General features: G+C 43.8%; 93 protein-coding genes, 1 tRNA gene, 6 pseudogenes and 1 riboswitch. Of the genes and pseudogenes, 88 read left to right on the forward strand and 12 right to left on the reverse strand.

All coding sequences use genetic code 11. The features are described 5' to 3' along the window. The first annotated feature begins 184 nt into the window (after positions 1–184). From WMO28_RS10515 to uvrB, 7 genes and pseudogenes are all read left to right on the forward strand, one after another. Positions 185–637, forward strand: coding sequence for a hypothetical protein (locus WMO28_RS10515; protein ID WP_494337491.1), 453 nt, complete (start codon positions 185–187; stop codon positions 635–637). Between the two features lie 170 nt (positions 638–807). Then, on the forward strand, positions 808–1,140 hold the full coding sequence (locus WMO28_RS10520; protein ID WP_349056955.1) for a helix-turn-helix domain-containing protein: 333 nt from the start codon (positions 808–810) through the stop codon (positions 1,138–1,140). A 136-nt stretch (positions 1,141–1,276) separates the two neighbouring features. Then, positions 1,277–1,352: riboswitch (cyclic di-GMP riboswitch) on the forward strand. Positions 1,353–1,441: 89 nt separating this feature from the next. Further along, the gene (locus tag WMO28_RS10525) at positions 1,442–4,240 is read left to right on the forward strand and encodes a response regulator (protein ID WP_349056956.1); all 2,799 of its coding nucleotides are present in this window, start codon (positions 1,442–1,444) and stop codon (positions 4,238–4,240) included. 211 nt (positions 4,241–4,451) lie between these two features. Then, positions 4,452–7,280, forward strand: coding sequence for a hybrid sensor histidine kinase/response regulator (locus tag WMO28_RS10530; RefSeq protein ID WP_349056957.1), 2,829 nt, complete (start codon positions 4,452–4,454; stop codon positions 7,278–7,280). A gap of 192 nt (positions 7,281–7,472) precedes the next feature. Then, positions 7,473–7,649, forward strand: a pseudogene (locus WMO28_RS10535) (DUF188 domain-containing protein); the annotation flags it as partial. Positions 7,650–7,789: 140 nt separating this feature from the next. Beyond that, a complete protein-coding gene (locus WMO28_RS10540; protein WP_349056958.1) occupies positions 7,790–8,125 on the forward strand; it encodes a tyrosine-type recombinase/integrase in 336 nt (111 codons plus the stop codon). Between the two features lie 385 nt (positions 8,126–8,510). Next, positions 8,511–10,499: an excinuclease ABC subunit UvrB gene (gene uvrB / locus WMO28_RS10545; RefSeq protein WP_349056960.1), complete on the forward strand. Its 1,989-nt coding sequence runs from the start codon at positions 8,511–8,513 to the stop codon at positions 10,497–10,499. An 86-nt stretch (positions 10,500–10,585) separates the two neighbouring features. Here uvrB and WMO28_RS10550 read toward each other — a convergent pair whose 3' ends face one another. Both WMO28_RS10550 and WMO28_RS17100 read right to left on the reverse strand, forming a co-directional pair. Next, the gene (locus WMO28_RS10550; RefSeq protein ID WP_349056962.1) at positions 10,586–11,551 is read right to left on the reverse strand and encodes an Ig-like domain-containing protein; all 966 of its coding nucleotides are present in this window, start codon (positions 11,549–11,551) and stop codon (positions 10,586–10,588) included. A 118-nt stretch (positions 11,552–11,669) separates the two neighbouring features. After that, positions 11,670–11,867, reverse strand: a pseudogene (locus tag WMO28_RS17100) (helix-turn-helix domain-containing protein); the annotation flags it as partial. Between the two features lie 506 nt (positions 11,868–12,373). On the opposite strand from WMO28_RS17100, the gene WMO28_RS10555 reads away from it, so the two are divergent. From WMO28_RS10555 to WMO28_RS10590, 8 genes and pseudogenes are all read left to right on the forward strand, one after another. Then, the gene (locus WMO28_RS10555; protein ID WP_349056963.1) at positions 12,374–12,769 is read left to right on the forward strand and encodes a hypothetical protein; all 396 of its coding nucleotides are present in this window, start codon (positions 12,374–12,376) and stop codon (positions 12,767–12,769) included. Continuing rightward, positions 12,759–14,000 (forward strand): annotated as a pseudogene (gene tnpC, locus WMO28_RS10560) (IS66 family transposase); the annotation flags it as partial. The gene WMO28_RS10555 and the pseudogene tnpC, both read left to right, overlap by 11 nt. Positions 14,001–14,255: 255 nt before the next feature. Continuing rightward, the gene (locus WMO28_RS10565; RefSeq protein ID WP_349056964.1) at positions 14,256–15,236 is read left to right on the forward strand and encodes a LacI family DNA-binding transcriptional regulator; all 981 of its coding nucleotides are present in this window, start codon (positions 14,256–14,258) and stop codon (positions 15,234–15,236) included. A gap of 349 nt (positions 15,237–15,585) precedes the next feature. Beyond that, positions 15,586–16,815 (forward strand): ABC transporter substrate-binding protein, encoded by a 1,230-nt coding sequence (locus WMO28_RS10570; protein WP_349056965.1) that lies wholly within the window; start codon positions 15,586–15,588, stop codon positions 16,813–16,815. Between the two features lie 182 nt (positions 16,816–16,997). After that, positions 16,998–17,876 (forward strand): carbohydrate ABC transporter permease, encoded by an 879-nt coding sequence (locus tag WMO28_RS10575; RefSeq protein WP_173700947.1) that lies wholly within the window; start codon positions 16,998–17,000, stop codon positions 17,874–17,876. 50 nt (positions 17,877–17,926) lie between these two features. After that, entirely contained in the window at positions 17,927–18,757 is an 831-nt protein-coding gene (locus WMO28_RS10580; protein ID WP_118136107.1) for a carbohydrate ABC transporter permease, read from the forward strand. A gap of 33 nt (positions 18,758–18,790) precedes the next feature. After that, positions 18,791–20,257, forward strand: a complete 1,467-nt coding sequence (locus WMO28_RS10585) for a glycoside hydrolase family 32 protein (protein ID WP_349057017.1) — start codon at positions 18,791–18,793, stop codon at positions 20,255–20,257. A gap of 65 nt (positions 20,258–20,322) precedes the next feature. Beyond that, positions 20,323–21,660 (forward strand): NosD domain-containing protein, encoded by a 1,338-nt coding sequence (locus tag WMO28_RS10590; RefSeq protein ID WP_349056966.1) that lies wholly within the window; start codon positions 20,323–20,325, stop codon positions 21,658–21,660. Positions 21,661–21,893: 233 nt separating this feature from the next. Here the strand turns inward: WMO28_RS10590 and WMO28_RS10595 are convergent. After that, positions 21,894–23,216 (reverse strand): annotated as a pseudogene (locus WMO28_RS10595) (IS1380 family transposase). A gap of 176 nt (positions 23,217–23,392) precedes the next feature. On the opposite strand from WMO28_RS10595, the gene WMO28_RS10600 reads away from it, so the two are divergent. From WMO28_RS10600 to thiI, 11 genes are all read left to right on the forward strand, one after another. Further along, positions 23,393–24,049, forward strand: coding sequence for a carbohydrate ABC transporter permease (locus WMO28_RS10600; protein WP_349056967.1), 657 nt, complete (start codon positions 23,393–23,395; stop codon positions 24,047–24,049). Positions 24,050–24,086: 37 nt separating this feature from the next. Next, positions 24,087–25,196, forward strand: coding sequence for a DUF2961 domain-containing protein (locus tag WMO28_RS10605; protein ID WP_178642711.1), 1,110 nt, complete (start codon positions 24,087–24,089; stop codon positions 25,194–25,196). 15 nt (positions 25,197–25,211) lie between these two features. After that, the gene (locus WMO28_RS10610) at positions 25,212–26,465 is read left to right on the forward strand and encodes an ABC transporter substrate-binding protein (RefSeq protein ID WP_349056969.1); all 1,254 of its coding nucleotides are present in this window, start codon (positions 25,212–25,214) and stop codon (positions 26,463–26,465) included. 177 nt (positions 26,466–26,642) lie between these two features. Then, on the forward strand, positions 26,643–27,686 hold the full coding sequence (gene hrcA, locus WMO28_RS10615) for a heat-inducible transcriptional repressor HrcA (protein WP_178642709.1): 1,044 nt from the start codon (positions 26,643–26,645) through the stop codon (positions 27,684–27,686). A gap of 18 nt (positions 27,687–27,704) precedes the next feature. Beyond that, positions 27,705–28,334, forward strand: coding sequence for a nucleotide exchange factor GrpE (grpE, locus tag WMO28_RS10620; RefSeq protein WP_178642707.1), 630 nt, complete (start codon positions 27,705–27,707; stop codon positions 28,332–28,334). Positions 28,335–28,386: 52 nt separating this feature from the next. Then, complete coding sequence (gene dnaK / locus WMO28_RS10625) at positions 28,387–30,279, forward strand: molecular chaperone DnaK (protein ID WP_349056970.1); 1,893 nt, start codon at positions 28,387–28,389, stop codon at positions 30,277–30,279. A gap of 22 nt (positions 30,280–30,301) precedes the next feature. Next, entirely contained in the window at positions 30,302–31,495 is a 1,194-nt protein-coding gene (dnaJ, locus tag WMO28_RS10630) for a molecular chaperone DnaJ (protein ID WP_178645003.1), read from the forward strand. Positions 31,496–31,653: 158 nt separating this feature from the next. Next, positions 31,654–32,607 (forward strand): 50S ribosomal protein L11 methyltransferase, encoded by a 954-nt coding sequence (gene prmA / locus WMO28_RS10635; protein ID WP_178645002.1) that lies wholly within the window; start codon positions 31,654–31,656, stop codon positions 32,605–32,607. Positions 32,608–32,611: 4 nt separating this feature from the next. Next, the gene (locus WMO28_RS10640; RefSeq protein ID WP_349056971.1) at positions 32,612–33,355 is read left to right on the forward strand and encodes a 16S rRNA (uracil(1498)-N(3))-methyltransferase; all 744 of its coding nucleotides are present in this window, start codon (positions 32,612–32,614) and stop codon (positions 33,353–33,355) included. A gap of 3 nt (positions 33,356–33,358) precedes the next feature. Continuing rightward, positions 33,359–34,513 (forward strand): cysteine desulfurase family protein, encoded by a 1,155-nt coding sequence (locus tag WMO28_RS10645; RefSeq protein ID WP_349056972.1) that lies wholly within the window; start codon positions 33,359–33,361, stop codon positions 34,511–34,513. A gap of 20 nt (positions 34,514–34,533) precedes the next feature. Next, positions 34,534–35,715: a tRNA uracil 4-sulfurtransferase ThiI gene (thiI, locus tag WMO28_RS10650; RefSeq protein ID WP_349056973.1), complete on the forward strand. Its 1,182-nt coding sequence runs from the start codon at positions 34,534–34,536 to the stop codon at positions 35,713–35,715. 186 nt (positions 35,716–35,901) lie between these two features. Here the strand turns inward: thiI and WMO28_RS10655 are convergent, their stop codons facing one another. After that, positions 35,902–36,138, reverse strand: a complete 237-nt coding sequence (locus WMO28_RS10655; protein WP_119240448.1) for an HPr family phosphocarrier protein — start codon at positions 36,136–36,138, stop codon at positions 35,902–35,904. 131 nt (positions 36,139–36,269) lie between these two features. On the opposite strand from WMO28_RS10655, the gene mtaB reads away from it, so the two are divergent. From mtaB to WMO28_RS10700, 9 genes are all read left to right on the forward strand, one after another. Beyond that, the gene (gene mtaB, locus WMO28_RS10660; protein WP_349056974.1) at positions 36,270–37,598 is read left to right on the forward strand and encodes a tRNA (N(6)-L-threonylcarbamoyladenosine(37)-C(2))-methylthiotransferase MtaB; all 1,329 of its coding nucleotides are present in this window, start codon (positions 36,270–36,272) and stop codon (positions 37,596–37,598) included. 125 nt (positions 37,599–37,723) lie between these two features. Next, positions 37,724–37,996, forward strand: coding sequence for an IreB family regulatory phosphoprotein (locus WMO28_RS10665; protein ID WP_015527087.1), 273 nt, complete (start codon positions 37,724–37,726; stop codon positions 37,994–37,996). A gap of 2 nt (positions 37,997–37,998) precedes the next feature. Beyond that, a complete protein-coding gene (ruvX, locus tag WMO28_RS10670; RefSeq protein WP_349056975.1) occupies positions 37,999–38,454 on the forward strand; it encodes a Holliday junction resolvase RuvX in 456 nt (151 codons plus the stop codon). A 42-nt stretch (positions 38,455–38,496) separates the two neighbouring features. Further along, positions 38,497–38,766 carry a DUF1292 domain-containing protein gene (locus tag WMO28_RS10675; RefSeq protein ID WP_178644990.1) on the forward strand — a complete coding sequence of 90 codons (270 nt, stop codon included), beginning with the start codon at positions 38,497–38,499 and terminating at the stop codon, positions 38,764–38,766. Further along, positions 38,748–40,688 carry a ribonuclease J gene (locus tag WMO28_RS10680; RefSeq protein WP_435376331.1) on the forward strand — a complete coding sequence of 647 codons (1,941 nt, stop codon included), beginning with the start codon at positions 38,748–38,750 and terminating at the stop codon, positions 40,686–40,688. The genes WMO28_RS10675 and WMO28_RS10680 overlap by 19 nt, the downstream gene beginning before the upstream one ends. Positions 40,689–40,691: 3 nt before the next feature. After that, on the forward strand, positions 40,692–41,030 hold the full coding sequence (locus tag WMO28_RS10685; RefSeq protein WP_178644988.1) for a YlbF family regulator: 339 nt from the start codon (positions 40,692–40,694) through the stop codon (positions 41,028–41,030). Positions 41,031–41,044: 14 nt separating this feature from the next. After that, positions 41,045–41,449, forward strand: a complete 405-nt coding sequence (locus WMO28_RS10690) for an endolytic transglycosylase MltG (RefSeq protein WP_178644986.1) — start codon at positions 41,045–41,047, stop codon at positions 41,447–41,449. Next, positions 41,446–42,138 carry a class I SAM-dependent methyltransferase gene (locus WMO28_RS10695; RefSeq protein WP_178644984.1) on the forward strand — a complete coding sequence of 231 codons (693 nt, stop codon included), beginning with the start codon at positions 41,446–41,448 and terminating at the stop codon, positions 42,136–42,138. The genes WMO28_RS10690 and WMO28_RS10695 overlap by 4 nt, the downstream gene beginning before the upstream one ends. Continuing rightward, positions 42,098–43,321 carry a U32 family peptidase C-terminal domain-containing protein gene (locus tag WMO28_RS10700; RefSeq protein ID WP_178644982.1) on the forward strand — a complete coding sequence of 408 codons (1,224 nt, stop codon included), beginning with the start codon at positions 42,098–42,100 and terminating at the stop codon, positions 43,319–43,321. Before WMO28_RS10695 ends, WMO28_RS10700 begins: the two co-directional genes overlap by 41 nt. Positions 43,322–43,359: 38 nt before the next feature. Here the strand turns inward: WMO28_RS10700 and sigK are convergent, their stop codons facing one another. Continuing rightward, complete coding sequence (gene sigK, locus WMO28_RS10705) at positions 43,360–43,989, reverse strand: RNA polymerase sporulation sigma factor SigK (RefSeq protein WP_178644980.1); 630 nt, start codon at positions 43,987–43,989, stop codon at positions 43,360–43,362. 179 nt (positions 43,990–44,168) lie between these two features. On the opposite strand from sigK, the gene WMO28_RS10710 reads away from it, so the two are divergent. Genes WMO28_RS10710 through WMO28_RS10720 form a run of 3 tightly spaced genes read left to right on the forward strand, consistent with a single transcriptional unit; the run spans position 44,169 to position 49,758 of the window. Then, entirely contained in the window at positions 44,169–47,708 is a 3,540-nt protein-coding gene (locus tag WMO28_RS10710; protein ID WP_349056978.1) for a DUF5717 family protein, read from the forward strand. Continuing rightward, positions 47,705–48,979, forward strand: coding sequence for a DUF5716 family protein (locus WMO28_RS10715; RefSeq protein WP_178644978.1), 1,275 nt, complete (start codon positions 47,705–47,707; stop codon positions 48,977–48,979). Before WMO28_RS10710 ends, WMO28_RS10715 begins: the two co-directional genes overlap by 4 nt. After that, positions 48,976–49,758 (forward strand): hypothetical protein, encoded by a 783-nt coding sequence (locus WMO28_RS10720; protein ID WP_349056980.1) that lies wholly within the window; start codon positions 48,976–48,978, stop codon positions 49,756–49,758. Before WMO28_RS10715 ends, WMO28_RS10720 begins: the two co-directional genes overlap by 4 nt. On the opposite strand, the gene WMO28_RS10725 is transcribed toward WMO28_RS10720, so the two are convergent. After that, the gene (locus WMO28_RS10725; protein WP_178644976.1) at positions 49,759–51,198 is read right to left on the reverse strand and encodes a helix-turn-helix transcriptional regulator; all 1,440 of its coding nucleotides are present in this window, start codon (positions 51,196–51,198) and stop codon (positions 49,759–49,761) included. It lies immediately after the preceding gene. A 201-nt stretch (positions 51,199–51,399) separates the two neighbouring features. On the opposite strand from WMO28_RS10725, the gene WMO28_RS10730 reads away from it, so the two are divergent. The 10 genes from WMO28_RS10730 to thrS all read left to right on the forward strand — a co-directional run bounded on the left by WMO28_RS10730 (position 51,400) and on the right by thrS (position 62,159). Then, the gene (locus WMO28_RS10730) at positions 51,400–52,122 is read left to right on the forward strand and encodes a LytTR family transcriptional regulator DNA-binding domain-containing protein (protein WP_178644974.1); all 723 of its coding nucleotides are present in this window, start codon (positions 51,400–51,402) and stop codon (positions 52,120–52,122) included. Between the two features lie 92 nt (positions 52,123–52,214). Continuing rightward, positions 52,215–53,105 carry an amino acid ABC transporter substrate-binding protein gene (locus WMO28_RS10735; protein WP_349056981.1) on the forward strand — a complete coding sequence of 297 codons (891 nt, stop codon included), beginning with the start codon at positions 52,215–52,217 and terminating at the stop codon, positions 53,103–53,105. A 254-nt stretch (positions 53,106–53,359) separates the two neighbouring features. Beyond that, a complete protein-coding gene (locus WMO28_RS10740) occupies positions 53,360–54,010 on the forward strand; it encodes an ABC transporter permease subunit (RefSeq protein ID WP_178644970.1) in 651 nt (216 codons plus the stop codon). Between the two features lie 20 nt (positions 54,011–54,030). Continuing rightward, complete coding sequence (locus WMO28_RS10745) at positions 54,031–54,723, forward strand: ATP-binding cassette domain-containing protein (protein ID WP_178644968.1); 693 nt, start codon at positions 54,031–54,033, stop codon at positions 54,721–54,723. 122 nt (positions 54,724–54,845) lie between these two features. Continuing rightward, on the forward strand, positions 54,846–56,279 hold the full coding sequence (purB, locus tag WMO28_RS10750; protein WP_178810084.1) for an adenylosuccinate lyase: 1,434 nt from the start codon (positions 54,846–54,848) through the stop codon (positions 56,277–56,279). Positions 56,280–56,385: 106 nt separating this feature from the next. Beyond that, a complete protein-coding gene (locus WMO28_RS10755; protein ID WP_349056982.1) occupies positions 56,386–57,660 on the forward strand; it encodes an adenylosuccinate synthase in 1,275 nt (424 codons plus the stop codon). A gap of 75 nt (positions 57,661–57,735) precedes the next feature. Then, the gene (locus WMO28_RS10760; protein WP_349056983.1) at positions 57,736–58,557 is read left to right on the forward strand and encodes an HAD family hydrolase; all 822 of its coding nucleotides are present in this window, start codon (positions 57,736–57,738) and stop codon (positions 58,555–58,557) included. A 222-nt stretch (positions 58,558–58,779) separates the two neighbouring features. Continuing rightward, positions 58,780–59,289 carry an SEC-C metal-binding domain-containing protein gene (locus WMO28_RS10765; protein ID WP_178644960.1) on the forward strand — a complete coding sequence of 170 codons (510 nt, stop codon included), beginning with the start codon at positions 58,780–58,782 and terminating at the stop codon, positions 59,287–59,289. Beyond that, positions 59,289–59,771, forward strand: a complete 483-nt coding sequence (locus WMO28_RS10770; protein ID WP_349056984.1) for a YdcF family protein — start codon at positions 59,289–59,291, stop codon at positions 59,769–59,771. The genes WMO28_RS10765 and WMO28_RS10770 overlap by 1 nt, the downstream gene beginning before the upstream one ends. A gap of 426 nt (positions 59,772–60,197) precedes the next feature. Continuing rightward, a complete protein-coding gene (thrS, locus tag WMO28_RS10775) occupies positions 60,198–62,159 on the forward strand; it encodes a threonine--tRNA ligase (protein ID WP_349056985.1) in 1,962 nt (653 codons plus the stop codon). 94 nt (positions 62,160–62,253) lie between these two features. Here the strand turns inward: thrS and WMO28_RS10780 are convergent, their stop codons facing one another. Further along, the gene (locus WMO28_RS10780; RefSeq protein ID WP_178644955.1) at positions 62,254–63,120 is read right to left on the reverse strand and encodes a shikimate dehydrogenase; all 867 of its coding nucleotides are present in this window, start codon (positions 63,118–63,120) and stop codon (positions 62,254–62,256) included. A 315-nt stretch (positions 63,121–63,435) separates the two neighbouring features. Here WMO28_RS10780 and WMO28_RS10785 point away from each other — a divergent pair, with 315 nt between their 5' ends. From WMO28_RS10785 to WMO28_RS10890, 22 genes are all read left to right on the forward strand, one after another. Continuing rightward, the gene (locus WMO28_RS10785; RefSeq protein WP_178644953.1) at positions 63,436–64,287 is read left to right on the forward strand and encodes a sigma-E processing peptidase SpoIIGA; all 852 of its coding nucleotides are present in this window, start codon (positions 63,436–63,438) and stop codon (positions 64,285–64,287) included. 15 nt (positions 64,288–64,302) lie between these two features. Then, positions 64,303–65,028 (forward strand): RNA polymerase sporulation sigma factor SigE, encoded by a 726-nt coding sequence (sigE, locus tag WMO28_RS10790; protein WP_178644951.1) that lies wholly within the window; start codon positions 64,303–64,305, stop codon positions 65,026–65,028. Positions 65,029–65,349: 321 nt separating this feature from the next. Beyond that, on the forward strand, positions 65,350–65,727 hold the full coding sequence (gloA2, locus tag WMO28_RS10795) for an SMU1112c/YaeR family gloxylase I-like metalloprotein (RefSeq protein WP_178644949.1): 378 nt from the start codon (positions 65,350–65,352) through the stop codon (positions 65,725–65,727). A gap of 121 nt (positions 65,728–65,848) precedes the next feature. Further along, positions 65,849–66,484, forward strand: coding sequence for a Gfo/Idh/MocA family protein (locus tag WMO28_RS10800; protein WP_349057018.1), 636 nt, complete (start codon positions 65,849–65,851; stop codon positions 66,482–66,484). Positions 66,485–66,587: 103 nt separating this feature from the next. Then, the gene (locus WMO28_RS10805) at positions 66,588–67,586 is read left to right on the forward strand and encodes an AraC family transcriptional regulator (RefSeq protein WP_349056986.1); all 999 of its coding nucleotides are present in this window, start codon (positions 66,588–66,590) and stop codon (positions 67,584–67,586) included. Between the two features lie 103 nt (positions 67,587–67,689). Further along, the gene (locus WMO28_RS10810) at positions 67,690–70,338 is read left to right on the forward strand and encodes a family 78 glycoside hydrolase catalytic domain (protein ID WP_349056987.1); all 2,649 of its coding nucleotides are present in this window, start codon (positions 67,690–67,692) and stop codon (positions 70,336–70,338) included. A 160-nt stretch (positions 70,339–70,498) separates the two neighbouring features. Then, on the forward strand, positions 70,499–71,284 hold the full coding sequence (locus WMO28_RS10815; protein ID WP_349056988.1) for an HD domain-containing protein: 786 nt from the start codon (positions 70,499–70,501) through the stop codon (positions 71,282–71,284). A gap of 600 nt (positions 71,285–71,884) precedes the next feature. After that, positions 71,885–73,324 (forward strand): proline--tRNA ligase, encoded by a 1,440-nt coding sequence (proS, locus tag WMO28_RS10820; RefSeq protein WP_349056989.1) that lies wholly within the window; start codon positions 71,885–71,887, stop codon positions 73,322–73,324. A 115-nt stretch (positions 73,325–73,439) separates the two neighbouring features. After that, positions 73,440–74,777, forward strand: a complete 1,338-nt coding sequence (locus WMO28_RS10825) for a CCA tRNA nucleotidyltransferase (protein WP_349056991.1) — start codon at positions 73,440–73,442, stop codon at positions 74,775–74,777. Between the two features lie 61 nt (positions 74,778–74,838). Further along, positions 74,839–75,816: a CotS family spore coat protein gene (locus WMO28_RS10830; RefSeq protein ID WP_349056992.1), complete on the forward strand. Its 978-nt coding sequence runs from the start codon at positions 74,839–74,841 to the stop codon at positions 75,814–75,816. A 106-nt stretch (positions 75,817–75,922) separates the two neighbouring features. Next, complete coding sequence (locus tag WMO28_RS10835; protein ID WP_178644545.1) at positions 75,923–77,656, forward strand: phospho-sugar mutase; 1,734 nt, start codon at positions 75,923–75,925, stop codon at positions 77,654–77,656. A gap of 1 nt (position 77,657) precedes the next feature. Further along, positions 77,658–78,056, forward strand: a complete 399-nt coding sequence (locus WMO28_RS10840) for a MazG nucleotide pyrophosphohydrolase domain-containing protein (RefSeq protein ID WP_178644547.1) — start codon at positions 77,658–77,660, stop codon at positions 78,054–78,056. Positions 78,057–78,095: 39 nt separating this feature from the next. Beyond that, positions 78,096–78,428, forward strand: a complete 333-nt coding sequence (locus WMO28_RS10845; protein ID WP_349057019.1) for an HU family DNA-binding protein — start codon at positions 78,096–78,098, stop codon at positions 78,426–78,428. Positions 78,429–78,504: 76 nt separating this feature from the next. Further along, complete coding sequence (locus WMO28_RS10850; protein WP_118062154.1) at positions 78,505–78,744, forward strand: RNA-binding S4 domain-containing protein; 240 nt, start codon at positions 78,505–78,507, stop codon at positions 78,742–78,744. Positions 78,745–78,851: 107 nt separating this feature from the next. Continuing rightward, a complete protein-coding gene (yabP, locus tag WMO28_RS10855) occupies positions 78,852–79,133 on the forward strand; it encodes a sporulation protein YabP (RefSeq protein WP_178644551.1) in 282 nt (93 codons plus the stop codon). Between the two features lie 110 nt (positions 79,134–79,243). Next, entirely contained in the window at positions 79,244–79,558 is a 315-nt protein-coding gene (locus WMO28_RS10860) for an FtsB family cell division protein (protein WP_349056993.1), read from the forward strand. A 120-nt stretch (positions 79,559–79,678) separates the two neighbouring features. Further along, positions 79,679–81,172 carry a SpoIIE family protein phosphatase gene (locus WMO28_RS10865; protein ID WP_349056994.1) on the forward strand — a complete coding sequence of 498 codons (1,494 nt, stop codon included), beginning with the start codon at positions 79,679–79,681 and terminating at the stop codon, positions 81,170–81,172. A gap of 21 nt (positions 81,173–81,193) precedes the next feature. Continuing rightward, positions 81,194–82,627 carry a tRNA lysidine(34) synthetase TilS gene (gene tilS, locus WMO28_RS10870; RefSeq protein ID WP_349056995.1) on the forward strand — a complete coding sequence of 478 codons (1,434 nt, stop codon included), beginning with the start codon at positions 81,194–81,196 and terminating at the stop codon, positions 82,625–82,627. Beyond that, positions 82,624–83,151: a hypoxanthine phosphoribosyltransferase gene (gene hpt, locus WMO28_RS10875; RefSeq protein WP_349056997.1), complete on the forward strand. Its 528-nt coding sequence runs from the start codon at positions 82,624–82,626 to the stop codon at positions 83,149–83,151. The genes tilS and hpt overlap by 4 nt, the downstream gene beginning before the upstream one ends. Before the next feature lie 16 nt (positions 83,152–83,167). Then, positions 83,168–85,015 (forward strand): ATP-dependent zinc metalloprotease FtsH, encoded by a 1,848-nt coding sequence (ftsH, locus tag WMO28_RS10880; protein ID WP_349056998.1) that lies wholly within the window; start codon positions 83,168–83,170, stop codon positions 85,013–85,015. Positions 85,016–85,291: 276 nt separating this feature from the next. Beyond that, positions 85,292–87,409 (forward strand): glycoside hydrolase family 13 protein, encoded by a 2,118-nt coding sequence (locus tag WMO28_RS10885; protein ID WP_349056999.1) that lies wholly within the window; start codon positions 85,292–85,294, stop codon positions 87,407–87,409. A gap of 61 nt (positions 87,410–87,470) precedes the next feature. Then, positions 87,471–87,830: an Hpt domain-containing protein gene (locus WMO28_RS10890; RefSeq protein ID WP_178644561.1), complete on the forward strand. Its 360-nt coding sequence runs from the start codon at positions 87,471–87,473 to the stop codon at positions 87,828–87,830. 109 nt (positions 87,831–87,939) lie between these two features. On the opposite strand, the gene WMO28_RS10895 is transcribed toward WMO28_RS10890, so the two are convergent. Together WMO28_RS10895 and WMO28_RS10900 are read right to left on the reverse strand one after the other, a co-directional pair. Next, positions 87,940–88,251: a metalloregulator ArsR/SmtB family transcription factor gene (locus tag WMO28_RS10895; RefSeq protein WP_178644563.1), complete on the reverse strand. Its 312-nt coding sequence runs from the start codon at positions 88,249–88,251 to the stop codon at positions 87,940–87,942. A gap of 72 nt (positions 88,252–88,323) precedes the next feature. Beyond that, entirely contained in the window at positions 88,324–90,672 is a 2,349-nt protein-coding gene (locus tag WMO28_RS10900) for a heavy metal translocating P-type ATPase (protein ID WP_435376358.1), read from the reverse strand. Between the two features lie 789 nt (positions 90,673–91,461). Between WMO28_RS10900 and WMO28_RS10905 the strand changes: the two genes are divergently transcribed. From WMO28_RS10905 to WMO28_RS10925, 5 genes and pseudogenes are all read left to right on the forward strand, one after another. Then, the gene (locus WMO28_RS10905) at positions 91,462–92,217 is read left to right on the forward strand and encodes a LamB/YcsF family protein (protein ID WP_119240828.1); all 756 of its coding nucleotides are present in this window, start codon (positions 91,462–91,464) and stop codon (positions 92,215–92,217) included. A gap of 148 nt (positions 92,218–92,365) precedes the next feature. Beyond that, on the forward strand, positions 92,366–93,700 hold the full coding sequence (locus WMO28_RS10910; RefSeq protein WP_349057001.1) for a dicarboxylate/amino acid:cation symporter: 1,335 nt from the start codon (positions 92,366–92,368) through the stop codon (positions 93,698–93,700). 236 nt (positions 93,701–93,936) lie between these two features. After that, on the forward strand, positions 93,937–95,118 hold the full coding sequence (locus tag WMO28_RS10915) for a pyridoxal phosphate-dependent aminotransferase (RefSeq protein WP_349057003.1): 1,182 nt from the start codon (positions 93,937–93,939) through the stop codon (positions 95,116–95,118). A gap of 370 nt (positions 95,119–95,488) precedes the next feature. Then, a pseudogene (locus tag WMO28_RS10920) lies at positions 95,489–96,622 on the forward strand (helicase-related protein); the annotation flags it as partial. A 55-nt stretch (positions 96,623–96,677) separates the two neighbouring features. Further along, positions 96,678–97,382, forward strand: a complete 705-nt coding sequence (locus WMO28_RS10925) for a transcriptional regulator (protein ID WP_349057004.1) — start codon at positions 96,678–96,680, stop codon at positions 97,380–97,382. 72 nt (positions 97,383–97,454) lie between these two features. On the opposite strand, the gene WMO28_RS10930 is transcribed toward WMO28_RS10925, so the two are convergent. Then, the gene (locus tag WMO28_RS10930; RefSeq protein ID WP_226842992.1) at positions 97,455–98,318 is read right to left on the reverse strand and encodes an AraC family transcriptional regulator; all 864 of its coding nucleotides are present in this window, start codon (positions 98,316–98,318) and stop codon (positions 97,455–97,457) included. A 200-nt stretch (positions 98,319–98,518) separates the two neighbouring features. On the opposite strand from WMO28_RS10930, the gene WMO28_RS10935 reads away from it, so the two are divergent. From WMO28_RS10935 to WMO28_RS17105, 7 genes and pseudogenes are all read left to right on the forward strand, one after another. Beyond that, positions 98,519–101,557 (forward strand): glycoside hydrolase family 2 TIM barrel-domain containing protein, encoded by a 3,039-nt coding sequence (locus tag WMO28_RS10935; RefSeq protein WP_349057005.1) that lies wholly within the window; start codon positions 98,519–98,521, stop codon positions 101,555–101,557. 167 nt (positions 101,558–101,724) lie between these two features. Next, positions 101,725–103,122 carry an MFS transporter gene (locus tag WMO28_RS10940; protein ID WP_349057006.1) on the forward strand — a complete coding sequence of 466 codons (1,398 nt, stop codon included), beginning with the start codon at positions 101,725–101,727 and terminating at the stop codon, positions 103,120–103,122. A gap of 59 nt (positions 103,123–103,181) precedes the next feature. Beyond that, positions 103,182–103,421, forward strand: a pseudogene (locus WMO28_RS10945) (galactokinase); the annotation flags it as partial. 31 nt (positions 103,422–103,452) lie between these two features. Beyond that, the gene (galE, locus tag WMO28_RS10950; protein WP_349057007.1) at positions 103,453–104,445 is read left to right on the forward strand and encodes a UDP-glucose 4-epimerase GalE; all 993 of its coding nucleotides are present in this window, start codon (positions 103,453–103,455) and stop codon (positions 104,443–104,445) included. Between the two features lie 23 nt (positions 104,446–104,468). After that, positions 104,469–105,959 (forward strand): UDP-glucose--hexose-1-phosphate uridylyltransferase, encoded by a 1,491-nt coding sequence (gene galT, locus WMO28_RS10955; protein WP_349057008.1) that lies wholly within the window; start codon positions 104,469–104,471, stop codon positions 105,957–105,959. Between the two features lie 264 nt (positions 105,960–106,223). Beyond that, entirely contained in the window at positions 106,224–107,024 is an 801-nt protein-coding gene (locus WMO28_RS10960) for a helix-turn-helix transcriptional regulator (RefSeq protein WP_040015192.1), read from the forward strand. Between the two features lie 265 nt (positions 107,025–107,289). Then, positions 107,290–107,409, forward strand: coding sequence for a hypothetical protein (locus WMO28_RS17105; RefSeq protein WP_353963840.1), 120 nt, complete (start codon positions 107,290–107,292; stop codon positions 107,407–107,409). 282 nt (positions 107,410–107,691) lie between these two features. On the opposite strand, the gene WMO28_RS10965 is transcribed toward WMO28_RS17105, so the two are convergent. Continuing rightward, entirely contained in the window at positions 107,692–108,615 is a 924-nt protein-coding gene (locus WMO28_RS10965) for a LysR family transcriptional regulator (RefSeq protein ID WP_195455344.1), read from the reverse strand. A 189-nt stretch (positions 108,616–108,804) separates the two neighbouring features. On the opposite strand from WMO28_RS10965, the gene WMO28_RS10970 reads away from it, so the two are divergent. From WMO28_RS10970 to WMO28_RS10985, 4 genes are all read left to right on the forward strand, one after another. Next, a complete protein-coding gene (locus WMO28_RS10970; RefSeq protein ID WP_349057009.1) occupies positions 108,805–109,488 on the forward strand; it encodes an RraA family protein in 684 nt (227 codons plus the stop codon). Between the two features lie 82 nt (positions 109,489–109,570). Next, positions 109,571–110,305 carry a 5-oxoprolinase subunit PxpB gene (gene pxpB, locus WMO28_RS10975; protein ID WP_349057010.1) on the forward strand — a complete coding sequence of 245 codons (735 nt, stop codon included), beginning with the start codon at positions 109,571–109,573 and terminating at the stop codon, positions 110,303–110,305. Positions 110,306–110,321: 16 nt separating this feature from the next. Then, positions 110,322–111,272 carry a 5-oxoprolinase/urea amidolyase family protein gene (locus WMO28_RS10980; RefSeq protein WP_178642009.1) on the forward strand — a complete coding sequence of 317 codons (951 nt, stop codon included), beginning with the start codon at positions 110,322–110,324 and terminating at the stop codon, positions 111,270–111,272. 64 nt (positions 111,273–111,336) lie between these two features. After that, positions 111,337–112,302 carry an NAD(P)-dependent oxidoreductase gene (locus WMO28_RS10985; RefSeq protein WP_178642011.1) on the forward strand — a complete coding sequence of 322 codons (966 nt, stop codon included), beginning with the start codon at positions 111,337–111,339 and terminating at the stop codon, positions 112,300–112,302. A 322-nt stretch (positions 112,303–112,624) separates the two neighbouring features. Here the strand turns inward: WMO28_RS10985 and WMO28_RS10990 are convergent. After that, a tRNA-Tyr gene (locus tag WMO28_RS10990) sits at positions 112,625–112,706 on the reverse strand. Between the two features lie 206 nt (positions 112,707–112,912). Here WMO28_RS10990 and fba point away from each other — a divergent pair. Continuing rightward, positions 112,913–113,776 (forward strand): class II fructose-1,6-bisphosphate aldolase, encoded by an 864-nt coding sequence (gene fba, locus WMO28_RS10995; protein ID WP_015527136.1) that lies wholly within the window; start codon positions 112,913–112,915, stop codon positions 113,774–113,776. 213 nt (positions 113,777–113,989) lie between these two features. After that, complete coding sequence (locus WMO28_RS11000) at positions 113,990–115,318, forward strand: ABC transporter substrate-binding protein (protein WP_147603320.1); 1,329 nt, start codon at positions 113,990–113,992, stop codon at positions 115,316–115,318. The last annotated feature ends 25 nt before the right edge of the window (positions 115,319–115,343 follow it).

Genomic DNA, 115,343 nt, shown 5'->3' on the forward strand with positions numbered 1-115,343 from the left:
GCCCCTCCTGATAAACTGCGGAGCAGTTATTCGGTTATGAGCAAGTAGCGAAAGCGGATTGCGAATATCCGATTGACTATAAGTCTGTTCGGTGCAAGGGATCGTTAATATAATGTGAGATAAAGAATGGTATGCAAAACGTGATCCGAAGACAGACGAACCTACGAAAATCGCAAAGATATATGTGACTGTATATTATGCGGAAAAAGGTGAACAGAAGCTGCTTCATTTCAAGAAGTCAATGGATATTGGAAATAGACATGGCGGTATTGTAAGTCAGTTGAAGTATGACAATGAAATGAAGCTTACAGATGAGTATTGGATCAATTACCAGAAAGGCAAAGGAAGTGAAGAGTTCCAAAAGTATATGGAAGATCTGACAGATATGCAGAATCATGTACTTCCGTATCTGCAGAGCTTTTGTAACCTGGAAGAAAAAGGTGTGAAGGAGAGAAGAGAACTGCAGATAGCAGAAAGAAATGAAGGAAGAGCAGATGAGCGGGGAACAAGCACCGAAGCGAATGCTGTGGTTAAGGATGCGGGAAAAGAAGATAGAAAACTGACACAGCAGAAGCAGGCGGTAGCTGGAAAAGATAAGACGGAGAGAGGGGCTGATCGGGGTGTAAGGACGGTGTAGAATAAGCATAACGAGTCGGAGGTCACAAGCGAAAATGACTTTTGCGGAAACGAAAGTATCTTTATATTTTTTTATCCGTATACTTCCTATAATGGGAATGAATACTTGCAAAATTGATTACTAATATTCTTTCATTATTACAGGTACAATAAGAACATGTAATAGCGGAAATGAGGTATAGTTACTTGCAGGTAGAGAAGTATATTGCGGATAAAATAACATCTTTATGTGAAAAGCGTGATATCAGTAAATACAGATTATCGCAACTATCTGGAATTTCTCAGTCGTCACTGGGAAGGATCATGGCGCAGGAAAACCTGCCGTCGCTGATCACACTTGAAAAAATATGTACAGCTTTGGGCGTGACATTATCGCAGTTTTTTCAGGAAGGTAATTCAGAGAATCTGACAGAAAAACAGAAAGAAGTTTTAAGGATATGGAACAATCTGAGTACAAATGAGCAGGAAACAGTAATGTCAATGCTGCGTGGACTTCGGAAGTAGGAGAACAGTTCGAGTATATGTATCGGCTGTTCTTTTTTTTATTTTTGAACGTTAAAACGGTAATGTTTTTCTTGTGTACGGTAGAGCACTGGAGTATAATGAAACCAGTTTTTTTGCATAAGTTTAAAAGCTATAATAAGGAAATCGGCAAACCAGATGAAAGTCTGGGACGCAAAGCTACAGGGCCTGTAAAATGGCAGCCAGTTGCATAAAATGAGGTGCACTGTCTGTCTGACAGTGCTTTTTTGTGGTGTTATTTCATAGGCGTAACTATAATAATTTTACTGGGAGAGAGAAAAGTATGAAAATGAATAAATCAGTATTGCAAAGGGGTATCATTATAATATTGTGCAGTTGCATCCTTTTTTCAATCTGTCCGGTTTATGCTTTTGCAGCAGAAAATCAGAAAGAGAGAGTTGTCAGGATTGGTGTGCCGGATGATACGTATGATAAGATAAATGGAAATGGAAAAAGAAGCGGATACGGCTATGAATATCTGCAGAAAATCGCAGGTTATACCGGGTGGAACTATGAATATGTAGATTGTACATGGGAAAATTGTTTCGACAAATTAAAAAATGATGAGCTGGATATGATAGAAGGAATCTCTTATACGGAGGAACGGGCAGAGAATATGCTTTTTTCCGCTATTCCAATGGGAGACGAAAGATATTATGTCTATGTAAAACCCGCTCATACAGACATCTCATCCTCTGACACTGCATCTTTCAATGGGAAAAAGATTGGGGTGCTTATGGGTTACCTGTCGGAAATGGTATTGAACGAGTGGGAAAAGAAATATAATCTGCACATACAGCATGTCAATGTTTCAAATAATGAAGATGCTTTGAAGAAAATTGCAGACGGAGAAATTGACGCTTTTGTATCGTTAGAGGATTCCCGTCTGGATGGGTACGGGATGGTGGCCTTAACGAATCTCGGAAGTTCAAAAATATATTTTGCAATCGGCCAGAGTCATTCTGATTTAAAGACAGAGCTGGATAATGCTATGAGAAGGATCACAGATGATAATCCTTATTATGCAGATGAACTGCATAAGCAGTTTCTGTCAGTGGACAGTGTATATTTTCTGACGGGAGAAGAACAGAAATGGCTGTCAGAGCATGGAACAATCAAAATCGGTTATTTGATAAACGATGGCGGGGTCAGTACTCTTGATACAGAAACCGGAAAAGTGAGCGGCCTGATCATGGATTACACCCAGCTTGCACAAAACTGCCTGGAAGTACAGACTTTGAAATTTGACCTGAAGGGCTATGATTCACAAGAGAATATGCAAAAAGCGTTGCATGATGGAGAAATTGATATGATTTTTCATGTGATGCAAAATACGAATGCTGCCGAAGACCTGGGCTATGATTTAACAGATACTGTCTGGAAGTACAATATGGCGGCTGCAACGGTTAAAAAGAGTTTTGATGAAAATGCTGAAAATACGGTTGCGATACCAAGAGAAGACAGTGATTTGAAGTCTTATGTTTCCTACAATTATCCACAGTGGCATGTGAAGGAATATGCTACATGGAAGGATGCAAAGAAGGCTGTTTATAATGGAAAAGCAGACTGCATGATTATGGACTCAGGCAAGTTGGAACAATATTCTGATGATAATAAACTGCATAGTGTTTTTCTGGAAAAGTACGGTATGGTGTCATTTGCAGTCAGACGTGGAAATAGCATGCTGCTGTCTGTCCTGAATAAGACTATAAAAACAATGTCTGCTTCAAAATTCTCCAATGCTGTGTATATGTATGACAGTAATCTGAAGAAAGTTACGGTAAGGGAGTTTATAAGGGACAATTTCTGGGGCTTTACGGTGCTTGTTGTATCTGTTTTTTTGATCGTGCTGATACTGATACTTGGATTACTCCAAAAAGCCAGAATTGCAGAGAAAAAGGCAAAAGAGGCACAGAAGCAGGCAGAAAAGGCGAACAGTGCAAAGACAGATTTTTTGAGACATATGAGCCACGATATCCGGACACCTTTAAATGGAATTAGTGGGATGATCAATATATCAGAGCGTTATTTTGGCGATAAGGAAAAATTGTATGAATGTAAAGCAAAGGTAATGGAATCCATGGACTATCTGCAGTCCCTTCTGAATAATGTTCTGGATATCGGAAAAGTAGAATCTGGAACAATACAGCTGGAACACAAGCCATTTGATCTGGTTGCAATGCTCGTAAAACAGATTTCGATTGTTGAGACAAATGCAAAGGAGTATGGTATCAGCTTTGAAGGCGGAGTTTCCATGAGTACTTTTCATCACAGATATGTTATTGGCAGTGAGGAATATCTAAACCGTCTTCTTATGAATCTTGCCGGAAATGCCGTTAAATATAACCGAAGAGGTGGTAAAGTAATCCTGTATTTCAATGAGATTTCAAGTGATGACAAGACGGCAGTTTTTGAATTTGTATGTTCCGATACGGGACTTGGTATGAGCGAAGAATTTCAGAAACATGCATTTGAATCCTATGCCCGGGAAGGAAAAGAAACAACGAATGGATATAGTGGTGCCGGACTTGGACTTTCTATTGTAAAAGATATTGTGGACAGGATGAATGGAACAATCAAACTGGAAAGTAAAGAAAATGTAGGTACAACGTTTACCGTTACGATACCACTTGAGATTGATCATAATGCTGAGAAGGAACAGCAAAAAAAAGTGGAAAAGCCTGATCTGTCGGGTAAGAGTGTATTATTAGTTGAGGATAATGAGCTAAATCTGGAAATTGCAAAAATGCTGCTGGAAGATGAAAAGATGGTTGTGACTACGGCAGAAAATGGCAAGGAGGCTGTGGATATTGTTTCCCAGTCAGTTCCGGGCAGATTTGATTTTATTTTTATGGATATCATGATGCCGGTAATGGATGGATTAGAAGCAGCCAGACAGATAAGGACATTGAACCGTAAAGATACAAAAGAGATACCAATCATTGCGATGACAGCGAATGCATTTCAGGATGATATCAGGGAGTGTATAGATGCCGGAATGAATGCACATATTGCAAAACCCATTGACAGTAAAAAAATAGAGGATACTTTGCAATTGGTTTTAAAACAGAAAATGCAGTAAGACAATTCTTTGTGTTGTGTTTCTGGCAGTCCCGGTCAGGGTAGCAGATTCAGATGAAGATATTGATGCGGCAGTGCAATTTTATTAAACCAGGAGGTTGACAAGGAGATGTATAGAGAAATATATTTGACAGACAGACAGACAGACAGACAGACAGACAGACAGACAGACAGACAGACAGACAGACAGACAGACAGACAGGAGATTTACTATGATTTCGAGAGCAAAGAAATATGTGGCAGTGTTACTGGCTTTTGTATGCGTGTGTATGATATTTTCTCCCCAGACTGCATATGCAGCCGAGGACAGTTCGCAGCATGAAACTGTCAAAGTCGGTTTCTTTGCCATGGATGGTTATCATGTGATGGATGAAGAAGGCAACCGCAGTGGGTATGGTTATGATTTTCTTCGGCTGATGGCTCGTTATTGGGATGTGGATTATGAATATGTCGGATACGATCAGAGCTGGGATGATATGCAGCAGATGCTTGAAGATGGCGAGATTGACATGGTAACATCTGCCCGCAAAACACCGGACAGAGAAGAAAAGTTTGATTTTTCACGTCCGATCGGAACCAATTATGGGATGCTGACCGTCCGCAGTGACAACAGCACGATTGTAGACGGCAATTACAGCACTTACAATGGTATGCGTGTGGCGCTTTTGAACGGAAACACCCGGAATGAAGAGTTTGCGGATTTTGCAGACGACAAAGGATTTACATATGTTCCATCTTATTTTGATACGACCACAGAAATGGATGAAGCCCTTCAGAGCGAAAAAGTTGATGCGATTGTTACCAGTTCTCTGAGAAAAACAAACAATGAGCGAATCGTGGATAAATTTGGCAGCAGTGATTTCTATGTCATTGTTAAAAAGGGCAATACAGAATTGCTGAATGAGATCAATTATGCGATCGATCAGATGAATGCAGTTGAGGGTGACTGGAAAACAACGCTTTATAATAAAAATTATGAAAGCATAGAAACTAAGAATCTGGAATATACGGAGCAAGAAAAAAGTATTATTGCACAATATTCCAAGGACAACCCAATTCGTGTTCTGTGTGATCCGACCCGTTATCCATATTCTTATAATGAAAATGGTGAGATGAAGGGGATTATCCCGGATTACTTCCGGAAAATTGCAGACTATGCCGGGATTTCCTATGAGTTTCTTACACTTGCCACCAGAGATGAGTATATTGCTTATCAGAAAAATAAGGAAACTACAGATATGAGCATCGATGCGCGCCTGGAAACAGATAACTATGCTGAGACGAAAGAATGGGGAATTACCGCACCTTATATTACGATGCAGCTGGCTAAGGTGACACGCCGAGACTTTGATGGAAAAATCAATGTTGTTACTACGGTTGACCAGACAGCATCAAATTCAATTGCAGATGCAATGGCACCCGGCGCAGAAATACTGATGTGCAGTACCCGACAGGAAATGATGGAGGCTGTCCGTAAGGGAAAAGCCGATGCTGCCTTCGTCTACTATTATATGGCACAGGCGTTTGTGAATAGTGACACCACAGGCACCCTGACATATACGCTGCTAGAACAGCCTACATACACCTACCGCATGGTAATATCATCAACAGAGAATCATGCACTGGCTGGCATCCTGACGAAAGCAATGTATGCCATGCCAAAATATCTTGTCGAAGATCTAGCAGCACGGTATACCACATACAAAGCAACAGAGCTGACATTTGTTGACTGGATCCGTCTGCATCCTGTTGTTACTGTTTGGGTTCTTCTTATTTTCGGATGGCTGCTGACTACTATGGCTGTGATAGCAATGCGTCTCAGTGCAAGACAAAAAGTTCAGAAGGCAGCCCAGGAGACGGCTGAGGAAATGGCGGAACTGGCAGAGCATGCGCAGGCTGCAAACAAGGCAAAAACAGCATTTCTGTCACATATGTCTCATGATATGAGAACACCGATGAATGCAATCATGGGATTTACTGGTATTGCAATGAAAAATAATCCGTCAGACGAAGTGAAAAATTGTCTGGAAAAGATTGATGAAAGTTCAGAGTATTTACTGTCGCTGATCAATGATGTATTAGATCTGACTCGCGTGGAAAGTGGAAAAGTGAAATACAATCTGGTACCGGCAGATTTGAAAAGTATCACAGATTCTGCACTGGATATTACAAAAGGCTTTCTTACGAACAGGGATATCAGCTTTAAGATCCAGCGTGAAGAAGCAAAGATCCCAAATGTACTTGTGGATCCTGTACGTCTGCGAGATGTGCTGGTTAATATTCTGAGCAATGCCGTGAAGTTCACTCCGGATGGAGGGGCGATTACATTTGAAGCCCGGTGTCAGGAAAAGGGCGGGGATGGATATATAAATATGCATTACCGCATTTCGGATACTGGTATTGGCATGAGTGAGGAATTTACAAAAGAAGTTTTTGAGAAATTTGCACAGGAAGATTCCGATGTGAGAACGCAGTACCATGGAGCTGGACTGGGGATGGCTATCGTAAAGAAGTATGTAGATATGATGGGTGGAACCATTTCTGTGCAGAGTAAAAAGCAGGAGGGAACTACATTTACTGTGGATATTCCTTTGGAAATTACAGATAAGGAATGTAATAAGTCAGACACAGGTTTTTCTGAAAAGGTAAATCTTACAGGTGTGAATGTCCTTCTTGCAGAGGATAATGAACTGAATGCAGAGATTGCTGCCGTGCAGTTGGAAGAGTTCGGGATGAATGTAGATAGAGCTGTGGATGGAAAGAATGCTGTTGAGATTTTCAGAAATCATCCGGAAGGCACATTTGATGTAATCCTGATGGATATCATGATGCCTGAAATGAATGGTTATGAAGCAGCAAAAGCAATCAGGGCAATGAATGACAGACCGGATGGAAAAAACATTCCTATTATAGCAATGACAGCTAATTCATTTGCAGAAGATGTTCAGGCATCACTGGATGCAGGAATGAACGCACATTTGTCAAAGCCGATTGTGATTGATGAAGTTATAAAAACGATTTTAAGGTATGTATATAATTGATTAGCAGAGGTTCATGAATTAGTGGAATACAATTGACAGAAGGACTAAAATATGACAATGCGGTTTCGGGTCAATTAACTATATTAAATGGAGAACATCAGATATTATGTCAGAGAGATAATCCGAATTTCAATTTGTTTAAAGAATTTGGAGTAAATAAACGAAAAAGGACTGGATACAATCAGACAACATGCAAATGATAATATTGATCAGATGCTAATGGAACGTCATCTGAATAAAAAAGCCAGAAGAAGTTCCCGTAAATGTCATATCAAGGGATCGAAGAAGCGGATGGAGGAAGATGATGAAAGATTCGCTCAGTCTTTTGAAAAAATGCTTTTGATGGCACGAGAGAAAGAAGTCAGATGAGGAATTGTAAATGCAGAGGAACGACAGAAGCTATAAAGATTTAAAACAAAAACAGAAGAGTGCAATAGCAGATAAAACATACAAAATATACTTGAAGTTTTATCTTGAGAATCAGCGAATGCCGGTTGATGATGAAGTGAATGATATATGCAAAAGGTTGTTTACAGCAGTTCAATCGCTTGCTCCTAAAACGGAGCAAGGGATATCATCAAAAATATTATAAAGAGCTGCTGAAATCTTTGGATTTTCCTGATATTCATTTCCACCAGTTGCGAAATACCTATACCACGATTTTGCTGAAAAATAGCTTTAATGTGAAGGGAGTTTCACATTTATTGGGACATTCCAAGGAAATCATTTCTGTAGATGTTTATGGAGATACAGCACAGATTATAGAAGATTGTCTGTATGCATTGGAGCCATATATTGAAGAAGTGATTCCAAAAGAGCGGGAAAATCAGTATTTTGATTATTAGGAAATGAAAGAAATAGATTCGATTATAGAAGAATATTTCCATGCAGCCTGATGAAAAATAGAATAGTAGTGAAAGAAAAAGTACAAATAACAATCGAACATTTGTACTTTTTTCTTACCCTACTCTATATACTTTTGAAATTATCTTTGATATAATAGGGACTGTTACAAGAACAAACAGTAAAAATAAGACAGGATCGGAGCCAAGTGATATCAGGTATTTCCGAGTGCTGTTTAATCCAGAAAAATCAGTTTTGTGACTTTTTGCAGTTACGAGTTAAAAGAAGTGATGATTCACCATAAAAAAAAGCTTTTCGTTACGAATCCGGATACGAATTTTTGGCTGATATTAGTCGTACTAAAAGTCACAATTGGAGGAATTTACCATGAATGAGTTCAAACTAAAAGCCCCATACAAGCCCACCGGCGACCAGCCTCAGGCGATCGAGCGTCTGGTCAAAGGCTTCAAAGAAGGCAACCAGTTCGAGACATTACTGGGTGTTACAGGATCCGGTAAGACCTTTACCATGGCAAATGTTATTGCTCAGCTTAACAAACCAACCTTGGTACTTGCGCACAATAAAACACTTGCAGCCCAGCTGTACGGAGAGTTCAAGGAATTCTTCCCTGAGAACGCAGTGGAATACTTTGTCTCCTACTACGATTACTATCAGCCGGAGGCTTACGTCCCGTCCACAGATACCTACATCGCCAAGGATGCGTCCACTAACGATGAGATCGATAAGCTTCGCCTGTCTGCCACAGCAGCCTTATGTGAGCGTAAGGATGTGATCGTGGTCTCTTCTGTATCCTGTATCTACGGCTTGGGTGCGCCGCAGGAATTTTTTGACATGATGATCTCTCTTCGTCCGGGGATGGAGAAGGACCGTGATGAGGTTATCAAACAGCTGATCGATATTCAGTACACAAGAAATGAGATGGATTTTCACCGTGGAACCTTCCGTGTCAGGGGTGATGTGCTGGAGATCTTTCCGGCGAACTCTACGGACCGGGCAGTACGGGTGGAGTTTTTCGGAGATGAGATCGAGCGTATCACAGATATTGATGTGCTTACAGGTGAGATCAAAAGTGTGGAAAGCCATGCAGCGATTTTTCCTGCATCTCATTATGTAGTACCTCAGGAGCAGATCCGTCGTGCGGCAGATGCCATTCTGGAAGAGATGAAGCAGCAGGTGGAATACTTTAAAAGCGAGGACAAGCTGATCGAGGCTCAGCGAATTGCGGAGCGTACCAACTTTGATGTGGAAATGATGAAGGAAACGGGATTCTGCTCCGGGATCGAGAACTATTCCAGACACCTGACAGGGCTTGCGCCGGGGCAACCACCGTATACACTGATGGATTACTTCGGAGATGATTTTTTACTTATTATAGATGAGTCCCATAAGACAGTTCCCCAGGTTGGCGGTATGTATGCAGGTGATCAGAGCCGTAAACAGACACTGGTAGATTACGGTTTCCGACTCCCTTCTGCAAAGGACAACCGTCCATTGAGCTTTGATGAATTTGAGAACAAGCTTGACCAGGTGATGTTTGTATCTGCAACACCGGGAGAATATGAATATGACCATGAGCTTCTCCGTGCGGAGCAGATCATCCGTCCTACAGGGCTTCTTGATCCGAAGGTGGAGGTGCGTCCGATCGAAGGACAGATCGATGATCTTGTAGCAGAGGTAAATAAAGAAATTGAAAAGAAAAACAAAGTCCTGATCACGACCCTGACCAAACGTATGGCAGAGGACCTTACCGATTATATGAAGGATCTGGGAATCCGTGTCCGATACCTCCATTCAGATATTGACACTCTGGAGCGTGCAGAGATCATCCGCGATATGCGTCTGGATGTGTTTGATGTGCTGGTCGGGATCAACCTTCTGCGAGAGGGACTGGATATTCCGGAGATCACGCTGGTAGCGATCCTGGATGCAGACAAGGAAGGTTTCCTTCGTTCGGAAACATCCCTGGTACAGACTATCGGCCGTGCTGCTCGTAACAGTGAAGGCCATGTGATCATGTATGCAGATAACATGACAGAATCCATGGAAAAAGCAATCTCGGAGACAGAAAGAAGGAGAGCGATACAGGAGGCTTACAACAGGGAGCATGGTATCATTCCGACCACGATCAAGAAGGCAGTCCGTGATCTGATCGCTGTTTCGAAGAAGGTGGCAGAGACAGAAGTGAAGCTTAAGAAGGATCCGGAATCCATGAACCGCAAAGAACTGACGAAGGTGATCGCCCAGGTAGAGAAGCAGATGCGTGCTGCGGCAGCAGACCTGAATTTTGAGCAGGCTGCTGAGCTGAGAGACAAGATGCTCGAATTAAAAAAGAATCTGGAAGAGTTAACAGAATAGGCTGTAAAGCAGCTGACAGTACAACACCCCTGGCTGTTACAGCCAGGGGTGTTGCCGGGTATGCTCAATCTGTTTTTGGGAAAAGCTTATTTTGTAGTTGAAAAGCCCAGGGAGCGCAGGGTGATGCCGGAGCCCTTGAGAAGATCAGCCCAATATGGAATAGCCATATCCAGAGTGTCATTTGCAATTTCGGAAGCATCTTTTTGCGTCAGGATCTCATAAGGATCTGTAAGCTTCTGGAAGCGGAAGGATAAATTGGAGGATTCATTCCTGATGGCAGAAAGCGGAGCGGAGCTGTTCATGGTGGCAATCAGTGTACCGGATTCATCATCGGGAAGTATGTTCATGTAAAAATAAAAGTTTAAGGAAGCTGCAGTAGAATTCATCGGGAAAGTCAAAGTAATATCACTTTTTAAATTATCGTGGCTGGAAAACCGAAAATAGAATTTAAAACTGCTGGTTTTTGGAATGTATGTGATACTTCGATATTCATCTACAGAAACCTGCATAGAAGAAGATGACGAACCCAAACCGCTTAAATCCATATCGATTTTTTTGTATTCATCGTGTGTGTTAAGTTCGATTTTTACGCTTCTATCATTGGCCTTTTTCCCTTTGCTCAGAATGTGATTTTTTAATTTTATGCCGGGCTTCGGAGCAGTAGTAGGGGTTGGTTTTGCCGGAGCGGCGGTGGGAGCTGGCTTTGCCGGAGAGGCTTTTTTTTGAATATTAACCTTACAGACAAAGCGGATCCCGTTTACCTGAGCGGTAACTGTGGCATTTCCTGCGGCTTTTGCAGAAAGCTTACCTGATGCAGAAACCGTTACAAGCTTCGGACTGCTGCTCTTCCAGGTGATTTTCTGTCCTTTTTTGAGACCAGTGATCTTCAGGGTCTTACTTTGTCCCTTGATCATGGTAAGCCTGGAAGAACTGATTCTGGGAGCGGCCTCTGTAACACAGACGGTACCAGATGGAATTGCCGATTCTGCCGGAAGCATGGTCAGTACAAAGACTGTCATCAGAGATATCAGGATTTTTTCCCATTTTTTCATAGCGCTTCCTCCTTCGAAAAAGATATAATAGTTCTTTCTATTATTTGATTATAAGTAAAATTCCGGAGAAGGGCACTGGCATTTGTGACAGTAACTTTGCTATAAAGAAGAGAAGAAGTTATGTATGCTGTTCCCGATAGGCGGAAGGGGTGATCCCCATTTTCTTTTTGAAGCGGGTGTTGAAATAATATTGATTGGCATAACCACATTTCAGGCTGATCTCCTTCAGACTCATACTGGTTGCAGACAGATAACGGGCGGCTGCGGAAATCCGTTGAGATGTGATAAAGTCGCTGAGACTGATCTTCTGATTTTTTTGAAAAGAGCACTTAAATAAGCAGGGCTTACATTGGCAGAGGCAGCAATATCATTGAGGCAGAGCGTATTGTCAGTGTAGTGTTCGTTGATATAGGAGATCACCAGTTCGCAGAGCTTCTGGTGATAATCATTCATGGAGGAATCAAGCTTCCGGCATAAAAGATGGCACAGATCCTTCAGCCATTGACATAGCTCTTCCGTATTATGAAACTCATTTATGTGGTTGTAAACATACAAAATTTTAGCTTCAAGGTCATGCGTATCCAGATTTAATTCATAGAAAAATTTCAGGATCCGGCCAAGAAGAGAATAAATCTGTATGAAAGCGAAATTCTTTGTGCGAAATTTCTGAGTAAGCCAGTCGGAAAAATTCTGAAACCAGAGATCTATGGCAGAGGTATCCTTTTTACAGAGAAGTCGGATCAGTTCATCTTCTTTTGTATCTGAAAAATCTGCAACAGACAGATCAGAACCCAGAGCCTCTCTTCCGTCAAAGATATTCTGATGCGGGAAAAAGAATCTGTATTCCAGCGCATGTACGGCACTTTTGTAGGATTGGTTCAGATTCCAGAAATCCTGGACAATTGTTCCGATACCTGCATTGAGAGAAAGCCCCAGTGGCTGGCAGGCATCTGCGATCGAGGAAATAAGTTCGCTGGTAAGCTGGCGGAAGCTATTGGACTGAAAATAAAAAAGTCAAAAGGATATCTGAACAGAGGCTGTCCACTCAAATCTAAAGGTTGTCTACAAACAGGCAGACCAGGCAGGATACATCAGCAAAGAGCTGGTTTATCCACCGTCATTATGCTGAAAAAGCTAATGACCGGAATTGGCAGTAATACAAAAATCTGTTATAATCAGAACCAGTATAAAGACAGGAGTTCCGGTTATGGCATTTAAGTACACAGAAGAACAACTGAATAAACTTGACAAAGAATTGTTGATACATCTATTCCTGGGCATGCAGGAACAAATGGAAGAACTGACCAGACAGACACAGTCATTAAATGACAAGATGCAGCTGATGATGGAACAACTGATCCTTTCCAAAAAGAACCGTTTCGGAAGATCCAGTGAAAAGATGTCCGAACCAGAACAGATCTGTTTTATGGAGATTGATGGAACGATTGTGTTCTTTAATGAGGCAGAAGCTGTCTGTGATCTGGATGCACCAGAACCAGATGACCTGGAACTGAAAATGCCAAAGGAGAAAAAACAGCCCGGAAAAAAAGCTGCTGACATAGCATCCCTTCCTGTCAACCGTATCGATCATTACATGAGCAAAGAGGAACTGACAGCCGAATTCGGTGAGAATGGATGGAAACAGCTTCCAGATGCTGTCTCAAGGTGCTATAAATTTGTTCCGGCTCGCGTCGAGATAGAAGAACATCATATCGGTGTGTATTCAAGCAAGCTTGATGAACATATGGTAAAAGCTCCTCATTCTCGGAATTTGCTTCGTGGAAGTCTTGTTTCACCGTCCCCTTGCAGCAGCAATCATAAACGGTAAATATGTAAATGCGGTGCCTTTGTATCGTCTCGAAAAGGAATTCGAGCGGTATGGTCTTGCCATCACCAGACAGAACATGGCAAACTGGATGATCCGGCTGGGGGAAGAATATCTGGGAGTTTTGTATGACCATCTACATAAGCTTCTGTATGATTATCATGTAATACAGGCCGATGAAACTCCGGCCCTCGTCAATAAAGACGGACGTTCTGCCGGAAGTAAGAGTTACATGTGGGACTACCGGTCAGGGGTTATGTATCCGGAGCGTCAGATCGTCCTCTATGAATACCAGAAGACGCGTAAGGCATCACATCCCAGAAATTTTTTAAAGGATTACACTGGAATCTGTGTTATGGATGGATACCAGGTATATCATACGCTTGAAAAAGAGCGTGAAGATCTGAGGATTGCCGGCTGCTGGGTTCACTGCAGACGTCGCTTCTATGATGCGTTAGAAGTCATCCCGAAAGCGCATCAGAAAGAATCATCCTGCATCTGTTTATAAAACAGATACAAGCCATTTACCGGGAAGAAGGAAAACTAGCAGGTCTTTCATCAGAAGAAAGGCTTGCCCAGCGTCAACTGGTGGTGAAACCACTAGTGGATTATTATATTTGTTGGAGTATTTGTATTGGATTTTTGGGGTCTGCTAATATCAAAAATAATTTATTTGCAGAAGGTATATTTCTAGATGATGAATTTCAGGTATCTTTTAAATGGAGTTAAGAAATCCTAAATTTTAGAATTTGCTGATTTATTACTTAAATCGTTGTTTCTTAATGTTTGACAAGTTCTAAGTTTAAATATCTCATCGTGTATGCTTGAATAAATTTTAAACTTGGGAATTTAATATCATAATATGAAAGTGTGGAAAAAATGGCAGGGATTAAAGATGTTGCAAAAATGGCAGGAGTAGGTGTGGGAACAGTTTCAAGAATGCTTAATGACAGTGGATATGTTTCTCTGGATACGAGGGCCAAAATAGAAGCTGCTATGAAAGAATTGAATTATACACCGAATGAACTTGCCAGAAATCTGTATTATAAAAAAAGTGGTATAATTGCGGTACTTGTACCGAATGTATCCAATCCTTTTTTTGCTGAGTTTGTTGATTGTGTAGAAGGAGAACTGCGCAAAGCCGGCTTCAAAATTATGTTATGTAACACATTGAAAGATGTAAAGGCTGAAGCTGAATATCTGGATTTGCTGAACAGACATATTGTAGATGGGATAATTGCGGGAATGTCTTCTTTGGATGAAAGTGAGTATTCTAAAATTCATAAGCCGATTGTTGCACTTGACAGATATCTGGGAGAAGAAATTCCGGTAGTAACTGTGGACCATAAAATGGGTGGACGTCTGGCAGCAGAAGTGTTGCTGCGTAATGGCTGCAAAAGAATACTTCATTTCAGAAGTACTGCGGAAAAAGAGTCTTTATATCATGATCGTCATGCAGAATTTCAAAAAATTATGGATGAGCAGGGAATAGAAACCTATTGTTATGATCTGGACTGGCGGCGTTTGGATATTCAGTATTATCATCAGGTTGCAGAAGAAGTTATTGAAAAAAATCTGAAATTTGATGGGGTGTTTGGTGTAGACCGACTGGCTATTGAATGCATGAATGGATTGATCAGACAACACAAAAAAATTCCGGAAGAGGTAAAAATAGTTTCTTATGATGGAACGTATATTACAGAATTGGTAGAACCGCAAATAAGTACAATTGTTCAGCCCATTGACAGAATGGCAGAGGAATCTGTAAAAAGCCTTTGTGAACTGATTAATGGAAAAAAGGTGAAAAATAAAAAAAGTATTTTAATACCTGAATTCCGTAAAGGCGGAACAACAGTATGAACAGATGTCATACACGTGTTGTGCATTTGTTACAAAACAAAGGATGAGAAACAAAGATAAGTACAAAATATTTGTATATAATTTATAAAAAAAATAAAAAGCCTATAATTAGATTGACAAAAACAACAAAAAGTTTATAATGAAATTAACAAGATGAAGAAAACAAAATGTTTTTTAAACAATGTGGAACGCGTTCCACATTGTGAAAACAAAATTTGTTTTCACAATGTTAACCCGTAAAATTAGATTACTCCGGAGAATATCTAAAGCGGTTGAAGCAGTATGTAAATGGAACGGCATGATATTTACTATCATGGAATTTAGGATCTTTAAGAATAGGAGATTAAAAATGAGAAAAAAGATTGTTAATTCATTAATTACAGCAACTGTGATTGGAAGTATGCTTACAGGAATGGCAGTTCCCTGTTTTGCCGGTGGGAAAAAGGACGGTGGAAATAGTATTACAGTTCTTGTAGAAAGTGGTTCACCTGCAGAAGCACTTGCCAATAATACAGCAGCTGATTTCGAGAAAGAAACAGGCTGTAAGGTTGTTGTTGATGCTGTTGCCTATACTGGTATGTATGATAAGCTTTCTACCGAAATTAAAGCAGGACAGACTGCTCATGATGTTGCATGTATGGATTTTGTATGGCTGGCAGCTTTTGCTGATGCAATCGAACCAATTACAGATGCAGATACCAGTGATTTCCTTCCAACGTTGGAAGAAAGTGGAACAATAGATGGTAATCTCCTGGGATATCCGATGTGGGTAAACGCTAAGATCCTTATTTACAGAAAAGATCTGATTCCGGAAGATAAAGTGCCAAAGACCTGGGATGAATATAAAGCACTGGCAAAAGAAATGAAAACAGACGATATGTACGGAACAACAGTTTTTGGAAGTGGTTCTGACGCAGTTTGTTCCTTCCTTGATTTTGCCTGCCAGGCCGGTGCAGATGGATTAGTATATGACAAGGATGGAAATGTAAATATTACAGATCAGCCATATGTGGATGCGCTTGATTTTATGGTTGAAATGGCAAATGAAGATTGTACGCCATCAGATTCTCTGGCTACTGCTTCTACAGAGTCTCAGGAACTTTTCAATAATGGTAAAGTTGCAATGCAGTTGAACTGGAGCCATCAGTATCCTGCAGCTGTTGAGGCACTTGGAGCAGATAAGGTGGGATGTGCACCAATGATTGCCGGCAGTGCAGGAGTAGGAGCAACCACAGGTCCATGGTATGAATGTGTAATGAAAAATTCTGAGAATAAAGACATGGCACTGAAATATGTAGAATATATGTACGATCATAATGCAGATTATATGAACGGAACCCTTAAAATTGCCGGCAGAACTTCTGTTTATGAGGAAGCTGGAAAAGAGGCTGGTAATGAGCATACAACAGCAGTTCTTGACACATTGAATGAAAAACAGTCTCAGCCAAGACCTATGATTTCAACCTGGTCACAGGTAGAGCAGGTTCTTACAGGTGTTGTAGAATCCTGTCTTGGTGGAGCAGATGTGAAAGAAACCCTTGAATCTGCAAAAGAAGAGATTGAGGCAATTGGGAAGTAAAGTGACAAAGTAATAAAGAAAAAGCAGATTGCAGACATCTACCAAATAATAAAAAATGTAATTAAATCAAGGGTGATTTTACCTGGACATCGAACACACTAACTATGAATTTACTAATCTTCTATGATGTATGATGCAGGGAGTAAATCGCCCTTGATTTTTATAAGAAAGCGGGAAATATTATGAAATTGATATCAAAAAAAACACTATTGCTGTTTTTTCTTCCTGGCGCGATTTTCATGGGTGCCTTTTTGATTTATCCTATTTTTAAAATGGTATTTGACAGTTTCTTTAAGGTTGGAATTACAGGAGCCAGAACTTTTATTGGATTTGATAATTATATTAAAGCATTTACAGCTGGCGGTTTTTTGAAGCAGCTGAAAAATACATTGATTTATATTTTGATTGCGGTATCTGTGGAAACAGTTTTAGGATTTATTTTTGCATTATTATTTGAACTTGATTATAAGGGCAGTAAAATAGTACGTTCATTAATGATGACACCACTTATGATCGCACCGCTGGTTGCAGGTCTTATCTGGAAATTGATGATGAGTTCAAACTTTGGTATTGTCAATGAGTTTCTGACCAGAATAGGAATCTTGTCCAGTCCAAGTGATATTTTGTGGCTTGCAGATTCCAGATGGTCATTGATCGCCTGCTGTATTGCAGATATATGGCTGACTACACCGTTTATGATGCTGATGATTCTGGCTGGCCTTCAGGGATTGGATACCAGCGTGTCAGAAGCAGCAAGAATGGATGGAGCAAGTAAGCTGCAGGAAATTTTTTACATAAAAATACCAGGAATTAAACCGGTTCTGTTGACAGCATTGTCAGTGAGAATTATAGATGCGGCAAAGACTTTTGATATTATCTGGGCAATGACAGAAGGTGGACCTAACAGTTCATCGGAGACAATCAGTATTATTATTTATAAGACACTTGTAAAGTATAATAATACAGGATATGCCAGTGCAATGGCTGTTATCTTTATCATAGTTCTTGTAGTGTTTACATTAGTATTTATGCAGAGTTTATGGAATCCAAAGAAAAAGTAAAAGCTGTCAAAGAAAAACAGTAATAAAAAGGATTCAATAAGGAGACCAAAATGAAGAAAGGTAATAGTATCAAACTAAAAATAGCAGTTATTATTTCTATAATTATTACGATATTCTGGCTGCTTCCATATATTTATGTAATTTGTTGTTCGTTTAAACCTGGATCAGAGGTAATTGCTGTTCCGCCATCTTTTCTTCCAAAAAGCTTTTCGGTTGAAAATTTCACTCAATTATTTGTAAGAATGAACGCGGGTGGGTATCTGCTGAACAGTTTGATTACAGCAGTTTGCAGTACAATTATTGCAGTTATCTTGGGTTCACTGGCTGCATATGCTATTCAGAGATCTGGAGCGAAGCTGTCAGTAGGGCTGGTGGTATTGATTTTATGTCTGAAAATGATTCCTACATCCAGTATTGCAGTACCTATTTATGAGATTATTTGTAATATGGGATTGTATGATACCAGAATTGCATTGATTATTGTTTATGCGGCAGTAAACATGCCTTTTGTAATGTGGACAATGCTTAGTTTTTATGAGGGAGTACCGTCTACTTTGGATGAGGCTGCATATGTAGATGGCGCTTCCAGCCTTCAGACATTCAGAAAGGTTATTTTGCCGATTTGTAAGCCGGGACTTGCAACTGCCTTTATATTTACATTGTTCCTGGCATGGAATGATTTCCTTATTTCTCTGTTGCTGACCAGTATGAATGCTAAAACATTTACAGTAGGTCTTGCCGGTTTCCTGTCAGCGTATAATCTTGACCTTGGACCGATGTGTGCAGGAGCATTTTTATTTAGCTTCCCGGTAATGATTTTATCAATGTTTGCACAGAGATACATTGTTCAGGGAATGACAGCAGGAGCTGTAAAAGGATGATAAGAATGGAGAAAGCCAGTGAATAAAATATTAATGAGACAAAGAATAGAAAACGCGCAAAAAGAAATTGACAGTAAAAAGATGATTGTTCAAAATGGGAAAATGCGTCAGCATTATCATTTTATGCCCCAGAGCGGGTGGATGAATGATCCTAACGGACTGATCTTTTTTAACGGACAGTATCATGTGTTTTATCAGACCAATCCATATAATGGATTTTGGGATTGTATGCATTGGGGACATGCAGTCAGCAAAGATTTAGTTCATTGGGAATATTTGCCTCTGGCATTGGCACCCAGTGAAGAGTATGATGATTATCAAAAAGGTGGATGTTTTTCCGGCAGTGCAATCGAACACGAAGGTAAGTTATATGTATTTTATACGGCAACTGCAAATCATGGAAACGGAAGTGAGCAAAGCCAGTGTCTTGCTATAAGTGAAGATGGAATAAATTTTGAAAAGTATGACGGAAATCCTCTCTTTGATGCACCGGAAGGTATTCAGCCGGATTCATTCCGCGATCCAAAGGTATGGAAGCATGAAAATAAATATTATATGGTTGTAGGGGCCAGTCGTAATAACAGAGGATTAGCATTGATATATGAATCTGCAGATCTTTATCATTGGAATTTTTTAAACGTGCTGGCAGAAAGCCGTGGAGAATGGGGATTCATGTGGGAATGTCCGGATTTTTATCAGCTTGGCGATAAATATGTTCTCACTTTTTCTCCAATGGGCTCAGGAGATCATACATCAGTATACCTGACAGGAGATTTTGATTACAAAACAGGAAAATTTGACTGGCATATCAGTGGTGAAATGGATTGGGGATTTGATTTTTATGCGCCACAGTCCATGGTTGCTCCTGATGGAAGACGTCTGATTGTTGCCTGGGCGAATGAATGGGAATGGATGCCTCTCTTTAAGGACTGGGGACCTACTTATCAGGAGGGCTGGTGCGGATTTTTTAATGTGATTCGTGAAGTTCGGATGTGCAAGGATGGAACGCTGGCGTTTGTTCCTGTAGAGGAAATGGAAAAAATCCGTGAAAACAAATTTACGCAACGGGAAATACAGGTTACAGAAAAACCTCAGCAGTTAAAAGCAGGAGATGGAATCAGCTTTGAGATGAAATTTACATTGGATCTTGAAGAAACTGATGCAGATAGGGTAGAATTGAAGCTCAGATGCGGAAAAGAAAAAGAAACTCGTTGTATTTTTGATCTGAAAAATGGTGAATTGCTGGTAGACAGAAGCTGTGCAGATGGATGGAGTGTAGGAACATCCAGAAGTGTACTTAAGGTCAGCGAAAAAAGTCTGGATGTACATATCTTTTCAGATCAGAGTTCTCTGGAGATATTTACAGATCAATACAGAAATAATCATTCCAATAATATTTTTGCAGGAAATGATCAGGATGCAATAAGTATATCTGCGTTTGGTGGAAGAGCGGTAATCAGAAATTATGAAGCATATGGATTGCAGGAGTGTTTTAACTGAATCAAGTAGTGAAGTGGATTACGAATATCCGCTTGACATGAACTGAAAGCAGGAGGAGTGTTGAAATGAAATGTAATAATTATTATGATGTCACTGACTGGCAGATAGGTAACCCATATACGGATATCGGTGAAGTGATCAACAGTATCATTGCAGACATCAAGAGCAGACAGAAGGATACAAATGTAAATGATGGAGGAAAACCGGGAGCAGTAATTTATATTCCGTCTGGAGATTATCATTTAAAAACGCAGGTGAAAATTGACATCAGTTACTTGAAAATCCAAGGATCAGGACATGGATTTGTGTCTTCAAGTATCCGATATAATGTGCCGAAAGAACAGTGGAAGGATCTTCATGACATCTGGCCGGGGGGTAGCAGGATTCTGGTAGATTTGGAACCATTAAAGGGGGATGAAAGATCTGGTGCTGCTTTTCTGGTGGAACGAGAGGGAGATCCGAGAATCAGTTCCGTGGAGTTTGAAAATTTCTGTATTGATGGACTCCATTTTGTAGATGACGGAAATGGAGATCCGGAGAATACATATTTAAATGGAAAAACAGGAATTTATGTAGCCAGTGCACAGGATTCTTTCAGAATTACAGGTATGGGTATTATTTATCTGGAGCATGGAGTGACTCTTTACAATTCTGATGCATTATCTGTTCATGATAATTTTATAGCGGAATGTGGAAATTGTGTAGAACTTCGTGGAGCCGGACAGGCATCTAAAATAACAGATAATCTTATGGGTGCCGGTTATAGAGGTTATACTATTTTTGCTGAAAATTTTGGAGGACTTCTGATTACTTCCAATAACATTTTTCCAAGAGGGAAAAGTATAGTACATCTTAAGGGTGTTCTTAGATCATCAGTAACTGCAAACAGATTTCATTCTTTTTATCCGGGAATGCTGATAATGGAAAGCTGCAGAGAGAATCTCATATCTTCCAATCATTTTCTCAGAGATCATGAACCATGGCCGCCTATGCTGGCATATGATAATGGATTAGAGGATGATTTTGGGTTGATTCATATTCAGGGAAGCAGCAATTCCCTGATTGCTAATCACATTTCAGAGACAATTGAACAGCAATATCTGAAACCGGCAGGCGTAAAACCGATAATCATTCGTTTGGTGTCCGGAAGAGAAAATTACATTGCAAACAATCATATTGTGGCAACAACAAAGGCAGATAAAAAGGAAAACGAGGAAAATAAATCCTGCTTTGATGCGCAGGTAGATGCTCTGTTAAGTATGGATGAATTAGTGAAACTTTCAAGTGAAGTTGTACATATCGATGAAGAATCTACAGATAACATAATATTGGATACATGCAGGGAAAATGAAGCGGCTATGGATTTCTCCAGAAATATATTCAGAGGGATTCCGGTTAAATAAATGTATACACTTACTTCATTGTTTTATTCTGAAGGAGAGGTTACTAAAGATTTGGAGAAATCTCTTAACCATCAAAGCATATAAGCCTGAATTATTCATGAGCATATAAAAATGCTCAATACTCTAAAACATTAAACCAGTTCCCTTGAAAACAACCGCGGTATCCACAAAAATGGGTAAACTACCCCCCCCCTGTGAAATTTGATTCCGCCACTTTGAACTGTCAAGGTAAGTTAATAGTTGCTATTCCAATTGTACAGTCGCCGCTGGATATTTTCCAGCGGCCTGTAAAATTCCTTTTTATAAGGACAGCTACTACACAGTTTGAAAGTGATATATCTTGCTGAACGGACTGCTCTTGCGGCAATCTTTATCAGCTTTAAACGAATGGTATCCACCTGTTGTTTTCGCATATTTGCAGGAAGTACCAATCGTCTGAACCAATTGAATAAGTTGTACGCAAGCATGTGAAGCCTCATGCGGTTTGCATTTACTACTTTGGAATGACTGCTGACAGCAGCAAAATCAAATCCGCTTTTGCCTTCCTTGATAAAGTTTTCCATTCTGCCACGACCACAGTAAAACTGAATGATCTGATAGGGCTCCATATCCATGTTTGTAACAATAAAGGTGTACATGTGCATCAGCTGACCGTATGGTTTCTCGATTTTGAAAACCACACGTCTTGGATAGTCCCATGAACCAGCCTGATACATGAATTCACCATAAATTACCGCATAACGGATCTGATCTTCTTTGGTCGCTTTGTACAAGTCTTCCTCTTTATCGGAAGCAAGGCAAGGAGTGAAGAATTCTGTTTTAGACGGATGGCATAGGAACAGCCATTCATCTCACAGATTTTATAAAGCCTGGGAGATGAAAATCCGCTGTCTCCACGAAGATAAGTTTTAATCCCTCTTTCCAGGTATTCCAGAAAGAGGGGCTCCATAAATTTATCTGCATCGTTGCTACAGTGGAGTGTTCCATCACGAAGTTCTGCTTTGAGCAGATCTCCAGTCAATCCATCATAGCACAGTAACGGATGATATCCGTGTGCCTGATAATGGAAGTTGAAGCCTTCCCCTTCCTGACTACAATAAGTGCCAAACAAAGTGCTGTTCAGGTCCAGAAGCATATGCTCCGGACGCTTGATAGAATAGATGATGTCCCTGAGACATTTGTCAATGTCATCAAACTGCAGGAGGGTATCCTCATCCATACGGTTAAAAATCTTGACAATGTCGGCTGCGAAGCCAGACGGTCTTTTTCAAGGATCGCATTGAAAACAGGATCCAAAGTCAATTCATCAGAACAGTCATCTTCGAAATAAGCAGAGAGGATCCGATAAATCATCTGCATCAGATTTTCATCGTCTTTGTGAAAGAGGACAGACTTATCATTGGCTTTAAATTTCTTTTTTATCAGCTTTGAAAAGCCGATTTTTGCAGCGAATTCCTTTATCAGAAGAAGTCCTGCATCGGAGGATAATCACCTCCGTCAAAATTTATTTTAATTTGTCTATTGCTTTTCAGTGTTAAGGTGTTTAAAATATCCATAGAGAGACCCTTTCTGTGGTATGTATTTGGATTCGACACCTAAATTTTACCACATATTTAGTCTCTTTTTCTATTCACTTAAAAGATGAAATGCAATAAACAACTTAAACACAGTAACTGTGTGGCTTTCAGCCACTTTCACGGCACAGCCGTGAATAATTCAGGTTTATTATAAAGTGGTATCCGTTGGAAGATGGGTTCTGTTTGCAATCGTGGCTTTTCTGATCGTAGGCCTTACACTTGTGATCAGTACCGTGCTGTGTGCAATGGCTGCCTATGGATTCTCAAGATTTAACTCAAAGGGAGTTTCTGTTGCATTTGCATTTGTGCTGGCTACCATGCTGATTCCGGAGGTTGTTACAGCCCGCCCGCTGTATGAATTTATGCAGAAGGTAAAGCTGTATGATACATATCCGGGACTTATCCTTCTTTATATCAGTACTGTTATACCGTTTACGGTTCTGATCCTCAGAAACTTTGTCGGTGAGATCCCGATCTCACTGGAGGAGGCAGCTGCTATTGACGGCGCATCTTTTTCACAGAGACTGTTTACGATCGTTCTGCCGCTGATGAAACCGGCGATTGCTACTGTATGTATCATTAATTTTATTACATGTCTGAATAACTTTTTTACCCCTTTGTTTTATTCAAATGGTATTCAGGTACTTTCAGTTTCCATCGTACAGCTTCCGTTACGTGATAACATGTATGGAGTTCCGTGGGATCTGGTCAGCTCCATGGGATGGATCATCCTTCTTCCGATCATTATCTTTGTAGCTGTTTTTGAGAAACAGATCATGGATGGTATCATGGCAGGTGGAGTAAAAGCGTAAATATTTTTTAATTTCCAAAGGAAAGGAGAATGCAGATATGTATCAGGCATTTACAGGCGGACTTGGAGGAATCGCACTTGCAAAGAATGGAAAAAGCCGTGCGATCAACGCAGAAAATCCTCATGGAGAAAAAGGCAGAGGAGGTATGGCTGCAAGTCATCTGGGACCATCCAGAAAAGGAAGCCCGTGTCTTAAGGATATTGAGCCGGGAGCTGTGGTAACTCTGGCAGAAATGGAAGGACCGGGACAGATCAATCATATCTGGATCACAGTCGATAATAAAACTACAGAGGCAGATTGCTTTGTGCTGAGGGATCTTGTGATCCGTATGTACTGGGATGACGAGGAAACTCCTTCCGTGGAAAGTCCTCTGGGCGATTTCTTCTGCTGCGGATTCGGAAGAGAATGTTTTGTAAATTCTGTTCCGGTGGCTGTTGTTCCAAACAGGGGATTTAACTGCTATTTCCCGATGCCGTTTAAGAAGAAAGCAAAGATCACACTGGAAAACCAGCATGCAAATAAAATCCCGGCTTTCTTTTATCAGGTAGATTACTGTCTCTATGATGAGCTTCCGGACGATATAGCTTATTTCCATGCGCAGTGGAGAAGGGAACGGTTGACAGAAAAAACAAAAGATTATACAATTTTGGATGGAGTAAAAGGAAAAGGCCATTATATAGGAACCTACATGGCACTTACCACACTGGAACGTTACTGGTGGGGCGAGGGAGAAATGAAGTTTTATATTGACGGAGATGAGGAGTATCCGACCATCTGCGGAACAGGAACGGAAGATTACTTTGGAGGTTCCTGGAGCTTTGCCAAACAGGTGGATGGAAAAACCGTGGAACAGAATTATAACACACCATATCTGGGATATCCGTATTATTCTGCCCATGACGAACTGATCCACAATTTTTATCATAATGATGACTGCCCGCCAATGCGAGGCTTTTACAGATGGCATTTACAGGATCCGATCTGCTTTGAAGAGGATCTTCGCGTTACGATTCAGCAGATAGGCGTCGGATACCGTGGCCTGTTTGAACGACAGGATGATGTGGCAAGTGTAGCGTACTGGTATCAAACACTTCCTCATACACCGTTCCAGCCGTTGATGTCAAAAGAGGATAGATGGCCCAGATAAAAAGGGTGGTAGAGATTGAAAAAACAGGTATTTTGCGGGGGATTTGCCCTGGCTCTGGCAGTGACAGGATGTGGAGTCCAGAAGAAGGAGGCTGCATCTGATATTGTGCCGGAGAACAGACAGGAACTGACGATCCTTCATATGGATGCAGGCACAGAGGGCTTTGATTCTTTTATCAGTCAGGCGGAAAAGGATCTTGGAATAGAGATCCATATCGAAAAATGTCCGGCTAATGCGGACAACCGCCAGGCCCAAATAGCAACTCTTCTGACATCAGGAGATGATTCTGTGGATCTGATCACAGTAAATGATGAGATGATATCCGAATTTAAACATAAGGGATTTCTTCTTCCGCTGGAAGATACGGTTATGACAGAGGAGACAGCGGCAAATTTTCCACAGGAATACCTGAAAGAAATATGCATGTCAGACGGACATATTTTTTCGGTACCGTTCAAAATGGATATCATGGCATTCTGGGTGAACCAGGAATTGCTGGATCAGGCTGGTCTGGACAGACTCTCCTGTCTCAGTGATCTTGAGATCCTTCAGAAAAAGCTTCAGAATACGGGAAAATATGCATACGGGGATGCATGGGAGATTTCTTACATATATAATAGTATCAGCGAGTATGTCGATTTTTTCGGAGGAGATTATACAGACTGGACGGATCCGAAAACAAGAGAAGCGGCAGAATATATGAAGCGAATGCTGGATACAGGGATGATATCAGAGGAGAATCTGATCGACCAGCATGACCAGCTGAATGAAAAATTTATAAACGGCCAGTATGGATGTATGTTCATGTATACCGGTGCGTTGAGTACCTTTCAGAATGCAGGCGTGTATAGAAAAGATAAGATCCATATGGCACCATTTCCGGAATTTGACGAGAAGGTGACCAATATCGCAACCTGGCAGTATGTACTGAATAAAAATTCTGATCATAAAGAAGCAGCTCTGAAGTTCCTTCAGTATGTGTCCGGATATGAGGCCAGTAAAAATTACGGACAGCTGACAAAAATGTGTTCGGCAAGACTGGATGTGATCGAGGATAAAAGCCTTGATTTGGAGGGAATTGAAATGATCCGGCAATATCTGAAAGATTATAAACTGAAAGCAAGACCACTGTGCGCTGACTCCATAGAAGCTGTTTCGTCTATGGGAACGGAATTTCAGGAATATGTACTGGGACAGAAAACAGAAACGGAGTTTTTCGCCGGGGCACAGAACTGTATAGACCAGTATTACAAAAAAGCATCGTACTGATGCTTTTTTGTTGCGAAAAAATAAGAACTTTTTTTCAAAACATATTGACAAATATTTTACATGGTGATATCTTAAAGACTGTAGATGTTAGCACTCCACTAAAATGAGTGCTAACAGATATAACAAAACAAGACTTAACATCCGTCAGGAAGGATAAAAGAGAAAGGAGATGGACTCATGGAAGAGGTGTTGAATGAGCGCAAGAGAAAAATTTTAAAAGCAATCATCAAGACCTACATGGAGACCGGAGAACCGGTTGGCTCCAGGACCATTTCCAAGTATGCGGATCTCAATGTAAGTTCCGCAACGATCCGAAATGAAATGTCAGACCTGACTGATATGGGCTATATCGTCCAGCCTCATACCTCCGCAGGAAGAATTCCTTCAGATAAGGGCTATCGATTATATGTAGATGAGCTGATGAAGGAGAAGGAAGCAGAGGTCGCAGAGCTGAGAGATCTGATCATTGAGAAGACAGATAAGATGGATAAGGTGCTTAAGAAGGTGGCGAAGGTGCTTGCCTCCAATACCAATTATGCAACAATGGTTTCCGTACCGCAGTACAGCGGCAACAAGATCAAATTCATCCAGCTGTCCAGAATGAGCGAGCTTCAGCTTGTAGCGGTGGTTGTCAGTGATAACAACACCGTGCGGAACCAGATTATCAATCTGGATGAGGAGATGGATGATCAGACGATCCTGAAACTGAATCTTCTTCTGAATACCAATCTGAATGGCATTCCCATCCAGGATATCAACCTCGGAATGATCGCCAGACTGAAGGAACAGGCAGGCAGCCACAGTGGTGTGGTAGCAACTGTTCTGGATGCAGTGGCAGCAACCATTCATGTGGATGAAGAAGACATGGAGATTTATACTTCAGGCGCGACCAACATCTTCAAGTATCCGGAGCTTGCCGACAAGGATAAGGCAACCGAGCTGATCTCCGCATTCGAGGAGAAACATGAGCTTGCCGATCTTGTGAAGGGTCAGATGGCCGACGAGGAGAATACAGGAATTCAGGTTTACATCGGTGATGAGATGCCGATACAGACCATGAAGGACTGCAGCATTGTGACAGCCAGATATGAACTGGGTGACGGAATGTACGGAACCATCGGAATCATCGGTCCGAAGCGAATGGATTATGAGAATGTTGTGGACAGTCTGAAGGAACTGAAGAATCATCTGGATGACGTTCTGAAAAAGAAGAAAACTTAGAAAGGCGGTAGAAAAGAAGTGTCGGAGGAAACAAAGAAGAAATCCGAAGAGCAGGAAGCGGAGACAGAGATCCCCGTAACTGATGGAGATCAGGAAGAAAACCTGACACCAGAGGGAGAAGAGCTGCCGGAGGAAGAAACCAAGACTCCAGGCGAAGAAGCTGCCCCAGAGGATAAAAAAGAAGAAAAAAAGACTTCTTTCTTCGGAAAGAAGAAAAAAGATAAATCTGAGCAGAAGGTGGAGGAACTTACCGATCGCCTGAAGCGTACAATGGCTGAATTTGATAATTTCCGTAAAAGAACAGAAAAAGAAAAATCCAGCATGTACATCATCGGAGCAAAAGAGATCGTAGAAAAGATCCTGCCGGTTGTGGATAACTTCGAAAGAGGTCTTGCACAGGCACAGGAAGGCGATGCTTTTGCAGATGGAATGAAAATGATCTATAAGCAGCTGACTACCACACTGGATGACCTGGGTGTGAAACCTATCGAGGCAGTTGGTAAGGAGTTCAACCCGGATTTCCATAACGCAGTAATGCATGTGGAGGATGAAGAGGTTGGCGAGAATATCGTGGTGGAGGAATTCCAGAAGGGTTACACCTACAAGGATTTCGTGGTACGCCACAGTATGGTCAAGGTAGCTAACTAATATTGACAGACAGTAATTTTACAGATACAGATTAAAACAGGAGGAAAAAATCATGGGAAAGATTATTGGTATTGACTTAGGTACAACAAACAGCTGTGTAGCCGTAATGGAAGGTGGACAGCCGACGGTTATCGCAAATACAGAAGGCGCAAGAACAACACCATCCGTTGTAGCATTCACAAAAACAGGAGAGCGTCTTGTAGGTGAGCCTGCAAAACGTCAGGCTGTTACAAACGCAGACAGAACAATCTCTTCCATCAAGAGAGAGATGGGTACAGATTATCGTGTAACAATTGATGAGAAGAAATATTCTCCGCAGGAGATCTCCGCAATGATCCTTCAGAAACTGAAAAAGGATGCAGAGGCATATCTTGGAGAGAAAGTAACAGAGGCAGTTATCACTGTTCCAGCTTACTTCAACGATGCTCAGCGTCAGGCAACCAAAGATGCTGGTAAGATCGCAGGTCTTGATGTAAAACGTATCATCAACGAGCCTACAGCAGCAGCTCTTGCATATGGTCTTGACAATGAGAAAGAGCAGAAGATCATGGTATACGACCTTGGTGGTGGTACATTCGATGTATCTGTTATTGAGATCGGCGATGGCGTTATCGAGGTTCTTTCCACAGCTGGTAACAACCGTCTTGGTGGTGATGACTTTGATAAGAAGATCACAGACTACATGCTTTCTGAGTTCAAGAGAACAGAGGGTGTAGATCTTAGCAACGATAAGATGGCTCTTCAGAGACTGAAAGAGGCAGCTGAGAAAGCGAAAAAAGAACTTTCTTCCGCAACAACAACAAACATCAACCTTCCGTTCATCACAGCTACAGCTGAGGGACCGAAGCATTTCGATATGAACCTTACAAGAGCTAAATTCGATGAGCTGACACATGATCTTGTAGAGATGACAGCTGACCCGGTTCGCCGTGCACTGTCTGACGCTGGTATCACAGCTTCCGAGCTTGGCCAGGTACTTCTGGTTGGTGGATCTTCACGTATCCCGGCAGTACAGGATAAGGTAAGACAGTTAACGGGCAAAGAGCCAAGCAAGAACCTGAACCCGGATGAGTGTGTTGCTCTTGGTGCTTCCGTACAGGGTGGTAAACTTGCAGGAGATGCAGGTGCCGGTGATATCCTTCTTCTGGATGTTACTCCGCTGTCTCTGTCTATCGAGACAATGGGTGGTATCGCAACTCGTCTGATCGAGAGAAATACTACAATTCCTACAAAGAAGAGCCAGATCTTCTCTACAGCAGCAGATAACCAGACAGCAGTAGATATCAACGTTGTACAGGGTGAGCGTCAGTTCGCGAAAGACAACAAATCCCTTGGACAGTTCCGTCTGGATGGAATCCCGCCAGCACGTCGTGGTGTTCCGCAGATCGAGGTAACATTTGATATCGATGCCAACGGTATCGTTAATGTATCCGCTAAGGATCTTGGAACAGGTAAAGAGCAGCACATCACAATCACAGCTGGTTCTAACATGTCTGATTCCGATATCGACAAAGCTGTTAAAGAAGCAGCTGAGTTCGAGGCTCAGGATAAGAAACGTAAAGAGGCTATCGACACAAGAAACAATGCAGACTCCATGGTATTCCAGGTTGAGAATGCACTGAAAGAAGCTGGAGACAAGCTTGACGCAAACGATAAAGCAAGCGTTGAGGCTGACTTAAATGCACTGAAAGATCTTCTTGCTCAGACAGCAAACGCTCAGGAGCTTACAGATTCTCAGGTAGCAGACATCAAGGCTGCACAGGAGAAGATGATGGAAAGCGCACAGAAACTGTTCTCCAAGATGTATGAGCAGACTCAGGGAGCTCAGGGTCAGGCTGGTCCTGGACCGGATATGGGCAACATGGGCGGAAACGCTGGTGCTCAGGGCGGAAATGAAGCAGGATACGGCGATGATGTTGTAGATGCTGATTACAAGGAAGTCTAAGACAAGTAGGAAATAAATAACAATGGCTGATAAAAGAGATTATTATGAAGTCTTAGGTGTAGATAAAAACGCCGACGACGCAACATTAAAAAAAGCATATCGTAAGCTGGCCAAGAAATATCACCCGGATGTAAATCCGGGTGATAAAGAGGCTGAGGCGAAATTCAAAGAAGCTACAGAGGCTTATTCCGTATTAAGTGACGCCGATAAGAGAAGACAGTATGATCAGTTTGGTCATGCAGCGTTCGAAAATGGCGGCGGAGGCGGAGCCGGCGGCTTTGGCGGATTCGACTTCAACGGCGCAGATATGGGAGATATCTTCGGAGATATTTTCGGAGACCTTTTCGGCGGCGGAGGCAGAAGCAGACGGGCCAATAACGGACCGATGAAGGGGGCCAACCTTCGTGCACGTGTGAACATTACTTTTGAGGAAGCGGTTTTCGGATGCGAGAAAGAGCTGGAGATCGTTTTGAAAGATGAGTGTACCACATGCCACGGAACCGGTGCGAAGCCGGGAACTTCACCGGTAACCTGTCCGAAATGTAAAGGTCAGGGTCAGATCGTTTATACCCAGCAGTCCATGTTTGGTATGGTACGTAATGTTCAGACCTGTCCGGACTGTAACGGAACCGGTAAGGTGATCAAGGATAAATGCAGTGCCTGCCACGGAACCGGATATACATCTTCCAGAAAGAAGATTCAGGTATCTGTACCGGCTGGTATTGACAATGGTCAGTGTATTCGTATCCGTGAGAAGGGTGAGCCGGGAACCAACGGCGGTGCCAGAGGAGATCTGCTGGTCGAGGTAAATGTAGCCCGTCATCCGATCTTCCAGAGACAGGATATGAATATCTTTTCAACAGCTCCGATCACATTTGCTCAGGCTGCACTTGGCGGTGAGATGCGTATCAATACTGTTGACGGCGAGGTTACTTATGAGGTGAAGCCGGGAACACAGACTGATACAAGAATCCGTCTGAAAGGCAAAGGTGTTCCGTCACTGCGTAACAAGAACGTTCGTGGTGACCATTATGTAACACTGGTCGTTCAGACACCGACGAACCTTAATGCAGAAGCGAAAAAAGCTCTGGAAGCTTTTGATGCCGCATGCGGAAACCGTCCGGTAACAGAGAGTACAGCAGAGACTTCAGAAAAAACTGAAAAAAAGAAAAAGAATATTTTTGAAAAATTCAAAGAGAAGCTTGAGGACGAGTAAATAGATCAAAAAGAGGAAAGAGGCGCAAAAAGCCTCTTTCTTTTTTTACTGTATTCGTGTATATTAAAAGAAGTGCCTATTTACAGATGAAGAGAAATGGGCGATAGACAGGAAAAGAAATCCATAGATGTGTACACAGCATAAGGAGATATAAAAATATGAAATGGAACCGTTTTACACTTAAGACAAAAACAGAGGCAGAGGATATCGTGATCTGTACACTTGCCGAAGTGGGAATCGAAGGCGTAGAGATTCAGGACAAGCAGCCGCTGACCGATGAGGACAAGGCGCAGATGTTCGTGGATATCATGCCTGAAGGACCGGCAGATGACGGCATTGCGTATCTGAACTTTTATCTGGAGGAGGATGCAGATACAGAGGCAATTCTGAAGGATGTACGAGCTGCACTTGAGGATCTGAGAAGTTTTGTAGATATCGGAGAAGCTACGATCACAGAATCCCAGACAGAGGATAAGGACTGGATCAATAACTGGAAACAGTATTTCCATCAGTTTTATGTGGATGATATTCTTATCGTACCGTCCTGGGAAGAGGTGAAGGAAGAGGATAAGGATAAGATGATCCTTCACATTGATCCGGGAACTGCTTTTGGTACAGGAATGCATGAGACTACTCAGCTTGTGATCCGTCAGCTGAAAAAATTCGTAAAGCCGGGAGACGAGCTTCTGGATGTAGGAACCGGAAGTGGTATTCTTGGAATCGTTGCACTGAAGCTTGGGGCAGGCCATGTAGTTGGTACAGATCTCGATCCATGTGCAGTTCCGGCAGTGTCCGAGAACAAGGAAGCTAATGATATCAGAGAAGAATCTTTTGACATGATGATCGGAAACATTATCGATGACAAAGCTGTTCAGGATCAGGTCGGCTATGAGAAATATGATATCGTAACAGCAAACATCCTGGCTGATGTTCTGGTGCCGCTGACACCGGTGATCGTCGCACAGATGAAAAAAGGTGCTTACTATATCACATCCGGTATTCTGGATGTGAAGGAAGACGTTGTGGTACAGGCTGTAAAAGATGCAGGACTTACGCTTGTGGAAGTGACACATCAGGGTGAGTGGGTATCTGTGACAGCAAGAAAGGACTGATCTCATGCAGAGATTTTTTGTGGAACCTCATCAGATCGATAGTGAGAAGCATGCGATCCATATCACAGGAAGCGATGTAAATCATATTCGTAATGTTCTCCGCATGAAAAAAGGCGAAGAGCTGTGGATCAGTGATAAAGAAAAAGAATATCACTGTGTCATCGACAGCACAGAGGAAGAAGAAGTGCTTCTTCATATCCTCTATGTGCAGGAGCCGGATTATGAGTTGAAAAACCGCATTTATCTGTTTCAGGGTCTGCCGAAAGCAGACAAGATGGAGCTGATCATTCAGAAAGCCGTGGAGCTTGGTGCATACTCTGTAGTTCCGGTATCCACCAGACGGTGTGTGGTAAAACTGGACAACAAGAAGGCAGAGAAAAAGGTTGCCCGCTGGCAGCAGATCGCAGAGAGCGCGGCGAAGCAGTCCAAGCGTATGCTTGTGCCTGAGGTTCATTCTGTGATGACGCTGAAAGAAGCCCTTGCTTTTGCAAAAGAGCTGGATGTTCTTTTTATTCCTTATGAGCTTGCAAAAGGCATGAAAGAGACAAAAGAGCTGATCCGCGCCATAGAGCCGGGAAAAAGTATCGGCGTTTTTATCGGACCTGAGGGCGGTTTTGAGGAAGAAGAAGTGGCAGCTGCCATGGAAGCCGGTGCCAAGCCGATCACGCTGGGACACCGGATACTCAGAACAGAGACTGCCGGACTTGCAGTACTTTCTGTTCTGATGTTTCAACTGGAGGATGAATAGATTATGGAAGCATATTTTGACAATTCCGCGACAACGAGATGCTTCGACGAAGTAAAGGATATTGTCTGCAAAACCATGACAGAAGATTTCGGAAATCCTTCTGCCATGCATAAAAAGGGCATGGAAGCGGAGAATTACGTCCGCCACAGTGCTCAGACACTTGCGAAACTTTTGAAGGTAAATGAAAAAGAGATTCTTTTTACATCCGGTGGAACAGAATCTGATAACCTTGCCATCATCGGCGGCGTGGAAGCCAACAAACGTATGGGAAACCATGTCATCACAACAGCAGTGGAGCATGCAGCTGTTGCCCAGCCGTTTGCCTATCTGAAGGAACAGGGCTATGAGGTGACCATACTTCCCGTAGACCATCAGGGTGTGGTAAAGCTGGATGCGCTTGAGAAGGCTCTGCGTCCGGACACGATTCTGGTATCTGTGATGTATGTAAATAATGAAGTCGGAGCTGTGATGCCGGTAGAAGAGATTGGAAAAATGGTTCATGAAAAAAGCCCGAAGGCACTTTTCCATGTGGACGCCATCCAGGCTTTCGGAAAGTATCGGATCTATCCGAAAAAACTGGGCATTGATCTTCTTTCTGTGAGTAGTCATAAGATTCACGGACCGAAGGGAGTCGGCTTCCTTTACATCAATGAGAAAGTAAGAGTACAGCCGCAGATCCTTGGTGGCGGACAGCAGAACGGCATGCGTTCCGGAACAGACAATGTGCCGGGAATCGCAGGTCTTGGAGTTGCCGCTGAGATGGTCTATACAGATTTTGATAAAAAAATACAGCACCTCTATGACCTGAAAGAGCGTATGGCAGCAGGCTTAGAGAGACTGGGAGATGTTACCGTTAACGGAATGCCGCTTGAAGAAGGTGCGCCTCATATCATGAGTGTGACTTTCCATGGCGTTCGAAGTGAGGTGCTTCTTCATACAATGGAGGAATTTGGGGTATATATTTCCGCAGGAAGTGCATGCTCCAGCCATAAGAGAAAACCAAGTGCAACACTGACAGCAATGGGACTTAACAGAGCAGATGTGGAGAGTACAGTCCGCGTCAGCTTCTGTGAGGAGAATACCTTTGAGGAGGTAGACTACTGTCTGGAAAATCTGGAAAAAACTATTCCCATGCTGCGCAGATATGCACGCCGATAATACAGGAGAAAGGAAGTTTTATGTTAGTACACGCATTTCTAATCAAATATGCGGAGATCGCCCTTAAGGGAAAAAACCGCTATCGTTTTGAGGATGCTCTCGTACATCAGATGGAGATCGCACTCTCCAAGATCGAGGGTGAGTTTGAAGTAAAAAAAGAGCAGGGAAGAGTCTATGTATTCTGTCCTGAGAACTATGATTATGAAGAGGCTGTAGACGCTCTTCAGCATGTATTCGGTATCGTTGGCATCTGCCCGGTTATGATCTATGAGGAGGCCGGATTCGAGCAGCTTGCCGAGGATGTTGTCGGCTATATGAAGCAGTGGCATCCGGATTTTGGCGGAAGCTTCAAGGTATGGACACGTCGTGCAAAAAAATCCTATCCGATCAGCTCCATGGAGGTCAGTGCAGAGCTTGGCGGACGTATTCTGGATGCATTCCCGGAGGCGAGCGTAGATGTACATGAGCCGGAGCTGAACCTCTCTGTTGAAATCCGTGATAAGATCTATGTATATTCCCAGACGATTCCGGGAGCAGGCGGAATGCCGATCGGAACAAACGGAAAAGCCATGCTTCTTCTGTCCGGTGGAATTGACAGCCCGGTTGCAGGCTACATGATCGCAAAACGTGGTGTCAAGATCGACGCTGTATATTTCCATGCACCGCCATACACAAGCGAGCGTGCGAAACAGAAGGTTGTGGATCTTGCCCGCCTTGTTGCAAAATACAGCGGACCGATCCGTCTTCATGTGGTTAATTTTACAGACATTCAGCTTTATATCTATGATCAGTGTCCGCATGATGAGCTTACCATTATCATGAGAAGATACATGATGCGTATTGCAGAGCATTTTGCGAAAAAAGACCGGTGTCTTGGCCTGATCACAGGTGAGAGTATCGGACAGGTAGCAAGCCAGACATTACAGAGCCTTGCATCCACCAACGAGGTGTGTACACTGCCTGTATACCGTCCGGTGATCGGTTTTGATAAAGAAGAAATTGTTCGTATTTCCAGAAAAATCGATACTTTCGAGACATCAATCCAGCCGTTTGAAGACTGCTGTACGATCTTTGTTGCCAAACATCCGGTAACCAAGCCAAATCTCAAGGTGATCCGCCGTTCCGAACAGAAGCTTGCTGAGAAGATTGATGAGCTGATGGAAACTGCACTGAACACAACAGAGATCATTGAAATTCAGTAATGATCTGTAAAAAAGAAAGCCAGGCCCCCGGAAAGGTGAGGGTTCCTGGCTGATTGAAATATTATAGCACTCCAAGAATTATTGCATCGCTATAAAAAAGGGAGAGCACAGCTAAAAAGTGTCTCTGTCAGATATGAAAAAAGAGGAACTGTATCTGATACAGTTCCTCTCAAATATACATGAAGATTACTCGATTGTATATTTGGAAATAATCTGCATAACGTTATCCAGAGCAGCACCGTCTGCGTGGATGTTGAGGTCGATTGGCTTGGAAAGATCCAGGCTGAAGATACCCATGATGGATTTTGCATCGATCACATATCTTCCGGACACTAAATCAAAATCGCAGTCGAATTTGCTGATCTCGTTTACGAATGCCTTCACCTTATCGATGGAGTTCAGTGAGATTTTAGCTGTTTTCATTATAATAACCTCCCTTGATAGATTTTTGTATTTACAGCTTTCATCTTACCTGTCAGCTTTCAAAAAGTCAAGGTGAAAAGAGATAAAAAATGTTTTAATAATTAGTGAAATTGTATAAAAAGTGAGGAAAAATGGGAAATAAAGTTGCATTACACAACTTAGGCTGCAAGGTAAATGCCTACGAAATAGAGGCAATGCAGCAGCTCCTGGAGGAGGCAGGCTATGAGATCGTGCCTTTTGAGCCGGGAGCAGATATTTATGTGATCAATACCTGTACGGTTACAAATATTGCAGACAGAAAATCAAGACAGATGCTCCACAAGGCAAAAAAAATGAATCCGGATGCCATTGTCGTGGCAACCGGCTGCTATGTCCAGACCGGTGGCGAAAAGCTGGAAAAGGACGAAGCCATTGACCTTGTGCTGGGAAACAACCAGAAAGGAAACATTGTGGAAGCACTGGCTGAATATGCAGAGGACAAGCCGGGACATGGTTCGCATGTGATCAAGATCAATCAGACAAAGGAGTATGAGGATCTTTCCATCAATCATACCGCGGAGCACGTAAGAGCATATATCAAGGTACAGGACGGCTGTAACCAGTTCTGTACGTACTGTATTATTCCCTATGCAAGAGGCCGTGTGAGAAGCCGTAACATCGAAAGCGTACTGAAGGAAGTACGTTCACTTGCTGCAAAGGGATATAAAGAAATCGTGCTTACAGGAATCCACTTAAGCTCCTATGGTGTGGACTTCCCGGAAGAAAAGAAAGAGACACTGCTTTCCCTGATCCGTGCAGTGCATGAAATCGAGGGAATCAAGAGAATCCGCCTCGGTTCCCTGGAGCCGGGAATCGTTACAAGAGAATTTGCGGAAGGTATCGCGGCACTGCCAAAGGTCTGCCCGCATTTTCATCTTTCCCTGCAGAGCGGCTGTGATGAGACTCTGGAGAGAATGAACCGCAGATACCGGAGCGGAGAGTATAGAGAGCGCTGTGAGCTCCTAAGAGAGGTATATGGTGCACCTGCGCTGACCACGGATGTGATCGTGGGCTTCCCGCAGGAATCAGAGGAGGAATTCAAGAAATCCTATGACTTTGTGGACAGCATTCATTTTTATGAGACGCATATCTTCAAGTACTCCAGAAGACAGGGAACAAAGGCAGCTGCCATGGCCGGACAGCTGACGGAGGCTGAAAAAGCAGCACGAAGTGAAAAAATGATCGAGATGCATCACCGTCATGCAAGAGATTATGAGGAAGCCATGCTTGGAAAAGAGCTGGAGATCCTTATAGAAGAAGAATATGAGAAGAATGATCAGACCTGGTATCTCGGACACAGCCGTGAATATATAAAGACAGCAGTAAAAAAAGCGGACAGTTATGGGGTAAATGACATCATAAAGGTAAAGGCTGAGGGCTTTCTGGAAGAACATATCCTGACAGGAGAAGCCGTGGAGTAAAGAAGGATATAAAATATTTACAGACAATATCCTGAAATGCTAACAGGTGCATGAAATTTTAGATTGTAATTTATGTAAATTTATATTAAAATAAAAAAGAATATATTTTAAGGACGTGAGAGACAATGGCAGAGAATAATCTGGGAAATACACAGTATTTCAGAACGAAACCGGATCAGGAGCTTCAGGTAAAAGAAGTACTGGATCTGGTGTACAATGCAATGGATGAGAAGGGCTACAATCCGGTGAATCAGATCGTAGGATATATTATGTCCGGAGACCCGACCTACATCACAAGCCACAAGGGTGCGAGAAGCATGATCATGAAGGTGGAGCGTGATGAGCTGGTAGAGGAGCTTCTCACCGAGTATATCAAGAACAAGTCCTGGGAACGCTGATCATGAGGATACTGGGACTGGACTATGGCTCGAAGACAGTGGGCGTTGCAGTGAGCGATCCCCTTGGTCTGACAGCCCAGGGAGTGGAGACTGTATGGCGCAAGCAGGAGAACAAGCTTCGTCGTACACTGGCACGTATTGAAGAAATCATTTCGGAGTATCAGGTTACGGAGATCGTGCTTGGATATCCGAAGAATATGAACAATACCGTAGGAGAGCGGGCTGAGAAATCTCTGGAATTCAAGGAAATGCTGGAGAAACGTACAGGCCTGCCTGTTGTTATGTGGGATGAGAGACTGACGACCATGGCTGCGGACCGCACACTGGAAGAGACAGGCGTGCATAAGGAGAACCGCAAGCAGTATCTGGATCAGGTAGCGGCAGTCTTTATTTTGCAGGGATATCTGGATGCAGCGGCGCATCGAAAAGCGCAGGAGCAGGAAGACGCAAGAGCATAAGACACAGATATTTTCAGAAGAACGGATAAGGAAGAATTAAATATGGAAAAAATAATATTTCAGTCAGACGACGGCACAGCTGCTGAGTTTTATGTAGAGGAGCAGACCAACATTGCGGGTGTGACTTATCTTTTGGTGTCCGATTCACAGGATGAGGAAGCAGATGCATATATTCTTAAGGACATTTCGGCTCCGGGAAGCACTGAAGCTTGTTATGAAATGATCGAGGATGAGGATGAGCTTCAGGCTGTATACGCAGTTTTTCAGCAGATGCTGGATGACGTGAATTTTGAATGGAGGAGCGATTTTTGAAAAGCGAGAACAACGGTGACAACAGAAACGCGGAAAGCAGAAACCAGGCTTCCGCAGGCGGCGCCAGAAGACAGGCACCAAGACAGAGGAACGCTGGAGCAAGGACGAGACAATATCGTGGCGGCAATAATAAGAACCGTCAGGACAAACCGTTCCGCCCGGCAGCGAAGAAGACAGCAGCCGGCGCTACAGTGAAGAACGTAAGCCGGAACACACAGAGACCGGCAAAGAACAGTGGCAGACCATCCGGTCGGAAAAACAGCCGCAGATCATCCTCGAAGCTTAAGATCATCCCGTTAGGCGGTCTGGAGCAGATCGGAATGAACATTACAGCCTTTGAGTATGAGGACAGTATTGTAGTCGTAGACTGCGGACTTTCTTTCCCGGAGGACGACATGCTGGGAATCGATCTTGTCATTCCGGATGTGACCTACCTTAAGGAAAATATTTCCAAGGTCAAGGGATTTGTGATCACACACGGACATGAGGATCATATCGGAGCACTTCCGTATGTGCTCAAGGAGATCAATGTTCCGATCTATGCGACCAAGCTTACACTGGGACTGATCCGCAATAAGCTTAAGGAACACAATCTTGTGCGTTCCACCAAGCTGAAAGAAGTGAAGCACGGACAGGTGATCAATCTGGGAGATTTTGCTGTGGAGTTCATTAAGACCAACCACAGTATCCAGGATGCCTCCGCACTTGCAATCTACTCTCCGGTGGGAATCGTGGTACACACAGGAGACTTTAAGGTAGACTATACACCGGTATTCGGAGATGCCATTGATCTGCAGCGTTTTGCAGAGATCGGCAAGAAGGGCGTTCTTGCACTGATGTGTGAGAGTACCAATGCAGAGAGACAGGGCTTTACCATGTCCGAGCGTACAGTGGGACATGTATTTGACAATCTGTTTAATGAATACCGTACATCCAGGATCATCATTGCTACTTTTGCTTCCAATGTGGACCGTGTGCAGCAGATCATCAACACAGCATACCGTTTTGGAAGAAAGGTTGCTGTAGAGGGCCGGAGCATGGTCAATGTTATTTCCGTAGCATCAGAGCTTGGCTATCTGCAGATTCCGGAGAATACACTGATCGAGATCGACCAGGTGAAGAATTACCCGGATGACAAGGTTGTCCTGATCACAACAGGAAGCCAGGGTGAGTCCATGGCAGCACTTTCCCGTATGGCAGCCAACATCCATAAAAAGATCACCATCAAGCCGAATGATACGATCATTTTCAGCTCCAACCCGATTCCCGGAAATGAAAAAGCAGTTTCCAAGGTTATCAATGAGCTGTCCATGAAAGGCGCAAAGGTTATCTTCCAGGATGTCCATGTTTCCGGACATGCCTGCCAGGAGGAGATCAAGCTGATCTACTCCCTTGTAAAACCGAAATATGCGATCCCAATCCACGGTGAGTACCGTCATCTGACAGCACAGAAGCATATTGTGGAGGATCTTGGAATCCCGAAGGAGAATATCTTCATTCTTTCCTCCGGAAATGTTCTGGAACTGGATGGACAGAGTGCAAAGGTAACAGGAAGTGTTCACACAGGAGCGATCTTTGTAGACGGACTTGGAGTAGGTGATGTGGGAAATATCGTACTTCGTGACCGCCAGCATCTGTCTGAGGATGGAATTATGATCGTAGTTATGACACTGGAGCGTCACAGCAATGTGGTTCTTGCAGGACCGGATATCGTTTCCAGAGGATTTGTATACGTAAGAGAATCCGAGGATCTTATGGAGCATGCAAGACAGGTTGTGGAGACTGCGCTGGATTCCTGCCTGGAGAATAATATCACAGACTGGGGCAAGATCAAGACAGAGGTGAAGGATGCACTTGGTGAATATCTGTGGAAACGTACCAAGAGAAGCCCGATGATCCTGCCGATCATCATGGAGGCATAAGGCATGGATGAGATCAGCATGGACATTGAGAGGCTTCTCGATGCTGTGCACAGAAGTGAAGAATACCAGGAATATCAGAAGCAGGCTGCAGAGCTTGATAAGGATCCTGAGCTTAAGGCGAGGGTGATGAGATTCCGTGGAGATAATTTCAGACTGCAAAGCCAGGCGAATCAGGATGAGCTGTTTCACATAGCGGAACAGCTCAATCTGGAGTCGGCCAGTCTAAGACAGAACCTGAGAGTAAATGCCTATCTGGATGCGGAGCTTGCACTGTGCAGACTGATGCAGAGAATATGCAGGACACTGGTAGCCGGGATAGACATACAGATTCCTGATCTATAGGAGGAAGAAAGACTATGGCAGACACAAGAGACAAGGTAGGCAGGGCCGGCGTTTTTCTGGCCGGAGGGGTATTTAAGATCGCCCTGTATATCTGCATCATTGTATTTCTGATCTGGGTCGGAAGATCCGCATATCAGTTCGGATATGATGTGTTTAACCAGCAGGCCATGAGCCCGGGTGAGGGACAACAGGTTACTGTAGTTGTAAAAGATGGTGCATCTGCATATAAGGTTGGTAAGACACTGGAACAGAAAGGACTTGTGAAGAGCGCGCTTGCATTTGCAGTGCAGGAGAGAATGTCTGCATATCACGGACAGATCAAGGCCGGTACATATCTTCTCAGCACAGCATACACACCGACCAGGATCATGGCCGTGCTGGCAGGAGAAGAGAATGAGGAAGGATCGAAGAGCCAGTGATCGTAGAAGAACGAATGAAAACCTATATCAATTCTCTTGATATGGGAAATACTCCTTTTCTGCAGGAGTTAGAGAGCCGGGCACTTAAGGACCGGGTACCGATCATCCGAAGGGATATGCAGAGTTTTATGAGGATGCTTCTGGCCATGAAACAGCCAAAGCGGATTTTGGAGGTGGGGACTGCCGTTGGCTTCTCCACACTTCTTATGTGTGAATATGGACCGGAGGATGTTCAGATCGTTACCATAGAAAATTACGAAAAAAGGATTCCTGTTGCAAAAGAAAATTTCAGACGTGCAGGAAGAGAAGAGCAGATCACACTTCTTGAAGGGGATGCCGGAGAGATTCTGAAGGAGCTTACCGGTACTTTTGACCTGATTTTTATGGATGCAGCAAAGGGACAGTATATCTACTGGCTTCCGGATGTGCTGCGCCTGATGAAAGAGGGAAGTGTGCTCGTATCAGATAACGTGCTGCAGGAGGGAGATCTTATAGAGTCTCATTATCTTGTGGAGCGGCGAAACCGGACAATTTATAAGAGAATGAGAGAATATCTCTGGCAGCTGACGCACAGCCCGATACTGCGTACATCCGTACTTCCGTTGGGCGACGGTGCTGCCGTAAGCATAAAAACAGGAGAACAGGCTTATGAAACGACCAGAACTTTTGGTTCCGGCGAGCAGCCTTGAGGTTTTGAAGGTTGCCGTCATATATGGTGCAGATGCCGTTTATATCGGCGGAGAAGCCTTTGGACTTCGTGCAAAGGCAAAGAATTTTTCAAAAGAAGATATGTGTGAGGGCATTGCATTCGCACATGAGCATGGCGTAAAAGTTTATGTGACAGTGAATATCCTGGCGCATAACAGCGATCTTGAGGGAGTAAGAGAATATCTGAAAGAACTCAGGGAGATCGGTCCGGATGCACTGATCATTGCGGATCCGGGAATCTATATGTATGCGAAGGAAATCTGCCCGGAGATTGAACGTCATATCAGCACACAGGCCAATAACACGAATTATGAGACATACCGCTTCTGGTATAATCTCGGTGCGAAGCGTGTGGTAAGTGCCAGAGAGCTTTCTCTGGAGGAAATCCGTGAGATCCGTGCACATATTCCGGATGATATGGAAATCGAAACATTTATCCACGGGGCTATGTGTATTTCCTATTCAGGAAGATGCCTTTTAAGCAATTTTATGGCAGGAAGAGACGCCAACCATGGAGCCTGTACACACCCGTGCAGATGGAAATATTCCGTTGTTGAGGAGAAACGTCCGGGAGAATATATGCCGGTATTTGAGAATGAGAGAGGTACATTTATCTTTAATTCCAAGGACCTTTGCATGGTAGAGCATATGGAAGATGTGCTCACAAGCGGCATTGACAGTCTTAAGATCGAAGGCCGTATGAAAACAGCTCTTTATGTGGCAACTGTGGCAAGAACTTACCGCAAGGCAATTGATGACTGTCTGGAAAGTCCGGAGAAATACCGTGCCAATATGCCGTGGTATCAGGAGCAGATCTCGAACTGTACCTATCGTCAGTTTACAACCGGATTTTTCTATGGAAAGCCGGATGAGAATACGCAGATCTATGACAGTAATACGTATGTGAGAGAATATACTTATCTTGGATTTGCGGAGGAGATTGATGAACGGGGTTATGCAAGACTGACACAGAGAAACAAGTTTTCTGTGGGAGAGACTATCGAGATTATGAAACCGGATGGAAGAAATATTCCGGTCACTGTGAAAGCTATCTACAATGAAGAGGGCGAGTCCATGGAGAGCGCACCACATGCACAGCAGAGAATTTATGTGAAGCTTACGGAGACACCGGAGGTATTTGATATTCTCCGGAGAGGTGAGTAAGTATTGTTGCAGGGGAGAACGGGAATACGTTCTCCCCTCTATTCATTTTCGGGAAAAAGAGCGCGCAGCTTATGAAGCGCATTTTTTTCGATACGGGATACATAGGAACGGCTGATAGAAAGCTTACCGGCAATTTCTCGCTGGGTCAGAGGCTCCTGGCAGTTAAGACCGTAGCGACAGCAGATGACCTGATATTCCCTGGGAGAAAGCAGTTTTGAAATGTGTCGGAGAAGAAGAGTAATGTTGTCGCGGGTATAACAGTCTTCCACGATATCAACCGGCGGGCTTTCAATTACATCAAGAAGACTGATCTCGTTGCCTTCCCGGTCTGTGCCGATAGGATCATAGAGTGAGACTTCTCTTGCACGCTTTTTGCGCGAGCGCAGCATCATAAGAAGCTCGTTGTCGATACAGCGGGCTGCATAAGTGGAAAGTCTGGAGGCACGATTTGCGTCGAAGGTGGAGATGGCTTTAATAAGACCTATGGTGCCGATGGAGATAAGATCATCCGGATCTTCATCGCAGTTCTGATATTTTTTTGCGACGTGGGCAACCAGGCGGAGATTATGCTCGATCAGGATATTTTTTGCTTCCGGATCGCCCCTTTGGAAGCGCATGAGATAGTACTGCTCTTTTTGGGCAGACAACGGTTTTGGGAAAGTTTTCAAAGATTCACCTCAAAGGGGATTTCCATATATTTTATGAAAAGGACATGCTTTTCGTGCTTTTCCAACAAAAAGATTCTGCTTCGGACAAAGGGGAACACCTGTTGCACCTGTTTTGGTTCTGGTGTATAATCATAAAATATGAGTGATAATAACAGTGTATACAATGAGGAGTACATATTTTGAAAAAGAGGATAGAACAGCTTCTTAACGGAAAATTTATTTATGAACAGCCAAAGCTTCTGTTTTCGCAGGAGGACATTTCTGTCACGCTGAAGGCAGGAGACACTGCGAAGAAGGAAATATATTTCGGAACAGACGATAATCGCAGGATCAGTGGATTTGTAACGTCATCGGACAGACGGCTGGTGCCTGGATTTGACCGCTTTTCCGGGACAACGGTACGGATGCCTTATGGTGTGGATGCAGAGGGCATGGAGCCGGGAGAGAGTTTTGAGGGATGGCTGTACTTTACCACAAGTATCGGAGAATACCGGCTTCCATTTAAGGTGACAGCCGGAACGGAAGAGGTAAAGAGCTCAGGGGTGAAGGTCACATCCCTGGAAGGCTTTACCCGTATTGCGAAGGGGGATATGCACGAGGCATACCGGATCTTTACAGAGAAGCATTTTCCACTGGTTCTGAAAGACCAGAGTAAGAAGATCAAGGCTCTGTATGCCGGAATGTCCCAGCAGCCGGTAACCTATCAGCACTTGGAGGAATTTCTCATAGCTGCCGGTGTCAAGGATAAGGTAACGCTTGAGCTGAACAGACAGGAAGCCAGCTTTTTTGATGTCAGGGAATCTATTCAGGAAGCACTTTACATTCACAGGAGCGGATGGGGACATTTAAGAGCAGATATCGAGATCAACGGAGATTTTCTGGAGACCGGGAAGCATGTGATCACGGAGGATGATTTTATTGGAAGCACCTGTGAGGTGAATTATGTGATCCACCGTGAGAAACTTGGAAAAGGCAATCAGTATGGTGAGATCATTGTAAAGACACCTTATCAGGAGCTTGTCTATAAGGTTCTTGCATCCCGTGGAACAGAGAGTACCGTAAATATTGATCTTCTTGAGAAACAGTACCGGGCTGAAATGTTGAAAGAATATCTGGACTATATCTGCGGGCATATGGATTTTCAGACCTGGACGGCCAATGCCCATGAAAGATTTAAAAGGCTGGGCGAGAGCGGGCAGCAGTATCCGGAATACCAGCTGTTTGAAGCATATGTTCTTCACCTGGAAGGGGATGATGAGAAAGCAGGTGAGATTCTTTCCCGTTATCAGAACAAGTCCTTCCATCATAATGAACTGGAATTTGCCGGAATCTATCTTTATCTCTGTGCACAGACTGGTATCTACAGTGACAGATCCCAGGCGCTGCGTAAGATACAGAATTTCCAGATGCAGAAGGAGGACAGTTTTATCCTTCTGAAGCTGGTGTTTGAGATGGATCAGAATCTCTCTCCGTCCAGAAAGATCTTTCTGATGGAAGAACTCTTTGAGCGTGGTTGCACCAGTCCGTTTCTGTATCTGGAGGCATGGAACAGCATCTGCAGCGATATGTCCCTGCTTCACAGAATGAACCGTTTCTGGGCGCAGGTATTTCTCTTTGCGGGAAAAGAGAAGATGCTGACCGAGGAGCTTGTAATGCGCCTGACTTATCTTTCCGGTTACGAGAAGACATTTAATGAGAGCCTGTATCGTGCAATGGTCATGGGCTGTGAGGCATTTCCGACAGATGATACTGTGGAAGCAATCTGCAAATATGTTATGAAAGGAAATCCGAGAAAGCCGGAATATTTCCGTTGGTTTTCCGCAGCAGTAGACCGTGGTATCCGGATCACGAGACTTTACGAGTATTATGTGGAGACACTGGATACATCTTACAGAAGAGTCCTGCCGAAACCGCTTCTTATGTATTTTACATACAACAATAATACATTGGGTGATGCAAAGAGAGCTTATCTTTACGCCTGCATCATTGCAGAGAAGGACAGAGATCCGCAGACTTATGAGAGTTATCATGATAATATGAAAGAATTCGCTTTCCAGAAGCTTCGGGAAGGCAGGATGAATGAGAATTATGCTGCTGTTTATCAGGAATTTATGAAGGAGCCAGAGGACAGCGAGGAGGCGCAGGTGATCGCCTCCAGGATGTTTACCTGCCGTCTGTACACCGATGATCCGAAGGTACGCAGTGTGATCGTCCGTCACAGACAGATGAAACAGGAAGAGATCTATCCGTGTGTGCATGGAATTGCCTATCCGCGTGTTTATACAGAGGATGCAGCTATTCTTTTCCAGGATGAAAAGCAGAGACGTTATGCGGATACGGTGGACTATAACCGCTCTCCGCTGTTTGATGACAGGGAGATGGTTTCGGCTGTACTGGATAAGGGTGCAGATGAGCCGGGGGTGCTGCTTTATTACTGTGAGAGACAAGAGATTAGCCATGAGAATCTGGGGATTTTCCAGAAACTGGTTCTTTCTGATGCTTTTACAGAGGAGTACAAGCGCCTTGTGAGAAAAAGAATCCTGGACTACTACAGTGCACATGTGCAGGGCGAGGATCTGGATGTCTATCTGGAAATGATGGATTACAGAGAATATGCCATGGTCGACAAGAAGACATTGCTTACGATCCTGATCCAGAGAGGCCTGTTCCCGCAGGCCATGAGCGTAGTGGAAGCCTTCGGTTTTGAAGGAGTCGATGAGCGCGCTCTCTTAAAACTTGTGAGCCGTATGATCATCCGTTGTGACGGTGCAGAGGATGAAGAACTGATCGCGCTTGCTTCTTATGTATATCGTAAGGGAATTTATGATGAGGTAATCTTACAGTATCTGATGAAGTTCCGCTTCGGACCGGTGGATGAGCTTTTTGACATCTGGAAAAGTGCGACGGGTTTTGAGATGGATACCTATAATCTGGAAGAGAGGATTCTGTCACTTCTGATGTTTACGGCAGATTACCGGGAAGAAGGCGAGGAGATCCTTAAGGCTTATATCAGCCATTCCGGAAAAGAGCGCGTGATCGGTGCATATCTCACACAGATGTCTTACGGAATGTTTGTAAAGGAGAAGCCGGAGACACCGTGCCTTAGGGAATATCTGAAATCCCTGAAAGAAAAGGAGTGGCCGGCAGGCCATATCTGCGATCTGGCACTTTTGAAGATTCTTTCTGAGGAGAAAGAACCGGATGAGGCACTGCTTAAGTTTGAAGGAGAGCTTCTGGAATCCTGCGTGAAGAAAAGCATGGTATTTGAGTTTTTCCATGAGCTGGATCAGTCGCTTTTGAGGCCATATCAGCTGGATGATAAGACCTTTGTAGAATATCATGGTTCACCGGAGGATACTGTTATTTTGTATTACTGTCTGGATACGGGACTTGGAACTGTGCCGGAATATAAGAGCGAGCCGCTCCGTAATGTCTATCAGGGGATTTTTGTGAAAACATTTACATTGTTTTACGGGGAGACACTGCGGTATTATTTCCAGGCTGAAGCAGCAGACGGAGTGCATAAAACCGAAGAAAAAGTGATCACCATGAACCAGATAGATGACAGAGCTTCCAGCAAATATCAGCTGATCAATCAGATTCTCTGTGCACGGAAGCTGGAAAAAGAATCCGAAGTGAAGGAGAAGCTTGCACAGTATCTCCGCCAGGAACAGTACGTCAATGAAATGTTTGTCATAGAGAAGGAACCCGAAAGATGAATGAAATTCGTGATCTGATCATAGGAATCGATATTGGAAAAGAATATACACAGATCTGTTATTACGACAGAAAAGCAGAGGAAGCCCGCTCTCTTTCCATGAAAGTGGGAAGCAGCCAGTATGAGGCACCGGGCTGTATCTGCTACCGTACCGGACAGGATGATTACTGTGTCGGACTGGAGGCGGAATATTTTGCCAGGGAAAAAGGCGGGATCATGATAGGAAATATCTATGATATCTGTTGCAAGGAAGAGAAAATGCAGGTAGCAGGCGAAGAAAAAACTCCGGAAGAGCTGATGGCACATTATCTGCGAGAAATCCTGAAATTTCTGGGAATTCAGGATATTATAAAAAATACAAAATGCTTATGTATTACATCTCCGGGTCTCACAGGAACACAGGTGAGAAATTACCAGAAAGCCTGTGAATTGGCTGGTTTTTCAAAAGAAAAATATATGCTTATGGATTACGGCGAGAGTTTTTACTATTATGCGCTCGGTCAGAAAAGAGAAACATGGAACCGAAGCGTGGGATGGTATGCTTTTGCCAACGATAAGGTAACTTTCCGCAAGCTGACGATCAACGGATCAGCCAGACCTGTTCTTGTAAAAATGGAAGATCCGGTTAGTACAGAGCTGGCACCGGAGGATGAGATCCGTGATGTGGAGTTTTACCGTTTTGTAAATAAGACACTGGGAAAAGAGCTCTTTTCCAGTGTGCAGATTACAGGAGAGGGCTTTGACCAGAAGTGGGCACAGCAGTCGGTGAAGCTCCTCTGCCATCAGGGACGCAAGGTGTTCTACGGCAACAACCTTTTTGCAAAAGGAGCCTGCATAGCGGGAAAAGACCGCCTGGAAGATAAGAAACTCAAGGGCTATCGTTTCTTAAGCGATTCACTGGTGACTACAGATGTGGGAATGGATATGCGTGTAATGGGCTCACCGGCATATTATCCTCTGATCGAGGGTGGATATAACTGGTATGAATGTGGAGCGCACTGCGAACTGATCCTGGATGACACCAGTGAGCTTGTATTTGTTGTGGGTATTCCCGGAGAATCTGAGAAAAAACGTGTGGCTATGGCATTGGAAGGGCTGCCTGAGAGACCAAATCGAACTACAAGGCTGTCCCTGGAGCTTAAATATGTGTCATCTGAAGACTGTGAGATCACAGTGAAGGATCTTGGATTCGGGGAAATGTATCCTTCCAGCGGAAAGATCTGGAAGGAGCTGGTACGTTGGGATGAGACAGAAGAAAGGAAACAGGCATGAGCGGATATATTTTATGTCAGGTAAAAAAAGCAGAGAAGCCTTTTTACATTGAGAATATCAGCACCAATATCTATTCCATAGAAGAGCTCTGCTATTATCTTTATAACAATCTGTATCTTATAGACAGCTCTCTGATCAACCGGAAGCTGTGTACATGGCTTGAGGATGAGCTGGAGCTTCCGAAACTTGCAGCGAAGCTTCGTCCGTATATCGGAAAGGATGCAGGACTTGAGGAGATATTGTATCCTGTTTTTAAAGAGATCAATTATCTTGCCTATGAGGAACTTAAGAGTCTGAATGGAAGAATTGAAACACGGAACAGTGAATCAGAAGATATCCGCGAAAAGCGAAAAGGAGATGCGCTTATGGAGAACCGGATGTACGTCGGGGCTATCCGTGTTTACCAGAAGCTTATTGATAAAGGCGACGCTGCAGAGTTTACGGATGAGATGAGGGAGAGGATTTTTCATAATCAGGGCTGTGCATACAGCTACCTGTTCCAGATGGATAAGGCTCTGGACTGTTTCTGGAATGCATGGCAGGAGAGAAAATCCGAAGAGGCACTTAAGGTATATCTTCTGGCGTATCGAAGTGTACACAGCCAGGAAGACTTTGAAAAGACAGAGGATGAGTTGAAAGTAGAAGAATCCATAAGAAAAGAGATATCCGGAATTCTGGATAAGTTTATCAGCCTCCCGGAGAAGCAGGTTGCTTCCGGGGAGACAGACAGATTCCTGGAAAAGCTCACAAGAGAATATCACAGAAGTACAGGCTCTTGATCAGAGCCGTTCAAGAAGTTCGAGCAGAATCTGTCGGGCTTCTTTTTTTGTGTAGATCGCATCTTCCTCGGAGAGAGAGCATAAGTAATCATCCAGTGCCTGGCCGATACTGGTTTCCTTGAGATAGATGCAGATAAAGGTGCCTTTTTCTGAGAGAAAACAGAGAAAGACAGAATAATCCGAAAGGACTTCAAGATGGATGCCGGTTTCCGGAAGAAGCGTATGCTTCAGGATCTTGCATTTGCCATAGCCCATGTCGGTATCCAGAAGATGCTGGATAGCTTTTTTACGGATGTCTTGCGGAAGAGGTGTCTGATGGTAGGAATACGGCCCGTCAAAAAGACCGGTCTCAGCAAATTTCCGGATTCCGCTTACCGTAAAATAATTGCAGGAAACTTCGTTTGCGGTAAAAGTAAACTGGGGCTGTTTCAAAACAGCAGCCAGCTGAGAATAAACAGGACTGGAAAGATCAATATCACGGTTTTCAAATAAGGCATGGATAAATTCCGGTCCGTAAGACATCAGAGCCAGACAGGGATGGGATTCCAGTGCAAAGTTCGTAGTGGCTTCGGCTTGAAAAATAGAGCTGAAAATATCCAGAATCTGATCCGGGGAATCGGACTGCTGGAAAAAGCACCGGGAATTCTTCAGAATGCGTTGAAATTCCTGTGTATAGGCACGGATGACTTCCGGATTTTCTGTAAAGATAAAGGTTGTCATATCTGAGGATAGAAGCAGAACCTGTTTCTCTGTGATAAAGAAAAAAGGATAGAGCTCATAACTTCGGTCTTCGTGTCCGGACTGCGTATAATAATAGTAAGGACGGTAATTAAAAAATCCGGACAGGATAGGCAGGATCGTGCAGAGGAAAGTTTCCAGGTTCCGATTATAGTCCGGGGAAGCCTTCGGGTTCGGATGAAGTGGAAGAATCTGGATTACAGGTGGCAGTTTGCCGTACTGTGGGTAAAGATGAGCAAAGGTCTGTGCAAGAAGGCGGCAGTCTGCCGGAATATTGGTGCAGATACACTCATTGGAACCGGAATGCAGAATATCTTCAAAAAGACTGAGAACCTTTTTTTCCACATCAAGAGAAAATTCGCCTCTGTAAAAAGGAAGGCCCGGGAGCCTGTGAAATGCGCTGGGTAAAAAAGCCTGCTGTGAGCTGATCACCCTGAGTAGTTCTTCGATATATTTACGGTTGTAGTAAACTTCTTTGCCTATTTTTTCAATCTTATAGAGCTCCATAAGCTCCTGTCGTTGCGAGGGATTGATCCGAATCGAATCGCAGAACTGACGGACAAAATCAGTGCCTGGCAGACGCTTGCCTGTGATCATGCGCTGTAGGGAGGTGCGGTCAAGCCCGGACGAAGCAGCCAGTTGATAGACAGTCTCTCCTGTGAGCTTCAGATATTCCCGGCATTTGCAACTGAAATCAGACATTGTTTTTTCTCCTTTTGGTATGTAATGAGGCTTTTGGTAATAGATAGTGGCATTATTATACAAAAATAGCACAGGATTTGCAATGAGTTGTAAAAAAACAAGGCACAATTAGGAGCACATATTGCAGAAGGATTTTTCGGAAAATAAAATAAGCGTATAAGATTTTTCGACGGTGAAAGATAGAAGAAAGGACAGCACGGTATGGCAGTGATAACGATTGCAATATGTGATGAAGTACGAAAAGACGCACAGAAACTTTTCGGGCAGCTTTCCGATTTGGTTCCGGATGCGGATATTATTATGTACCGGAGCAGAGAGAGCTTCCTTCAGAGCTTTGAAAACAGCCATAAACAATGTGATCTTCTGTTTATGGGGCTGGATGGCGAAAAGGGCGAAAGTCTGGAGACAGTGCGCGGTATACGTCTGCGTGGAAATTATATGCCGGTTGTGCTGCTGGCTGAGAATGATCACTTTTATAAAGAGGCTTTTGAAGTGTTTTCATTTAATTATCTGATCAAGCCGGTGGAGACCGGAGAACTGGAGCATGTACTGAAGCCGGTGCTGGAAACCTGTGAACGAAAAGGCGGAAAAGCTCTGCATTTTCATTACAGAACGCAGGTTTATACACTACAGCACAGTCATCTGGCTTACATATCCAGCAATCTTCATAATGTGAGTTTTCATATGATAGATGGCAGTATTATAAGCTGCCGCGCCAGGCTTGCAGATTTTTCGGGGCAGCTGAATGACAGCACCTTTTTGCGCTGTCACCAGAGCTTCTGCGTCAATCTTGAAAAAGTCACCTCCCTTCAGAAAAACAGTTTTATAATCGGTAAGGCGGAAATTCCCATTTCCAGATCCTATCTTAAAGAATCCCGGGAAAAATATAAAGATTATCTGGCACAGCAGAAGGTTTGCTCTTGACAGGTCCTTTTTGGTATGTTACTATAACCGTACACTTTCACGTAGTAGAGTGACCACGTGATAAAGGAATAACAGAAAAAAGGAGATCAACCATGAAGAAGAGAACAGTTGCAGTAGTGATGGCGGCAGCGATGACAATAGGAATGATGGTAACAGGAGTCAGTGTACAGGCAGGTGTCGAAGATAAGACCCTGATCGTCGGATTTGATGCAGAGTATCCGCCATTTGGTTATAAAGATGATAACGGAGATTATGTAGGATTTGACCTTGACCTTGCACAGGAAGTATGTGATAATCTTGGTTGGGAGCTTGTTAAGAAACCGATCAACTGGGATTCCAAGGATATGGAGCTGAATTCCGGAACAATCGACTGTATCTGGAATGGTTTTACCATCAACGGACGTGAGGATGACTATACATGGAGTGATCCTTACATCAACAACGAGCAGGTGATCGTGGTTGCCAAGGATTCCGGAATTGAGAAGCTTGCGGATCTTAAGGGTAAGAATGTTGTTGTGCAGGCGGCATCTGCAGCGCTGGATGCTCTGAACAGTGATGACAACAAGGAGCTGAAGGAGAGCTTTGGATCTCTTACAGAGAATCCGGATTATAATACTGCATTTATGAACATTGATTCCGGTGCGGCAGATGCAGTTGCAGTTGACATCGGTGTTGCCAATTACCAGCTTTCTCAGAGAGGCAAGGATAAATATGTGATCCTTGATGAGCCAATCCAGAATGAGCAGTATGGTATTGGATTCAAGAAGGGTAACGATGAGCTTAAAGACCTTGTATGGGCTGAGGTTGAGAAGCTTGATGAGTCCGGTGAGGTTGATAAGCTTGCGGATAAATATGAGCTGGACAAGACCATGCTCTGCATCAGCGACGATGCGGACGAAGCAGAGGACTCTGATTCCGAGGAAGCAGACGAGAAAGACAGCGATGACAGTGCAGATAAGGATACAGAAGCTGAATCTAAATAAGTTAACCGGATCAGACCGTGAAAGCGGATTGAGGATATCCGCTTAAAACAACAGATCAGCAGAGATGATAATTTTGCGGATCAAGGAATAGACAGAAACGAAAACATAGTGGAAACAGCTTTCCACATGAAAAAAGGAAATGAGGGTGTTTCGGCACGAATGTGTTGCCGGGCACGCTCATTTCCTGTTGTTTACAGGAATTACAGATTTCAGTCCGATTTATAGGACTGAAATCGAGAACCAGGAGGAAAAAAATGAGTTTTAGTGTAATGCTTCAGCAGCTGGCAGGAGGAATGTTGGTCTCTATTGAGATCTTCTTTGTGACGCTTCTGTTTTCTCTGCCGCTGGGACTTCTGATCTGTTTTGGCAGAATGTCAAAGAACAAGGTGATACGTGGAATCGTGTCCGCCTACATATCCATCATGCGTGGAACACCGCTGATGCTGCAGCTGATGGTTGTATATTTCGGACCGTATTTTATCTTTGGAATCCGCATTTCCATGGGATACAGTCTGATCGCTGTATTTATTGCCTTTGCCATCAACTATGCTGCTTATTTTGCAGAGATCTACCGTGGCGGTATTGAATCCATGCCTGTGGGACAGTATGAGGCTGCGAAGATCCTGGGTTATAACCGTGTGCAGACATTTTTCCGGATTATTCTTCCGCAGGTGCTCAAAAGAATCCTGCCGTCCATAACGAATGAGGTTATTACCCTGGTCAAGGATACTTCACTTGCGTTCGTAGTGGCTGTGGCAGAGATGTTCACCATTGCGAAACAGATCGCAAGCGCGCAGACGACCATGATGCCTTTTGTCATCGCTGCTGTATTTTATTATGTATTCAACCTGATCGTGGCTGTTGTGATGCAGAAGGTTGAGAAAAGCATGAATTATTACCGTTAACCGGAATGGAGATATAATATATGAAATTATTTGAAATGAAACATATCAAAAAAAGCTTTGACGGTCTGGAAGTTCTGAAGGATATCTCTCTTGATGTGGAGGAAGGAGAGGTTTTAAGTATTATCGGTCCTTCCGGCTCCGGTAAATCTACGATCCTGCGCTGTGCCACAGGACTTGAGACACCGGACAGCGGTGAGATCATCAAGACCGGTGAGGTGGGACTTGTGTTCCAGCAGTTCAATCTGTTCCCTCATTTTTCCGTTATGAAGAATATTGTGGATGCACCTTTAAAGGTCCAGAAAAGAAAAAAAGACGAGGTTTACGTCCAGGCAAGAAGCCTTCTTAAGAAAATGGGCCTTGCAGACAAGGAGAAGGCATATCCTTTTCAGCTGTCCGGCGGCCAGCAGCAGCGTGTTTCCATTGCCCGCGCACTGTGTATGAACCCGAAGATCCTGTTTTTTGATGAACCTACATCTGCACTTGACCCGGAGCTGACTGGTGAGATCCTGAAGGTTATCAAGGATCTTGCTCAGGAGCATATTACCATGGTGATCGTTACTCATGAGATGAATTTTGCAAGAGATATCTCCGATCGGATCATCTTTATGGATAAGGGCGTGATCGCAGTAGAAGGAACTCCAGAGGAAGTATTTTCTTCAGATAATGGAAGAATGAAGGAATTTCTGGGAAAATTCCACAGTGATATGGAGTAACAAACGGTTGCTTTTAAAGAGGCAATGTTATATAATTTCAAGAGGCGTGAATTAACCAGAGCCGGGCAGATAACGGACTTTTCGCCATTCCGGCCCGGATGTATGCAATCAGGAGGATAATAATGAATACAGACAGATATGTAAGCCCGCTGTCAGAGCGGTATGCAAGCAAAGAGATGCAGTACATTTTTTCCCCGGACATGAAATTCCGCACATGGAGAAAACTGTGGATCGCACTTGCTGAGACGGAGCGTGAGCTTGGCCTTAACATTACCCAGGAGCAGATTGACGAGATGAAGGCTCATGCGGATGATATCAATTATGATGTGGCTAAGGAGCGCGAGCGTCAGGTTCGCCATGATGTAATGTCTCACGTATACGCATTTGGTGTACAGTGCCCGAAGGCAAAAGGCATCATCCATCTGGGAGCAACCTCCTGTTATGTAGGAGATAACACTGATATTATCGTTATGACAGAAGCACTGAAGCTTGTACGCAAGAAACTTGTGAACGTTATCGCAGAATTGTCCAAGTTTGCTGCACAGTATAAGGATCAGCCTACTCTGGCATTTACACATTTCCAGCCGGCACAGCCGACAACCGTAGGTAAGAGAGCAACATTGTGGACACAGGAATTCCTGATGGATCTGGAGGATCTTGAGTATGTTTTAAGTACTATGAAGCTTCTTGGTTCCAAGGGAACAACAGGTACACAGGCAAGCTTCCTGGAGCTGTTTGACGGAGATCAGGAGACTATCGATAAGATCGATCCGATGATCGCAGAGAAAATGGGATTCAAGGCCTGCTATCCGGTATCCGGACAGACCTATTCCAGAAAAGTTGACACACGTGTGCTGAACATTCTTGCAGGAATCGCAGCAAGTGCGCATAAGATGTCCAACGATATCCGTCTTCTTCAGCATCTGAAAGAGGTAGAAGAGCCATTTGAGAAATCCCAGATCGGATCTTCCGCTATGGCATATAAGAGAAACCCGATGAGAAGTGAGAGAATCGCTTCCCTGTCCAGATATGTGATGATCGATGCATTGAACCCGGCGATCACATCTGCAACACAGTGGTTTGAGAGAACTCTGGACGACTCTGCAAACAAGCGTCTCAGCGTTCCGGAAGGATTCCTTGCAATCGACGGAATCCTGGATCTCTGCCTCAATGTTGTAGACGGACTGGTTGTTTATCCGAAGGTTATCGAGAAGAGACTGATGTCTGAGCTTCCGTTTATGGCAACTGAGAATATCATGATGGATGCAGTTAAGGCAGGCGGAGACCGTCAGGAGCTTCATGAGCGTATCCGTGAGCTTTCCATGGAAGCAGGAAAGAACGTGAAGGTAGAGGGTAAAGATAACAATCTTCTTGAGCTGATCGCAGCAGATCCGGCATTTAACCTGACTCTTGAGGATCTTCAGAAGGCCATGGAACCGTCCAGATATACAGGACGTGCCAAAGAGCAGACAGAAGCTTTCATTGCAAATGTGGTGCAGCCGGTGCTGGATGCGCATAAAGATCTGCTTGGCGTTAAGGTTGAGATCAACGTATAATGCTGTAAGCATAAAAAGAACACAGACAGGAATGTCAGTTTTCTGTGGATGATATGATAACGTGGCATTCCGAATAATAGAGAAAGACACAAGGAGGAACTGTGTTATGGTAACTGCAGTAGTAGGAGCAAACTGGGGAGATGAAGGTAAAGGCAAGATCACAGATATGCTTGCTGAGAAAGCTGATATCATCGTAAGATTTCAGGGTGGAGCCAATGCGGGCCACACCATCGTAAATGATTACGGTAAATTCGCACTTCATACACTTCCGTCAGGTGTGTTTTACGGACATACGACCAGTGTCATCGGAAACGGTGTTGCACTGAACATTCCTGTATTTTTTAAAGAGTACAATGAAGTGGTAAGCCGTGGAGTACCTGCACCGAAGATCCTGATCTCCAACAGAGCACAGATGGTAATGTCTTACCACATTCTGTTTGATCAGTATGAGGAGGAGCGTCTTGGCGGCAAGGCTTTCGGTTCCACAAAATCCGGAATCGCTCCGTTCTATTCTGACAAATATGCAAAGATCGGCTTCCAGGTAAGTGAGCTTTTTGATGAGGAAGCACTGAAAGAGAAGGTTGTACGTATCTGCGAGACCAAGAACGTAACACTTGAGCATCTCTATCATAAGCCTCTTCTGAAACCGGAAGACATCATGAATGAGCTGATGGAATACAAGAAGATGGTTGAGCCATACGTATGCGACGTATCTCTCTATCTCTGGAATGCACTGAAAGAGGGCAAACAGGTTCTTCTTGAGGGACAGCTTGGAACCTTAAAAGATCCGGATCACGGAATCTATCCGATGGTTACATCCTCTTCCACACTGGCTGCTTATGGTGCCATCGGTGCAGGCCTGCCTCCATATGAGATCAAGAAGGTCGTAACCGTATGCAAAGCTTACTCCAGTGCAGTTGGAGCAGGTGCATTCGTTTCTGAGATCTTCGGCGAGGAAGCAGATGAGCTGAGAAAACGTGGTGGTGACGGTGGTGAGTTCGGTGCTACTACAGGCCGTCCGAGACGTATGGGATGGTTCGACTGTGTTGCATCCAAATACGGATGCCGTCTCCAGGGAGCTACAGACGTTGCTTTTACAGTACTGGACGTTCTGGGATATCTGGATGAGATCCCGGTTTGCACAGGCTATGAGATCGACGGAGAGGTAACAACAGAATTCCCGACAACTGTGCAGCTTGAGAAAGCAAAACCGGTGATCGAGAAGCTTCCGGGATGGAAATGCGATATCCGTGGAATCAAGAAATACGAGGATCTTCCGGAGAACTGCAGAAAATACGTTGAGTTCGTAGAGAAGCAGATCGGATTCCCGATCACAATGATCTCCAACGGACCAGGAAGAAACGACATCATTTACAGATAATCAATGATCATGACAGGCAGCGCCGGGGAGTAATCTCCGGCGCACTTTCGTTATCTTATAAAGAGAGGAATCCGAATGAAAAATTTTAAGAGAATCGCAGCGATCGCAGGTGTGATCATTCTGCTTCTGATTTTCTGTCTGCCGATGGTATTTGCATGGGGAAGCAGTGAGAATTCTCAGGCACTGTTCCGGGGGGCTTTTGCGGCAGCTGTGCTGGTGCCTATTGTGGCCTATGTTTTCTGGATGGCATACAGAATCTGGGGAAATAAGAAGCCAGAGGAGAATCCGAACCGTATGATCGAGAACATTATTTTTGATGTGGGAAATGTGCTGGTGGATTACGGATGGGAAAACTATCTCCGTGGATATGGCTTCCCGGAAGAAAAATTTCAGAAGATCGCAGATGCAACATTTCGAAACCCGGTATGGGAAGAACAGGACAGAGCTATGCATGACGAGTCCTGGTATGTAGACCGGTTTGTTGAGAGTGCACCGGAATATGAGAAAGAGATCCGTGAGGTGATCCGTCGTGACTCAGAGTGTATACACCTGAAAGATTACGCGGAAACCTGGGTGAAATATCTGAAAAATCAGGGATATCATCTGTATGTGCTTTCCAATTATGGATCTTACATGTTGGACCGTACAAAGCAGGATATGACTTTTCTCAAATATATGGACGGAGTGATCTTCTCCTGTGATGTGCATGAGATCAAGCCGGAGGCAGATATTTACAAAACTCTTCTGAAGCGTTTCAATCTGAAACCGGAGAAATCGGTTTTTCTGGATGACAGGGAAGTGAACTGCGAAGGAGCAAGAAAAGCAGGGATCCGTGCAATTCAGTTTAAAGATCTGAAACAGACGGCAGGGGAGCTTGAGAAACTGGGTGTGAAATAGATCTGAAACTGATCTGCAGAAAAGAAAAAGAGAAACACAGAGAGCCTGCACCATCGCGAAGCCCTCTGCGTCTAAAGGGGAGGATATGAACAGTATATCCCGGAATATTGAAAGATATACATGATCAGTATAAAAATCTCCGATTTTGCGATATTATAATTTGTGTTTTAGAGCAAAAGATGGTATAATAAAGTCTAAATTATTGGAAAAGAGGATCAGACAATGAGCGATATGACAATTCTGGAGCAGTGGCGTTCCGTTGCTTATAATCAAAATGCAGATAAGAATAAGCTTCAGCGCTTCTGGGCAACTTATTTTAACATTGAGAAGAATATTTATGAGCAGCTTCTTGAGAACCCGGATGAAGTAGTTTCCGGTACTGTTAAAGAGCTTGCTGAGAAATATGGTCAGGATGTTATGACTATGGTTGGTTTCCTTGACGGAATCAACGACAGCCTTAAGGTTCCGAATCCGATCGAGACAATGGATGAGAACACTAAAGTCAATCTCGCATTCGATAAGGAAGCACTTTATAAGAACATGGTAGATGCCAAGGCTGACTGGCTCTACAACCTTCCTCAGTGGGACAAGATCTTCACAGAGGAGAAGAAGAAGACCCTTTACATGGAGCAGAAGAAATCCGGTACAGTTGTGAAACCTCACAAGGTCGGAAGAAATGATCCGTGTCCATGCGGAAGCGGTAAGAAATACAAATACTGCTGCGGAAGATAATGAACGCGAAGAAGAATCTGGATTACATCATCGTGCTGGGTGCCCATGTGGACGGAACACGAATGACACTTGCCCTTCTGGAACGAGCCAGAAGGGCTCTTCTTTATCTGGAGGAGAATCCCGGGACTCGTGCAGTGCTTTCCGGTGGTAAGGGTGACGGAGAGAATATCACAGAGGCGGAAGCCATGTACCGCTATCTCACAGAACATGGGATCGCAGGAGAACGCCTGATTCTGGAAGAATATTCCACCAGTACGAAGGAGAATCTGGCTTTCAGCCTGGAGAAGATCGGAACAGGAAACTGCTCGGTGGGAGTTGTGACCAACAATTTTCATGTATGGAGAGGCGCGGCCATTGCCAGAAAGTGCGGCTTCCGGGAGGTATACACGATCCCTTCCAGATATCGAAGTTGGAGGCTTCTGATCTATATTCCGAGAGAGATCCTGGCAATCATCAAGGATAAACTCATGGGTAATCTCTAAAAAAATTTTTTTCAAAGATGCGTTGACAAATGAAAAACCTACGCTTATAATGAACCACAGAAAAGGCAATAAATAACACGTTGACGAGACGAGTAAGCTGCGGAACGTTACAGAGAGAGATGTGAAGTGCTGGAAACATCTTATCGGGAAACAGCCGAAGACTACCTCCGAGTGGCCCCAATCCGGTCCGGTGATTCCGTTATCATCATAATTGAGAGGCTTTACAGCTGAACGTATTTCAGCAGTAAGGCAAGCAGGGTGGAACCGCGAGAATGAACTCGTCCCTTACAGTGCGTGATGTGCTGTGAGGGACTTTTTTTATACCATAGGAAATTACTCCATAATGTTCCATGGAATAAAAAAGCCCTCTAGGCAGAAACGTGCTGTGTGTCATAGAAATCCGCCGAAATGAAAGGAGAAATAATCATGATCATCACATTAAAAGACGGCTCAAAAAAAGAATACTCAGAAGCAAAATCAGTGATCGATATCGCATATGACATCAGCGAAGGACTTGCACGTGCTGCATGTGCAGGTGAGGTAAACGGAGAGGTCGTAGATCTTCGAACAGTTCTCGACAGCGACTGTGAGCTGAACATCCTCACAGCAAAGGACGAGAAAGGCCTTGCAGTTCTCCGTCATACAGCATCTCATGTAATGGCACAGGCTGTACAGAACTTATATCCGCAGGCAAAGGTTGCCATCGGACCATCCATTGATACGGGATTCTACTATGATTTTGAGCACGAGCCATTTTCACGCGAGGATCTGGATGCCATTGAGAAAGAGATGAAGAAGATTATTAAAAAAGGCGCAAAGATCGAGCGTTTCACAAAATCCCGTGAAGATGCTATTGCATACTTCAAAGAGAAAAACGAGCCATACAAGGTTGAACTGATCGAGGATCTTCCGGAGGGAGAGGAGATTTCCTTCTATTCCCAGGGAGACTGGACAGATCTCTGTGCAGGACCTCATCTGATGAGCGTTAAGGGCGTTAAAGCATTCAAGCTTCTTTCTTCTTCCAGCGCATACTGGAGAGGCAGCGAGAAGAACGCAATGCTGACACGTATCTACGGAACTGCATATGCAACAAAGGATGAGCTGAAAGAGCATCTGGAGCAGATGGAAGAGGCAAAGAGACGTGACCACAACAAGCTTGGACGTGAGATGAAGATCTTCACAACTGTAGATGTGATCGGACAGGGACTTCCGCTTATCATGCCAAACGGTGTGATCATGATGCAGGAGCTTCAGCGCTGGATCGAGGATGAGGAGACAAAACGTGGATACGTAAGAACAAAAACTCCTCTTATGGCAAAGAGCGATCTTTACAAGATCTCCGGACACTGGGATCATTATAAAGATGGCATGTTCGTACTTGGCGATGAGGAGAACGATAAAGAGGTTTATGCACTTCGTCCTATGACATGCCCGTTCCAGTACTATGTATACAAAGCAGAGCAGCACAGCTACAGAGATCTGCCGATCCGTCTCGGTGAGACATCCACACTGTTCCGTAACGAGGATTCCGGTGAGATGCACGGCCTGACACGAGTTCGTCAGTTTACGATCTCCGAGGGTCATCTGATCGTAAGACCGGATCAGATGGTAAAAGAGTTCAAGGATTGTATCGCACTTGCTCAGTACTGTCTGCAGGTACTTGGTGTTGAGGAGGATGTAACCTATCATCTTTCCAAATGGGATCCGACTAATAAAGAGAAATACATCGGTGAGCCGGAAGTATGGGAGGAGACAGAAGGCCATATCCGCCAGATGCTGAACGAGCTGAACATTCCGTTCACAGAGGATGTAGGAGAGGCTGCTTTCTACGGACCGAAGGTTGATATCAATGCGAAGAACGTATATGGCAAGGAAGATACCATGATCACAATTCAGTGGGATGCACTTCTGGCTGAGCAGTTTGATATGTACTATATCGATGAGAACGGAGACAAACAGCGTCCGTACATCATTCATCGTACATCCATGGGATGCTATGAGAGAACACTTGCATGGCTGATCGAGAAATATGCAGGAATGTTCCCGACATGGCTTTGCCCGGAGCAGGTTCGTGTGATCCCGATTTCCGAGAAGTTCAACGACTATGCTGCAAAGGTTGAGGCCGAGATGAAAGAGGCAGGCATCCGCTGCTCCGTAGACGGACGTTCTGAGAAGATGGGCTACAAGATCCGTGAAGCACGTCTTGAGAGAGTACCGTATATGCTCATTGTTGGTGCAAAAGAGGAAGAAGAGGGCAAGGTTTCCGTAAGAAGCCGTTACCTTGGCGATGAGGGAATGAAAGACCTTGGCGAGTTCATCTCCTTCATTAAAGAAGAGATCAAGAACAAAACGATCCGTAAGATCGAGGTTCAGGAAGAAAAGAAATAAAGATAAATTATAAGAAAAAGGCGGTCCGCATGGTAAACAGCGGGTCGCCTTTTTTGATACTCCGGGACAGTTCAAAAGCTGCCGCCGGATTTTTTTATTTGAAATATTTTTCACGGATGATCTCAACAGGCATATCCATTCCTGTCCAGATGTGGAAAGCTTTTACGCCCTGGTGGAGCAGCATGTACATGCCGTTAAAGGTTGGACATCCCGCCTCACGTGCCTCACGGAGAAGTCTTGTTTCCCTTGGCTCATAGACAACATCAGCAACCGTAAGCTCCGGGTGAAACAGGGTTTTATCCGGGATGACAGTTCCGGTGACATCCGGAACCATGCCCACAGAAGTTGCGTTGATCAGAAGCGTACTTTCTTCCAGTGCATCCTTGAGGGCTGCATGGTCATCCATTTCATGAAGAATCATTTCGCATTCCGTCATGTGAGACATTTTTTCTGCCATGGCAGCAGCACGTTCCCAGTAACGGCTGGTAGGACGGGCAAAAACGTGAATCTTTCTGGCACCTTCCAGTGCAGACTGTCCGCAGATCGCCATTCCGGCACCGCCCACACCCATGACTGTGATGGTGCGTCCCTTCACATCACAGCCGGCATCTCTGGCTGACTGTGTAAATCCATAACCATCTGTATTAAATCCTTTTAATTTTCCATTATCATTACGAACAGTATTGACAGCTCCGATAAGCTGTGCTGTAGGAGAAAGCTCATCCAGAAGCTCTACGATCTTGTTCTTGTTCGGCATGGTCAGATTAAAGCCTTTGATCCCGCAGGCTTTCAGTCCTTCAACAGCCTGGGGGAGAGTTTCTTCTGTCACATCAAAGCAGAGATACACATAGTCAAGCCCAAGATAACGAAATGCCTCGTTATGCATAAGTGGTGATACGCTGTGTGCGACCGGGCTGCCAAGAAGTCCGGTAAGCCCTGTGTGTCCGGTGATATTGATCATTGTTCGATTCCCTCCAGTGTTTTGAAATATGCAGCACTCCAGAAAATTATTTCCTGAATTGTTATAATAAAAAGCATTTTAACACTATAAAGTGCGAAAATCAATAAATACGCAGATTGTACGGAAAATTATACATTTTTGTCACGAATCTATAGAAAATATCTATGAGTGTCGAGGAACCCAGAAAGGGCACGACAACTTTGAAGGATGCGCCACCACACTTTGACAAAATGTGCAGAAAGCCTGCCCTATAATAAATTCACCTACCAAAGTTGAGAATTATGATAACAGGCGAAACAGCAGCGGGGGAATCTCATGTATCAGACGATATACATAGATGTTGTTTTTATAACGAATTTCCTGATGGATTATATGCTTCTCAGGCTTGTGGGAAAATTCCTGCATCTTGGAGGAAAACGCTTACGCTGTATGGCAGCAGCTGTTTTCGGCGCATTCGTATCCTGTCTGCTTCTTTATGTACCTTTTAAGATCATTCCTCCGGTCATTGTTCTGATCCACGGAAGCTGTGCTTTTTTTATGGCAGGATTTGCTTTCCGGCTGAAAAAAGGAGCGCTTCTTGCAAAGACCATCCTGGCAATGTATCTTACAGCCTTTGTGGTCGGCGGTATTTATCAGGCTCTGGAAACAGAAAAGACCATGACTGTAAAAACCTTTCTGCTTTTTCTGGCAGGGATATACGGAGGATTCTACACACTGACCTGTGCGGCAGATGCCTTCCGGCTTGGAAGAAAAAACATTTATCCGGTGATCCTGACATATCAGGGAAAACAACAGCAGTCATACGGCCTGTTTGACACGGGAAACCTTCTTCTGGACCCGATAAGCAGACAGCCGGTATCGATCATTAAGAAGGAGCTTCTGGAAAAACTGATCTCCAGTGATCTGTCAGAGAAGCTTAGGTACATAAAAGAAGCTCCCGGCGAGCTGAACAGAACAGAACTCACCATGCTGCAGCCGCATTTTCTTACCTTCCGGGGAGCCGGAGGAAAGGAAGGGCTTTTGCTGGCTGTGGTACTGGAGGAGCTTATGATCCAGACTCCCGGAAGGGTGGTGCATGTGGGAAAACCGGTGCTTGCCATAACATTCGAGCCCTCAGCTTTGGGAGAAGAGTACGGGATACTTTTGAATTCCAGACTATTGCAATAAGGAGGGGGCATTGCTATGAACAGAGCAGCAGTAAATTATTATCCATTTCAGGTATTTTCAAGATTTATGATCAATCATCCGAAGGATGTGTTTTATATTGGGGGAAATGATATTCTTCCGGCACCGCTTGTGTCAGAACAGGAGGCGGCGGTGATCAGTCTCCTTGGAACAGAACGGGAACAGGAGGCAAAAGCAGTTCTGATCGAACATAATCTCCGCCTGGTGGTATATATCGCGAAAAAATTTGACAACACAGGCGTGGGAGTGGAAGATCTGATTTCCATTGGAACGATCGGCCTTATCAAAGCAATCAATACCTTTGACCCTGTAAAAAATATCAAGCTTGCGACCTATGCGTCACGGTGTATTGAGAATGAGATTCTTATGTATCTCAGAAGAAACAGCAAGACACGGATGGAGGTCTCCATTGATGAGCCGCTGAATGTTGACTGGGACGGAAATGAGCTGCTGCTCTCGGATATTCTGGGAACGGACGATGATGGGATCTCAAGGAAGCTGGAAGACGAGGTGGAGATCGCACTTCTGGGAAAAGCTATCAGCAAGCTTACGAAGAGAGAGCAGCTGATCGTACAGCTTCGGTTCGGTCTCGGAAACCGGGAAGGAATGGAAAAGACCCAGAAAGAAGTAGCGGATCTTCTGGGAATCTCACAGTCTTATATTTCAAGGCTGGAAAAGAGGATCATGAAGCGGCTGCGGAAGGAGATTGTGAAATATGAGTAAAAGGCATAAAAATATCTAAGAGTGATAAAGTGGTATATTTAGAAGAAACGAAGAACGTCAGTATCTCTGGAAAGTTATTATTTTACAGACTTTCCGGAGATTTTTTTGTCTGGTTATTATTATCTTCTTTATATCAAGGTATTTACAGCTATGAAGCATTTCGCATTCAGGAAAATTAGAGCTACTGTGTAATATAGGTTTAAGCATAGAGATAAAAATCCCATGTTCTTGCGAAATATATGAGGCGATGCTATACTTGGTTAATAGTGGAATAATGTTTGGGAGATGTAGTTGAAATGTTTATTTGTAAGGGAGAAAAATATGAATCTAAAAAAAGTACATCATATAGCTATTATAGGAAGTGACTACTGTAAATCAAAAGATTTCTACGTCAACAAATTAGGATTTTCTGTAATCAGAGAAAATTACAGACCAGAACGGGATGATTACAAAATTGATCTTCGGCTGGATGATATGGAACTGGAACTCTTTATTATGAAAAATCATCCCAAACGCCTCAGTCCGGAGGCATATGGCTTGCGGCACTTGGCTTTTGCGGTTAAATCTGTAGATGAAACGGTAAAACAATTGAATGATCTGGGAATTGAAACAGAACCGGTTCGACTGGATGATTATACACATAAAAAGATGACATTTTTTAAAGATCCGGATGGATTACCATTAGAAATACATGAATAAACAGAAATAAGAGGTGAATTTCTCTTTGAAGCAGCCCTGTCCTGGTATAAATCATAGAATAAATCAATGAAATGCCATAACACAGACCATTTTTTTCTTGGAAAGATTTTCTATCGGAAAGGTGCACCGGGCTGCAATAGCGTTAGATGGAAAGGCCAGAATTGTAGCGGGGTCTTTTTCGAGGACTCAGGAGAAAAATCGGCAGGTGGCAGAAGACTTGGGAATATCATCGGATCGCTGTTATGTAACTTATCGGGAAATGGCAGAAAAAGAAGCAGAGAGAGCAGATGGAATTGATTTCGTGATCATCGTGACACCGAACAGTTCGCACTTTGAAATTTGTAAAGCATTTCTTGAAGCTGGAATTCATGTAGTCTGCGATAGACCGGTAACGACAACATATGCACAGGCTGTGGAATTAAACAGACTGGCCAAAAGCCGAAACCTTTTGTTTATGGTAACCTACACCTACATGGGAAATGTGACAGTAAAATACGCCAGAGAGCTGGTTCGTCAGGGAGCAATCGGTGATATTCGTGTTATTATGGCGGAATACCCACAAGGTCAGGATGCATTTGTGGAGAGATTTGATCCTTCTCAGGGAGGGTGGAGAAATGACCCGCACTTTGCAGGAAATTTTACGGAAGATATGATCGATTATCCATCTATCAAAGATGGTGCGGCAGGTCTTGCGTTTATTGAGGCATGCCTGGAGAGCAATAAAGATGGAAATATATGGAAAGAAATGTGTGATTAAGAGAACACTATTATAAAAACCGTAATCATGCATGGTCAGAGCTGTTGTGAAGATCAAAAATTCTGGAATGTGAAGTGCCACAGAATACCGGCAGGAGAGAACGATGAACAGAGAAGAGATCGATCGTTATCTGAGACAGATAACGCCAAGAGAAAAAAAGATTCTTGAGGGGACTCCCCAGGAGGAGCTGAAACGGCAGGATATCAGCCGTTTTGCAAAGGCCGGTCAGGGAGCTTATCTTTTTGAGGGAAGCCTTTTTATGGCACCCGGAGAAAAGATCGTGGTGAGCAGACAGGACAGATATGCGGAGGTGCTGCCACACAAGCATGACTATATTGAGCTGTGCTATCTGTGGTCCGGAAACTGCAGCCAGACCATAGAGGGCAAAAAAATTGTTACCAGCGAGGGAGATGTGTGTATTTTTGATACCCAGGCGGTGCATGCGATCGAAGCCGGAGGAGAGAATGATATTCTGGTAAATATTCTGATGAGCCAGGAGTTTTTTGACAGCGCATTCTTAAGCCGGATGCCCAGACAGGGAATCGTTTCGGAGTTTCTGGCAGATTCTGTGACGCGAAGCAGAAAGAAGCAGCATTATCTTTATTTCAAAGCTCACAGGAACAGCCGTGTTCGAGAGATCATGGAGCAGATCATATGGGAATATCATGAACATGATATTGGTATGGAAGAGGTAATGGAGAGCTATGTGATCATCCTGTTTACGGAGCTTCTCCGGGTCTGGCGCGACGAGTCCAGAAAGCAGGCTTCTGTTTCCAGAGAGGTGCAGATTCTGGAACTTCTTGCCTACATTGAAAAAAATTACGAAACCTGTACATTGCCTGAGATGGGAAAAGCTTTCGGCATGCATGGCAATTATCTCACGGCTCTTCTTAAAGAAAAAACAGGGAGAAGCTTTGTGGAGCACGTGCAGGAACAGCGTCTGAAGAAGGCACGCATGCTTCTGGAGACAACAGAGCTGCCGCTTTCGGAGCTGATTCCGCTTTGCGGATACAACAATATGAACTTTTTTTACCGGAAATTCCGAGAGGCGGAAGGGTGTACGCCGGCTCAGTACCGAAAAGAACACAAACATACCTTATAAATGGTTAATATTTGGATGAAAAAGCGTTATTGAAGGATGGCGCTTTTTTTGTTACTATTTTTATGAAATTTAACGATATCACGGAAAACCGGGGGTAAAAAATATGTTAAAGATAAATGAAATCCGCATGGATTATGAGAAAGAGCAGATTGGAATCACACATGTTCCGGAATTCAGCTGGACATTAGAAAGCGATAAAAGAAATGTCATTCAGGAGGCATATGAGCTGGAGATCGCTGAAGATCCGTCATTTGAGAATAAGATCTATGCAAGCGGAAACTGCAAAAGCGATGCTTCCGCACAGATTCAGCCGGAAGGCGTGAATCTTGCTTCCCAGAAGAAATATTTTGTCCGTGCAAAGGCAAAAGCAGCAGGGGAAGAATCAGACTGGGCAGAGACTTCTTTTGTAACAGGAATCATGGATAACAGTCAGTGGAAGGGTGTATTTGTTTCCGCAGAGGAGGAAGCAGATAAGGACAATTCCAAGGGAACTTATGTAAGAGGGGAATTCACAGTTTCCAAACAGGTGAAAGAAGCATTTGTATCTGTAACTGCACTGGGACTTTATAACTTTTATATCAATGGAAAAAAAGTCGGACACGATGAGCTGACACCAGGCTGGACCTCTTATCGCAAGCATCTCTGCTTCCAGACTTATGAGGTAACCGATTACCTTAAAGAAGGAAAGAACGCAGCCGGTGCGATCCTGGCAGCAGGCTGGTACAAAGGAAAGATGGGCTTCGACGGTCTTGCAAAGAGAAGAAACCATTACGGCGAGAATACCGCACTTCTTTCCCAGATGGTGATCCGCTATACAGATGGAACTGAAGAGACGGTTGTCACAGATGAGAGCTGGAGAGGAGCAGACGCACCGGTAGTATTTGCAGAGATCTATGATGGAGAAATCTACGATGCTGCAAAGGAGATCAAAGGCTGGGCAGAGCCGGATTGCACAGAGGGAACATGGAAACAGGTCCGCAAGCTGGAGTACGATTTCTCCGTGCTTACAGGACAGGGCAGCGGAAAAGTTTCTCTTATGGATGAGGTGAAGCCGAAAGAAATCTTTACCACACCGGAAGGCGACACTGTTATCGATTTCGGTCAGAACATGAGTGCTCTGATCCAGGTACATGCAGCAGGAAAGAAAGGCGATGTGATCCGCCTGGACTGCTTTGAGGTGCTGGATTCCAAGGGGAATGTATATGTGGACAACTTAAGAGGGGCAAAAGAATCTCTTCAGTATACATTCGGAGAAGACGGAACTATCACGTATCGCCCGTCCTTCACATTTATGGGCTTCCGCTATGCGAAGATCGTTTCCTTCCCGGGAGAGCCGAAGCTTGAGAACTTTACAGCGAATGCGATCCATACCAACATGGAGCGTACCGGATTTATTGAGACATCCAATCCGGATCTGAATCAGCTGGCACATAACATTCTCTGGGGACTGAAGAGCAATTTTGTGGATGTTCCTACAGACTGTCCGCAGAGAGATGAGCGTCTTGGCTGGACTGGTGACGCAGAGATCTTCTGCCGTACAGCATGCTTCCTTGAGAATACATATTCCTTCTATCGGAAATGGCTCCGTGATGTGGAGGCAGACCAGACAGAGGAAGGCGGAGTTGCCCATGTTGTTCCGGATATCATTTCCGGCAATGAGGGAGACAACTGGCTTCTGGAGCAGGGCAGCCACTCCGCAGCAGCCTGGGCGGATGTTGCAATAGTAAATCCATGGACCATGTATCTGACTTTCGGTGATAAAGAGATTCTGAAGATCCAGTATAACAGCATGAAGAACTGGATCAACTTTATGAGAGAATACTCTGTAGATTATATCTGGAACTACAAGCTGCAGTTTGGTGACTGGGTAGCTCTGGATGCAGAAGAGGGAAGCTATTTTGGTGCAACGCCGAATGACCTTACCTGTACTGCATATTTTGCATATTCCACAGGATTGTTTGTGAAGGCAGCAGAGATTCTGGGACGCACAGATGATGTGAAAGAATACTCAGATCTTTACGACAAGATCGTGGATAAATTCCAGAGAACCTTCTATGATGAGAACGGTGAGATGACAGCCCAGACACAGACAGCTCATATCGTGGCTCTGTACTTCAGGCTGGCACCGGAAAAATATAAAGAAAAAACAGTTCAGGGTCTTTTAAGACTTCTGGAGAAAGAGAACGGACATCTTGTAACAGGTTTTGTGGGAACTCCGTATTTCTGCCATGCGTTAAGCCAGAACGGCCATGTAAAAGAAGCCTACGAGCTGCTTCTGAAGGATGATTTCCCGTCATGGCTGTATCAGGTCAAAATGGGTGCTACAACTGTATGGGAGCACTGGGACGGCCTGAAGCCGGACGGAACCATGTGGAGTGCAGACATGAACTCTTTCAATCACTATGCATACGGTTCTATCGGAGAGTGGCTGGTTCGTGTTATGGCTGGTCTTGAGGTGGATGAGAAGAAGCCGGGATACAAGCATGCAGTGATCTATCCGAGAATGGGCGGAGATCTTGATTATGTAAAGGCAGAATACCGTTCTGTATACGGACCGGTCAAGAGCTTCTGGGAAGTAAAACCGGAGGAGACAGTACTTCATGTTTCCGTACCTGCTAACACAACAGCAACCATTTGCCTAGATGGAGCAAAAGAGGTGAAAGCAGCAGACGGCCTTGCATTTGCAGCAGGAAAAGACTGCATGCAGGCGGAAGCTGGCTCCGGAGATTATGAGATTCATTTTGTGAGATAATAAGATAAGGCGGAATAAGGCAGTTTTCCGGGATTCGTAATACGATTCCAGGGAGCTGCCTTTTTTGCTGAGGGCTTTTGGGGTGGAATTTGGCAGATATGTCCGCTATAATAGAAACAAAGTCAAAAACAAAAGAAAAGTCAGAAGGAGTGTGTCAGAGATGATCGATATCGCACATGCAAAACAGGAATTCGAGAAATATCTGGATGAATATGACCGTGAGGATGAACAGATCCGCCTGAAGATCGTACACACCTATGGAGTAGTGAAATATGCAGGTGAGATTGCCAGAAGGATGGATTGTTCCGGGGAAGATGTGGAACTGGCAGAACTGATCGGGCTACTTCATGATATCGGACGTTTTGAGCAGATCCGTGAATTTCACAGCTTTGAGCCTGGAACAATGAATCATGCAGTGTATGGCGCAGAGCTCCTTTTTGGGGAAAAGAAGCTGATCCGGCGTTTTGTGGAGGATGACCGTTTCGATGAGCTGATCGATGCTGCAATCCACAGACACAGTGATTTTAAGCTGGAAGGCATCCACGATGCCAGAACACTTTTTCATGCGAAGCTGATCCGGGACGCAGATAAGCTGGATAACTGCCGGGTGAAACTGGAAGAATCCATAGAGGCTATGCTGGGAGCGTCAGCGGAGAAAGCAGGAGAAGGTCTGATCTCTCCGAAGGTGTGGGAGTCCTGCTTAAGAAGAGAATCAGTGGTTTCGGCGGACAGAAGGATTCCTCTGGATTACTGGGTATCTTATCTTGCACAGTATTATGATATTAATTTTCCGGAGACCTGTGAGATCATAGATGAGGAGAATTATATTACCAGAGTTGCAGAGCGTATTACCTACAAGGAACAGGATACCAGGGAAAAGATCCGCATTCTTACAGAAGACCTGAAACGGTATCTGGAAATGCCGGCTGTGTCTGTAAAAGAATAAACAGGCAGAATGAAACGTCGCAGTTTGTTCCCAAAACTTCCTGTGAGTTCGATACAAAAGAAATGGCGAAAAGAGCGGAGAATAGATCTTCCAGTGCTTTTCGTTGGAACTTTTCAGGTGTAAGAAAGGTCATGGCGGGCGCGGTGGCACCCTGTTCCGTGACCGAAACTGATAAAGAAATTGGTTAAAATATGAGAAAGTTGGGGGTTGACTTTGAGTTTGGTTTCGCTTAAAATGTATCGAAGATACGGCGTTGATGAGAATAGTACACAGGGATATGGCACAGAGAGGGATTCCCTCCGGCGTAGCCGGATGGTGGTGTGAGAGTCCTGCCGGGTGAACTGTGGAACCGGCCTCGGAGCTCTGCGTGATTGAAGCGTGGCGTGTTTTTCCGGCGTTAACGGAGTTTGAGAGAGTGCAGGGTGTCCTGTGCTAACTGGGGTGGTACCGCCGAAGTCATTCGGTCCCTTGTGTAGGGATCCGGAGGGCTTATTTTTTTGTCCGTAAAAAGGGACTGTATTTTCAGTGTACGGTTTATGGGACTTGAGTGAGCGTGAAGGATTCTGTTTGTTGCAGATCACAAGAAAAAGGAGATTTATCATGGCAAAAGAAAAGAAATTAGTACAGGCCATTACGTCTATGGATGAGGATTTTGCTCAGTGGTATACAGACGTTGTTAAGAAGGCTGAACTTTGCGGCTATACAAGCGTTAAGGGCTGTATGGCAATCAAACCTGCAGGTTATGCAATCTGGGAGAATATCCAGCATGAGCTTGACCGCAGATTCAAAGAGACTGGTGTAGAGAATGTTTATATGCCGATCTTTATCCCGGAGTCTCTTCTTGACAAAGAGAAGGATCATGTAGAGGGCTTTGCTCCGGAGGTTGCATGGGTGACTCATGGCGGTCTTGATCCGCTTCAGGAGAGACTTTGCGTACGTCCGACTTCTGAGACTCTGTTCTGTGATTTCTATCAGAAAGAGATCCAGTCCCACAGAGATCTTCCGAAAGTTTACAACCAGTGGTGCTCTGTTGTGCGCTGGGAAAAAACAACCCGTCCGTTCCTTCGTTCCAGAGAGTTCCTGTGGCAGGAGGGCCATACTGCACATGCAACAGCAGAGGAGGCAGAGGCTCGTACGATCCAGATGCTGAACCTGTATGCAGATTTCTGCGAGGAAGTTCTTGCTATCCCGGTTATCAAGGGCCAGAAGACAGAGAAGGAGAAATTCGCAGGTGCTGAGGCTACTTATACCATCGAGTCCCTGATGCATGACGGTAAGGCACTTCAGTCCGGTACAAGCCATAACTTCGGAGATGGTTTTGCGAAAGCATTCGGAATCCAGTACACAGATAAAGATAACACACTGAAATATGTTCATCAGACTTCCTGGGGAATGACAACACGTATGATCGGTGCAATCATCATGGTTCACGGTGATAACAGTGGTCTTGTTCTTCCTCCGAGAATTGCTCCGGTACAGACTGTGATCATTCCGATCCAGCAGCGTAAAGAGGGCGTTATGGAGAAGGCTGACGAGCTTCTTGCAGCACTGAAGGCAGCAGGTATCCGTGCGAAAGTTGACGCTACAGATAAGAGCCCGGGATTCAAATTTGCCGAGCAGGAGATGCGTGGTATTCCGATCCGTATTGAGTGTGGACCGAAGGATATCGAGAACGGTCAGGCTGTTCTGTGCCGAAGAGATACCCGTGAGAAATACACAGTATCCTTCGAGGAGCTTGCAGATAAGGTAAAAGAGCTTCTGGATACCATTCAGCATGATATGCTGGAGCGTGCACGTGCACACAGAGAGGCACACACTTATGTGGCAAAGAATTACGAGGAGTTCGGTGAGATCATCAACAGCAAGCCAGGCTTCATCAAAGCTATGTGGTGCGGCGACCGTGCATGTGAGGATAAGATCAAAGAAGATTTCCAGGCAACTTCAAGATGTATGCCATTTGAGCAGGAGCAGTTAAGTGATGTATGCGTATGCTGTGGAAAACCGGCTAAGAAGATGGTTTACTGGGGCCGTGCATACTAAATCATAAAAAATGCAGATATAAACAGCGGAGCAAAAAAATATGCTTCGCTGTTTTTTTATGGTATAATAACAGGGATTTCCTGATGCAATAATATAAGATTAACAGGGAGGTATTATGAAAATAGAGATACCACAAAAAGCGGCGCAGATTCTGCAGACACTTAATGAGGCCGGTTATGAGGCTTATGTTGTAGGCGGCTGTGTGCGGGATTCTATTCTGAACCGTGAGCCGGGAGACTGGGATATTACCACATCTGCCCTTCCGGAGCAGGTGAAAGCATTGTTCAGAAGAACGGTGGATACAGGAATCCAGCATGGAACTGTTACCGTAATGATAGAGAAAGAAGGGTTTGAGGTTACCACCTATCGGGTGGATGGAGAGTATCACGATGGCCGCCATCCGGAAAAAGTGACATTTACCAGAAGCCTTGAGGAAGATTTAAAGAGAAGAGATTTTACCATTAACGCCATGGCGTACCATCCGGAACATGGTCTGGTGGATCTGTTTGGCGGAATGGAAGACATTGATAAAAAGATCATCCGCTGTGTGGGAAATCCGGTAGAGCGTTTTACAGAGGATGCTCTGCGTATGCTTCGTGCAGTGCGATTTTCCGCACAGCTTGGTTTTGAGGTGGAAGAAAATACGAAGGCTGCGCTTTCCCGTATGTCCGGAAATCTTGAGCATGTCAGCGCAGAGCGGATCCAGACGGAGCTTGTGAAGCTGCTGGTGTCGACTCATCCGGATTACCTTCGGACAGCCTGGGAGACAGGACTTACCCGGAAATTTCTTCCGGAGTTTGATGCCTGCATGGAGACAGAACAGAATACGCCGCATCACTGCTACAGTGTAGGGGAGCATATTCTTAAGAGTCTTACGGAGATTGAAGCAGACAGACTTTTGCGTACCACCATGCTTCTCCATGATATAGCGAAGCCTGTGGTAAAAAAGACTGATGAGAATGGCAGGGATCATTTTAAGACCCACGGATCTGCAGGTGAAAAGCTTGCAGGAAAGATCCTGCGTCGTCTGAAATTTGACAATGCGACCATTCGAAGCACCTGCCGCCTGATCCGGTATCATGATCTTCGTCCGGCTCCCACACCGGAGGATGTGCGAAGATGTGTGAATCTTATAGGAGAAGATCTTTTTCCATTATATCTTAAGATACAAAAAGCAGACCTTCTGGCACAGAGCACCTACAAAAGAGAAGAGAAATTATCACGCCTGAACGGAGTGATCAAGGCTTATCAGGAAATTCTGGAAAGAGGAGAGTGCACTTCTCTGAAAACCCTGGCAGTTACAGGAAACGATCTGATACGAGCCGGACATCCGGCAGGTCCGGCACTCGGAGAGCTTCTTTCGAGGCTTCTGGATGCGGTACTGAAGGATCCGTCTCTTAACACAAAAGAGAAGCTGCTTTTCCTGGCAGCTGAAAGATCAGAAACAGAATAGAGAATAACAAAAATCCCCCCTGCATATGATAGAACGTAAAATATGGCAGGGGGGAACGTGTTTGTATGATTATGGTTTGAGCGTGCTGGAGCAGTATGGACTGACTGCGGGATCGTCAGGCAGAGTGAGGGGTGCACTTTTGTGCCAGACTGAGAAAGGTTCTGTGATCATCCGGGAATTTCACGGCTCTGAAAAAAAGATTGCCATGCAGCAGACGCTTCTTTTGAAGCTTAAGGAACAGGGATGTCAGGTAGATTTCTTTCTGGAAAATCAGGAAGGCAGTCTGGTGAGCAGGGATAAGGATGCCATTCCCTATACCGTACAGAACTGGCCGGAGGGCAGGGAATGTGACACAAAATCCGAAGCAGATATCCGCAAAAGTGTAAAAACACTGGCAGAACTTCATAAAAAAATGCAACTGCCCGTGGAAGAAGATTATAAAGGACGCAACCTCAGGGATGAATATACAAGACATAACCAGGAAATGAAAAAAATACGTATGTTTATCCGGAAAAAGGGAGCAGAAAATCAGTTTGAAAAAGAATATCTCTCAAGTGTGGAATGGTTCCTGGAAAAAGGTGAGGCGGCAGTCTCCATGCTGGAAATGACGGACTACCAGACACTTAGGGAAAAATCTCTGGCAGAGGGAAGTATCTGCCATGGAGAGTACAACCAGCATAATGTACTGATCCTTGGCCGCAATGTGTCAGTGACTAATTTCGGTCACTGGAGTTTTGATGTGCAGATGGCAGATCTTTACCGTTTTATGCGTAAGATTCTGGAAAAATACAGCTGGGATCCCCGCATGGCAGAAAAAATGCTGTCGGCCTACAATACGGTGCGCCCGATCTCGGAATCCGAATGGAAAAATCTGAAGGTGCGTTTTTTTTATCCGGAAAAATACTGGAAGCTTGCCAATTATTATTACACCCATAAAAAGGTGGTGGTTTCCGGAAAAAATGTGGAAAAGCTGCATACGCTGATCCGCCAGAAAAAACAGTGGGAGGAATTTCCGAAACAATGCTTCGGACAAAAATGATTATGAATATGGCAGAATATTACAAAAACAGAGCTTCCCTTTTTCAGAAAATTGTTATATAATACTAAATATATTATATGAAAGAAACAGGGAGGTATTTTGAAACATGGATTATAAGGAAATTTATAGTCAGTGGCTTGAAAATCCATACTTCGATGATGCGACAAAAGAAGAACTGAGAGCAATTAAAGACGATGAGAACGAGATCAAAGAGCGTTTTTACATGGATCTTGAGTTTGGTACGGCAGGCCTGCGCGGTATCATCGGCGCGGGTACCAACCGTATGAATATCTATGTTGTAAGAAGAGCAACACAGGGACTTGCCAACTACATTGCGAAGGTAGACAAGAAATCCCAGGGTGTTGCCATCGCATATGACTCCCGTCATATGTCACCGGAGTTTGCCCAGGAGGCAGCCCTTTGCCTGGCAGCTAACGGAATCAAGGCTTACATCTTCGAAACACTTCGTCCGACACCGGAGCTTTCTTTTGCAGTACGTCACTTAGGATGCGTTGCAGGTATCAACGTAACAGCCAGCCACAACCCACCGGAATACAACGGCTACAAGGTTTACTGGGAGGACGGCGCACAGATCACACCACCTCATGATTCCGGAATCATGGGAGAGGTAAAAGCAATCTCTGACTGGAATACAGTGAAGACCATGGATAAAGAAGAAGCAGTGAAGGCAGGACTTTTCGAGGTGATCGGACAGGCTGTTGATGATGCTTACATGGCAGAGCTTAAGAAACAGGTTATCCACATGGATGCGATCCAGGCAGAGGGTAAGAACCTGAAGATCGTTTACTCACCGCTTCATGGAACCGGTAATATTCCGGCAAGAAGAATCCTGAAAGAGCTTGGTTTTGAGAATGTATATGTAGTACCGGAGCAGGAGCTTCCGAACGGAGACTTCCCGACAGTCAGCTATCCGAACCCGGAGGCAGCAGAGGCATTTGAACTCGGACTTAAACTTGCAAAAGAGGTTGACGCAGATCTTGTTCTTGCAACAGATCCGGATGCAGACCGTCTTGGTGTCCGTGTAAAAGATAAGAATGGCGAGTATCATGACCTTACCGGAAACATGTCCGGATGCCTTCTTGCAAACTATGAGCTGAGCCAGAGAAAGGCTGTAAACGGAAGCCTTCCGGCAGACGGTGCTCTTGTAAAGACAATCGTTACAACCAACCTGGCAGATGCCATTGCCAAAGGATATGGTGTAAATCTTATCGAAGTACTTACCGGCTTCAAATACATCGGACAGCAGATCCTTGGCTTTGAGAACAGCGGCAAGGGTACATATCTTTTCGGATTTGAGGAGAGCTACGGCTGTCTGATCGGAACCTACGCAAGAGATAAAGATGCCATTGTTGCAACCATGGCACTGTGTGAGGCGGCAGCTTACTATAAGACACAGGGCAAGACTCTCTGGGATGCAATGATCGACATGTATGAGGAGTTCGGATACTACAAGGATGCGATCCAGGCAGTTACCATGAAGGGTATCGAGGGACTTGCGAAGATCCAGGAGATCATGACAACACTTCGTCAGAACCCGCCTGCAGAGTTTGCAGGACATAAGGTAACAGCAGTACGTGACTACAAGCTTGACGAGATCACAGATCTTGCAACAGGAGAGAAGAAACCTACAGGACTTCCGAATTCCAATGTTCTTTACTATGAACTCACAGACGATGCATGGGTTTGCGTAAGACCATCCGGAACAGAGCCGAAGGTCAAATTCTACTATGGAGTTAAAGGAACCTCTCTTGCTGATGCAGACGAGAAATCCGATGCAATGGGCAAGGCTGTTCTTGCAATGGTTGATTCCATGAAATAATATGGCCACACAGGACAGATATACGTTCGAAGAGCTTGTCAGCATTATCAGCAGGATCCGCAGAGAATGTCCGTGGGACAGTGTACAGACCCACGAGAGCCTGAAGGAATGCCTGACCAATGAGGTTCAGGAGGTTTTTGAAGGAATCGATCATTTCCGGGAGACCGGAGACAGTGATAATTTCTGTGAGGAACTTGGGGATATTCTGATGTTGCTTATCCTCCAGAGTGAGATCGCCCGTGAAGAGGGGCAGTTCACGATCGATGATGTGATCAGTGGCGTTGCAGACAAGATGAGATTTCGCCATCCGCGGATATTTTTTCCAGAAGACAAAGAAGCCTGCAGCCTTTCCTGGGAAGAACTGAAGAAGCGGGAAAAAATGGGCAGAAAATGCCCGTAATATGTGAAAAACCTTGACATTATAAGCCAAAAGGGTTATATATATAAAGCAAAGCCAAAAAATAAGAGAACATCAATTATAGGAGGAAACACCATGAATAAAACAGAGTTAGTAGCAGCAATGGCGAAAGATACCAATCTTTCCAAGAAAGATGTAGAAGCTGTTCTGAAATCTTTTATCGATGTTGTAACTGATGAACTGAAAAAAGGCGAGAAGGTTCAGCTTGTTGGATTTGGTACATTCGAAGTCAGCACAAGAGCTGCAAGAGAGGGAAGAAATCCTCAGACTGGTGAGACCATGACAATTGAGGCTTCCAAGTCTCCGAAGTTCAAAGCTGGAAAAGCTTTAAAGGACGTTGTTAACGGTAAATAATCTGTTGGTTCAGAGTGATAACAGCAGGAGAAACCTTAAAAACTGGTTTCTCCTGCTTTTTTTAGGAGGAAAAAATATGCGTCTTGATAAATATCTGAAAGTATCCAGACTGATCAAACGCCGCACAGTGGCAAATGAGGCCTGTGATGCGGGAAGAGTTCTGGTAAATGACAAGCCGGCCAAAGCATCTGTACAGGTGAAGACCGGGGACACCGTGGAGATCCAGTTCGGAAGCCGGAATGTTAAGGTGGAGGTTCTGGAAGTTAAAGACACTGTAAAAAAAGACGAAGTGGAGAGTATGTTCCGCTACATCTGACAAAAGCTATGTCTGTCAGAAGAGAGCTTTGACAGAATAACGCAGAGGTCTATTCCGGAATACTTTTTCATAAAATAACAGAGAAATCATGCTTGGGGAAACAGCGATTGGAAGAGAAGAGGTCCACAGTACTTCACAGGCTGATACTGGAAAGGCAGAAGGGCGGAACTGTTACAGGGATCCGTGAGGTAATCTCCTTTGATGAAAAAGAAATATTGCTGTATACAGAAGAAGGAAAGCTGTCGATAAAGGGCGGAGAGCTTCATATGAAGCAACTTGACCTGAAAAACGGAGAGATGAGTTTTGAGGGCAGGATCGACAGCCTGAACTATCTGGGCAGAAAAAAAGACAGAAAAGAAGAACCCTTTTTAAAAAGGCTGCTGCGTTAGACAAAAAAGCCGGCAAACTGGTTGATATTTTTTGGAATAAGATGTAAAATCTGGATGTATAAGCTCGTAAAAAAGAAACAGTTTGAAGCAGTAAAAAAGGAGCGGACAGATTGAAGAAACCAGGGAAGGGAAAAGGAAAGAAAAAAATCGGATACAACTATCTTGGCATGATCGGAATCACAACCATCGCGTTGATCCTTTTGGGTGGTCTTATGGTACAGAGTAAGGCACTTGAGAGGCGTCTGGATTATTATGATTCCAAGGCTGCTGCGCTTGAGACATCCATAGAGAATGAGAAGGAACGCACCAAGGATATCGATGCTCAGAAAGAATATATGAAAACAGATGAATATGTGGAGGAAGCGGCACGTGAGAAGCTTGGTCTCGTAAAAGATAACGAGATTGTATTTCAGGAAGAAAAATAGCCGAAAAAAGATATTTCCGGCGAAAAATTTTTTTCAGGCTTTCGTGCAGCTTTGACAGATATTTCAGAACACCTCCTTTATAATAGTCAGTCAGTGAAGATTATAAGGGGAGGGGAGAATATGCAGGAATGGATAATTGCCATGCTCGTAGTCAGCATACTGCTGATGCTTCGGGACATGGCAAAAACTGTCTTTTCGGGAAGAACACAGGAGAAAGAAGAACTGATACCGCCCGGTGAGAGCCATCCCCAGAAGGAAAAGGTGGAACGGTATGCAGAGTCATTTCGTAAGCTTGCAGATACTTTTTACGGGATGCCCTACCGGAAAGAATTCTTAAGCAGCGGCCAGCTGAACCGTATTGTTTCCGATACCAGTTCCGCAGTGTGTTCCAGGTGTTATCAGAGAGAAATCTGCTGGGGAGAACGTGCAGGAGAGACCCTTCGCTTAAGTGAAAATATGATCCGGACCATGGAGGAGGGCGATGAGGAGGCTGTTCGTCAGGTACGAAGCGAATGGATGGGTGCCTGTGGACGTTCGGCACAGTATTTTCAGGTGCTGGGAGAGGAATTCCGGGAAGAACGCCAGAATCTTGTCTGGGACAACCGCATGATCGAGAATCGTCTGGCTGTTGCACAGCAGCTTACGGAGATATCCAGGATCATGGATCATATGGCAGAGGAACTGTATGATATCATGCCAGCAGATCCCCGGTTTCGGGAAGATTTAAGAAAAGCTTTCAGGAAGAAACACATTGTCATAAAGCATGTCTGGGTGATGGACAGGATCGAGGGAAGACGACAGGTTTTTCTGAACTTACGGGCCCGCAGCGGCCAGTGCGTTTCCATGGTTGAAATCTCACAGATCTTATCCAGAATCTGTGGCTGTCACATGACTCCGGAGCAGGGCAGCAGGAGTACAGTCAACGGGGATTTTCATACCGTACATTTTGTGGAGGATGTAAGCTATCAGATGCTCTATGGAGTGGCCAGGCTTACAAGGGAACAGGAAAAGGTTTCCGGGGATAATTATATCTGCCGCCAGGAAGAGGATGGCAGGTTTTTCCTCTGCCTTTCTGATGGAATGGGCTCCGGCATGGAGGCTTTTAAGGAAAGTGAAATCGTGGTAGAGCTTCTGGAACAGTTTATGGAATCCGGGCTTTCACAGGAAACAGCAGCAAGAATGGTGAATTCCGCGCTGATCCTGAAAGGCAGGGAAGGAATATTTTCCACGGTGGATATCTGTGCGGTGGATCTTTACACAGGAATCTGCAATTTTCTGAAGGCAGGTGCATCTGCTACTTTTATCAAACGGGATCACTGGGTAGAATCCATTGCTTCAGAGAGCCTGGCAGCCGGGCTGGTGCAGCAGCTGGATTTTGACACGGCCTCCAGAAAGCTTTATCATGGAGATTATCTGATCATGATGACAGACGGGGTTCTGGATGCGCTTCCTGCCGAACGGGAGGAGGAAACCATGAAGGAGATCATCATGGACATCCGGGAAAAAGAGCCGAAAGAGATCGGAAGAGGAATTCTGGAGAGGGTTCTTGGATACAGCGATTACCGGGCACGTGATGATATGACAGTTGTGGTAGCAGGCTTGTGGAAAAAATAAGAGTTTTGTACAGGAGAAAAAATGCTTGAACGTGTAAAAAAATATATCAGGGAAAATCATATGTTGAAGACAGGAGATCTGGTCGCAGCAGGGGTATCCGGCGGTGCGGACTCCATTGCCATGCTGCATATCCTGAAACAGCTTCAGACGGAATTTGGCTTTTTACTGGAGGCAGTCCATGTTCATCATGGAATCCGCGGAGAAGAGGCCGACAGGGATGAAAAACTTGTCCGGGATATTTGCAGGGAATGGGAGATTCCTTTTCGGAGTTATCATTATCCGGTTCCTGAGCTCTCGAAGAAGTGGAAGCTTGGCGAGGAAGAAACAGGAAGGCTTGTTCGGAAAGAAGCTTTTTTCAGGGAAAGAGAACGGCTGGGATTTCCGGAGCAAAGCTCTGACGGGGAACCTCAGTTTCTTGTGGCACTGGCCCATAACCGCAACGATCTGGCAGAAACCATGCTGCATCATCTGGCGCGTGGAACCGGCATCCGGGGACTTGCGGGAATCCGCCCATGCAGTGGAAAAATCATCCGTCCGGTTTTATGTTTAGAAAGACGGGAAATTGTCAATTATCTGAAAGAAAGGGAAATTTCATACATTACGGACAGCACCAATCTTTCGGATGAATATACCAGGAACCGGATTCGTCATCATGTTCTGCCTGTCATGGAAAAAGAGATCAACTCCGGTGCTGTGGAGCATATGGCGGAGACAGCCAGGGTTCTTGCAGAGGCAGAGGAATATCTCTGTAAAAAAGGCTGCGAGCTTCTGGAGCACTGTACACAGAAAAAAGGATATCTTCTGGTGGAGAGTTTTTTCAGGGAAGCGCATATCATTCAGGAATATGCGGTGCTGGAAGCCTTTGGGCGTCTGGCAGGGAAAAGAAAGGATTTTACCGCCCTTCATGTGGAACAGGTGCTTTCTCTTCGTGAAAAAACTACCGGACGTTATATACAGCTACCCAGGGAACTAAGAGCTGTCCGCGTTTATGAAGGTGTCCGCCTGGAACGGACAGATAACGAAAGCGTCAGAAGAATCGATGAGACTGCACCGGAAACTCTGGCGGAACTTTTGTGGGAGATTCCGGTTCCGGGAACTCTGGAATGCCCGTTCGGTATTTTTGAAGCAAAAATTTTTCCCTATAAGAACCAGAAGATTGAAGAAAAAAAGTGTACGAAATGGTTCGATTATGATAAAATAAAAACTGGTCCATGCGTTCGCACCAGAAGACAGGGAGATTTTCTTGTTGTGAACCGTGAAGGCGGCAGGAAGAAGCTGAACAGGATCTTTATTGACGAGAAGATCCCGGCAGAGTTAAGAGATCAGATTCCTGTTATCGCGGTCGGCGAAGAGATCCTCTGGATCCCGGGAGGACGGATGAACGAACAGTATAAAATCGCTTCCACTACAGGGAGAGTGTTGGAATTACATTACCAAGGAGGAGTTTTAACATGAGCGAAAAAATCAGAGTTTTACTCAGCGAAGAGAAGGTAGATGCCCGTATTCAGGAAGTTGCAGACATGATCAACAAGGATTATGAAGGCAAAGATGTGCATATGATCTGCGTTCTTAAGGGTGGCGTTTTCTTTATGTGTGAGCTTGCCAAGAGGATCACACGTCCGGTAACTCTGGATTTCATGTCTGTATCCAGCTATGGAGATGATACGAAATCAAGTGGCATCGTAAAGATCGTCAAGGATCTTGATCAGCCGCTGGAAGGTAAGGATGTTCTGATCGTGGAGGATATCATTGATTCCGGAAGAACCTTAAGCTATCTTCTTCGTATCCTGAATGGCAGACATCCGGCCAGCATCAAGCTCTGTACACTTCTTGACAAACCGGAGAGACGTGTGACAGATGTAGAGGTAGATTACTGCTGCTTCAATATTCCGGATGAGTTCGTGGTAGGATATGGTCTGGATTATGCCCAGAAATACAGAAACCTTCCTTACATCGGAGTAGTGGAGCTTCAGGACTGAAAGGAGAATTAACCAAGTGAGCAAGCATTCAGGTAAGATAGGCCTGTACCTGCTGCTTATTGTGGCGCTGATTGCAGGATATCTGTATCTTAATGACCAGGTATCTACCCAGGGAAGCTACACAATGGGACAGCTGGAGAAGGCCCTGGAAGAAGACAAGGTAACGGATGCTGTGATCCATCAGAACAGAGAAGTGCCCACCGGTTATGTAACAGCAGACATTGTTTCAGATGGTCAGAGAACCGTCTACGTAACCGACGTAAAAGAGGCAGAGGAGCTTCTTGAGAAGTATGATATCGATCCGACGATCCGCAATGTGCCAAGAGACAGCTCTATGATCGGAACAGTGCTTCCAATCGTACTGACAGGTGCGATTTTTATCTTTTTCTTCATGATGATGAACCGTCAGATGTCCGGAGGCGGCGGAAGCAATGCGAAGATGATGAACTTCGGCAAGAGCAGAGCCAGAATGTCCTCCCCGGATGACAAGAAAGTAACATTTAAAGATGTTGCAGGTCTCCAGGAGGAAAAAGAGGATCTTGAGGAGGTTGTTGACTTTCTGAAATCTCCTCAGAAGTACACCAAGGTCGGTGCCCGTATCCCGAAAGGAGTTATTCTTGTAGGCCCTCCTGGAACCGGTAAGACACTTCTTGCAAAAGCAGTTGCAGGAGAAGCTGGTGTACCGTTTTTCTCCATTTCCGGATCGGATTTTGTGGAGATGTTTGTAGGTGTAGGTGCATCCCGTGTGCGTGACCTTTTTGAAGAAGGTAAGCGCCATGCACCGTGTATCATTTTTATTGATGAGATCGATGCAGTTGCCCGCCAGAGAGGTACCGGTATGGGCGGCGGCCACGATGAGAGAGAACAGACGTTGAACCAGCTTCTGGTTGAGATGGATGGTTTCGGCGTTAATGAAGGAATCATCGTAATGGCAGCTACCAACCGTGTGGATATTCTGGATCCGGCGATTCTTCGTCCGGGAAGATTTGACCGTAAGGTTGGTGTAGGGCGCCCGGATGTCAAGGGAAGAGAAGAGATCCTTATGGTCCATGCCAAGGATAAGCCGCTGGGAGATGATGTGGATCTTAAACAGATCGCTCAGACAACAGCCGGATTTACAGGTGCAGATCTGGAAAACCTTCTCAATGAGGCTGCCATTGACGCAGCAAGAGAGGGTCGCCCGTATATCATGCAGAAGGATATCAAGGCAGCATTTATCAAGGTAGGAATCGGAGCAGAGAAGAAGAGCAAGGTGATCTCCGACAAAGAGAAGAAGATCACCGCTTACCATGAGGCAGGACATGCGATTCTTTTCCATGTTCTTCCATATATGGATCCGGTTTATACCATTTCTATTATTCCGACAGGTATGGGAGCAGCAGGTTATACCATGCCGCTGCCGGATAACGATGAGATGTTTAACACACGAAATAAGATGCTGGAGGATATCACCACACTTCTTGGCGGTCGTGTGGCAGAGGAGATCATCTTCGGAGACATTACAACAGGTGCTTCCAATGATATCAAGCGCGCCACAGAGACAGCCCGTTCCATGGTAATGAAGTACGGTATGTCCGATAAGATCGGTCTGATCGCCTACGGAAATGACGACGATGAGGTATTTATCGGCCGTGACCTGGCACATACAAGAGGCTACAGCGAAGAAGTAGCCAGGGAGATCGATGCTGAGATCTCAAGGATCATCAACGAGTGCCACGAAAAAGCTACCAGCATTATAAGGGAACATATGGACGTTCTTCACGGCTGTGCAGCTCTTCTTCTTGAGAAGGAAAAAGTACATCGCGAAGAGTTTGAAGCACTTTTTACAGCAGAAAAAACAGAGGTTGCAGAAACAAACGAATAAAGTGCACAAAAAACAATATCAATTTTTGTGAACTTTGTGCACACTTTTGGGTGGACGCATGGTACTATATATACCGTAAAAACCCCCCAATACATTATATAGTTTTTGCTACACCCCATAAGAAGAAATACCTTCTCCAAAAAAGGCAGCCTAACCAGCTGCCTTTTTTACTGCGTAAAAATAAACTGAGATAACTGGCAGGGAATACTTGCAGGATGGAAAAAATTACGATAATATACTTAATATGAGTGCTAAAAACAGAGCGAGGGAAATAGAATGTTACATGAAAGCATGGAGACCGCAAAAAAAATGCAGTATATACTCAATATGAGTCCTGTATTAAATAAAGACGCAATGTTCAGCGACGGAACCGAATATTACCGGACACCGACAGAGCCTAAGACCGGTGATACAGTTACGATCCGTTTCCGGACGCAGCGCAACAATGTGGATAGTGTCTGCCTTGTACATGACGGAGAATATCTGGAAATGAAACGGGAGAAGACATCAGGAAGCTTTGATTACTATACTGCACAGGTTATAATGGGGAAAGATATCCTGCGATATTATTTTGAGATTCATTCAGGCCTTGTTACCTGTTATTATGATACCAATGGCGTCAGCACCTGGCATGAGGAGCGAACGGAGTTTGAGATCTATCCGGACTATCATGTACCGGAGTGGCTGAAAGGTGCTGTCATGTACCAGATCTATGTAGATCGTTTTTATAACGGAGATCCGTCCAATGATGTGGAGACAGGAGAATATTCCTACATTGGCGATATTTCCGTGAAGGTGGATGACTGGGGGAAGATTCCGGCAGTCATGGGCGTGAGAGAGTTTTACGGTGGAGACCTTAAGGGTGTGATGGATAAGCTGGATTACCTGCAGCAGCTGGGAGTGGACGTGATCTATCTGAATCCGGTTTTTGTATCACCAAGTAATCATAAATACGACTGTCAGGATTATGATCATATTGATCCGCATATTGGCAGGATCGTGGAGGACTGTGACGGGCTTTTAAGTCCCGGAGACAGGGATAATACACATGCGGCCAAGTATATCCGCCGTGTGACAGATAAGAAGAATCTGGAGGCCAGTAACGCTCTGTTCCGGGAGCTTGTGGAGGAGATCCACAGAAGAGGCATGAAGGTGATCCTGGATGGTGTATTTAACCACTGTGGTTCCTTTAATAAATGGATGGACAGAGAGCGTATCTATGAGAACCAGGAGGGATACGAGAAGGGCGCTTACGTTTCTGCGGACAGCCCCTACCGTTCATTTTTTTGCTTCCAGGATGAAAACCGGTGGCCGTGCAATCCCTCTTATGAAGGATGGTGGACGCATGATACGCTTCCGAAGCTGAACTACGAAGGCTCCGAGGAGCTTTGCCAGACGATCCTTAACGTAGGAAAGAAATGGGTCTCTCCGCCTTATAATGTAGATGGCTGGAGACTGGATGTGGCGGCAGATCTTGGACACAGCAATGAGTTTAATCATAACTTCTGGAAAAAATTCCGCAAAGTTGTGAAGGAGGCGAATCCGGAGGCAGTAATCCTGGCCGAGCATTACGGGAATCCGGAGAGCTGGCTTCTTGGCGACGAGTGGGATACTGTGATGAACTATGATGCTTTTATGGAGCCTGTGACCTGGTTTCTCACAGGAATGGAGAAGCACAGTGATGAGTACAGAAGTGATCTCTACGGAAACAGTGATGCCTTTATTTCGGCAATGAAGCACCATATGCGTTCTCTTCATATGGGCGCACTTTATGGGGCTATGAATGAGCTTTCCAACCACGACCACTCCCGGTTTCTTACCAGAACCAATCACAGAGTTGGACGAATTTCCTATGCAGGAGCGGAGGCTGCATCTGCCAATATTAATCCTGCGATCATGAGAGAGGCTGTTGCGATCCAGATGACATGGCCGGGGGCCCCGACTGTATATTATGGGGATGAAGCCGGTGTGTGCGGTTTTACGGATCCGGATAACAGAAGAACCTATCCCTGGGGAAAAGAAGATCAGGCGATGCTGGATTTTCACAAGAGAATGATCTGCATACACAAGGCATATCCGCTTCTTGCCAGAGGCTCGCTGGAGTTTCTGTGGAATGATTATCAGGGCTTAAGCTATGGCCGGTTTTCGGACGATGAACAGATCATTGTGATCATCAACAACCAGGAATATGAGAGAGATGTGAGGGTGACAGCCTGGAAAACAGGCATAAGCCGGAAGGAAGAAACTGCTTTTCAGAGAATTATGCTTTCCTCGAAAGATGGTTATACAGAGGATGCACAAGAATATATAGCGGACGCGGGAATTCTTCAGATAAGAATGCCTGCATTTGGCGTGATGATACTCCATCATGGAGCAAGAAATAAATACAAATAATGTACTGGCGGGCTTTCCTGCGGAGAAAACGCAGAGAGGATGCCAGAAAGGAGAAAATACGATGACGATTGAAGAATGCTACAATTCTATTGGAAGTAATTATGAGGAGGTTCTTGGACGATTCGCAGGAAACAAGATGTTGGTTGAGAAATTTGCCCGTAAATTTGTAGATGATCCAAGTTATCAGATGCTTACAGAAACACTGGAAAAAAAGGATTATGAAGAGGCATTCCGTGCAGCCCATACCTTAAAAGGCGTATGTGCAAACCTTGGGTTTACCCAGTTATTCAAGGTTTCCAGAGACATTACAGAGGAGCTGAGAGGCGGAAATCCGGATGAGTCCAAGTTGCCGGAACTGTTTGAAAAGATAACTGACGAGTACAAAAAGACAGTAGATGCTATCAACAGTGTGAATGAGTGAAAGTAAATGATAAAAATCTGCCGGATATGTCCGTAATGGAATTTGGCAGATATAAAAAAGCCGGTCTGAAACTCCCTTCCCCGGGGAATCTTCAGACCGGCTTTTTCAGTTATTCTTCTGTTACATGTTCAAGTCCCTGATTCATGATGGTTGCCACATGGCTGTCTGCCAGGGAGTAGAAAATCGTTTTTCCGTCTCTGCGGAACTTGACCAGTGACATCTGTTTCAGCACACGGAGCTGATGGGAGATCGCACTCTGTGTCATGGAAAGCCTGTCAGCGATATCCTGGACACAGAGCTCTTCTACAGAAAGTATATACAGGATACGGATCCTGGTAGGGTCGCCGAAAACCTTGAAAAGGTCTGCAAGTCTGTAGAGTGTATCATCGTTGATCGGGTAATCTATATGTGGTTTCTTCATTTGCGCATCCTCCAAAATATTAACTTCTATTGTAGCTGAAAAAACCGTACCGGTCAAATTAATTTCCTGTGATTATTTTTTATACAGGATACGAATGGAATTCAGCACGCAGATCATGGCAACGCCGGTGTCCGCAAATACAGCCATCCACATGTTTGCGTGTCCTGCAAGACCAAGGATCATAACTGCAATCTTGATCACAAGAGCAAATACTACGTTCTGCCATGCAATGCGGTTGGTGTTCTTTGCAATGGAAACGGACTGCGGGATCGCATCTACGTTGGAATTCATAAATACGGCGTCAGCAGCTTCGATAGCGGCATCAGCACCGCTTCCCATAGCAGCACCCACATCAGCACCTGCAAGTACAGGAGCATCGTTTATTCCGTCACCGACAAACATTACAGTTCCATGTTCCTGACGGATCTTCTTTAATGCGTTCAGCTTATCTTCAGGAAGAAGTTTTGCATAGATCTCGTCAATTCCGGCTTCTTTTCCAACAGCCTGAGCACTGTCCTCAGAGTCGCCGGTAAGCATAACTGTGTGAAGACCAAGTTTCTTGAGAGAAGCGATGGCATTTTTTGCATCTGGTTTGATGGTATCGGAAATTAACATATATCCGGCGAATTTTCCGTTTACAGCCATGAATACTTCAGATCCGTAAGCTGCTTCGTGAAGTTCTCCGATGGTAACACCGAATTTATCCATCAGTTTGCGGTTTCCGCAGAGGACTTTGCCTTCCGGCATCTGGGCAGAGATTCCGTAGCCGGAGATCTCTTCAAGGGAAAGAGGTTTCTCGAGGCTTATTCCCCGCTCTTTTGCGGCAGCTACGATACTGTTTGCAATTGGGTGAGTGGAGTTCTGTTCGCAGCCTGCGCACATGGCAAGAAGCTGAGTTTCGTTATATTCTCCGGTGGTAACAACTTTCTGGAGCTGGAAATTACCTTCTGTGATCGTACCGGTCTTATCCATGACAACAGCACCGAGATGACTTAAGCCTTCGATAGAAAGACCACCTTTAAAGAGGATTCCTTTTTTGGAGCCTGCTCCGATTCCGGAGAAGAAAGCAAGCGGAATACTAAGTACAAGTGCACATGGGCAGCTCATTACCAGGAACGTGATAGCTGTGTAGATCCAGTAATGCCAGTTTCCTGTTACCAGGGAAGGAATCAGTGCGGTTGCAATGGCGATTCCTACAACACAAGGAGTATATACTTTTGCAAAACGTGTGATGAAACGGTCAATCTTCGGTTTGCTTGCAGCGGCATTTTCTACGGAGTCAAGAATTCGTGTAACCATGGATTCTTCCAGAGGTTTTTCCACGCGGATCTTAAGCTGTCCGGAGGTATTGACGCAGCCGGAAGTGATCTCGGCGCCTTCGTTTACGGCAACTGGTACAGGCTCTCCGGTGATCGGGGATGTATCGATACGGCTGTTACCTTCGATAATCACGCCATCCAGAGGAATACGGTCTCCCGGGCGGACGAGAAGAATATCGCCGATCTGGGCTTCCTCGGAAGGGATAACCTGGATATCATCGCCTGTGACAAGATTTACAACTTCAGGTCGGAGGTCAACGGCATCCATGATCTGTCCGCGGCTTCGCTCAACGGCTTTTTCCTCAAAAAGCTCACCGATACGGTAGAAGAGCATAACGCCTACGGCTTCTGCAGAATCATTGATGGCAAAAGCGGCAAGTGTTGCAACACTCATCAGGAAGTTTTCATCGAAAATCTGTCCGTGGGAGATGTTTTTGGCTGCTTTTACAACGATCACACCGCCAAGTGCCAGGTATGCGACCACAAAAATAGGAAGAGTAGCACTGGTACCAAAGCCTTTGTGTTCCATGATCTCACCGGCAACGAAAAGGATCGCGCCGAGGATGATACAGATGGTATCAATCTTCTCTTTGGAAAAGGCTTTTTTGGAAGACTGTTTCTGCTCTTCGGAATGTGTGGCCTGTGCCTTTGGTTTCGGATCTTTTTCTTTTACAATGACCTCAGATTCGATAGAGGTACAGATTCTGCGGATATCGGAAAGATAACGGTCAGGATTTTTTGCAGTTACGCGAAGCTGTTTTGTGGCAAAAGTGATCGTTGCATCGGAAATGCCGTCAAGGTTGGCAATCTGTTTTTCCATCTTGGAGGCACAGTTGGCACAGCCGAGATTTTCCAGGATATAGGTTTTGGTTTTTGCTCCGGCGGAAGCTGTGGGTTTCGGATCTCTCGGGACAACTTTGACCTCGGATTCAATGGAGGTGCAGATCTTGCGGATCTGTGGCAGCAGGGCATCCGGATCCTTTGCGTTTAAGCGAAGCTGCTTTGTAGCAAATGTGATGGTTGCATTTTCCACGCCGTCAAGATGCTGGATCTGTTCCTCCATCTTGGAAGCGCAGTGTGCACAGCCAAGGTTCTCCAGGATGTATACGCGTTTGGCGGTGTGAGAACTGTGATCGTGGTGGTGATGATGTTCATGGTTGTGATCCTCGCAACCGCAACCGCAATCGCAGTGGTCATCGTGGTGGTGATGCTCATGTTCATGGTTGTGATCCTCGCAGCCACAATCACAGTGATCATCGTCATGGTGATGATGTTTATGGTTGTGTTCATGGTCGTGATCTTCACACCCACAGTCACAATGGTCGTCGCCGTCGTGGTGGTGATGCTCATGTTCGTGTTCATGATCTTCACAGCCACAACCGCAATGATTATCGTCGTGGTGCTGATGATCGTGATTGTGTTCTTGTTCATGATCTTCGCACCCGCAACCACAATGGTGGTCATCATCATGGTGATGATGTTCATGGTTGTGTTCATGATCCTCACACCCACAACCACAGTGCTCCTCGTTATGTCCATGATGATGCTCATGCTTGTGATCATCATGCTCATCGTGACTGTGCCCGTCATGATGGTCGTGGCCGCAGCCACAGGAATCAACTGACTCCATGGAATTGTTTTTTAACTTTTCTTCCATATGAAATCTCCTTGAAAATTTATATGAATATATGATTGAATGTTCATATGACTATTTAATCATATATATATCACCCTGTCAAGCGTTTTTCAAAAAAGAATCAGAGAAATGTAAAATCTATTGCAAAAGAAATATAGAAAAACTTAATATTTTCTGAAAAAATAATCTATTTTATAATTCATGTATAACATGTTATACTTTAAATAAGTAAAGAAAGAAAGGAAGGTAAGCAACATGTACAGTATCGACTTAAACAGTGACATGGGTGAGAGCTTTGGCGCATATAAGCTGGGCGGAGACGAAGAAATCATTAAATATGTCACAACAGCAAACGTAGCATGTGGCTGGCATGCAGGCGATCCGATGGTAATGGATAAGGTAGTCCGCATGGCAAAGGAACGTGGCGTTATGGTTGGAGCCCATCCTGGATATCCTGATCTTCTTGGCTTTGGACGTAGAAAGATGGTTCTCTCTCATGATGAAGTTAAGAATTACGTCAGATATCAGATAGGAGCTCTGGCTGCTTTCACTAAGAGCTACGGAATGAAGCTTCAGCATGTCGCTCCTCATGGAGCAATGGGAAATGCCTGCCAGTATGACGAGGACATTTCCACAGCGATCTGCGAGGCAATCTGTGAGTATGACAAAGATCTGATCGTTTACTACTGTGCAGGAGCAGTTCTTGGTGATATCGCTGAGAGCAAGGGACTTCGTACAGCATCTGAGATTTTTGCAGACCGTGCATACATGGATGATCTTTCTCTTGTACCGAGAAAGATGGAGGGGTCCATGATCACAGATGAGAACGTTGCCATCGAAAGATGCGTGAAGATGATCAAAGAAGGTAAAGTCACATCCATCAACGGAAAAGAGCTTGACATCAAAGGTGACACACTCTGTGTACACGGAGACGGACCGAAAGCACTTGCTTTTGTACAGAAGATCCGTGAGAAATTCACAGAAGAGGGTATTGAGATCAAACACTTATAAAAACTAAATAAAGTACATTCATATGAGAGATAGAATGCCGGATAAATCAAAGGAGATTTAAAACAAGGGATTACTGCGATGATTTGTCCGGCTCTTTTTATATGAAAATTTGTACTTTTTTAGGATAAGAAAGGAAAGGGTGGAAACTATGGCAAAAGAGAAAAAACAGAACAACATAGTAAGAAACATGATGATCGCTCTGGTCGGCGGTCTGGTCGTAGGACTTGGATTTATGCTTCTGAAGCAGCAGATGTCTGAGGGAACATGGAACGTGATCAATGCACTTCTGTTCCAGGATATTACAGCAGATCAGGGATTTCATTCCATCGGTCTCTTCTATATTATCGGACAGCTGTTCATGAGAGGATTACAGATGGCGATCGTACCGCTGGTACTTGTATCATTGAGCCTTGCAATGTGCAGTATCTCCAGCTCTTCCAAGCTGGGAAGAATCGCAGGACGTACATTGATTGGATTCTTCTGTTTCTATGTAGTAGGCGCATGCATCGCAGGTATCGTTGCATTTGCAATGAAATCTGCAGGCTTCTTCAATGTTAAGCTTCCGGCAGAGGCAGTTACAGAGGCTGCAACACTGGATCAGTTTAACCCGCTTGCAACAATCGTAACAGCAGTTCCTTCTAACATCGGAACCGCATTCAGCAGCAACAACAGCATCCTTGCAGTTGTAGTAGTAGCTATCGTTCTTGGCCTTTGTATGAATGCACTTGGCGACAAGATGGATCCGCTGAAAAAAGTTCTTGAGAACTTAAGCGACATCATCAACCTTTATCTTACATTCCTGATCAACAAGGTTGGTCCTGTAGCAATCTTCTGTCTGATCTCCCGTACATTCGCTATCTACGGAGCTGAGTATCTGGCACCTGCAGCAGCTTACATTGTAGGTGCGATGCTGACACTGTTTGTACTTGTAGTTACGATTTACCCGATCGGTATCGGCCTTACAACAGGCTTAAGCCCGATGAAATTCCTTAAAAAGATCGCAAAGGTTGGTGTATTCGGATTCTCCACAAACTCTTCCGCAGCATGCCTTCCGCTGAACACCAGAACCTGTCTTGATGAGCTTGGATGCTCTCAGGAGATCACAAGCTTCGTTCTTCCTACAGGTATGACCATCAACATGAACGGTACAACTGTAATGCATATGTTCGCAGTAACATTTATCGCAACAGCATCCGGAATTGACATCACACCTGCAAACCTGATCACAGTTGCATTTCTTTCCATCTGTGCAGCAATGGGCTGCCCGGCTATCCCGATCGCAGGCACAACTCTGATCGTAACCATCCTTTCCGGTATGGGCTGGACATCTGACCTCTGCATGATCGCATATGCACTTGTTGTAGCAATCAACCGTCCGGTTGAGATGGCACTTCTTCCGCTTAACGTAATCGGTGATGCAACAGTCAACGTTATCGTTAACAAGAAAGAGAATGAGCTTAACGTAAACAAATATAACGCGTAAGTGAATATAAAAAGTATTAATATTATACATACAAATTATTAAATTGACTTAATATTACTACGATGATACCATTTAAGCGTATAGTTGAAACATCAGCTATACGCTTAAATACTAAATGGACATGAATGCGCAGCTGTGCAGGCGATTTGCCTATCTGCACAGATACAGTCCGGAATTTCCAGAGTAAAAAAGCGGGACATCCGCAGAAAAATAAAAGGGTTCAGGAGGAAATGAATATGGAGTACAAGACAGCGAAAAGAATGGAATGCCTTCCGTTTTCCGGTATCCGTGCAGTAATGGAAAAAGCAAACAAAATGCAGCAGGCAGGAGAGAAGATCATTCACCTAGAGATCGGCCGTCCGGATTTTGATACACCGGAGAAGATTAAAAAGGCAGCAAACGGGAGCCTTGCAGCAGGACATGTATTTTACACATCCAATTACGGTATCCCGAAACTGAGAGAAGCTATTGCAAAATGGGAGAACGAGAACCATGGTACAGATTATGAAGCATCTGAAGTTCTTGTAACAGTAGGTGTTGGTGAGGCAACTTTCGCATCCATGGACGCTTTCCTGGATCCTGGCGATGAAATCCTTGTTCCTAACCCGGTATGGCTGAACTACATCCATGTTCCGTCAGCGCTTGGAGCAGTACCTGTAACATACAGCCTGAAGGAAGAGAACGATTATCAGATCGACTTTGAGGAGATGGAGTCCAGGATCACAGACAAGACTAAGATGATCGTTGTTGTAAACCCAAGCAACCCGACAGGTGGTGTTTTTTCCAGAGAGACACTTGAGAAATTAAGCGAGATCGCTATCAGACATGATCTTCTTGTGATCGCAGATGAGATCTACAGCCAGCTTGTATACGATGGAACAGAGCATGTAAGCATTGCATCTCTTCCGGGAATGAAAGAGCGTACCATCACATTAGGAGGATTCTCAAAAGCTTACTCCATGACAGGATGGAGACTTGGATATCTGTGTGCACCAGTTGGAATCATCCAGGCCTGCGTACGTGTTCATCAGTATACAGTTACCTGCGCGTCTTCCTTTGTACAGGAAGCGGCGATCACAGCTTTAACTGATTGTGCAGATGATGTTGAGGCAATGAGACAAGAGTATCAGAGAAGAAAAGATTATGTGGTAAAAGCTCTGAACGAGATCGATGGAATCAGCTGCAACAATCCACATGGTGCTTTCTACATCTTCGTAAATATCAAGAGCCTTGGAATGACTTCTATGGAAGTTGCAGAGTACCTTCTTGAGAATGCAAAAATCGCACTGGTACCTGGATCTGCATTCGGTTCCGAGGGAGAAGGATACTTAAGAATCTCTTATGCATGCAGCTATGAGGAGCTTCAGGAAGCATGCGCAAGAATCAAAAAAGCAGTGGAAGAGCTGAAAAACAAATAATCAGATAAAAAAATATCCACCGCTTTTTGTGGCGAAAAGCAATATATTTATATCGTGAAGTCTGGAAAGTGTTGATTTTAAGCCATTTCTGGATATGTGGGTTGATTCAGAGATATGATTTTGTGACGTTTTTAGGACAAACGCCAGAAAATATGGAGAGCTCCGTGACGGTTTGAGTTGACTTTTTGCCGGTAATAGCATATGATAATAACAGCTAAGGAATGTGGTGAGATTCCAAGTGGCAAAGTGAAAGCCCTCAGAGTTGCAGCTCTGGGGGCTTTCTTGCTCGTTGCGGTGAGTTATTCCGTTTTGGGCGGCTTCTTTACGGACAAATCGTTTAATTTAGAAAAGTTACAGAAATCATCTTGACAAACTCAATCCCGAAGGAACAGGATATCGAGCAAAATCAAGATTCGCCAGATTCTATAATATCCCGGAACTGATGAATATGTTCAAGGAGATTGCAGATATCAAGACTTCCGATCAGTTAAAACTTCCTGTGCCGGAAGCGGAATATGAAACAGTGGTGCTGAAACCAACGGAACAGCAGAAAGAAATCGTAGAAAGTCTGGGAGAACGTGCAGAAGTTGTCAGAAACGGCGGGGTAGATGCTTCCGTTGATAATATGCTGAAAATTACCAATGACGGAAGGAAGTTAGCACTGGATCAGCGTTTGGTGAACGAACTATTGCCAGATAATCCGGAAAGCAAAATAGCAGTCTGTGCAGAGAAAAGTTATGAAATCTGGAAAGGTACTGCAGCACAGAAATCAGCACAGTTGATTTTCTGTGATTTGAGCACACCGAAAGGCGATGGTAGTTTTAATGTTTATGATGACTTGAAGCAGAAACTGATAGAGAAAGGTGTACCGGAAAAAGAGATTGCGTTTATTCATGATGCAAATACAGAAGCAAAAAAGACGGAGCTGTTTGGAAAAGTGAAATCCGGTCAGGTTCGTTTTTTGATTGGCTCAACAGCAAAAATGGGTGCTGGAACTAATGTGCAGGACCGTCTGATTGCCCTGCATCATCTGGATATCGGCTGGAAACCGTCAGATCTGGAGCAGAGGGAAGGACGTATTATCCGTCAGGGAAATCATAATAAAAAGGTTCATATTTTCCGATATGTAACAGAATCCACATTCGACAGTTATATGTGGCAGCTGATCGAAAATAAACAGAAGTTCATTTCCCAGATTATGACCAGTAAAGCACCTGTGCGAAGCTGTGAAGATGTGGATGAAGCGGCGCTCTCCTATGCGGAGGTCAAGGCACTTGCAACCGGAAATCCGGCAGTAAAAGAGAAGATGGCATTGGATGTGGATGTAGCAAAATTAAAGCTTTTAAAAGCAAACCACATGAATAACCAGTACCGCCTAGAAGATGATATTGCAAGGAATTTTCCACAACAGATTGCAAAACTGACGGAGATCATAGACAGCTACAAGGTAGATATCGCTCATTATTCTGAGCATAAAATCACAGATCCAGAGCAGTTTTCTATCTATAATCCGTTTCAAAGCCGCAAATAGTGTGCAATGCATCAGTCTAAATGAATTTTTGGCAGGTGAAGATATTGAGGTAACTAATGTAGAAAAAAAATCGGAAGATACACTGATACAGATATCAAAAGATAGTAGTCATAAACAGCGTTATTTAAAGAAGATTATTGCTGTACTTCTTATTGCTGTGGGAGTATTTGCTATTACTCTTGGAATCATGGTATGTAGTAAATTGCGGCAACCACAAAATTATATAGAAGCAGTAGATCCGGATAGTGTAGAAATGAAAACGGCTGAATTGTTGTCCGGAATTGATGGAACCATGATGTTTCGATACAATTCAAAAGATACATTTCAAGCATTATACGTTTACTTGTCAGAATATCATTCTGGAAAACGAGTTTCTCATAAACGAGTTTTGGAACTTTCCTATGAGGACGTGAAATCTGCAAAAAATGGATTGATTGTCATCACTCCGGATTTTGATAATTTTACTGCAAAGCTTATTGCAGCAGATGAATATTCAAAATATATGACAGAAACGCCAATCTTGGAAGGTGTTGCAAACAGAGAATATTATGGAAGATCTGCGACCTCTATAGAGAACAAAAGCACGATAGAGTACGGAACAGAGCAAGGATTGGCAGCACTGATCTATGGCGAACAAGGAGTGAGTTCGTTGCCGATACAGGACATTACAGGAGAATACATAGATACAGATAATGAGTATATGTATTATTATTCGGCTGAGTTTGTAAAATAAGAATAGCAAAAGTGAGAAGAGGATATTACAAATCATTGTTTTGATAATTTGGTGGTATCCTCTTTGTGGATTTCAGAATTTGTTTCTCAGCTTTCGGTATTCTCTTGGCGAATATCCTTTCAGCTTGTGAAAAAGCCGGCTGAAATAAAGCTGGTTATCATATCCGACAATCTTAGAAATCTCATTGATGGAATAAGTTGTTGTTTCAAGTAACATCTGAGCATTGTTGATGCGGATTCCCACAATGAATTGCATTGGTGTAGAACCGGTATATTTTTTGAAATTTCGGATAAACCAGCTGACACTCATGCCTCGTGAGGCAGCATAATCATCAATATTGATATTTTGATTGTAGTTTTCACTGAAAAAGGTAACAGCATTATCCATCTCATGATCAAGATATTCATTTTTTAATATGTGCTCTCTTGTCAGTTCCCGGTGGAAACTAATCAGAAGATGACGTAGCAAAAGGACAAGCATTTCCTCATAATTGTCTTGACAGCGTTGGAGCTCGATAATGATACGTTTGAAAATTTGTTCATATTCATTAGATGTACCCACTTGAAAGACACGTTCTTTATCCGGAAACCCATATTGACGTAAGATATTTTTCACATTGCTTCCTGTGAAGTGAATCCAGTATACTTCTGTCTTATCTTCTCCGTAATATTCATATTTCTGAAGTTCTTTCGGTCTGTACAGTACAATGTTGCCGGCTGGAACAATTGTTTCGTTATTTACATTATCAAAATGAAAATGCCCACAACCAGCAGTGATATATATAATCTGATAATCCAGACGACCCCTTGGACGGTAGGTAGGAAGTTTGGGATGTCTGGAAAGACGGTAAGTACCACAGCTACCTATAATCAGCGGACGACTTTTGTCTTTGAAATCCATATGTGAGTGGTTCAAATAACCGGTGTTCAAATACACAGGACAGCACCTCTTTTCGCACTTTTTATCATTGTATCATTTAGTGCATATTTTGTCTAATCCAATTCATAGACATATTTTGCGGATTAGGATAAGCTATATATAGCATAACTAAGGAACGTAAACAAAAAAGTAAAGTATAAGGTTTGCTTTAGGAAAACAAAGAACAAAAAAGTGTATGTATTGGAGGAGAGCTATTTATGATCGTACCACGTTATTATGAAAATCTAAGCGTACTGCACGAAAACACAATGCCAGCCAGAGCCTATTATATTCCGGCATCCAGAAGAATGGATAACTTGGTGGAACACAGAGAAGAGTCAGATCGTATGCTGTTATTGAATGGAACTTGGAAATTCCAGTATTTTAACAGCATCTATGACATTCAGGATTCTTTCTTTGAGAAGAATTATGATACAGAAAATTTTGATGAGATTCAGGTTCCAAGTGTATGGCAGATGGCAGGATATGATACACACCAGTATACAAACATCCGGTATCCGTTTCCGTTTGATCCACCATATGTGCCACAGGATATTCCGTGTGGAGCTTATGTACATAATTTTGAGTACAGCAGAGATGAGAAAGCATCAAAAGCTTTTTTGAACTTTGAAGGAGTAGACAGCTGCTTTTATGTATGGATCAATGGCTCTTACATAGGATACAGCCAGGTTTCACATATGACCAGTGAGTTTGATGTTACCGATGTACTTCAGGATGGAACGAATACGGTGGCAGTGTTGGTAATGAAATGGTGTGATGGTTCCTATTTGGAAGATCAGGACAAATTCCGTATGAGTGGTATTTTCCGGGACGTGTACATTTTGAAACGCCCAAAACAGGCAATCAGTGATTATCATATTAAAACAAGAATTGAGGATATGCTCGCGAAAGTAGAAATTGAAATGAAATTCTACTCTCCCTTAAATGTAAAAATTTCGATTGAAGATAGAAACGGAGCAGTTGTAGCACTAGGAAGTATTGCTGAAGAAGGAACAGCTGTATTAGAAATTGCAAGTCCGGAACTTTGGAATACAGAAAATCCATATCTATATAAACTGATTCTTGAAACAGAGAATGAAGTAATTGTAGATCACATTGCATTAAGAAAGATAGAGATTAAAGACCAGGTCATTTACCTAAATGGACAGAAGATTAAATTCCGTGGTGTCAATCGACATGATTCCGATCCGGTTACTGGATTTACAATCAGTCTGGAACAGCTCACGACCGATCTTACGTTAATGAAGCAGCATAATTTTAATGCGATCCGTTCCAGCCACTATCCGAACGCACCATTTTTCTATGAAATGTGTGACAAGTATGGATTCATGGTGATAGATGAAGCAGATATTGAAGCTCATGGTCCATTTATGATCTACAGAAAAGAAGACACCGATTACAATCGGTTCAAACGATGGAATGAGATGATTGCAGATGATCCGGCATGGGAAGAGGCAATCGTTGATCGCGTAAAACTTATGGTGGAACGTGACAAAAACCGTTTCTGTATTGTTATGTGGTCAATGGGAAATGAGAGTGCTTATGGCTGCAACTTTGAAAAAGCACTGGAATGGACAAAGAATTTTGACCCAGACCGCATCACACAATATGAGAGTGCAAGATACCGTAATTATGATGAAACATATGATTACAGCAATCTGGATGTGTACAGCCGGATGTATCCGGCGCTTTCCGAAATTCAGGAATATCTGGATAAAGATGGAAGCAAACCCTTCCTTTTGGTAGAGTACTGTCACAGTATGGGAAACGGACCTGGAGATTTTGAAGATTACTTCCAGATGATTCAGGATAATGATAAAATGTGCGGCGGCTTTGTCTGGGAATGGTGTGACCATGCGATTGCTCATGGAACTGCTGAGAATGGAAAGACTATATATGCTTATGGGGGCGACCATGGCGAAGAAATTCATGATGGCAACTTCTGTATGGATGGATTAGTATATCCGGACAGAACGGTACATACAGGACTTTTGGAATACAAGAATGTTTATCGCCCGGCAAGGGTTATTTCCTATGACAAAGAAAGCGGAGAACTGGTGCTTCATAACTACATGGATTTTGATGACTTGAAAGATTATGTGAAGATTAGTTATGAGCTGACACAGGATGGTCTTGTGATCAGCAAAGGTAAACTCCCAGAAGTTTCAGCAGCACCACACAGTGAAGGAAAAATAAACCTTAAAATCAATGTGCCAGAGAGTGGAAAATGTTATTTAAAATTTATTTACCATCTGAAAAAGGAATTGCCACTGTTGGATGAAGACCATATCCTTGGATTTGATGAGATCGAAGTAAGCCAGAAGGATGCCAAATGCCAGTTAGCAGAAAAATGGGTTGAAAAAACAGTGACGGATTCTGAATTACAGGTGAGTGAAGATGATACACAGATTCATATCAAAGGTCGTGAATTCGCATATACAATCGACCGACGGACTGCACTCTTTACAGAGATGAAATTTGCAGGTCGGGAATATCTGAACCACCCGATGGAATTAAATATCTGGAGGGCACCAACAGATAATGATATGTACATCAAGTCTGAATGGAAGAAAGCCCATTATGATAAAGCTTATACAAGAGCTTACACGACAGAGGTCGTGCAGGGAAAGCATGGTGTGAAAATTACAAGCCATGCATCCGTTGTGGCAGAGACAGTACAGAAGATTCTTGATGTGACGATCACATGGAAAATAGAAGCTGCTGGAAAGATTGATGCAGATATTGCAGTAACAAAAGATGATGAATTTCCGGACCTGCCAAGATTTGGTGTGAGGATGTTCCTGGATAAAAAACTTTCAGCTGCACGATACTTTGGAATGGGACCACAGGAAAGCTATTGTGACAAACATCAGGCTGCGAGCCACGGTTTGTATCATGCAAATGTAGATGATTTGCATGAGGATTATATTCGCCCACAGGAAAATGGAAGCCATTATGATTGTGAATATGTAGAGCTTAACAACAGCCGATATGGAATTGTGGTATCTGCGGAAAATGCCTTCTCATTCAATGCTTCTTATTATACGCAGGAAGAACTTGAGAAGAAAACGCATAATTATGAACTGACAGAATCAGATAGTGTAGTATTTTGCGTTGACTACGCATTAAATGGCATTGGTTCTAATAGTTGTGGTCCAGTTGTATTGGATCAGTACCGATTTGATGATGTATTATTCCGGTTCCAGTTTACGCTGATACCGTATGTAAAGGGATAATAAAGTTTCATGTAACTCGTAAATAAAGAAGGATAGTCTGATTGCAATGTAAAGTCCGGATATACAGAGCAATCAGACAAAAACAGAGAAAAAAATATAATTAGACATCATACGGTTAGACATATTGAGATTCTAAGTGCGATGAAGATGAGGAGCAAAGAAATTCGATGGAAGAAAAAAAGTATTTGAAATGGTATAACAAAATTGGATATGGATCAGGTGATATTGCAGGTAATGTAGTCTATGCCTTCCTGACATCTTTCATGATGGTCTATCTGACGGACTCAGTAGGACTTGCTGCAGGTGTCGTAGGTACCCTGATTGCCGTATCAAAACTATTTGATGGTTTTACGGATATATTTTTTGGATCAATGATTGACAAAACACACAGTAAAATGGGAAAAGCGAAGCCATGGATGCTATACGGATACATTGGTTGTGCCATTACGCTGGTCTGCTGCTTTGCAGTACCAGTCAGCTTTGGAACAACGGCTAAATACGCATGGTTCTTTATCTCTTATACACTGTTAAATGGTGTGTTTTATACAGCAAACAATATTGCTTACTCAGCACTTACGTCACTGATTACAAAGAACAGCAAAGAGCGTGTGCAGATGGGATCTTACCGTTTTATTTTTGCGTTTTCAACAAGTCTTCTGATTCAGGCGATTACAGTTGGATTTGTAGATAAATGTGGTGGAGATGCTGCGGCATGGAGAACGGTTGCTATTATCTATGCAATCATTGGTCTTGTCATAAATACGATTTCAGCACTTTCTGTTAAGGAACTTCCTGAGGAAGAACTTAACGAAGGAGAAGTAAAGGATGATAATGAAAAGTACGGAATGGTACAGGCATTCAAGCTTCTTGTTAAAAACAAATATTACATGATGATTTGTGGAACATATATTTTACAGCAGTTATATAGTGCCATGATTGGAGCTGGCATTTATTACATGACATGGGTACTGAAAAATAAGAATTTGTTTGGACAATTTGCATGGGCAGTTAATATTCCACTGATCATTGCCCTGATTTTCACACCGACATTAGTTGGTAAGTGGAAAGGTATGTATAAACTGAACTTAAGAGGTTATGTCTTAGCAGTCATCGGTAGAGCACTTGTTGTTGTTGCAGGATATATGGGCAGTGTTCCGCTGATGATGGCGTTTACAGCTCTTGCAGCCTTAGGTCAGGGACCATGGCAGGGAGATATGAATGCAGTTATCGCATCCTGCTCTGAATACACTTATCTTACACAGGGAAAGAGAATTGACGGAACGATGTACTCTTGTACTTCTCTTGGCGTAAAAATCGGTGGAGGTATTGGAACCGCTGTTGTTGGATGGATGCTTGAGTTCAGTGGATATGTCGGAACAAATGCAACTCAACCGCAGTCTGCACTTGATATGATGCAGTTTATGTATCTTTGGCTTCCGTTAATCTTTGATGTATTGATTATGTTTGTACTTTCAAGAATGAATGTAGAAGATGCAAATAAAAAACTGAAAGCAGAAAAAGAAATTGCTGCAGATGAAGTAACAGATGCATCGGACATAAATTAGAATTGACAGGAGAAAGCGTTGTCTGATCGTTGTTCGATGAGACAGTGCTTTTTCTATATGTATATATATGTCACGATGTGCAACATCAGAATGTGTCTATTGCATTGGCATTAAGTGACGTGATATTTGGAAAAAAAGGCGTGTGCAGAGTACATGGAGGAGGATTTGCAGGAACCATACAGGCATTTGTTCCCAATTATCTGGTGTCCAACTATCAAAAAGAGATGGATAAGATATTTGGAAATGGTTCCTGTGAAGTATTAAAAATTCGTAAGTATGGTGGCATAAAAGTTTTATAATCATAAAAACAAAGAAAAGGAGAAATGATCTATGAGTAGCATTTTAGTATTGGGCGGAGCAGGTTATATTGGTTCTCATACTGTATATGAGCTGATTGCGGCAGGAAAAAATGTTGTAGTTGTTGATAATCTTGAAACAGGTTTTCGTAAGGCTGTTCACCAAGATGCAAAATTTTATCAGGGAGATATCCGGGACAAGGCATTTATAGATTCTGTATTTGAAAAAGAGGAGATCGATGGAGTTATTCACTTCGCAGCCAATTCACAGGTTGGAGAGAGTATGGTAAATCCACTCAAATATTACAACAACAATCTGTGCGGAACAGAAGTATTACTAGAAAGTATGGTCGCACATGGCGTTAACAAGATTGTTTTTTCTTCGACAGCAGCCACATATGGAGAGCCGGAACGTATTCCTATACTTGAAACAGACCGCACAGTTCCAACAAACTGTTATGGTGAAACAAAGCTTTCCATGGAAAAGATGTTTAAATGGACAGCCAATGCCCATGATTTACGTTTTGTATCCTTACGTTATTTCAATGCCTGTGGAGCACATCCAAATGGAAAAATAGGGGAAGCCCATAATCCGGAAACGCACCTGATTCCATTGATCTTGCAGGTGCCAAATGGAAAAAGAGAATATATTTCTATTTTTGGAAATGATTATGATACAAAAGATGGTACATGCGTAAGAGATTACATTCATGTGAATGACCTTGCACAGGCTCATATTCTTGCCATGGAATATTTAAGAAAAGGCAATGAAAGCAATATTTTTAATCTGGGTAATGGGGTAGGATTTACAGTAAAAGAAGTTGTGGAAACAGCTAGAAAAGTAACAGGACATCCGATTCCGGCAAAGGAAGAACCTAGACGAGCAGGAGATCCTTCAACACTGATTGCATCTAGTGAGAAGGCAAAAAAAATTCTTGGGTGGAAGCCTAAATTTGATGAGCTGGAGACAATTATTACAACAGCTTGGGAATGGCATAGAAATCATCCGAATGGTTATGAAGCATAATATGAGTAGGGGGAAACGGTAAAATGATTGATCAGCTGATTTCTGAACTGGTGGCATATGGAATGCAAAACGGACTGATAGAGGATGAGGATAAAGTGTATGTGACAAATGGCTTATTGGAACTGTTTCAAAAACAGGATTATCAGGAGCCGAAAGCATCTGTAGAGCCGAGAAATTTACACTTTATTTTAGAGGACATGCTTGCATTTGCACTGTCAGAGGGAATCTTAGAGGACGATACAGTGACGATGAAGGATCTTTTCGATACAAAAATCATGGGGATTTTGACACCGGCTCCGTCTGTGGTAAGAAAAGCTTTTGAAGAAAAATATCAGGTATCTCCAAAGACTGCAACCGACTTTTATTATCATTTCAGTCAGGCAACAAACTATATCCGCACAGATCGGATTGTAAAGGATGAAAAGTGGACGACAGATACAGAATTTGGTCAGATGGATATCACAATCAATCTGTCAAAACCAGAAAAAGATCCACGGGATATTGCAAAAGCCGGTGTGGCAAAGGAATCCGGATATCCGGCGTGTCTGCTCTGTAGGGAAAACGAAGGGTATGCAGGGCATTTCTCACATCCGGCAAGACAGAACCACAGGATCATACCAATCACTCTGTGTGGAGAGCAGTATTATTTACAGTATTCACCATATGTGTATTACAATGAACATTGCATTATCTTTAATGAGAAGCATATTCCGATGGCAATTAACCGTATGACTTTTGATAAGCTCCTTGATTTTGTTAAGCAGTTTCCACATTATACGGCAGGTTCCAATGCAGATTTGCCAATCGTAGGAGGCTCTATTTTAAGCCATGATCATTTCCAGGGTGGAGGTTATGTCTTTGCTATGGCAAAAGCACCTTACGAACTGGAATTTGAATTAGAGGGATATCCAGATGTACATGCAGGAATTGTAAAGTGGCCGATGTCAGTGATCCGTTTGCAGGGGAGAACAACGGAGAGCATTGTAGAGGTCGCAGATCATATCCTTACAAAATGGCGTGGCTATTCAGATCCAGAAGTTTCTATTTTTAGTGAGACAGATGGGATTCCGCATAATACGATTACACCGATTGCAAGAATGCGTGGAGATCTGTATGAATTGGATCTGGTTTTGCGTAATAATATCACAACGGAGGACTGCCCGCTTGGATTTTTCCATCCACATGCAGAATATCATCATATCAAGAAAGAAAACATTGGGTTGATTGAAGTTATGGGACTGGCTGTATTACCGGCCAGATTGAAAAAAGAAATGGCAGAACTGGAGCAGGCAATTTTGCATCATGAGAATCTGAGACAGAATACGACTATGGCTGCTCATGCCGACTGGGCAGAAGAATGGATGCCGAAGTATGAGATTACAGAAAGTAACATTCATTCTATTGTACAGAAAGAAATCGGAATTGTATTTACGAAAGTCCTGGAGGATGCAGGAGTTTATAAGAGAACAGAGGAAGGGAAGGCTGCATTCAAAAGATTTATTGAAAGTTTATAAAAAAAGGACCACTTCATTTTTGTGAAATGGTCTTAAGAAAAAAATGTTCAGTTTTCACAAAATAGTCCTTTTAGTATTTATACATGGTAAGGATGCTCAAAATATTCAGTGTAGAATACTAAAAGGTCATTCAGATATTTTTTTAGGTTGCTCATTTGCAATTCCTCCTTTCCTTATTTACAAGCTGATTATAAGATAGGTGTAAAAGAATTGCTTGCCAAATCGAAAGAAGATATAGACAAATGTTGCAAAGGGGAGTATTTCATGCAGTTAAAATATGTTGACACAAAAGAGGAGATTATAGCAATAAATAGGAAGTCAAAACATATTGAACCACATCTTCATAATGCACTGGAGATCGTTTGTGTAACAAGTGGAGCATTAGAACTTGGTGTCGGACAGGAACTATACCATATGGAAAAAGGAGATATAGGCTTTGTATTTCCAGATGTTATTCATCACTATCAGGTACTGACACCCGGTGTAAATAAAGCGACTTATCTGATCGCATCGCCATTTACGATAGTCAAATTTGCAGATATCATGCAATCCATGGCTCCTGAATACCCAATCATCAAAGCGGAAAAGGTTGAACCGGAGGTATATAGGGTTATAAATGCAATTTTAGAGACAGAACAGTCGGATATTACTGTTGCACAGGCATATCTTCAAATTGTGTTGGCACGCTGCATAGGAAAATTAAATTTGGTAGAAAAGAGTAGTGTGGGGAGCAATGATCTTATTTACCAGACAGTTTCCTATATATCAGCAAATTTTAAAAAGAAGTTTTCTCTGGAAGAGATGGCAAAAGATCTGGGGGTGAGCAAATATGTTTTATCCAGACTCTTTTCCAAAACATTCCATAGAAACTTTAATCAATATCTTAACGATGCAAGGCTGAACTATGCATGCCATCGTTTGGAAAATACGAGTGATTCTATTACAAACATTTGTCTGGATAGTGGATTTGAAAGTCAGAGAACATTTAACCGAGTATTTAAAGAAAGATATAAAATATCACCGAGTGATTATCGGAGTATTTGTGTGAAAGAGATGTTGTCATAAAAGGTTCTGTTGATAGAAATATTTACTTTGATTTCACAGTACTATGTATTTGATTTTATGTGTGGATGATATAATATAAAAATATTTGTAGAAAATAGCGCTTTATTTTATTATGAAAAGAGCAAGGTGTATTCTAAAGAAACAAGAAAGGCAGGGCGCATATGAACATGAGAAAATCCATAATCGATTTTAATGAAAAAAAAGGATTGCAAAGGGTGGTTCCGCGCATCTGGAATTTGCGTTAATTAAGAGGATAGCTATAGATATCAAAGTTTTACAAATGATCATGGGACATAGTGACATAAGCATTACAATGAACATATACAATCACGTAGATGCTGCAAGAGTACAGAATGAAATGAAAAAGCTTGAAAATGTAATGTAATAATCAGAGCCATTCCCTTTATTGGGCATGGCTCTTTTATGACAATTTTTGTGACAAATAAAAGAAAATAGACGCAATCAGACGAAATATTGTTTTGTATGGAAATGCTGAAAATCCTTGTAAACAAAGGGTTCTTGATATATGATGAAACAAGTCGAAGCCCGTCGAAGTCCGTTGTTGCTTTTTGTGGCGAAAAGCGGTGGATGAATCATCCTGGTATATAATATAAGAAGAAACGGTAAAGCAGAGAATGTTCCTGGCAGGCTTATGCTTGCCATTTTTTTATTTCTGTCGTTCCCATACCTGGCCGATCGGGAAGGACGGAGTGGATTCTGCAAGAAAGTCTTCCAGTGCATTTTCGAAGAATTCCACGGCACGTTTGCTGGTGGACTTTGGATATTTATGCTTGATCTTATAGCAGACACGGTTTGGCGGTGTGTTTTTCAGTTCACTGATAAAAAGAGGCCGGTAATGAGAAAGCTCTAGGATTACAGACTGTGGTGCGACCATCCAGTTTCCCGGTTTTTTCCAGAGACGGTCCAAAAGCGTGATGGTATCTGCTGCAATGTGAGGTCTGGATGCGGAGGAAAGCCAGCGGTCATGCCAGATCTGATAGTTGTCGTCCCAGCTTAAAAACAGCTCCAGAGATGGATCCAGCTCATCGGTATGTATTGCCGGAGCAGAAATAGCTGGCTGATCTGATTGTACCAGATAAAGCTTTTCTTCAAAGATTTTCTCTGTTATGATATTCTTGTAATGCAATTTGTGGTAGACAAATCCGATATCAATGCTGTGTTCTCCAAGAAGTCCGTAGAGCTCTGATGAGTGGTGGGATTCAATGTTCAGGTCCAGTTTGGTCTGCTCATTTAAGATCCTGTCATACAGAGGTGCGAAAACAGCAACATTCAGACTGTCTGTACAGCCGATAGTAAGCAGCAGGGAATCCTGGTTGCGCTGCAGTTCCATGGTTTCTTTCCAGAGGGACATCCATCGTTCCGCAAGAATGATGAAATCTGTTCCCTTGGCAGTCAGTTCCACCTGCTTGTGCCCCTTCTGGCGGATCACAAGGGGAAAGCCGAGTTCATTCTCCAGAGAAGTGAGCCTGTGGCTGACTGTAGGCTGGGAAAGAAAAAGAAGATCCGCTGTACGGGTGATGCTTTTTGTGTTTACGATGGTGAGAAAGGTTTCAATTTCAGCAAGATTCATATGTTCAGCTCCTTTTCTTTGGTACAATCTATCAGGAATAAAGTAAGTTTCAAAACAATATAAAAATTATTTATATTATACAGAGAAATTATTCGTTATTCAATGGTAAACTTGTGTGATATGATAAATGCAGATAAAACAAGACACTGTTACCAGGTGATCAGTAATCAGAAGAAGAGAGGTTTTCATATGTCATTAGGATGTAGAATCAGACGAAACTTTGAAAGACCGTCAAAAGAATTAGTAGAAGCATTCCGTGGTATTCCGGTAGCAAATATTGATGATAACTGTGGCAGAATCGCTGCTGTAGATTCCAGCATTTTTCCACTGAACCCGAAGGCAAGACTTCTGGGAACAGCTTTCACAGTAAACGCACCGGCAGGAGATAACCTTCTGTTCCACAAAGCTCTGGATATGGCTCAGCCAGGAGACGTTATCGTTCTTGCAAACAAAGGAAGCATGAGCAGAGCACTTTGCGGTGAGATTATGAGCAATTATGCGAAATCCAGAGGGATCGCAGGAATCATCATCGATGGATGTGTTCGCGACAGCTACACATTAAGCCAGATGGATTTCCCGGTATATGCAAAAGGCATCACACCGAACGGACCATACAAGAACGGTCCTGGAGAGATGAACTTCCCGGTATCCTTTGCAGGAATCGTAATCAATCCTGGTGACATCATCGTAGGAGATTCTGACGGACTTCTGGCAATCAGACCGGATGAGCATACAGCAGAGCTTGCAGAGATCGCAAGAAAATACCATGCAGGCGAGGAGAAACAGCTTGAGGGTATCCTGACACGTGGCGAGTGGCCGCGTCCATGGGTTGATGCAACTCTGGAAAAAGTCGGATTTGAATTTGTAGACTAACCGAATAAACTTATGAATGCAGGAAGGTCTGTCACCACACATGACGGGCCTTTTTGTCAATAAAGAACGGAGGTATACTTAAATGGATGTGAAGTTCCTGATCGCAGGAGACAGAGCAGTTTCCGTTGAGTTCGGCAGCGTGATCAGTCTTGAAGTCAATGCCAAGGTGCGTGCGCTGGACGAAAAATTAAAAGAATCTCCAATTGAAGGCATGATGGAGACCGTTCCTACTTACTGTGCTCTGATCGTGCATTATCGCCCGGAGGTTATCCGCTATGCCCAGCTTGTGGAAGAGCTGAAGAAGAGAATTGCAGATATGCATGAAACATCTACAAACAAGAAAAAAGTTGTAAAAGAGGTTCCTGTATATTATGGTGGCGAGACCGGTCCGGATCTTGAGTACTGTGCAGAGCTTGAAAATACCACTACGGAGGAAATCATCCGTAAGCATTCCGAGCATGAGTATTATGTATATATGCTTGGTTTTGCACCGGGACATCCGTACATGGCAAGATTTGAGGAGCCTTTCAGTTTTAAGAGAAGAACTTCTCCGAGAGTTAAGATTCCGGCAAGATCCATCGTGGTTCAGCTGGGACTGTCTGATTTTATTCCTTTTGAGCAGCCATGCGGATGGAATATCATCGGAAGTACACCTCTTGATATCTGTAATTTTGCAAAGGAAGATCCGTTCCTTGTGCGTGCAGGTGACTGGGTAAAACATGTTCCTGTTACGAAGAGTGAATATGAGCAGATTCGAAGAGACGTGGAAAACGGTACCTATAAAGTGAAAACCTATACACCACAGGATAACGGTTGAGAACGGAGGTCATGATATGGGAATTACAGTTGAAAACGGAGGAATCCTGACCACCGTTCAGGATGAGGGAAGATTCGGAAATCAGGCATTTGGTGTTTCTACATCCGGTGCCATGGATCCGCGTGCTTTCCACATTGCCAATCTTCTGGTTGGTAACAAAAAGACTGAAGGTGCGCTGGAGATGACTTTTATCGGACCAACGCTTACCTTTACCAGTGACAATATCATCGCAGTGACAGGCGGAGACCTGACACCGATGCTGGACGGACAGCCTTTCCCAATGTATAAGGCAGTCCTTGTAAAAAAAGGCCAGAAGCTGATGTTTGCAGGTGCCAGAAACGGCAGCCGCGGATATATCGCTTTTGCAGGCGGCCTGGATATTCCGCTTGTGATGGGGAGCAAGTCTACACTGCTTCGTAACCATATCGGCGGTGTTGAGGGAAGAAAGCTGGAAAAGGGCGACAGTATCGAGTTTGTTGCTCCGAAGACAGAGCTTCCGAATATGGAGCTTCGTCAGGTTCCGGCAGAGGTATATCCTTCTGATGAGGTTGTTCTTCGTGTGGTTCTGGGACCGCAGGAGAATGAGTTTACGGAAGAGGGTGTCCGTAAATTTTTCTGGTACAGTGGTACGATCACAAACGAGTTTGACCGTATGGGCTGCCGAATTGAGAGAGAGCCGGTAGAGCATGCCGGTGACGGTAATATCAATACGGATGGTATTTCCATGGGATCGATTCAGGTTCCATTAAACGGACAGCCGATCATTATGCTGGCTGACCGCCAGAGTACAGGTGGTTATCCGAAGATCGGTACGGTGATCACCGTGGATTTTGCGAAGATCGCACAGGCGCGTCCTGGACAGAAGATCCGTTTTATCGAGGTAAGTCTGGATCTTGCACAGGATCTGTATATCCGTGAGCTGAATGATATGAAGGCGCTGGATGAAAAGTTAAATTCAGATTGCTGATCAATCTGAATTAAATAAATCATACATACCACAAAAATTTTTTTAAAGAAAGGTGAGTACGAATATGAAGATTGTTGTATTGGATGGCTACACAGAGAACCCTGGAGATTTAAGCTGGGACGCATTAAAAGAGCTTGGAGATGTTACTGTTTATGACAGAACTTCCTATGAGGAGTCTCCGCTGATCGCTGATCGTATCGGTGATGCTGAGATCGTTATCATCAACAAGACTCCGATTTCCAAAGAGACGATCGACAAGTGCCCGAACATGAAGCTGATCGCTGTTCTGGCTACTGGTTATAATGTTGTTGATTACAACTATGCAAAAGAGAAAAATATCCCGGTTGTGAATGTTCCTACTTATGGTACTCAGATCGTTGGTCAGTATGCTCTTGGCCTTCTTCTTGAGATCTGTTCTCACTATGGTCATCATGATGAGACTGTTAAGGCTGGTAAATGGGAGAACAATGATGACTGGTGCTACTGGGATTATCCGATGATCGAGCTTTATGGAAAGACTGCTGGTATCATTGGCCTTGGAAGAATCGGACAGGCTACAGCGAAGCTTCTGAATGCTCTTGATATGAAGGTTCTTGCTTATGATGCTTACCAGAGTGAGGCTGGTGCAAAGCTTGCTGAGTATGTTTCCCTTGATGAGCTGTTTGCACAGTCTGATGTGATTTTCCTTCACTGCCCGCTTTTCCCGGAGACAGAAGGTATGATCAACAAAGAGAATATTGCAAAGATGAAAGATGGCGTTATCCTTATCAACAACAGCCGTGGACAGCTGGTAGTAGAGCAGGATCTTGCAGATGCGCTTAACAGCGGCAAAGTTTATGCAGCGGGACTTGACGTTGTATCCACAGAGCCTATCAAAGGAGACAACCCACTCCTCAAAGCCAAGAACTGCATCATCACCCCACATATCTCCTGGGCTGCTCAGGCTTCCAGACAGAGAATCATGGATATTACAGTTGATAATATCAAGGCATTCCTTGATGGAAACACTGTAAATCAAGTTAATAAATAAGAATTATATTTTTCCTATGTAATGTATAAAAAGGCAGCCACTTCTCCGAAAGCAGCTGCCTTTTTGCTCTAGGGTGACGAACGTACGCTTACATCCTGTCCTGTAAAAGAAGTATAAAGAGCGACGAATCGGCATAGCGTCCCGCTTTCAATACCGAAGCATACAGGTACAAGTTAATAAATGTTCACTCGGACAATCAGGCACTCGAAGAAAGAGGCCTAGGGGTGTGCAGAGGGGCGCGGCCTTGTGCCCCTTTGCGGTTTCCTTTTTTTACGCAAAAAAAGGTTCTCACACCTGACAAGGTGTAAGAACCAAAATTTAATGGATGGAGAAGGATTCGAACCTTCGAAGGCGGTGCCAACAGATTTACAGTCTGCCCCCTTTGGCCACTCGGGAATCCATCCGTGAACAACAAGTGTATTATATATAACTTCTTCCTTAAATGCAAGCTTTTTTTTCGAAAAAAACACAAAAAAATAAAAAATCTTACAACTCCGCCACTTTTTGGTAAAGTACTGGACTTACCAATAAAAATCTGCTATTATGAGTACGGTTGGATATAAAGGACACGATTTTTTCGTATCCTAAAACAGGTTAGGAGGATTTTATCATGTTAGTAAACGCAACAGAAATGCTGAAAAAAGCAAAAGCAGGCCATTATGCAGTTGGTCAGTTCAACATCAACAACCTTGAGTGGACAAAAGCTATCCTTCAGACAGCTCAGGAGCTCAACTCTCCTGTAATCCTTGGTGTTTCCGAGGGTGCCGGTAAATACATGACAGGTTATAAGACTGTTGTAGGTATGGTTAACGGTATGATGGAAGAGCTGAACATCACTGTTCCGGTTGCTCTTCATCTTGACCACGGCAGCTATGATGGATGCCTGAAATGTGTTGAGGCTGGTTTCTCTTCCATTATGTTCGACGGATCTCATTATCCGATCGATGAGAACGTAGCTAAGACTAAAGAGCTGGTTAAGATCGTTGCTGAGCACAACATGTCTCTTGAGGCAGAGGTTGGTTCCATCGGTGGCGAGGAAGATGGTGTTGTTGGTATGGGCGAGTGCGCTGATCCTGAGGAGTGCAAGAGAGTTGCAGATCTCGGAATCAACTTCCTTGCAGCTGGTATCGGTAACATTCACGGAAAATATCCGGCTAACTGGCAGGGCTTAAGCTTTGAGACTCTGGATGCTATTCAGAAACTGACAGGAGATATGCCGCTTGTTCTTCACGGTGGTACAGGTATCCCGGCAGACATGATCAAGAAAGCGATCAGCCTTGGCGTTTCCAAGATCAATGTAAATACAGAGTGCCAGCTTGCATTTGCTGAAGCTACACGTAAATACATTGAAGAGGGTAAAGATCAGCAGGGTAAAGGATATGACCCACGTAAGCTTCTTGCACCTGGAGCAGAGGCGATCAAAGCTACTGTTAAAGAGAAGATGGAGCTTTTCGGATCTGTCAATAAAGCATGATGAATCGAAAATAATATATGGCGGCAGCCGGAATGGGGAGACCTGTTCCGGCTGCTGTTTTTGTATGTAAAAAAATAAATATCACATTTTTCATCATATAAAAAAATCAACATGTTTCTTGATTTTTTTATATCGTGAAAAAATCCTCTCCGATTTACAATAATATCAAGTTAAGGAACAGGACAACAACTTAGAAAAGGAGAGGTAAATATTATGAGAATGAAAAAAGCAACAGCATTTGGTCTTGCAGCTTTAATGGCAGCTACCATGATCCCGGCAGTTCCGGCTATGGCAAAAGGGGATGACAGTGAAGGCTCTGTTTATTATCTGAATTTTAAACCGGAGCAGGCAGATCAGTGGTCAGATCTGGCAAAGAAATACACCGATGAGACTGGTGTACCGGTTACTGTTGTTACAGCAGCTTCCGGAACTTATGAGTCTACTCTGAAATCAGAGATGGCCAAAGATGAGGTTCCGACATTATTCCAGGTTAACGGACCGGTTGGACTTGCATCCTGGAAGGATTATTGCTATGACCTGAAAGACAGTGATGTTTATAAAAATGTGGAGAGTGACGATTTCGTACTGAAGGATGACAGCGGTGCAGTTGACGGTATCGCCTATGTAATTGAAACATATGGAATTATTTACAACAAAGCGCTTCTTAAGAAATACTGTGAGATGGATGGCGCTGTGATCAAGTCTGCAGATGAGATCAACAATTTTGAGACATTAAAGAAGGTTGCAGATGATATCCAGGCTAAGAAAGATGACCTTGGAGTTGACGGTGCATTTACTTCCGCAGGCTTTGATTCTTCCAGTGACTGGCGCTTCAAGACACACCTTGCAAACCTTCCAATCTATTATGAGTACAAAGAAGACGGAATCACATCCACAGATGCGATCAAAGGAACATATCTTGATAATTTCAAGAACCTGTTTGACCTTTATATCACAGATTCTACCTGTGAGCCAAGCCTTCTTTCCAGCAAGACTATCGATGATGCAAATGCTGAATTTGGTCTTGGAGAGGCTGTGTTCTATCAGAATGGAACTTGGGCTTATGATAACATCAAAGATAACGAAGTAGCAGATGAGGATATGGGAATGCTTCCAATCTACATTGGTGTTGATGGTGAAGAGGACCAAGGACTTTGCACAGGCAGTGAGAACTACTGGTGCGTAAATAAAAAAGCAGATGAGAAGGATATCCAGGCAACTCTTGATTTCCTCAGCTGGGTTATCACAAGTGATGAAGGAAGAGAATCTATAAGCCAGGAAATGGGATTTACAACACCATTCAAGACCTTTGATGAGAATTATGAGTCTGCAAATCCGCTTGTAAAAGCAGCCGACGAATATGTAAAAGCTGGTAAAACTCCGGTTTCATGGAACTTTACAACCATGCCTTCTGAAGAGTGGAAAAACCAGGTCGGCAGTGCAATGCTTGAGTATGCACAGGGTACCGGCGAGTGGGATGCTGTGAAAACTGCATTTGTTGACGGATGGGCAAAAGAGTACAAAGCAGCAAATGAAGGCTGATAAGGTATAACTGAAACGTGATCAC

Origin of the sequence: Blautia aquisgranensis (assembly GCF_040096615.1) — a bacterium.
Lineage (GTDB): Bacteria > Bacillota > Clostridia > Lachnospirales > Lachnospiraceae > Blautia_A > Blautia_A aquisgranensis.

Excerpts from the sequence above, each read along its gene's own strand:
- WMO28_RS10520 (WP_349056955.1), top strand. The coding sequence starts at position 808 with ATGAGGTATAGTTACTTGCAGGTAGAGAAGTATATTGCGGATAAAATA.
- WMO28_RS10525 (WP_349056956.1), top strand. The coding sequence starts at position 1,442 with ATGAAAATGAATAAATCAGTATTGCAAAGGGGTATCATTATAATATTG.
- WMO28_RS10530 (WP_349056957.1), top strand. The coding sequence starts at position 4,452 with ATGATTTCGAGAGCAAAGAAATATGTGGCAGTGTTACTGGCTTTTGTA.
- WMO28_RS10540 (WP_349056958.1), top strand. The coding sequence starts at position 7,790 with ATGATATATGCAAAAGGTTGTTTACAGCAGTTCAATCGCTTGCTCCTA.
- uvrB (WP_349056960.1), top strand. The coding sequence starts at position 8,511 with ATGAATGAGTTCAAACTAAAAGCCCCATACAAGCCCACCGGCGACCAG.
- WMO28_RS10550 (WP_349056962.1), bottom strand. The coding sequence starts at position 11,551 with ATGAAAAAATGGGAAAAAATCCTGATATCTCTGATGACAGTCTTTGTA.
- WMO28_RS10555 (WP_349056963.1), top strand. The coding sequence starts at position 12,374 with ATGCGGGAAAAAGAATCTGTATTCCAGCGCATGTACGGCACTTTTGTA.
- WMO28_RS10565 (WP_349056964.1), top strand. The coding sequence starts at position 14,256 with ATGGCAGGGATTAAAGATGTTGCAAAAATGGCAGGAGTAGGTGTGGGA.
- WMO28_RS10570 (WP_349056965.1), top strand. The coding sequence starts at position 15,586 with ATGAGAAAAAAGATTGTTAATTCATTAATTACAGCAACTGTGATTGGA.
- WMO28_RS10575 (WP_173700947.1), top strand. The coding sequence starts at position 16,998 with ATGAAATTGATATCAAAAAAAACACTATTGCTGTTTTTTCTTCCTGGC.
- WMO28_RS10580 (WP_118136107.1), top strand. The coding sequence starts at position 17,927 with ATGAAGAAAGGTAATAGTATCAAACTAAAAATAGCAGTTATTATTTCT.
- WMO28_RS10585 (WP_349057017.1), top strand. The coding sequence starts at position 18,791 with ATGAGACAAAGAATAGAAAACGCGCAAAAAGAAATTGACAGTAAAAAG.
- WMO28_RS10590 (WP_349056966.1), top strand. The coding sequence starts at position 20,323 with ATGAAATGTAATAATTATTATGATGTCACTGACTGGCAGATAGGTAAC.
- WMO28_RS10605 (WP_178642711.1), top strand. The coding sequence starts at position 24,087 with ATGTATCAGGCATTTACAGGCGGACTTGGAGGAATCGCACTTGCAAAG.
- hrcA (WP_178642709.1), top strand. The coding sequence starts at position 26,643 with ATGGAAGAGGTGTTGAATGAGCGCAAGAGAAAAATTTTAAAAGCAATC.
- dnaK (WP_349056970.1), top strand. The coding sequence starts at position 28,387 with ATGGGAAAGATTATTGGTATTGACTTAGGTACAACAAACAGCTGTGTA.
- dnaJ (WP_178645003.1), top strand. The coding sequence starts at position 30,302 with ATGGCTGATAAAAGAGATTATTATGAAGTCTTAGGTGTAGATAAAAAC.
- prmA (WP_178645002.1), top strand. The coding sequence starts at position 31,654 with ATGAAATGGAACCGTTTTACACTTAAGACAAAAACAGAGGCAGAGGAT.
- WMO28_RS10640 (WP_349056971.1), top strand. The coding sequence starts at position 32,612 with ATGCAGAGATTTTTTGTGGAACCTCATCAGATCGATAGTGAGAAGCAT.
- WMO28_RS10645 (WP_349056972.1), top strand. The coding sequence starts at position 33,359 with ATGGAAGCATATTTTGACAATTCCGCGACAACGAGATGCTTCGACGAA.
- thiI (WP_349056973.1), top strand. The coding sequence starts at position 34,534 with ATGTTAGTACACGCATTTCTAATCAAATATGCGGAGATCGCCCTTAAG.
- WMO28_RS10655 (WP_119240448.1), bottom strand. The coding sequence starts at position 36,138 with ATGAAAACAGCTAAAATCTCACTGAACTCCATCGATAAGGTGAAGGCA.
- mtaB (WP_349056974.1), top strand. The coding sequence starts at position 36,270 with ATGGGAAATAAAGTTGCATTACACAACTTAGGCTGCAAGGTAAATGCC.
- WMO28_RS10665 (WP_015527087.1), top strand. The coding sequence starts at position 37,724 with ATGGCAGAGAATAATCTGGGAAATACACAGTATTTCAGAACGAAACCG.
- ruvX (WP_349056975.1), top strand. The coding sequence starts at position 37,999 with ATGAGGATACTGGGACTGGACTATGGCTCGAAGACAGTGGGCGTTGCA.
- WMO28_RS10675 (WP_178644990.1), top strand. The coding sequence starts at position 38,497 with ATGGAAAAAATAATATTTCAGTCAGACGACGGCACAGCTGCTGAGTTT.
- WMO28_RS10680 (WP_435376331.1), top strand. The coding sequence starts at position 38,748 with ATGGAGGAGCGATTTTTGAAAAGCGAGAACAACGGTGACAACAGAAAC.
- WMO28_RS10685 (WP_178644988.1), top strand. The coding sequence starts at position 40,692 with ATGGATGAGATCAGCATGGACATTGAGAGGCTTCTCGATGCTGTGCAC.
- WMO28_RS10690 (WP_178644986.1), top strand. The coding sequence starts at position 41,045 with ATGGCAGACACAAGAGACAAGGTAGGCAGGGCCGGCGTTTTTCTGGCC.
- WMO28_RS10700 (WP_178644982.1), top strand. The coding sequence starts at position 42,098 with ATGAAACGACCAGAACTTTTGGTTCCGGCGAGCAGCCTTGAGGTTTTG.
- WMO28_RS10715 (WP_178644978.1), top strand. The coding sequence starts at position 47,705 with ATGAATGAAATTCGTGATCTGATCATAGGAATCGATATTGGAAAAGAA.
- WMO28_RS10720 (WP_349056980.1), top strand. The coding sequence starts at position 48,976 with ATGAGCGGATATATTTTATGTCAGGTAAAAAAAGCAGAGAAGCCTTTT.
- WMO28_RS10725 (WP_178644976.1), bottom strand. The coding sequence starts at position 51,198 with ATGTCTGATTTCAGTTGCAAATGCCGGGAATATCTGAAGCTCACAGGA.
- WMO28_RS10730 (WP_178644974.1), top strand. The coding sequence starts at position 51,400 with ATGGCAGTGATAACGATTGCAATATGTGATGAAGTACGAAAAGACGCA.
- WMO28_RS10735 (WP_349056981.1), top strand. The coding sequence starts at position 52,215 with ATGAAGAAGAGAACAGTTGCAGTAGTGATGGCGGCAGCGATGACAATA.
- WMO28_RS10740 (WP_178644970.1), top strand. The coding sequence starts at position 53,360 with ATGAGTTTTAGTGTAATGCTTCAGCAGCTGGCAGGAGGAATGTTGGTC.
- WMO28_RS10745 (WP_178644968.1), top strand. The coding sequence starts at position 54,031 with ATGAAATTATTTGAAATGAAACATATCAAAAAAAGCTTTGACGGTCTG.
- purB (WP_178810084.1), top strand. The coding sequence starts at position 54,846 with ATGAATACAGACAGATATGTAAGCCCGCTGTCAGAGCGGTATGCAAGC.
- WMO28_RS10755 (WP_349056982.1), top strand. The coding sequence starts at position 56,386 with ATGGTAACTGCAGTAGTAGGAGCAAACTGGGGAGATGAAGGTAAAGGC.
- WMO28_RS10760 (WP_349056983.1), top strand. The coding sequence starts at position 57,736 with ATGAAAAATTTTAAGAGAATCGCAGCGATCGCAGGTGTGATCATTCTG.
- WMO28_RS10765 (WP_178644960.1), top strand. The coding sequence starts at position 58,780 with ATGAGCGATATGACAATTCTGGAGCAGTGGCGTTCCGTTGCTTATAAT.
- WMO28_RS10770 (WP_349056984.1), top strand. The coding sequence starts at position 59,289 with ATGAACGCGAAGAAGAATCTGGATTACATCATCGTGCTGGGTGCCCAT.
- thrS (WP_349056985.1), top strand. The coding sequence starts at position 60,198 with ATGATCATCACATTAAAAGACGGCTCAAAAAAAGAATACTCAGAAGCA.
- WMO28_RS10780 (WP_178644955.1), bottom strand. The coding sequence starts at position 63,120 with ATGATCAATATCACCGGACACACAGGGCTTACCGGACTTCTTGGCAGC.
- WMO28_RS10785 (WP_178644953.1), top strand. The coding sequence starts at position 63,436 with ATGTATCAGACGATATACATAGATGTTGTTTTTATAACGAATTTCCTG.
- sigE (WP_178644951.1), top strand. The coding sequence starts at position 64,303 with ATGAACAGAGCAGCAGTAAATTATTATCCATTTCAGGTATTTTCAAGA.
- gloA2 (WP_178644949.1), top strand. The coding sequence starts at position 65,350 with ATGAATCTAAAAAAAGTACATCATATAGCTATTATAGGAAGTGACTAC.
- WMO28_RS10805 (WP_349056986.1), top strand. The coding sequence starts at position 66,588 with ATGAACAGAGAAGAGATCGATCGTTATCTGAGACAGATAACGCCAAGA.
- WMO28_RS10810 (WP_349056987.1), top strand. The coding sequence starts at position 67,690 with ATGTTAAAGATAAATGAAATCCGCATGGATTATGAGAAAGAGCAGATT.
- WMO28_RS10815 (WP_349056988.1), top strand. The coding sequence starts at position 70,499 with ATGATCGATATCGCACATGCAAAACAGGAATTCGAGAAATATCTGGAT.
- proS (WP_349056989.1), top strand. The coding sequence starts at position 71,885 with ATGGCAAAAGAAAAGAAATTAGTACAGGCCATTACGTCTATGGATGAG.
- WMO28_RS10825 (WP_349056991.1), top strand. The coding sequence starts at position 73,440 with ATGAAAATAGAGATACCACAAAAAGCGGCGCAGATTCTGCAGACACTT.
- WMO28_RS10835 (WP_178644545.1), top strand. The coding sequence starts at position 75,923 with ATGGATTATAAGGAAATTTATAGTCAGTGGCTTGAAAATCCATACTTC.
- WMO28_RS10840 (WP_178644547.1), top strand. The coding sequence starts at position 77,658 with ATGGCCACACAGGACAGATATACGTTCGAAGAGCTTGTCAGCATTATC.
- WMO28_RS10850 (WP_118062154.1), top strand. The coding sequence starts at position 78,505 with ATGCGTCTTGATAAATATCTGAAAGTATCCAGACTGATCAAACGCCGC.
- WMO28_RS10865 (WP_349056994.1), top strand. The coding sequence starts at position 79,679 with ATGCAGGAATGGATAATTGCCATGCTCGTAGTCAGCATACTGCTGATG.
- tilS (WP_349056995.1), top strand. The coding sequence starts at position 81,194 with ATGCTTGAACGTGTAAAAAAATATATCAGGGAAAATCATATGTTGAAG.
- hpt (WP_349056997.1), top strand. The coding sequence starts at position 82,624 with ATGAGCGAAAAAATCAGAGTTTTACTCAGCGAAGAGAAGGTAGATGCC.
- WMO28_RS10885 (WP_349056999.1), top strand. The coding sequence starts at position 85,292 with ATGTTACATGAAAGCATGGAGACCGCAAAAAAAATGCAGTATATACTC.
- WMO28_RS10890 (WP_178644561.1), top strand. The coding sequence starts at position 87,471 with ATGACGATTGAAGAATGCTACAATTCTATTGGAAGTAATTATGAGGAG.
- WMO28_RS10895 (WP_178644563.1), bottom strand. The coding sequence starts at position 88,251 with ATGAAGAAACCACATATAGATTACCCGATCAACGATGATACACTCTAC.
- WMO28_RS10905 (WP_119240828.1), top strand. The coding sequence starts at position 91,462 with ATGTACAGTATCGACTTAAACAGTGACATGGGTGAGAGCTTTGGCGCA.
- WMO28_RS10910 (WP_349057001.1), top strand. The coding sequence starts at position 92,366 with ATGGCAAAAGAGAAAAAACAGAACAACATAGTAAGAAACATGATGATC.
- WMO28_RS10915 (WP_349057003.1), top strand. The coding sequence starts at position 93,937 with ATGGAGTACAAGACAGCGAAAAGAATGGAATGCCTTCCGTTTTCCGGT.
- WMO28_RS10935 (WP_349057005.1), top strand. The coding sequence starts at position 98,519 with ATGATCGTACCACGTTATTATGAAAATCTAAGCGTACTGCACGAAAAC.
- WMO28_RS10940 (WP_349057006.1), top strand. The coding sequence starts at position 101,725 with ATGGAAGAAAAAAAGTATTTGAAATGGTATAACAAAATTGGATATGGA.
- galE (WP_349057007.1), top strand. The coding sequence starts at position 103,453 with ATGAGTAGCATTTTAGTATTGGGCGGAGCAGGTTATATTGGTTCTCAT.
- galT (WP_349057008.1), top strand. The coding sequence starts at position 104,469 with ATGATTGATCAGCTGATTTCTGAACTGGTGGCATATGGAATGCAAAAC.
- WMO28_RS10960 (WP_040015192.1), top strand. The coding sequence starts at position 106,224 with ATGCAGTTAAAATATGTTGACACAAAAGAGGAGATTATAGCAATAAAT.
- WMO28_RS10965 (WP_195455344.1), bottom strand. The coding sequence starts at position 108,615 with ATGAATCTTGCTGAAATTGAAACCTTTCTCACCATCGTAAACACAAAA.
- WMO28_RS10970 (WP_349057009.1), top strand. The coding sequence starts at position 108,805 with ATGTCATTAGGATGTAGAATCAGACGAAACTTTGAAAGACCGTCAAAA.
- pxpB (WP_349057010.1), top strand. The coding sequence starts at position 109,571 with ATGGATGTGAAGTTCCTGATCGCAGGAGACAGAGCAGTTTCCGTTGAG.
- WMO28_RS10980 (WP_178642009.1), top strand. The coding sequence starts at position 110,322 with ATGGGAATTACAGTTGAAAACGGAGGAATCCTGACCACCGTTCAGGAT.
- WMO28_RS10985 (WP_178642011.1), top strand. The coding sequence starts at position 111,337 with ATGAAGATTGTTGTATTGGATGGCTACACAGAGAACCCTGGAGATTTA.
- fba (WP_015527136.1), top strand. The coding sequence starts at position 112,913 with ATGTTAGTAAACGCAACAGAAATGCTGAAAAAAGCAAAAGCAGGCCAT.
- WMO28_RS11000 (WP_147603320.1), top strand. The coding sequence starts at position 113,990 with ATGAGAATGAAAAAAGCAACAGCATTTGGTCTTGCAGCTTTAATGGCA.